Here is a 115,343-nt window from a genome sequence, read left to right on the forward strand (position 1 = left end):
CACCGAAGCCACCTGGTACAAGGATACCATCTGTATCGCCAACTAATTCTTTTACGTTTTCTGCTGTTACGTGCTCAGCATTTACCCATTTTACTTCTACATCTGTGTCGAATGAGTAACCAGCATGACGAAGTGCTTCTACAACAGAAATATAAGCATCTTGAAGTTCTACATATTTACCAACAAGAGCGATTTTTGTTTTCTTAGAAAGATTACGCACTTTGTTAACTAGAGCAGTCCACTCTGTCATATCTGCAGCTGGATTGTCTAATTTTAAGTGGTCACAAACGATTTGGTCCATGTTTTGTTCTTGAAGAGATAATGGGACCGCATATAAAGTATCTGCATCGCGAGCTTCGATAACCGCTTTTGTATCGATGTCACAGAATAATGCAAGCTTGTCTTTCATATCTTGAGAAACAGGCATTTCTGTACGAACAACGATAATGTTTGGTTGAATACCTAAGCTACGAAGTTCTTTAACACTATGTTGTGTTGGTTTTGTCTTCATTTCACCCGCTGCTTTTAAGTACGGGATTAACGTACAGTGAATGTACATTACATTGTCACGACCGATGTCGCTCTTAATTTGACGGATTGCTTCTAAGAATGGTAGAGACTCGATGTCACCAACAGTTCCACCGATTTCTGTAATAACAACATCCGCATTTGTTTCACGACCAGAACGATATACGCGTTCTTTAATTTCGTTAGTAATGTGAGGAATAACTTGAACGGTTCCTCCTAAATATTCACCGCGACGCTCTTTTTGAAGAACTGAAGAGTAAATTTTACCTGTTGTTACGTTGCTGTATTTGTTTAAGTTAATGTCGATGAAACGCTCATAGTGACCAAGGTCTAAGTCAGTTTCTGCGCCATCATCTGTTACGAATACCTCACCGTGTTGATATGGGCTCATAGTCCCTGGGTCTACGTTAATGTATGGATCAAACTTTTGAATCGTTACGTTTAAACCACGATTTTTTAAAAGTCTTCCAAGAGATGCTGCTGTAATACCTTTTCCTAAAGACGATACTACACCGCCTGTTACAAAAATATACTTAGTCATGAAAAAGCTCCCTTCTATTTTGCTGTTATATAATCACCGTTGCAAAGCGCAACGTATGTAGATAACACTGTATCCATCTTATTGTTAGACTCTTTTTATTTTCTAAACAAAAAACAAAAAAGAAAATTGCTCCCCTCATCACAAAAAGTAATAAGTAGGGAGCAATTTTCTTTTATATTTACACTTTAAAAGTATTATCGTCCTTTTTTAAAGAGCCCAAAAATGATTCTACATGGACGATAATGAAAAGTCAAGAACTACAGTTCTTCCTCTTCTTCTTCTTCAGTTTCGTCATACTCAAGTTCTTCTTCAGCGAAGTCGTCGTCATCTTCGTCTAAATCATCAAGATCGTCGTCATCTCCGTCTTCTTCTTCAAGAACCTTGTCCAAATCTTCTACATCATCATCTTCGTCTTCACTTACGTCTGCATCGTCGAAGTCATCTTCATCTTCTTCAATGTAGTCGTCAAAACCGTCTTCTTCAACTTTACGTTTCTTCTTCGGTTTTGGTTGAGGCAAGATTTCTTCATCAATTTGCTCGTATGGGTACCAGCTGCGTAGCCCCCAACGATTTTCTCCTAAATTAATGAAACGTCCATCAATGTTTAAGTCTGTATAAAATTGTGCGATTTTCGCATTAACTTGCTCTTGAGATAGTCCCAGCACTTGAGCGATTTCTTGAACCAACTCGTTGAATGTCGTTGCTTGTTTTTTATCCCCTAAAACGCTATGTACAACTTCAATCATTGAACATTCTTTTAGCTCTTCTGGTGAATATTGCTTAAAATCCACTTATGCGGCACTTCCTTTCATCAAATATAACCTTATATATAACGGCCTGCTTAAAAAAATCCATACTATTCATTATAAACAAAAGTCGCACAAATATGCTACAAAAAAAAACGGGAAACTTTTATAGGGTAGTAAAATTATAATTTGTCTGTTCCTTATTTCGGAAGCATATGGGCCCCTTGCAATACATACCTAATTTGCATTTCTGTATATTCTTCGAGCGTATACAGTTTTTGCAGCGCCCAGCGTCTAAATCCCCACATCTGTCCTTGTATAAAAATATTATGGGCAAGAAGCTGTATTTCTTTTTTATTTAATGTAAATGTTCCATTTTCCGTACACTGTTCTAAAATATTCTCGAACATTCCTACCATTTGAAACTCCTTTTCTAATACATACGGAAGTGATTCTTTCGGTAAAAAGCGTACCTCTTGATACATTATCAATACTTCTTCCTGTAATTCATCCATCACTTTAAAATAATTCGTTATTGCTATCTTTAAACTTTCTACACTCCCTTTTTCTGTACAAACTACTTCCTCTAATCTTTCTTTTACATGTTCATAAATACTATCACAAACTAAATACAAAACATCATCTTTTGTACGAATGTACTCATAAAGTGTCCCTATACTAAATCCAGCCGCTTTTGCAATTTCTCTCGTTGTTGTACGCGGAAATCCTTTTTGTTTAAACAGTTGCACCGCACCTTTAATCATTTGCTCACGTCTTAACGCAACTAATTTTTCATCTTTCACCGATGCATGTACATTATGTTTAACCATTCCCTTCACCTCTCTCTATTATTTTTTGGAAGGAAAAAGCGTAGGAAAATACCTACGCTTTCGTTCCTACTTCGTTAACATACGAGAAATTACAAGCCTCTGAATCTCTTGTGTTCCTTCATATATTTGTGTAATTTTTGCATCTCGCATATAACGCTCTACTGGATAATCTTTCGTATAACCGTAACCACCAAATACTTGCACCGCTTCAGTCGTCACCCTCATCGCTGTATCTCCTGCAAATACTTTTGACATCGCTGACTCTTTTCCATACGGAAGCCCTTCTGATTCAAGCCAAGCCGCTTGATATGTTAATAGGCGTGCCGCTTCTACATCTGTTGCCATATCCGCAAGTTTAAAGCCAATCCCTTGCTGCGCCGCAATTGGTTTTCCAAATTGATGGCGCTCCCTTGCATATTCTACAGAAGCATCTAAAGCCCCTTGTGCAATACCAACAGCTTGCGCCGCAATACCGTTACGACCTCCATCTAATGTTTGCATCGCAACTTTAAACCCTTGCCCCTCTTCTCCAAGTAGATTCTCTACAGGAATACGGCAATCTTCAAACATAATTTCAGTCGTTGGTGAAGAGCGAATCCCTAGCTTACTCTCCTTCTTCCCAACTGAAAATCCCGGTGTATCACTTTCTACAATAAATGCACTCGTACCGCGCTGCTTTGATTCAGGATCAGTTAGCGCAAAAACAACGTAAATATCAGCAATACCACCATTTGTAATGAAAATTTTTGATCCATTTAAAATATAATGGTCTCCATCTCTCTTTGCGATTGTCTTCATTCCACCAGCATCCGATCCAGATCCTGGCTCCGTTAAGCCGTATGCACCAATTTTCTTTCCTTCAGCCATCGGTCGTAAAAACTTTTGCTTTTGCTCTTCCGTCCCAAATTTAAAAATTGGCCATCCTGCAAGTGAAGTATGCGCGGACAGTGTTACGCCTGTTGAAGCACAAACGCGGGATAATTCTTCAATAGCGATTACGTACGCTAAGTAATCGCTTCCAATTCCACCGTACTCTTCAGGCCACGGAATACCGGTTAAACCAAGCTCTGCCATTTGATCAAATAATTCTCGATCAAATCGCTCTTCCTCATCACGCTCAGCTGCTGTTGGTGCCACTTCATTTTTAGCAAAATCTCGAACCATTTTTCTTATCATTTCATGTTCTTCTGATAGTTTAAAATGCATCTCCGTCTCCCCCTCGCCCTTTTATAAAGCACGGCTAATAACAAGTTTCTGTATTTCACTTGTTCCTTCATATATTTGCGTGATTTTCGCATCACGGAAAAATCGTTCTACTGGATAGTCTTTCGTATAACCGTAACCACCAAACACTTGCACCGCCTCAATCGCGACTTCAACCGCTGTCTTAGAAGCAAATAATTTCGCAATAGATGCTTCTTTACCGCATGGTAAGCCCTGTGCCCTAAGAGATGCCGCTCTATATACGAGTAACCTTGCTGCTTCGACACTTGTTGCCATATCTGCAAGCTTGAAGCCAATCCCTTGCTGCGCCGCAATTGGCTTCCCGAATTGCTCTCTTTCTTTTGCATAATCAATTGCACAGCCAAGCGCCGCTTCAGCAATTCCTAACGCCTGCGCACCGATTCCAATTCGCCCAACATCTAAATTCGCCATTGCCACCTTAAATCCTTGTCCTTCTTCCCCAAGTAAATTCTCAGCTGGCACTTTCATATCTTCAAAAGTAAGTTGTACTGTACGAGAACCGAGAAGTCCCATCTTATGTTCATCTTTTCCAATGATTAAACCAGGTGTATCTTTCTCTACTATAAATGCAGAAATACCACTTTTTCCTGCCTCTGGATTTGTAGAAGCGAATACAATGTATGTACTTGCTTCACCACCATTTGTAATAAACACTTTCGATCCATTAATAATATAATGATCACCTTTTTTCACAGCTCTTGATTTCAAACTCCCTGCATCTGATCCTGCATTTGGCTCTGTTAAAGCAAATGCACCTAAATATTCCCCAGTTGCAAGTTTAGAAACATATTTTTTCTTCTGTTCTTCTGTTCCGAAATATAAAATCGGATTCATTCCAACTGACGTATGTACAGCTAAAATTACACCAACTGTTGCACTTACCTTTGAGATTTCCTCAATTGCTAGAATGTAAGATATAAAGTCCATTTCTGCCCCACCGTATTTTGCAGGCGCTGGAATACCCATTAATCCAAGCTCACCCATCTTTTGCAAAATCTCTTTCGGGAACACCCCTTGTTCCATACTAGGAACAAAGGGAGCTATTTCCTTCTGTGCAAAATCCCGAACCATTTTCCTCATCATTTGCTGCTCTTCATTAAAACGAAAGTTCATATATTCCGCCTCCATTTGCTATATATCCTTTAAATAATTTGGTAAGACCACTATGTTGTAACAAAGGGGGCATTTATTCGTAAACGTAGAATCCACGACCTGTTTTACGCCCTAACCATCCTGCATTCACATACTTACGTAATAACGGACATGGGCGATATTTACTATCTCCTAATCCTTCATGCAACACTTCCATAATGTATAAACACGTATCTAAACCGATAAAATCGGCGAGTGTCAAAGGCCCCATCGGATGGTTCATACCAAGCTTCATGACTTCATCAATTGCTTCTTTCGTCGCTACACCTTCATATAACGTATAAATTGCTTCGTTAATCATCGGTAGCAAAATACGATTTGATACAAAACCTGGGAAATCATTCACTTCAACTGGTACTTTCCCAATTTTTTTCGTAATATCTTCAATTGCTTCATATACCGCATCATCGGTAGCCAAACCACGAATAATCTCAACAAGCTTCATAACTGGAACTGGATTCATAAAGTGCATACCGATTACTTTTTCCGGACGCTTCGTTACCGCTGCAATTTCTGTAATTGGCAGAGATGACGTATTCGTTGCTAAAATTGCGTGTTCTGGAGCAATTTCATCTAGATTCGCAAAGATTTTCTTTTTAATATCCATTTTCTCAACAGCGGCTTCAATAATAAGATCCGCTTCTTTCACACAATCTAAATCAAGCGTTACTGTAAGACGATTTAATGTGGCTTCCTTCTCTTCTTCCTTCATACGTCCTTTTTCTACTTGCCGTGCTAAGTTTTTCGTAATGATAGCCAATCCTCTATCTAATTGCTCTTGCTTTAAATCTTGTACCTTCACGTCATATCCTGCCATTGCACATACTTGTGCAATTCCTGATCCCATTTGCCCTGCACCAATTACAACAATGTTTTGTACACCCATTTTTTCTTCCCCCTTAATTGTTAATAAATTTTATACCCTCGAACTTTAATTAGTGAACTTCAATCATCACTGCGTCCCCTTGACCGCCACCGCTACAAATCGAAGCAATTCCAATTCCGCCGCCGCGCTGCTTAAGTGCATGGATTAGTGTAACGATAATGCGCGCTCCGCTTGCTCCAATTGGATGTCCCATCGCTACCGCGCCGCCATTTACATTCAATTTTTCCGGATCAATTCCTGCGATTTCTGTACTTGCAATTGCTACCGCTGCAAAGGCTTCATTAATCTCGAATAAATCAATGTCTTCAATTGTCTTTCCTGTTTTTTCAAGCAATGCGTTAATTGCATAACCTGGAGTTCTTGGGAAATCTTTAGATTCCACTGCAATTGCTGTATGCGCCAAAATTGTCGCTAATGGCTTTCTTCCTTCTTGCTTCGCTCTGTCTTCGCTCATTAATACAAGTGCGGCACCACCATCGTTTAGTCCCGGCGCATTACCAGCTGTCACCGTCGCTGTCTTATCAAATACAGGTTTTAACTTTGCTAACTTTTCAATCGTTGTATCTTCACGTGGCGCCTCATCCTTTGCAACGACAATAGGATCGCCTTTTCTTTGCGGAATCGTTACTGGCACGATTTCCTCTTCAAAACGCCCTTCTTTATGCGCTGAAACCGCACGCTGATGGCTACGATATGCCCATTCATCTTGCGCTTCACGAGAAATTCCATCTTCCTTTGCAACTTCTCCGCCATAAACGCCCATGTGTGTACCTGAAAATGCGCATGTTAAACCGTCAGCAACGTTTAAATCAATAACTTCGTTGTTGCCCATTCTGTATCCCCATCTTGCTCCACGTAAAATGTAAGGACTGTTACTCATCGACTCCATACCGCCAGCTACAATCAGTGATTGATCGCCAGTACGAATAATCTGATCCGCTAACGTAACCGCACGAAGCCCTGATGCACAAACTTTATTCACTGTTTCCGTCTGCACTTCCCAAGGGATTCCAGCAGCCCTCGCAGCTTGGCGCGATGGAATTTGTCCCTGCCCACCTTGAATAACCGTTCCAAATATAACTTCTTCAACATCACTAGCCGCAACATTTGCTCTTTCAAGTGCTGCTTTAATTGCAATTCCTCCAAGTTCCGTCGCTTTTACATCCTTTAAAGATCCTCCAAATTTTCCAACTGGTGTTCTTGCGGCACTTAAAATAACTGTTTTACTCATGTTTCTTTCCCCCATTTCATTTTTTAACACTGAGCGCTCGCTCGGTATCCCTACGTTGAGAAGAGGTGCAATCATTGCACCTCTTTCTAAAGTTGTATACATTCTTACAAACTACATTGCTTCTTTTTTCTGCCCGATAACAGATCGTTCTAAAATCTCTGTCACATCAAGAGTTTGAACTTTCTCTTCTACCTCTTTCGCTTTCGTTCCATCACTGATCATCGTTAAGCAATATGGACAACCTGTACCGATAATGGATGGCTGTACAGCTAATGCTTGTTCTGTACGAGCAACGTTAATACGAGAACCTGTTGTTTCTTCCATCCACATTAAGCCACCACCTGCGCCACAGCACATTCCAGTTTCACGGTTACGTGCCATTTCTACAAGATTCACTCCAGGAATCGCTTTCAAAATGTCACGTGGCGCTTCGTACACTTCGTTGTATCTTCCTAAATAACAGGAATCATGGTACGTAACTGTTTCTTCAATAGCGTGAACAGGCTTTAAGCGCCCTTCTTTCACCCACTGAGCTAACAATTCTGTATGATGATAGACTTCTGCTTGCAAGCCAAAGTCCGGATACTCATTTTTAAATGTGTTATAAGCATGAGGATCAATCGTAACGATTTTCTTCACTCCTGCCTTTTCAAATTCTTCGATATTCTTTGTCGCCATCTCTTGGAATACAAATTCATTTCCGAGGCGGCGTGGTGTATCTCCAGAATTCTTTTCTTTATTACCGAGAATTGCGAATGAAATACCTGCTTCGTTCATTAACTTCGCAAACGATATCGCAATCTTCTGACTACGATTGTCGTATGATCCCATTGAACCAACCCAGAATAAATACTCGAATTCCTCCCCAGCTTTTGATTTTTCTTTTACAGTTGGAACTGTTACTTCGTCATCACCTTGGCGCCATGTTTCACGCTCTTTACGGTTCAGACCCCACGGATTCCCTTGACGCTCGATATTTGTCATCGCGCGTTGTGCTTCCGCGTCCATTTTTCCTTCTGTTAAAACGAGATATCGACGTAAATCAATAATTTTGTCAACATGCTCATTCATAACTGGGCATTGATCTTCACAGTTACGACACGTTGTACATGCCCAAATCTCTTCTTCTGTAATAACATCTCCGATTAAACTCGGATCGTAAGCGAGCGTTGTAGACGCTGATTCTTGTTGTCCTTTTCCAGCTGCCATCATCGCTAACTGATTTCCTTGTGTATTATTGAAGGCTACTACTGGAACCCACGGTGCTTTTGATGTTACCGCAGCTCCTTTATCAGTTAAATGATCGCGAAGTTTTAAAATTAAGTCCATCGGCGATAACATTTTTCCTGTTCCTGTTGCCGGACACATATTTGTACAACGGCCACACTCTACACAAGCGTATAAGTCAATAAGTTGATTTTGTCTAAAGTCTTCAATTTTACCAACACCAAATGTTTCTTGCGTTTCATCTTCAAAATCAATCTTTTCAAGCTTCCCTGGGTTTGAAAGACGACCGAAGAATACATTAGCTGGTCCTGCAATTAAATGCGCATGTTTTGATTGTGGAACATACACTAAAAACGTTAACAAAATTAGTAAATGCACCCACCAAGAAAAATAGAACACTGAAATGGCTACGGTTTCATTTATCCCGCTAAAAACGTAAGCGATTGCAGAAGCAATTGGTTCACTCCATGAAAGCTCCTCGCCATGCCATATAAGTCCCATACCGTTACCAAGTAGCACAGAAATCATTAAGCCACCGATAAAGATAAGAACAAGACCTGATTTGAAGTTACGTTTTAAACGAACAAGCTTTTCTACATAACGTCTATGAAAAGCCCAAAATACTGCAATTAAAATAACAAGTGTGACAATTTCCTGGAAGAATGTAAATGCAGGGTATAGTGGTCCAAGTGGAAGATGTGATCCTGGTGCGAGTCCTTTCCAAACGAAGTCAATTGCTCCAAATTGGACAAGAATAAATCCGTAAAAGAACATAACGTGAATGATGCCGCTTTTCTTATCTTTCAGCAGCTTTTTTTGACCGAAAACATTGACCTTAAGGAGATCCCAACGCTCTTTAAAACGACGGTCAAATTCAATTTTTTTTCCTAATTGTATGTAGGCCATTCTCGTCCGTATAAGATATACAAACAAATATCCTGCATAAGCAATAACAGCAATGGCAGCCAGCCAATTAATGATCAGTAAGCTATTCATTTTTATGCTACCCCTCTCTTTGTAAGCCCTCTTTCTTTTTTGAATCTTCAAAAATATATAATTTTCTGAATTATATCCCCTATCCCCATTATATAATGAGTGAGCATTCAGTCAACAGTTTTTTGTTATAGAACAACACATTTTTTCATAAAGCTGTTTATTTCGGTGAAACTATAAAGTGAACCTTTAATCAGTACAAGATCTATCCTCTAAAGAAATTTATAATAACAGCCGTGCTACCCGTATCATTTGTAACACACTGAAGGTGAAAAGAATGCGAAGGAGGGAATTCACTAATGCTCTACTTATCTCTTTTGTTAATATCCGTTGCTCTTTGGATTACAATTGACCTTTCATACGGGAGACTTCTTCATTTAAAACGAGTAAGCTCTCGCACTTTCCCTTTACGTCAAAGTGATTTTCACCTTTATACATACGGGAAAGATTTGTATGACGCTTTATTTACTGATATAAAACAAGCACAGCATCACATTCATATTTTATTCTTCATTGTAAAAAACGATAAAATCAGTCGTGAATTTTTAAAATTGCTGATTGATAAGGCTCAGGAAGGAATTGAAGTACGACTTTTACTTGATCGATTTGGCAGCCATTCTTTATCAAACGAAGCTATTCGCTCCCTGCAAAAACATGGTGTATCTTTTTCATTTTGTCATAAGGTAAAATTTCCTCTGCCTTTCTTTTCTGCCAATCAACGAAATCATAGGAAAATTACAGTGATTGATGGGAAAACCGGCTATATCGGGGGATTTAATATCGGTGAAGAGTATCTAGGGCATAATGAATATTTAGGATTATGGCGAGACTACCATTTACGTCTTACAGGAGAAGGGGTTCAAGATTTACAAAAGCAATTTTTGCATGACTGGTTTGATGATACGAAACAAAATTTATTAGATGCTTCTCTTTATTTTCCAAAACAAAACCCAGGTACCATCCTGCATCAATTTATTCCGACTGATGGGGCTTATTTACAGCATACTTTTTTACATTTAATTAACGCGGCAAAAAAAGAAATCTGTATCGGTACACCATATTTCATTCCTGGAAAAAAAATTATGAATGCCTTATTAAAAGCAAAAGAAAGAGGGGTTCAAATCACAATTCTTGTTCCAGAAAAAGCTGATCACCCTCTTGTTCGAGAAGCCAAATTTCCGTACTGCCGAAAATTAATACAGGCTGGTTGCAATATTTATGCATTTCAACAAGGTTTTTTTCACGCCAAAATTATTATAGTAGACGATGATATTTGCGATATCGGAACAGCAAACTTTGATATGAGAAGTTTATATATTAACCATGAAATAAACTGCCTGTTATATAATAAACATTTCATTCAAACAGTAAAAAAGAAATTCCATGAAGATCTAGAGAATGCATCTGTACTTTCCTATAGCGATGTAAACCCGCCTTCTCTTATCGATAGAGGAAAGGAATGGATTGGAACAATGTTTGCTTTCTTTTTATAGGAAAGACAATGAATAAAAGAGGTGTATCTCATATGCTTATACGGTTTGGATATGTCTCACATGCAATGGCACTCTGGGACTGTTCTCCTGCCAAAACAATGACGTTTACAAGCTTTAAGAAACTCAGCAAGCAAGAGCGAGAAGACAAACTGTACCATGTTATAAGGCAAAATTTAGAGCACACAATACGTATCCTTCATTACAATATAGCGCATGAAATCCCACTATATCGCCTATCGTCTTCCATCGTCCCACTTGCAACACATCCCGAAGTCGAGTTTGACTATATTGGGGTGTTCACACCACTTTGGCGTAAAATAGGGGCTTTAATTAAAGAACACAATTTACGAATAAGTTTTCATCCAAATCAATTTACGCTATTTACAAGCGACAAGCCACATATTACTACTAACGCTATTACGGATATGACTTATCATTATAAAATATTGGATGCTATAGGCATTGCAGATTCTTCTTACATTAATATTCATGTAGGTGGAGCCTATGGAAATAAAGAAAAGGCAATTGAGCGCTTCCATGAAAACATAAAAAAACTTCCTACACATATAAAAAAACAAATGACTCTTGAAAATGATGACAAAACCTATACAACCGCTGAAACTTTATCAATTTGCCAAAAAGAAAATATTCCATTTGTATTTGATTATCATCATCATATGGCCAATCTTTGCAAGGAACCACTAGAAGAGTTGCTTCCTGCAATTTTTGAAACTTGGTCACATACAAATATCTCTCCTAAAGTTCACATTTCCTCCCCGAGATCGGAAAAAGAATTTAGGGCTCATGCTGAATATATCGATTTAGAGTTTATTAAGCCTTTCTTACACATTGCAAAAAAACACAATCATAATTTCGATATTATGATTGAAAGTAAACAAAAAGACTTAGCATTATTCCAATTAATAGATGAACTTTCTGCTATAAGAGGAATTAAAAGAATAAGTGGTGCAATGTTACAGTGGTGAATTGTAACTTTGCACCATTTTTTCAAAAAAGTAATTTTTATAGTAAAAAACATCCTATTTTATATGCTATTATTTAAATTAGCATTCCCTCGAGATTCAACTTTATTGAAACGGAGTCATAATATGATTAATCAAAAAAAATATGTACAATTTGTCATAATATACATATCTATATTTGCTCTTTGGATACTCTTTATTCCAAATGAGTCGCATATAAAGGAAATTGGAATTCTTTTCTTATTCTGTTTCGCTGCACTTTTTTCTTGTCACTGTTTATATAAAGCTATTAAGAGAATGAAACGCAGTGATAAACTATTTTGGATTTTATTACTATGTACTTGCCTATGTGGATTAGTTATGGAGATAACCCTATTTCTTAGTTCACTTTCTATACATGATCAATCTATATTTTCATATAAAGCATTACCTTTTTTTATCATACAATATATTTTGCTCTTTGTTGGATTTGCTATAAAGTTTATAAAAAATTATTCTATTAAGGGGCTTTCTCAATTTTCATTCGATAGCATCTTTATTATTATTATGAACATTTATTTCACCTTAACTTTTATCTTAGACCTTTCAAGCTTCCGCATGTTAACAAAGGATACTTGGATTTTAATTGGGTATTTCATTGCACAATCATTAGTAATTTACGCCGTTATTAGCCTATATAGAAGAGAACAATATTCTTCTAGTAGAATTGCATTAATTATCGGTTTCACTATTATACTCGTATACGGTTATATTCATCTGTTTCAATTGAATTTTGGGATGAAAACTTCTGCTGAATTTAATTATTTAATACACACTGCTTCTATTTTATTAATTGGACTTTCTTCCATACTATATATTTTAGATAAACCAATGCAGCATGAAACGAAAACAAAATATTATCGATTCGATTATGTACGTTTTATACTACCTTATTTTAGTATAATTATTACTTTTTCTTTTATTATCATTCAACCTTGGGATGATAAATTCATGTTAATCGGTCTCGTATTATCACTTATTTTGTTATTCTTGCGGCAACTTTACATGTGGAAAGATAATCAAGCACTAATTCATACATATGAACAGTTGACTACACAACTAGAGGACGAAGTTGAAGAAGGTGCATTTGCATTATCAAAAAGTGAACAACGTTATAAATCTTTATTCGAGGACCATCCCGATGCCGTTTTCTCTTTAAATATGAATGGCATTTTTCAACAATCTAATAAGGCGTGCGAAAGCTTATTTACTGCCTATTATTGCGAAGTGGCAAGCTATTCTCTGGTACACTTCATTGATTCAAAAGACCACGAACTACTAAAGAAGGCTTTACAAATTACAAAGGAAGGTAGGCCACAAACGTTAGAAGTTCGTACAAAAGAACAAGAAGGCTATTATTATTATCTCCATATTACACTTATCCCTACTTTTATAAACAAAGAAGTGGTCGGAATGTTTGGGATAGCACGTGATATTACCACCTTATATGAAAAACAAAAACAAGTAGAACATTTAGCCTTTCACGATGCACTTACTGGATTACCAAATCGTCGAAAGTTCGAAAAAGATTTAAAAGCCATTTTAAATACAGCCCAAACTAACGCAAATGATGTCGCCGTCATATTCCTTGATTTAGATCGATTTAAAAAAATTAACGATAGACTTGGCCATGACGTTGGAGATTTATTATTAATTGAAGTAGCAAAAAGATTACGCGGTTGCTTGCGTTCAAAAGATATCGTCGCTCGCCAAGGTGGAGATGAGTTTACAATTCTATTACCAGAAATGTACTCAGAAAAAAGTGCAATTTTTATAGCTGAACAGATTTTAACTATTTTAAACAAACCATTCTTCATTCAAGGCGAAGAACTCTCTATTACACCAAGTATCGGAATTGCGATGTACCCTGATTATGGAACTGATGTAAATGAGTTAATGAAAAATGCTGATATGGCTATGTATCGTGCGAAAGCAAATGGAAAAAACAGATTTGTTTTCTTCTCAAAAGAAATGAGTATCGCTCAAAATGAAATTCAATTCTTAGAAGGTGAACTTTCAAAAGCATTACAACAAAATGAATTTTTCCTTGAATACCAGCCACAAGTAAGCACAAAAACAAAACAAATTATCGGTTTTGAAGCATTAATACGTTGGAAGCATCCAAAACTCGGTATCGTATCTCCTGCCCAATTTATCCCTCTAGCAGAGGAAACTGGTTTTATTATTGAACTTGGCAATTGGATTTTACGTACTGCTTGTTTAGAGGCAAAAAGATGGCATAATCAAGGTTTCTCTCACTTAAAAGTTGGTGTAAATCTATCTGTTGTTCAATTTAACCATGCAGATTTAATCCCAACTATTTCAAAGGTATTGGAAGAAACAGAACTGAAACCAGAAGCACTAGATATTGAAATTACGGAAAGCATCGCAATTAATCAAAATCAATCTGTAGTTGCAAAACTCGAACAACTTCAAAATCTCGGTATTCAAATTTCAATCGACGACTTTGGAACTGGTTATAGTTCTTTAGCTTATTTAACAAAATATCCAATCAACACATTAAAAATCGCTCGAGAGTTTATTTGTGGAATTACAACTAGCCCTTTAGAAGAAGCAATTGTCTCTTCCATTATTACACTATCAAAAGAACTAAATTTAAAAGTGATTGCAGAAGGTGTAGAAACGGAAGAAGAATGGGAATTTTTACATAAACAAAATTGTGATCACATTCAAGGATTCTTTATTAGCAAACCTGTCTCTAGTAAAGACGTTTGGATGTTACTCCATAAAAAAACAACCGTCTAAGTAAGACGGTTGTTTTTTAGAACTCAAAAGGTACTTCATTAGCTAATTGTACCTCTTGATTATTATGAGAAATTATTTGGTTTTTCTCTAATGCTGTATCTCCTAATGAAATACCCCATGCCATCGCTAACGTTAGTAAACTACCAATAAGTAGTTTTTTCATATTCCATCACCCGCATTTTTTTCTTTAAATATATCATGAAAAATTATCCAGACTTTATGCAATTATGCATATTTGTTCTTTATGTCTTTTTTATTTCTTCATTTTTTTTATAAGTGATTCTTTTAATTCATGGTTTCCTAATATATCAAAAAAGAAGCATGCTTTTTCGTAAGCATCTTCAATTTCTGCTCTATCACACCCAAGTTTTGCTAGGCATTCACCTTTTCGAAAGTATAACTGTCCAATCAATGTCATACTGTTAATTCGACACGATAGGTCAATGGCTTTATTTGCGTGACAAAGCGCTTCTTCGTATTGATTGTCTATGTATAATGCTTTTGCATGATTATGTCTCACCTTCACATCAAACTCTTTATTATCATGCAATGCCTCTAATTGTTTTAATATATTTTCAAACAAATCAATACCCTGCTTCAAATAGCCGTTTTCAGCATAAATGTTTGCAATTGCATTTTCAATATAAAGGTTCTGATATACATCTATTCCTACCAGTTGTTGATTGAGCAATTTCTTTAATTCTAAAATGCAATATTCGTAATCGATTTTTTTCAATACGTAAGCAGCTACATAATATTGCCATTGAAGAAATTGCTGAAGCTCGGGATGATATTCTTCCTTTTTCAATTCATTGCATACTCTATTATAAATTTCTTTATATTTTTTTTGCTTACAAAGTAGAATAATTTGATCTTTTAACTGCTTATTCCTCTCAATATCAGAATAAATGAGTACCTCATAAAAATGAATGATGGGAACTTGTAATTTTGCTGCAATACCTTGCAATATATCCATACTTGGGTATACCGCGCCCGATTCAATTCGACTTACTTCCGATTGATGACATATGTTCTCGGATAACTGTTTTTGTGTTAATCCTCTCATCACCCTAATTTTCTTAATTTCACTTCCTAATTTTTCTGCGTGCATACTTACTCACCATCCCATTATAACAATCTAGTTTTTTAAGTTGTCATACCACTACAATAATGTGAATTCGACAATTTTTGATATGAAATAATGCATACTATATATATAATTCGGCAAATTTTTCATACAATTCATCTCACATACAATAATAGATTAGGAGTGTTATAGATGAATTATAGAAAATTTGCTAGTGCTTTCGTTACGTTCGGTCTCCTTTGTCCTTTATCAACAAAAGCTATTCATGCCCAAGAATTAGATAAAAATGAAGTCAAAGTTGAAATTGCTCAGCCTGGTTTAACAATTGGAAAATTAACAGAACCTCAAAATGATACGAAAGAAAATATTGCGAAAAAGTATTTAAAAGGTGAGGTAAACGGGGCTAAAGCTCAACAAGAACAAGTCACTACTGAAAAAAATGTAGATTTCCAACCTACAAATAAAGAAACCAAAGAAAATCAAACCGAAGTTCGCCTTGCACAAACATATAAAAACTATAAAGTATATGGCCAAGATCTCATTGTAAAAGTAGATAAAAATGGAGTGATCACAACTGTTAGTGGTAAAGTTGTTCAAAATTTAAATCAACAACCTAATCTTACTATAACAAATTTTTTGTCGAAAAATGAAGTAAAATCTAAATTACGCGATATAGTTCAAATTCCAAGTGATGCAGTTGAGACAGAATTCTCTAGCGAAACCGTTGTTTATAAGAAAAAAGATGGCTATTATACATTCGCAACTGTTATTACATTTACTTATGAAAACAATGAACAAATTATAAACGGCAATGCTATCGTTGATTTAAAAACTGGCGAAGTACTTTTCCAAGAAAAATTCATTAAAAACAAAGAGAATAAGACTATAAATCAAGTAACATCACCTAGATTATCCCCTGCAAGTGAGCAAGGAACTGGGAAAAATGCACTTCAAGAAAACATCTCTTTCAATATTGCCAAAGGAACTGATGGGAAGTTTTATTTAGCAGATTTATCACGCGGAAATGGTATTTATATTTATAATGCAAACTACGCCGATTCTCTCGGAGGATATAGTCAAGCTGGTTATCCAGGGACACTAATTTCAAGTAGCAATCCTAATTTTGCAGATAAAGAAGCCGCGGGCGCTATGAAGAACATGAGTGATATTTACGATTACTTTAAGAAAGAACATAATCTAAAAAGTTACGACAATAAAGATTCAAAAGTTGTTGCTAGTGTACACGGTTTTGATTCTACTGAAGTTAGTGATGGTGTAAAAGAAGACTATGTAAATGCATTTTGGCATCCCGCTTGGAACCAAATGGTATTTGGTGATGGTTTAGACGGAAAACTAACATCCGCTCTTGATGTAACAGCTCATGAATTTGGACATGCTGTATTCAGTGGCACGACGAAAAATAAAGTCGTGAGATATCCAAGCGCTGAAACATCTGCACTAAACGAGGGATTAGCGGATTTCTGGGGTACACAAATCGAATATTACGTAAAGAAAGATAAAGGAAACTGGATTATGGGCGATACATTAGGTGGCCTAACAATTCGTGATATCCCAAGGGAAGTTGGTGACGGCGGTCATAAACTATATACAAATTTACAAGATTTCTATAACGATGGTAATAATCAAGAATCACACGTGAATTCTGGTATTATCAGTCACGTATTATATCAATTAGCTGAAGGTAAAACATATAACGATGTTGCTGTTCAAAAACAAGGAAATGAAAAAGTAAGTAAAGTTGTTATGCGTGCATTGCAAAATTATGCAACTTCCGCTGAAGACTTTGAATCACTTCAATCTCATATCGTACAAGCTGCAAAAGATTTATATGGCACTGCCGTATCAAATGAATTTGCAAAGGCATTTGAAGCACACGGTTACAAACCGTTACAAAAAGTAAATCAAGTAATAGAAGTACAATAATTATAAAAAGAAGGTTACCTCTCATAGGTAACCTTCTTTTTATATCCAACCCTTTTCTTCCGCAATTGTAATTGCCTCAATTCTATTTTTCGCATCAAGCTTCGCTAATACTTCAGAAATATAATTACGTACTGTACCCGGCGAAAGATAAAGTGCCTTCGCAATTTCGTTTGCCGTCTTTCCTTCTTTCGCAAGCAACAGTACTTCCTTTTCGCGATCTGACAACGGATTTTGCTCCTGCCATAAGCCAAACATTAAATCTTGGGAGACCTCTCGTTTCCCCTTCATTACATTACGAATTGCTGCCGCTAAATCTTCACTTGGGCTATCCTTTAATAAATAGCCGTGCACACCAGCTTTCATTGCTCTTTCAAAATATCCCGGCCGTGCAAATGTTGTTAAAATCATTACTTTGCATGATGATTTTTCTTTCTTTAAAGTCTCAGCGACATCCAATCCACTTTGAATCGGCATTTCAATATCCATAATACTTACATCTGGCTTTAACGATTCAATTAATTTTAACGCCTCTTCCCCGTTCGCAGCTTGCCCAATTACTTCGATATCATCTTCTAGATCAAGCAGGGCCCCTAATGCACCACGAAGCATCCGCTGGTCTTCTGCAATAATAATTCGAATCATGCCCTCACCTCATCTTTTCCTGTTCTAATAACAACTGGAACTTTTACCGTTAATAACGTCCCTGGATTGATTGTACCTAGTTCAACAAATCCATCAATAAGAGCAATTCGTTCTTTCATGCCGCGAATACCATTTCCATCATGATTTTGATCTGTTAAACCGATTCCGTTATCTTCTACTTTCAAAATCAGTTCACCTTGTGATTCTAATACAGAAACTGCGCACCGCGTTGCCTTACTATGTTTTACAACATTTGTAACGGCCTCACGTAAACACATCCCGACAATATTTTGTTCAATTGGTGATAACGAGCTCGATCTTGCTTCTTGCCTCACTTCTAATTCAATATTAGCTGCTTGTAAGATCGCTTTTATTTGCTCTAGCTCTTCTTCTACCGTAATCATACGCATATCAGAAATTAATTCTCTCAGCTGTTTTAAAGCTGTACGAGAAGTTTGTGTAATTTCCTTAGCTTCCGCACTTGCACGCTCTGGATTTTTCACAATTAACTTCTCAACGAGCTGGCTTTTTAAAGTAATAAGAGATAAGGTATGCCCTAATGTGTCATGAAGATCTCTTGCAATTCGCTGCCGTTCTTCACGTTTTACTAAATCTTTAATTTGCTCGTTCGCCTCATCTAATTGATTTCTTAACATCTTTTTCTGATTAAAATTACGCATACCAAATGGCGTAAGAAGCATTAAAATAAACATAGGAACGATATTTACTAAACTTGTAGTTGTTATTTGATTCATATTTACAAATAAAAATGCTCCAAGCATTATAACTAACGAGCATAACAGCACTCGAAATACTTTCTTATTTGGTGCAAACCCCATCGCACTTGCTGTGAAAAAGCCAAAAAATATCATAAAAGGATTATAAAATAAAGCAAATAAAAAGATGAGTATCATTTGAATGCATGCCCATAAAATAAACGTCTTCTGAACAAAATATAGCTGACGGTATGTGATAATAAAAAGTATCAACATACCGCTTCCTAGCACAAGCTTCCATCCTGATGCTTGTGCTAAATGATAAATTGGAAATAATAAATACACAAGCCACATGTACGGAAAAAATCCCATATGTTTCGGAAAAATCTCAATCCTCTTCTTCTCTATCATTTATACCGCTTCCTGTCTTTTTCTTATATATATTGATACTACAACAAATATAAGGAAATAACCTCCTAATACCGCGATATTTTCCCATCCAATTGATTTTCCAGCTACAATATCCCACGCACCACTTCCGAAATGGTATGTCGGTGTCCATTCACCAATCGTTCTTAATATTTTTGGGAATACTTCAATCGGCATCCACAACCCGCCAACTATAGCTAAACTCATATTTAAAATATTTGCTAAGCCAGCAGCTGCGTCCGCCTTCTTAATGGAACCTATTACTGTTCCTAACGCTAAAAATGGTGTTACCCCTAACAATAACCATAACCCCGCACCTATCCATTGCCCTACCGTTAACTCAACATGATTAATTAGTATCCCTGCAATAAAAATAACTAATATTGAAAAAGCATTTACTACTGTTTGAGCGATAATTTTTGCTGTTAAATATGCTCCCTCTGGAAGTGGTGTAATTTTTAGAAGATGTGTCCATCCTTGCCCTCTTTCCTGAGAAAGTCTCACACCAAAACTAAAGAGTGCAGTCCCTACAATACTGAAAGTTGCCATCGAAATTAAATAATGTGCTTTCCACGCATCTCCGTTTTGTGGTACTTGAACAACATTTGTGAAAATGTAGTAAAACATAACAGGCATTAATAATGAGAAAAAGATAAATAATTTATTGCGGAATGTACGTAAAATTTCTATTTTGCACTGCATCCATAACGCTCTCATGCGATTTCCTCCTTCTGATTTGCAACGAATTGTTCAAATGCCTCATCAAGACTTCCACGTTCAACTGAAACATCTGTTACAGGTAAACTCCTTTGATAAATGGCTTTTAAAGTTGCATCCGTATCCTCCGTTGTTAAAATGAAGCATCCTTCGTTTGACTTTACTTCTGTTACATTTGGTAATTCCTTTAGTAATTTTATAGGAATGCTTTCCTTTGAGTAAAATGTGATTGTTTTTCTTGAAATTGTTGCTTTCATTTCGTCTGGTGTACCATCTACGATAATCTTTCCGTTCGCAAATAATAAGATACGATTTGCTAAAGCATCTGCTTCTTCTAAATAATGCGTCGTTAAAATAATCGTTTTTCCTTCACTTGCTAACTTTCGAATCGTTTCCCAAAACGTTCTTCGAGACGTAATATCCATTCCGACTGTCGGCTCATCTAAAAATAACAAATCTGGATTTCCCGCAAGTGCAAGCGCAAAGTTTAACCTTCTTTTTTGCCCACCTGATAACTTCTCACATCTTTGCTTTCGCTCTGATTCTAAATTTGATAACTGCAGTAACGTTTCTTTCGCTATAGGATTCGTATAATAACTACGGAATAACTCAATTGCCTCTTCCACCGTAATACTATCAATGACACTTACTTCTTGCAGCATCGCACCGAGGCTATTACGAACATCTCTATGCTTTGGACTCTTTCCAAATATAAAGACCTTACCTTCTGTTGGGTCCTTTAATCCAAGCATCATCGACATCGTCGTTGTTTTCCCCGCACCATTCGGACCAAGTAACGCTACTATTTCCCCTTTATTTACATGAAATGAAACATTATTTACTGCGTTTTTATGTTTAATTGTTTTAGAAACACCATTTACTTCAATAATCTTTTCCATCTCTCCACCCCCGCTGTTTCTTATATTTACATTGTATTACTTGGAAAACTTAGGAAACAGTATGATGCGTCATGACATCGATATGACAATTGTCATGTATTCTTTATGAGGGGAATCAACCCGCATACCGCAAGCGAGTAGCAGGACGAAAATAAACATGATACAATCGGATAAGATATATATTCGAGGAAGGACAGTGGTTTTCATGATTATTCGTAATGAACAAGATTTAGAAGGCTTACGAAAAATCGGCCGCATCGTTGCGCTTGCACGTGAAGAAATGAAAAAACAAGCGAAGCCAGGTATGACAACGAAAGAGCTTGATTTGATCGGTAAAAAAGTATTAGATGAGCATGGTGCTATTTCTGCACCTGAAAAAGAATATGATTTCCCAGGTGTAACTTGCATTAGTGTAAATGAGGAAGTTGCTCATGGTATTCCAGGAGATCGCGTATTAAAAGAAGGCGACTTAGTAAACGTCGATGTATCTGCTGCACTTGATGGCTATTATGCAGATACAGGTATCTCATTTGTTCTTGGAGAAGACGAAGCAAAAGAAAAGCTTTGCCAAGCAGCGGTTGATGCATTTTGGGCAGCAATGAAAAAGGTTAGAGCTGGCTCAAAACAAAATCAAATTGGTCGTGCTGTTTCAAACTTCGCACATAAAAGTGGATACAATGTTATTCAAAACTTAACTGGTCACGGCATTGGTCTTAGCTTACATGAAGCACCAAATCACATTTTAAGTTACTATGATCCAATGGATAATGCGCTTCTAAAAGACGGTCTTGTTATCGCTGTAGAACCGTTCATCTCTATGAAAGCTGATCATATTATTGAACGTGGTGACGACGGTTGGACATTCGTTACACCTGATAAAAGTCTTGTTGCACAATGTGAACATACTGTTGTCGTAACACGCGGCGAGCCAATAATCTTAACAGAAATCTAATACCAAAAACGGCTGTTTTGTAGATTTATTCCACATAAAACAGCCGTTTTTATTTTTGGGAAAATATGTGAACCATTGTTGAACTCTTTATCATTTAAGTATATAATCTTTAGCAGAGGTTACTTAAGCTTATCTTTACTAAAAAGATATTGTAACTAAGGAGTAAAACACCTTCTTTCTTATTGTTTAAACAGGCTCAAAAATGACCGTAGTAACGTGTTAGTCGAATATTCTGTAATCCTTATATTTATCTAACAATGTAAGAAACTATCACCTTTCAACTTCGGTCCACTAGTCGCACAACTCTCTTTAGACAAAATAAATGACTATTTTCAAAGTACATATTGTCTTCATTCTGACCAAAACCAACCCTATCTAGATTTTTATTTCCACATAACTTTAAGGCAAAAATAAGCCTTCACAAAGGGATACACTACCTTGGTTAGTATGTATCGTAAAACTTACCTTTATAACCATTCTTTTTTACTAGATATACATGAAAACTATCTCACATATAAAGGTCTGATATCATTATTTATATCAGTATTTTTTTCGACATTTTTTGTCGAATTGTGTATATTTCCATAGAACTGTGTAAATATACATTTTGTTTTACGTTAAATAATATTGCTTTGAACATAATTCTGTTTGTCTGAGAACGCGTATAGAAACGGAGGGATAACAAAAATAAATAGCTTATAACAAATACTTTTAATATTCCATTTGTTCATGTGGAATAAGTCCCCAATGGACAAATGAATGTTCAGAGGAGGAAAAATGAAAAAACTTTTTAATGTATGTTTAATTGTATTCGTACTATTTTCGCAACTTGCTAGTTTTCCATACAATCAAGTAAGAGCGGAAACCTTAACAGGAGATTCCTTATTTGACACTGTTGAAATGAAAGATGCAACGAATCATATTATTGACGAATCAAAAAATCCTAACAATTTAATAAAGATAGGATCAACCATTCAAGTAGAATACGCTTGGTCAATAAAAGATCAACAAGTTGCACACGCAAATGATACAGCAGTAGTTCAAATACCACTTGCATTAAAAGTATCTAAAGATTTGCAAGGGGATTTAGTAACAGATCAAAAAAATATTGGTCAATATTTTATAACAGCTAAAGATAATAAATTAAAATTAATATTTAATGATCAAGTAGAAAATTTGAAAGACGCTAAAGGAAAAATTAAAGTTGATACCGTGTTTAACTCAACTTTAAAACCTGGGGAAAAATCAGTTCAAATCGCTTTTCCTTTAGGAACAATGGTTCAGCCTATATCAGTTCCTGTTCAAGTAGAAAACTCTAAAGAAGATGGCACCAAACAGGATACTAATAAACAAGCGCAAGATCCAGTAGCTAAACCTGTTACTGACAATCCGGAGCAAGATCCAGCAACTAAAACTGTTACTGATAATCCGGAACAAAACCCAGCAGCTAAAACTGCCACTGATAATCCGGAACAAAACCCAGCAACTAAAACTGTTACCGATAATCCGGAACAAAACCCAGCAGCTAAAACTGCCACTGATAATCCGGAACAAAACCCAGCAGCTAAAATTGCTACTGACAATCCAGAACAAAAGCTATCAAGCGACCCTGCTGAGAATACAAATTCAGGTCCAAAGCAAATAACAACAAACATTTTAACCAGTGTAAAGTTGACGGATAAAGACGGAAAACCATTTACAGAGGATAACCGTCCAAGTACAGATTCCCCTGCCAATATTGAGTTTACATGGGAACTTTTAAAATCAATGAATGTGAAAAATGGAGATTACTATATTTTTGATCTTCCTAAACATTTTAAGATTTACAATACAATTAACAGTCCTTTATATGATAGTGAAAACCATCAAATTGGTAATTTTACTGTTACAAAAGATGGAAAAGTCACGATGACATTCAACGATTATGTTGAAGAGCATCCAGATGTTGCTGGTAACCTACAATTAAAGACAGAATTTAATAAAGCTGAAATTAAAGGTACAACAACACAAGAAATTCCTTTCCCGATTAAAGATAAGGATGTTTCTATTACAGTTGACTTTAAGCCTAATGTACAAACAGCTACGAATAAAAAGGGTTTACCTGATAGACCAATTAATACAAATGAAATTAATTGGAAAGTAGAGATGAACAAAACGAAAGACCCCCTTAAAAACGCTGTTTTTAAAGATAACATTCCACAAGGTACAAGCTTAAATAAAGATTCTATTAAAGTTTATTATTTAGAAGTTGATGTTAATGGGAATGTAACGCGTGGTGCAGAAGCTGAGCCAACAGATTACAATATTATTTCATCAGATGGCTCAAAATTGGAGATTGCTTTCAAAGATTCTATCAATAAAGCATATCAAATCGAATATGCCACAAAAATTACTGATGAAAATATTAAAAGTTTCCGAAATAACGTTACGATAACGAGTGATAATCAAAAGCAACAAAACGCAAGTTCTACTGTAACGGTTTCTCGTGGTACACACTTAAATAAAACAAGTAAATATGATCCAAAGACGCAAACAATTGAGTGGACAATTACTTACAATGGTGATCAAAGAGAGATCAAAAAAGCTGATGCGATTTTAAAAGATATTTTTGACGATACACACGAACTAGATGCAAATTCTATTGTTGTAAAAAACGCTTCATATAATGAAAAAGGAACGCTTGTAACAGGAGACGCTGTTAATAATTACACTGTAAATAACAAGAAGAATGGATTCGATTTACAGTTTAATGATGATATTAATAGTGCTTATGTGATTACCTATAAAACCAAGCCAACTAATAAAGTTATAGAAGATGGAAAAGTAAAAAATAAAGTTACAGCTGATAATGATTCAAGTAAAGAAAATGAAGCTAGCTTCAAGCAGCAAAATATTATTAAATCTAATAATAAAGCTGAAACAAATTATAAAGACAAAACAACAACTTGGACAATTATAGTAAATAATAACAACTATCCATTAAGCAACGCGATTATTACGGACACCTTTGATCATGGTGGATTACAATTAAAAGATAAGAAACTAGAAATTAAAGACGGAAATTATACCCTTCAAGCTGGGACTGACTATGTTTTAGATGTAACAGATAAAGGCTTCAAAATTACTCTTATAGGTACGTATCAGTCTAATATGACAAAGACATTAGTCGTAAAATATACGACAGACTTTGATTATACAAAGCTAGAAAGTGGTAAAACTTCATTTAAAAATACAGGTAACCTTTCTTGGATAGATACGGATTCTAATCCACAATCAAATAAAGTTGAAGCTAATTTCGATCCTGATACTTTCACAAAGGCAAATGGTTATAAATACGGTTCTTATAACGCCCAAACGAAGGAAATTACTTGGATAATAGGCTTTAACTATAATAATGTTGAGATTAAAGATCCTTATGTTATAGACGTAATACAAGATAAACAAAAATTAGTGCCTGGATCCATTGAAGTGCGCGATATGATTCTAAATGGAAATCCTGATAATGCACAACCTGGTAATGCTGTACCAACTGAGAAATATGAACTTGAAGAACCTACAGAGAAAAATAAAAACACCCTAAAGGTTCATTTCAAACAATCAATTAATTCACCTTACTATATTATCTTTAAAACAAGCCTTGATGGTGAACTTATCCAAGGCACCTACAAAAACGAGGCAGATTTAAAAGATGGCTCTAAAATCGTAAACACCCTTACAGGTGACACTCAAGTAAATAAAGGTGGCAGCTTCGTTACTAAAAAAGCTGTGCAAGACGACAACTATATTAATTGGAGTATCGCAATTAACGAAAGCCAATCAACCATTGCAGATGCCGTTGTAACAGATGATCCAACCGAAAATCAGGTAATTGTGGAAGATTCATTCCACTTATATCCTACAACTGTTGATCCATATGGAAATTTAACAAAAGATACAGTAAACGAATTAAAAGAAGGAACAGACTATAAACTCAAAATAACAACAGACAATAATACCGGAAAGCAACATTTCGAAATTGCCTTCTTGAAAAAAATTGATCGAGCTTATATTTTAGAATATCGCTCACTTATTAATGCAGACGATAAAGAAAAAGTAAGTAATAAAGCGAAAATCACAGGCAATAAGTTGACAGTTAAAAACACAGAAACTACTGAAACGATTGAAGTGAGAATGTCTTCTGGTTCAGGCGGAGGATCTGCTACTAAAGGCCGTGGAAACCTTGAAATTATAAAGGTAGATAACGACAATAAGAACGCACTATTAGCTGGGGCAGAATTTACTTTATACGATCGTACAGGTAAAACTGTTATCCGTAAAATTACAACAGACAAAGACGGTATCGCTAAATTTAATAATTTAAAACGCGATAAATATTTATTAAAAGAAACAAAGGCTCCTGAAGGCTATGTAATTAGCTGGGATTTAAAACAAGGGAAAATTGTTGAACTTGGTACACAAGAGACTACAACATATAAACTTGCAAATAAGAAGTTTGTCGGTAAAGTAGTTTTAACAAAGTCTGATGACCTGAATAAAAACGTCACACTGCAAGGTGCCGTTTTCACACTACTTGATAAAGACAAAAAAATAATTTCAGAACACGAAAAATTAACAACAAATAATCAAGGACAAATTACTGTAGATAATTTAAAACCAGGAACTTACTACTTACAAGAAACAACTGCTCCTGAGCATTATAAATTAGACAGTACACCTATACAATTCACAATCAAAGAAGATCAAACAACAGTAATAAACCGAACTGCAACAAACAGTTTGATTCCAGGATCGGCCATTTTAACAAAATTCGATAAAGATGGAAAAACTTTAGCAGGTGCGGAGTTCAGTGTACGCGATCGATATAACAAAGTAATTCGTGGATATGAAAAATTAACGACAAATGATCAAGGACAAATCGAAGCAAAAGATTTACGCCCTGGAGACTATCAATTTGTCGAAGAAAAAGCACCTAAAGATTACGACATAGATAAAAAACCAATTGAGTTTACAATTATAAAAAGTCAAAAGAAAGCACTTACTGTTACAGCGACAAATCACCTCATTAAAGGTGGTGTCACTTTAACGAAAGTCGATGATGTCGATGGCACTGCCCTTGAAGGTGCTGTATTTAAAATTGTCGATGCGAATGACGAGAAACAAGTAATTCGTGAAAATATAAAAACAGGTTCAGATGGAAAAGTTACCGTTAAAGATTTAGAGCCTGGTGCTTATAAATTTATCGAAACAGAAGCTCCTAAGGATTATACGTTAAGTACAAACCCTATCGAGTTTACAATTGATAAAAGCCAACAAGCTCTTGCTACTGTTACGGCAAATAACAGCTTAAAAACGGGCGAGGTTGAATTATTAAAAGTTGATGAGTTTGGTGAGAAAAAACCACTAGAAGGTGCTGTATTCAAACTTGTCGATACAAATAATAATGACGTTTCCCCTCACACTAACTTAACTACTGATAAACACGGTAAAGTTAAAGTTAGTAACCTACGTCCTGGTACGTATAAATTTATTGAAATAGCTGCTCCTGAACATTACGTTTTACGAGCAGAACCTATTGAATTTACAATCGATAGAAGTCAGAAAGAAACTCTACTTGTGAAAGCTGAAAATGCTTTAAAACCAGGAGATGTTGAATTAACAAAAGTTGATGATATCGATGGTACAGCTCTTGAAGGTGCTGTATTTAAAATTGTTGATGCAAATGATGAAAAGAAAGTTATTCGCGAAAATGTAAAAACTGGTGCGGATGGTAAAGCTATCGCTACTGGCTTACGCCCTGGCGATTATAAATTTATCGAAGTAACAGCACCGAAGTATTACGACAAAAATACAAAACCAATTAAATTTACGATTACAGAAAGTCAAACAACTCAGGCTACTGTTACCGCTAAAAACAGCTTAACAAAAGGCGGTATTGAGTTAACAAAAGTGAATGCTGCAGATGAAAAGGAAACACTTGAAGGTGCAGTATTTAAAATCGTTAATAGAGATACTAATGAAGATGTTCGTACGGACCTTGTTACGAATAGTAAAGGAATGCTAGTTGTAGATGACTTACGTCCTGGTAACTATAAGCTTATCGAAACAAAGGCTCCAACTTATTACGATGTAAATGTAGAACCAATTGAATTTACAATCGAAAAAGGACAACAAAAACTCCTTCCACTTACATTTAAAAATAGTTTAACGAAAGGAAAAGTTAAACTTATTAAAGAAGATGATGTGGAAAGTAGTAAAGCTCTTGCCGGCGCTGTATTCACATTGCAAGATGCAACTGGCAAAGAAATTATGAAAGATTTAACAACAGATGATTACGGAGTATTAGTTATTCCTGATTTAGCACCAGGGGATTATCAATTTATCGAAACAAAAGCCCCTGAACATTATAAATTAGACAAAACACCTATTAAGTTCACAATTAAAAAAGGTAGTAAGGAAGATCTTCCTGTCCCTGTTACTGTAAAAAATAGTTTACTTACAGGTGGCGTCACTTTAACAAAAGTTGATGATGTTGATGGCACTATTCTTGAAGGTGCAGAATTTATAATCGTTGACGCTCATGATACTAAAAAGGTAATTCGCAAAGGTTTAACGACTGATAAAAACGGTAAAATTTCTGCTTCTGATTTACGTCCTGGAGACTATCAATTTATTGAAGTAAAAGCTCCAAAAGACTATACCTTAAGCAAAGACCCTATTCCGTTCACTATCGAAAAAAGTCAAAAAGAGAATATTACTGTTACTGCTACTAACAGTTTAAAGAAAGGTGCAGTAACATTAACAAAAATTGACGACATCGATCGTACGATGCTCGAAGGTGCAATCTTTAAGATTGTTAATATGAATGGTAAGGAAGTTCATACGAATCTTGTTACAGATAAAAACGGTAAAATTTCTGTTTCTGATTTACGCCCTGGAGACTATCAGTTCATTGAAACAAAAGCTCCTGAGCACTATGTATTAGATGAAACAACGATTCCATTTACAATTGAAAGAAGTCAAACGAAAGAAATCAATGTTACAGGCAAAAATGCTTTGAAAAACGGTAGCGTTGAACTAACAAAGATTGACGATATTGATATAAATACAAAACTTGCTAACGCCGTATTTAATTTATTAGATGCAGACGGAGAGCTAGTTAAAGAAGACTTAAAAACAAATGATGAAGGTAAAATTGTTGTTGAAAACCTACGTCCTGGTACGTATCAATTCGTTGAAACAATTGCTCCTGAACATTACGATTTAGATAAAAAACCTATCGTATTTACAATTAAAAAGAGCCAAACTGAAACTCTTCATGTCACTGCTACAAATGCTTTAACAAAGGGTGCAGTTAAACTTTCTAAAGTTGATGATTTTGATGGCACTGTTCTTAAAGATGCAGTATTTAAAATTGTTAATATGAATGGTGATGTAGTTCATAAAGACCTTGTTACAAATGAACAAGGAATAATCGAAATTAACGACCTACGTCCTGGTGATTACCAATTTATCGAAACGAAAGCTCCGAAGCATTACGTTTTAGATGAAACACCAATCAAATTCACTATTGAAAAAGGACAGAAGAAAGCTATTTCTTTAACTGCTACAAATAGCTTAAAACAAGGTAGTATCGAATTACTTAAAGTTGATGATTTAAACACTCAAACAAAACTTGCCGATGCGGTATTTAATTTACTAGATCAAGATGGCAAAGTACTTAAAACAGATTTAAAAACAAACAGTGAAGGTAAAATCGTTATCGAAAACTTACGTCCTGGTACGTACCAATTCGTTGAAATAACGGCTCCTGAACACTATGATTTAGACAAAAAACCAATTATATTTACAATTGAAAAAAGCCAAAAAGATATTGCTACCGTTACTATGAAAAATAGTTTAACAAAAGGCGGCGTGGAACTTTCTAAAGTGGATGACGTCGATGGCACTACTCTTGAAGGCGCAGTATTTAAAATTGTGGATATGAATGGTACTGTAATTCGCAAAAATCTTGTTACGAATCAACAAGGTAAAATTAGCGTTTCTGACCTACGTCCTGGTGATTATCAATTCATCGAGACAACGGCTCCGAAACACTACGATTTAAGCAAAGAGCCAATTCCATTCACAATTACAAAGAGCCAAGCTGATCCTATCTCCGTTACAGCTACAAATAGCTTAACGAAAGGCGCTGTGGAACTTTCTAAAGTGGATGATGTAGATGGTACTGCTCTTAAAGATGCGGTATTTAAAATTACTGATCTGAATGGTAAAGACATTCGTACTGAGCTTACAACAGATGTACACGGAAAAATTTCTGTTTCTGATTTACGTCCTGGGGACTATCAGTTTGTTGAAACGAAAGCTCCTGAACACTATAAATTAGATAGTACACCTATTAAGTTTACAATTAAGAAAAGCCAAAAAGAAAAGCTCCAAGTTACTGCTACAAATAGCTTAACTGAAGGTGCTGTAGAATTAGTAAAAGTGGATGATATAAATCCAGATACAAAACTTTCTGATGCAGTGTTTAACATCATCGATGCGAAAGGTAAAATTGTTCGCACTGATTTAACTACTGATAAAGATGGTAAGATTACTGCTACGAACTTACGCCCAGGAGACTATCAATTCATTGAAACGAAAGCTCCGAAAGATTACGATTTAAATAAAACACCTATTAGCTTCACTATCGAAAGAAGTCAACTAACTCACGCTTCTGTTACTGCTAAGAATGGCCTAACAAAAGGTGGCGTGGAATTAACGAAAGTTGACTCTATAGATAAGAAAGAAATGCTAGAAGGTGCGGTATTTAAAATTACTGATCTGAACGGTAACGACATTCGTACGAATTTAGTTACCAATAAAGACGGAAAAATCATCGCTAAAGACTTACAACCAGGAGACTATCAATTTATTGAAACAAAAGCTCCTAAACATTACGACTTAAATGAAGAACCAATTAAGTTCACAATCGAAAGAAGTCAAACAAAGCATGTCTTCGTTACAGCTATTAATACCTTAACGGAAGGTAGTGTTGAGTTAATTAAAGTTGATGATGCCAAGCAAAACACAACACTTGAAGGTGCAGTATTTAAAATTGTTAATAAGGATGGACACGATGTTCGTACCGATTTAACTACTGATAAAAACGGCCGTTTAGTTGTGGATGAATTACCGCCAGGAGACTATGAGTTTATCGAAACGAAAGCTCCTGAACACTATGACTTAAACAAAACACCTATTAAGTTCACAGTTAAAAAAGGACAAGAAAAAATCGCCTCTGTTACTGCTACTAACAGCTTAACTAAAGGCGCAGTTGAATTAACTAAAGTTGATGACATCGATGGTACTACTCTTGAAGGAGCAATCTTTAAAATTGTAGATATGGACGGCAAGGATGTTCGTTCTGATTTAACTACTGATAAAGATGGGAAGATTTCTGTTTCTGATTTACGTCCGGGAGATTATCAGTTCATTGAAACGAAAGCTCCAACTGGCTATGATTTAAACATTAAACCAATTCCTTTCACAATTACGAAAGGACAATCTCAGATTACCTCTGTTACAGCTTTAAATAGTTTAACAACAGGTTCAATTGAGTTAACTAAAGTTGATATTGATCACCATGGAACACTTGAAGGTGCCATTTTCAATATTTTAGACCAAGATGGAAAAATCATCCGAGAAGGTTTAAAAACAGACCAACACGGAAAAGTAATCGTAAATGATTTGAAACCTGGTAATTATCAATTAGTAGAAACACAGGCTCCTAAAGGCTATCAATTAGATGCATCACCAATAAACTTTACAATTGATAAAGCCCAAGCTACACCACTACAAATTACAGTTTCAAATAAAAAGATTGAATCTTCGTCAGGTGGAGATGACAAGCCAGTCACTCCTCCAAATAAAGAAGAAAACAAAGGCAATGAAACATCTGAGAAACACGAAAACGGAACTTCCGAAGAAACATCGAATAAAACAGATAACAAACAGCAAGATGATCGAAATACGGATAAACACCTTCCAAATACAGGTCATAAAGAAGACCCTACACAAACAGTAGGTATCCTTCTTCTACTAGCTGGATTATTAAGTATTTTGGCTACAAAACGCAAAAAAAATTATTAATAATTTTTTCACATCCAATCAATCTCTCAATTGATTGGATGTTTTTTTATACAAAAAGGACGATACATAAAGTATCGTCCTTTTAACGGGGTGAGGCTGCCCAAAAGTACGGAAAACCTTTGAACAGCCTCTTATTTTCATATGGATGCCTTACATATATCACTGATAATAATTATGAAATGCGGAAACATAATTACCATCAACTGATTCAAACATGAGAAATGAAACCCTACAGTGGTTCCATTTCTCTACATAATCTAAAGTTTGGGTACACTAGATTCATGCAATGTAGGAGCTTTCAGAGTAGAAAGCGAACCTTCGTTTAAAATGATAGCATACATATCTTCCTCAAAAATATGCAAATATGCATATATTGTTTTTATTTCTCAATGTCAGAATATTGAAAAACAAAAGACTCGAAGGTAAAATAAAGTCATTATCCGTCTTCTTTTGTCAGTCACAGAGAATAGAAGAATAGGAGAGGAAAAAATGAGAAAATCATTGAAACAAAAAATAGTAAGCTCTTTGCTTGCTGTATCACTCGCTGTTAGCTTAGCTCCAATTGGGCAAGCAAAAGCGGATTCCACGTCAGAGGTTACACAAACTCCATCTATTACAAAACAGATTGATCCAAACCGCGCGATTGAACATGTTCGTTTCTTATCTGAAACAATTGGTCCTCGCCCCGGTGGAACAAAATCCGAAGAATGGGCTTCTCGTTACATTGGTATGCAGCTTAAATCAATGGGCTATGACGTAGAATATCAACCATTTCAGGTGCCCGATCAATACGTTGGATTCATTGAATCACCACTATCAACAAAACGTAATTGGCAAGCTGGTGCTGCTCCTAATGCACTCATTTCTACAGAAGCTGTTACAGCTCCCCTTATCTTTGTTCAAGGTGGGACAAAATTAGAAGATATTCCAAATGAAGTAAACGGTAAAATTGTTTTATTTGAAAGAGGAACGACAGTTACAGACTATAATAAACAAGTTGAAAATGCTGTTAGCAAAGGTGCAAAAGGTGTTCTTTTATACAGTTTAATTGGCGGACGCGGAAATTATGGACAAACCTTCAATCCCCGCCTAACGAAAAAGCAGTCTATCCCTGTCTTTGGTCTTGCTTATGCGCAAGGAAATGCATTTAAAGAAGAAATCGCTAAAAAAGGGACAACAATTCTTTCCCTAAAAGCGAGACATGAATCTAAATTAACATCTCTAAATGTTATCGCCAAAAAGAAACCAAAAAAGAGTACAGGTAATGAGAAAGCAGTCGTTGTAAGCTCGCACTATGATAGTGTTGTCGGAGCACCTGGCGCAAATGATAATGCTTCTGGAACTGGATTAGTATTAGAACTAGCTCGTGCTTTTCAAAATGTAGAAACTGATAAAGAAATTCGCTTTATTACCTTTGGTTCTGAAGAAACTGGATTACTTGGTTCGGATTATTACGTGAATAGTCTATCCCAGAAAGAACGCGACCGTATTTTAGGTGTCTTTAACGCCGACATGGTTGCAACAAATTATGATAAAGCAAAGAATTTATACGCTATGACACCTGATGGCTCTACAAACTTTGTAACAGACGCTGCCTTGCAAGCAGGTAAACAACTAAATAATGACCTCGTCCTACAAGGTAAATTCGGTTCTAGTGATCATGTTCCATTTGCTGAAGCTGGTATTCCTGCTGCTCTATTCATTTGGATGGGTGTCGATAGTTGGAATCCATTAATCTATCATATTGAGAAGGTATACCATACACCTCAAGATAACGTATTAGAAAACATTTCACCTGAACGAATGAGAATGGCATTAGACGTTATCGGAACAGGAGTTTATAACTCGCTTCAAAAACCTGTTCTTCAAACTGAACAGAAAGCTGCTTAATCATTTAAAAGACCACTGATTTTATCAGTGGTCTTTTATTGAGAAAAAATATATATGCATAAAAGCATATTTTATCCTACCCATTATCGTATACAATATTAACTGTAACAACACTGATTACAACTAATAAGGAGGCTTTTTCTATTATGAAAAAAATGATTTTAGCAGGTGCATTAACTTTAGCAGGAATTACTGGAGCTACTGCGTTTATTCCTGAAACAAAAGTCGCTGCTGCCGCTCAAGAACAAAGCTTTACAAAATTTTATTCTTTGCAAACTGGAGGTAGTTCTGAACAAGAACCTATTTTCCTTCAAAAAGGACAAGAACTAACAATTCATCCTAACAGCAAAACTCCTAGTTACAGTGTTTATGACTCAAATCATAACCTAATTGGACGTTATTCTGATGGTTACGGCCGAATTTTTACTGCAAAAACAGATGGAAATATGTATGTTCAATTTCATGCACCTTACGTTTACTATAGTCCTGTTAGTTTTTCTGTTACTTATACTATTCAATAAAAAAGAGGTCCTTTATAGGGCCCCTTTTATTTCTCTTGCCAATTCACTTTTACGAATCCATCTTTCACTTTTAATCCACTTATATTCAATACATACTCTTCATTTGCTTTTAAAGTAACTGTAAAACTACCTTTTTTCGATTCACAGATTTCCTTTAACTCCTTTATCCACATAAGAAAGTTGGTGACTTGATGAAAAAACCTTTATCCACGTCTCTTGAAAAATATCTTCCGCATCTTCTTTCGTTTTCGCTAACTTATAGCATAAGGAATATATTTGCTTCTTATATATATATCAATTAATTCTTCTACCTTTTCTTCCATCATAAGCCTCCTGTCATTTATATAAGACGACGCAAATTCCCTTTTTGTTTGATAAAATTTTATTTTTTTATTATCTCCACATAAAAAGGCAATCACAACATCGTGTGATTGCCTTTTATTTAAAAACGAAAGTCCGCTTCCGCTTTTCTTTATTGTCCAGCTCCAGCGGCTAGAATACTCGGTGGCTTCGCGCCTTCCTCCGAGGCAAAGTACGCCTCTCTGTCAGGAGCTCCATCCCCCTCCTATTCTAAACGAGCCGCTTCCGCTTTTCTTTATTACATTTTTTCTGGTGCAGATACTCCTACGATTGCTAATGCATTTTGAAGTGTAGTGCGTACTGCTTTCATTAACTCGTAACGAGCTTTACTTAATTCTAAATTATCTTGGTTTAATACTTTTTCTGCATTGTAGAAGCTGTGTAATGTTGCTGCTAATTCAAATGCATAGTTTGTAATACGGTGTGGTAGACGTTTTTGTGCTGCATCCGCAACTACCGCTGGGAATTCACCAAGTTTTTTCAGTAACTCTACTTCTTTTTCAGAAGTAACAAGTTTGTAGTTCACATCTCCGCCTGTAGCTAATCCTAATTCTTCACCTTGGCGAAGGATGCTGCATACGCGAGCGTGAGCGTATTGTGCATAGTATACTGGGTTTTCATTAGATTTTGATACAGCTAAGTCCATATCGAAGTCTAAATGAGAGTCACCGCTACGCATTGCGAAGAAGTAACGCATTGCGTCCACGCCTACTTCTTCCATAAGCTCACGAAGTGTAACTGCTTTACCCGTACGCTTACTCATCTTCATTTTTTCACCATTTTGGTATAGTTGTACCATTTGGATGATTTCTACTTCAAGCGTGTCTTTATCGTAACCAAGTGCTTGAATAGCAGCTTTCATACGTGGAATATAACCGTGATGGTCAGCACCCCAAATGTTAATTAACTTATCGAAACCACGCTCTAATTTATCACGATGATACGCGATATCTGGCGTTAAGTATGTGTAAGAACCATCATTTTTAATTAATACACGGTTTTTATCGTCACCGTAAGTCATTGAACGGAACCAAGTTGCACCGTCTTCTTCAAAGATCTCGTCGCGCTCTTTTAATACAGCAAGTGCTTGATCAATTTTCCCGTTTTTGTATAATGATGTTTCTGAGAACCATACATCAAATTTAACGCGGAAGCTTTCTAAGTCTTTTTGAAGTTTTGCTAATTCATATTTTAAACCGTACTCACGGTAGAATTCATAGCTTTCTTTTTCATCAGCTTTCGCATAACGATCACCGAATTCTTCTGCTAAACGTTTACCAATTCCAATGATATCCGCACCATGGTATCCGTCTTCTGGCATTTCTTTTTCTAAGCCTAAAGCTTGCATGTAACGAGCTTCAACAGAAAGAGCTAAGTTATGAATTTGGTTACCAGCGTCATTAATGTAGTACTCACGAGATACATCGTATCCTGCTTTTGCTAATAGGTTACATAAAGTGTCACCTACTGCCGCACCTCGTGCATGTCCTAAGTGAAGGTCACCTGTTGGATTCGCAGATACGAACTCAACTTGTACTTTTTCACCTTTACCAGTATTCGTTTCACCGTAAGCTTCACCAGCGTTTACGATTGTTGGAATTAAATCTGTTAAGTAGCTATTATCCATATAGAAGTTAATAAAACCAGGACCAGCGATTTCGATTTTTTCAATAGAAGCTTTTGCTTTATCGAAGTTTGCAACTAGTTCTTCTGCAATCATACGAGGTGCTTTTTTCGCAACGCGTGCAAGTTGCATTGCCATATTTGTAGAGAAGTCACCATTTGTTTTATCTTTTGGAGATTCTAATACAACGTTTGGAATCTGTTCTTCTGTCGCTAATTCTGCCTTTAATACAGCAGCCTGAATTTCTTCTTTAATCAATCCTTTTACCTGTTCTAAGGAATTCATTATTTTGCCTCCTTCAAATTAATTGTAATAGTATATCTGCCAGCTTCTTGTTCACTTAGAAGCAATGCGTACGTTAAGAAGAGTTGTCCTTTTTTCTTTTCATCCGACCATTTAAAAAGAACGTTATCAGTCTTTGTTTGCAATGCAAACGTACCAAGTTCACTCGTATACGTACCAGTTGTCCATTCACCTTTCACATGCGTCTGACGCATAGAAACAGCACCTGAACGCATAATGAGAACTTGTTCATCTTGAATTTTAATAATTGTTTTCACTTCGCCTTGTTCGTTCGGCTCCTGGAATGTTACATATGTACCTTGACCTTTTACATAGTATTGACCATTTGCTTCAAAAGCAACGGTTTCCTTCCTCGCCCCTTCACGGATTTCTGTTACGAAATGAACGTGTACCGGCAAGCCTGCAAGTTGTTTCTCCACGTCTTGCACACCTTTCAAATGTTATAGATATTAAATACTACTTATAATAAATCACTTTTCCTATCATATCAAAAAAAGACTCTGTCTGTCTGCTGAAAAATCAGGAAAACTCCATTTCAAAAAATAATTCACTTCTACTTTATTTCATATGATAAAATATTTTTTAAATCTAAATATTCTTTCAATTAAAGAGGTGAATGTAGTGATACCAACAAAGTTAAAAAAGGGTGCTGAAATACGAGTGATTTCACCATCGTGTAGTTTAAGTATTGTTTCAAATGAAAATAGAAAACTTGCTATAAAAAGATTAACTGACATGGGCTTTCAAGTTACATTCTCAAAATATGCTGATGAGATAGATCGATTTGCTTCCTCCTCTATTTCTTCCCGCATTCAAGACCTCCATGAAGCATTTCGAGACTCTAATGTAAAAGCTATTTTGACTACACTTGGCGGATACAACTCAAATGGTTTATTGAAACATCTCGATTATGATTTAATTCGTGAAAACCCGAAATTTTTCTGTGGTTATTCTGATATTACTGCCTTAAATAATGCAATTTACGCAAAAACAGGGCTTGTTACATATTCAGGACCCCATTTCTCTTCGTTTGGAATGGAGAAAGGGCTCGGGTATACAACCGATTACTTTTTAAAGTGCTTAACTTCTAATGAGCCTATTGAAGTCCTTCCATCTGAAACATGGAGCGATGATTCTTGGTATATAGATCAGGAAAATCGAGAATTTATTAAAAATGAAGGATATGTTTCAATTCAAGAAGGAGAAGCTACGGGAGATATTATCGGTGGCAATATGAGCACATTTAACTTACTGCAAGGTACACCATATATGCCAAATTTAAAGGAGAAAATTTTATTTATTGAAGAAGATAGTTTAACTGGAACATCTACTCTTAAAACTTTTGATCGTTATTTACATTCCCTTATGCAGCAGCAAGGTTTTGAATACATAAAGGGAATCGTTATAGGAAAGATGCAAAAAGGTGCAGAATGTACGATAGAAGACATTCAAGAAATGATTGCTTCAAAACCTGAACTTGCACATATCCCTATCATTGCAAACGCAAGTTTCGGGCATACAACCCCGATTTTCACTTTTCCAATTGGTGGACGTGCAAAAATTATTTCTCACAAAGAGAAGACATCTATCACTATTTTAACGTACTAAAAAAGGAGCGAATGAGTCGCTCCTTTTATGGTTTTTCTATTTTTTCCAACGCTTTTTGCGGAATGGATTCTTTCGGGATTTCAGCCCATCCTTTTCCTTGCATACCTTTTGCATAAATTTTTATAAACGCCCCCGTATGCAATTCACGGTTCATCATTCTTTTAATAACCTGTAACTTTCCATCTTCTGTATACCCTTTAAAAGTATACAAGTATTCTCCGTCTTTTTTCTCACCTTTATCTATAACCGCATAATAATCTTGTATTTCTTTATTTGAAAAGAAGTTGTCTACAAAAGCATGTACACCTTCTGTTTTTGTGTTCAAATAATACGCTGTTCCACCTAGAATAATGGCGAATACAGCTAAAACTTTAATTACCAATTTCATACATGAACCTCCTGTTTGCACTTCTTTCTCGCTAGTATTATATCTATACTTGTATTATACGGAAAAGAGCATACTATACTCTATCTAAAAGTCTTACACTTTCCTTACATTATTGTAAGGGATTTTTTCTTACAACCAGTTCCCAAGAAAAAATTTTTCCGTTTCATACACTTTTATATTATTATTGAATGATACGAATTTTTATTACAAAAATCAAAGGAGACAGTTTTCAAATGGCTATCTTGCAAGGTTTAGCACTATTACTTGTTGTACTTTGTCTATTTACACTTTTCAGTTACCGTGCGCCTTACGGAATGAAGGCGATGGGCGCTTTAGCTAATGCAGCAATTGCAAGTTTTCTTATTGAAGCATTTCACCGTTATATAGGTGGAGAAATGTTTCATAATGACTTTTTACAATCAGTAGGAGAAGCTTCCGGTAGTATGAGCGGTGTCGCAGCAGCGATTTTAGTCGCATTAGCAATCGGTGTTTCCCCCGTATATGCTGTTTTAATTGGTATCGCTACTAGTGGATTTGGTATTTTACCAGGATTTTTCGCTGGATACGTTTGTGCCTTCGTCGTGAAATTTCTCGAAAAGAAATTACCAGCTGGTGTGGAATTTTTAGCAATCCTATTTATCGCTGCACCAATCTCACGCGGAATGGCAATGCTTATGGATCCGCTCGTTAACGCCACACTTGGTAAAATCGGTTCTATGATTTCAGTTGCAACTACAGAAAGTCCTATCATTATGGGTATTATGCTTGGTGGATTAATAACAGTTATTTCTACCTCTCCACTGAGTTCTATGGCACTAACTGCAATGCTTGGATTAACAGGTTTACCAATGGCAATTGGTAGTCTGGCTGTAGCAGCTTCAGCCCCAATGAACTTTATTTTCTTTAAACGCTTAAAAATTTGTTCAAAGAAAGATACAATTGCTGTAGCAATCGAGCCTTTAACACAAGCCGATGTTGTTTCAGCAAATCCGATTCCAATTTATGCGACAAACTTCGTTGGCGGTGCACTTGCTGGTATTATTACCTCTCTGTTCCAGCTCGTTAATAATGCACCAGGAACAGCATCACCAATCCCAGGACTTCTTGTCTTATTCGGATTTAATGACGTTGTAAAAGTAACAATTGCTGCTATATTATGTGGAATCGTTACCACTATTGTCGGATACATCGGATCTATTGTGTTCCGTAAATATCCAATCCGCTCTGCTGATGAAATTCGCGGAGTTACTTCGGAAGAGAAGGTTGCATAAGAAAAAGAGCTATTCCCATCGTTTAGGAATAGCTCTTTTTTGTGTCGCGTAACAGTAAATGAAATTATATCGGCGGTTTTTTAATATATCAGCGCAACTCGAATTATATCGGCGATTTTTTTAATATATCGGCGCAACTCGAATTATATCAGCGATTTTTTTAATATATCGACTTACCGACACATAACAAAAAAATAAGAGCCCTCTAATCATATAGAGAGCTTTTAATTTATCTAGCTGCAGCGGCTAGAATGATCGGTGGCTTCGCTTCTTCCTTCGAGGCAAAAAGCGCCTTTTGCAGGAAAGAACCTTAGCCACCGGGCCTAAACAGTCGGCTTCACTTTTATTTCACCCAACCGAGCAGCATTTCCCGCACGAATTTGCTTGCTGCGACTGGTGTTTGATCACTATGGTCGTAGACTGGAGCTACTTCTACCAAGTCTGCTCCAACTACATTTATATTTGAATTTGCAATTGCTACGATGGAATCTAATAATTCTTTAGATGTGATACCGCCAGCTTCTAACGTTCCTGTTCCTGGAGCGTGAGCTGGGTCTAATACATCAATGTCGATTGTGACATAGACTGGGCGGCCAGCAAGTTTCGGTAATACTTCTTTTAACGGTTCTAATACGTCAAATTTGTATAAGTTCATACCTACTTCTTTCGCCCATTCAAATTCTTCCTTCATTCCAGAACGAATTCCGAAAGAATATACGTTTTCCGGACCAATTAAATCACACACTTTACGAATTGGTGTAGAGTGGGATAAAGGCTCCCCTTCATACGATTCACGTAAATCAGTATGAGCATCCATGTGGATGATTGCTAAATCCGGATATTTTTTTGCCATTGCCTTAAAAATTGGCCAAGACACTAGGTGCTCACCGCCGAGACCTAGTGGAAACTTATCGGCATCTAAAAGTTTTGATACATACTCTTCAATCATGTCTAAGCTGCGTTGTGCGTTTCCGAATGGTAATGGGATATCACCCGCATCAAAATATTTTACCTCTTCTAGTTCACGATCTAAATACGGGCTATATTCTTCAAGACCGATTGATACTTCACGAATACGTGCAGGGCCAAAACGAGATCCCGGACGGTAACTTACTGTCCAATCCATAGGCATCCCATAAATAACTACCTTTGACTCTTCAAAACTTGGATGACTTTTAATAAATACTTTACCTGAATAAGCTTCATCAAAACGCATATTCTTTTCCTCCTTATGTGGAACTTAAGGTATCCCAACCTTTCACTATTTCTCAAATTTGGAGCGAATTGCTCCTCTTTCTCGATTTACCGGGTCTTCTTTTTAACAACAAGAAGACGATTTTCTCTACAGAAGTGTAAGTAGCTAGCATGTTCAAGTCTTCTGGACAAACACCTTAAATGAGCTACTTACACTTTATTTGTTTGATACAATTCTCTTACTTAATTAAATCGCCAACAAATTTCGGTAATGCGAATGCTGCATTGTGTAATTCTTTTGTGTAGTATTTCGTTTCGATTTCGTGGAAACGCTCTTCACTTACTTCTAATGGATCATGTTTTTTAGATCCAATTGTGAACGTCCAAAGACCACTTGGGTAAGTTGGAATGTTTGCTGTGTATAAACGAGTGATTGGGAAGATCTCTTTTACGTCTTTAAACACAGTTGTAATTAACTCTGGTGTGAACCAAGGGTTGTCCGTTTGTGCAACGAAAATACCATCTTCTTTTAACGCTTTTGAAATTCCAGCGTAGAAGCCTTTTGTAAATAGGTTTACTGCTGGTCCTACTGGCTCAGTAGAATCTACCATAATTACATCGTATTCATTTTCGCTTTCTGCGATATGTAGGAAACCGTCTCCTACTTTTACTTCTACACGCTCATTATCTAATGCGCCTGCAATTGATGGTAAGTATTGTTTAGAGTACTCAATTACTTTTCCATCGATTTCAACAAGAGTTGCTTTCTTTACACTTGGGTGTTTTAACACTTCACGAATAACACCACCATCACCGCCACCAACAACTAATACGTTTTCAGGGTTTGGATGTGTAAATAAAGGTACGTGCGCTACCATTTCGTGATAAACGAACTCGTCCTTTTCTGTTGTCATAACCATGCCATCTAAAATAAGCATGTTTCCGAACTCTTCCGTTTCAACCATATCAAGTTTTTGGAATTCTGTTTGCTCCGTATGTAATGTGCGGTTAATACGCGCCGTAATCCCAAAATGTTTTGTTTGTTTTTCAGTGAACCATAGTTCCATCGTACAATCACGCCTTTCAATGCAAATTTATAATAGGGACATCATTAATGTCCCCTAACAAAAATAAAACAAAACATCCAAAATGTATAGTTAAAAGTACAAAAATACCGAAAATATATTTTAGTCAGAGGGTTCTAACATATGTGCGGAAAGGGTTTGCACCGTAAAAGGAAAGAAAACCCTTTCTTAAGAAAGGGCTTTTGTCTCTATTTCTACTGGTTTACGAATTGGAATTAGGATCATAATACAACCAACTAACACCACAATTCCACCTACTAAAAACGGACTTTGTGGTGAAACAGTATGACCGATAATTCCTGATAAAATCGGAGCAATCGCACCACCTAACCAACGAACAAAGTTATAAACACCTGACGTAACAGATCTTTCATAAGGTGAAATATCCATTACATAACTTGTGTATAATGCATTGTTTAAGCCAGACGCCAATCCTGATAAAACGATAAGAGTAATTTGTAACCACATAATTTTCACAAAGAATAGTGCAATTAAGAAAATCGCAAATACGAGTAAACTACCCTTCAATAATGTTTTTGGTTCATATTTCCCTTCTAGCTTATGTGCTAAAATTGCAGAACCGTAAGCTAACGCGAGTCCCCATCCGCAAAATACAAAGCCTAATTGAATAGCTGATAAATGCATAATAAGTGGTGAATATGCTAACACGACAAAAAATCCGTAGTAGTATAGCATCCCTGAAATGGCACCTTGCATAAATGGTTTATACTTCACCAGGTTAAGTAATTCCCCTACGCCAGCAGCCTTACGCTTCACTTTTCGTTCTGGTTCTTTTACAAAAAAGAATACTAAAATAAATGCTAAGAAAATTAAAATACTCGTCGCGAAAAACGGATAACGCCAAGAATGACCACCTAATATCCCGCCTAATAACGGTCCGCCAGCCATACCTAAGCCGATAGCTGCTTCGTATAATCCTACTGCTTCATGAACTTCTTTACTTAATGCAATCAATAAAGTCATCGCCGTCGCGAAGAACATCGCATTCCCTAATCCCCATCCAGCGCGGAAAAGAGATAATTGAGCAATCGTTTGTGACATACCACATATAAACGCAAATACAGTCACAATCGCAAGACCGATTGTCATCATCCGTTTATCACCAAATCTCGATGCAAATATACCAGCTGGTAACATCATAATTGCCATCGTTAAAATATAAGCGGTAAATAACATTTCAACTTGCCAATGCGATGCACCAATTTTCTCTGCAATAATCGGCAAAATTGGGTCGACTACTCCTATACCCGAAAAGGCAAGGAAGGTAGCCACCACTGTAATCAATCTCCCTAGTTTTTGTTTGCTCTCCATTTTGATTACTCTCCTTTTGTGCTCTCTAAAAATGTTACTGCACGATGTAAACTATCTTCTAGTTCTGCCTTTACACGTTGCATTTGCTCCATTTTTTCGTCTAACGTTTGCACTTGTTTTTCAAGCATATCTTTAATTTCTTGAATCACTTCACGATCACGAGGATTTTCGCTATTTCTTCTTTGCTCCATTCTTTCTTTTAGTGATAAGAAATGCTGCATTTCTTGAAGTGTGATTCCTAGCACTTCTTTCGCTTCTACAATTCTTTTAATTCTGGAAATATCCTCATCCGTATACAGACGGATATTTCCCTCACTACGTTCTGGGGGATGAATTAAACCAATTTCCTCATAATAACGAAGTGTACGTTTTGTTAAACCGACTTGCTTTGTTACTTCATCAATTTTATACATGTTTCTTCCTCCCTTCACTTGATTATTACATTTTACGTTAACGTTAACTTTTCTGCAACTGTTAGACTTTTGTAAATGTTTGTCATATTCAATTGTATTTTCCCTAAAGCAGTTTCATAATAAAAGAAAAGAGATAATAAGGAGAATTTCACATGAGTAAACCACTTATTTTCGCTCACCGCGGAGTAAAAGGAACACATCCCGAAAATACGATGATTGCCTTCCAAGAAGCAGAACGCATTGGTGCTCACGGAATTGAACTCGATGTCCACTTATCAAAAGATGGTGAACTTGTCGTAATTCACGATGAAACCGTCGATCGTACAACAAATGGCGTTGGACTTGTTTCTGAAAAAACGGTAGAGGAACTACAATTATTGGACGCTGGTAGCTATAAAGACCCTTCTTTCCATGAAGCAAAAATCCCAACGTTACGTGAGGTTTTCATTTGGCTTTCCACAACGAACTTACAACTAAATATTGAATTAAAGACAGATGTTATTCATTACCCAAATATTGAGGAAAAAGCTGTTGCACTTGTGCGTGAATATCATCTTTCTAATCAAATTGTATTTTCATCATTTAACCATGACTCTGTTTCATTATTAGCAGAAATTGCTCCTGAAATCCCAAGAGCAATTTTATATGATACACCACTTGCTGATCCAATTTCCGAAGCGAAACATAGAGAAGCAAGTGGATTACATCCAAACTTCCAGTTATTAACGAAAGAATTTGTGCAGTTAGCACAAGAGCAAGGATATGTTTTCCGTCCATATACAATTAACGAATACAAAGATTTACAAACTATGATTGATTATGGTGTAGATGTCATCATTACCGATTGGCCAGTACGTGCCTTTGAGCTCCTTTCTTAATGGAAGGAGCTTTTTATTTTCGAAATTTCATTGTTTAAAATAAACGAAAACCCTCAATACTAATACAATAACGCTTGTATTAATGAGGGGCTGAAAAAAGATGGATCAGACTATGAATCCAAAACTTAAAAAATATAAACGTCTTTTCTTCACCGCAATGTTTTCGTGCGTCCTTTTCTTCGTTTTTTCTTTTTTTGTTATTATTATAGTTGCAAAAATTATGGGACCTCCTCCTGTTGCGGTCCCGCAAACAAGCGTCTTTTACGCAAACGATGATACTGTTATTGGACAAAGTAACGAAATTCAAAAACGTTACAATGTCTCTCTTAATGAAATTTCACCTTATGTAAAAGAAGCGACCCTTTCTATTGAAGATCAAAGATTTTATAAACATCACGGCTTCGATGTGAAACGGATTGCAGGTGCAATTGTTGCTGATTTAAAAGCGATGGCAAAGGTACAAGGAGCTAGTACAATTACACAACAATACGCGCGTAATCTGTATTTAGATCATGATAAAACGTGGAAACGAAAATTATTAGAGGCAATGTACACTATCCGCCTTGAAGTAAACTATAATAAAAATCATATTTTAGAAGGATATTTAAATACAATTTATTACGGACATGGCGCTTATGGCATCGAAGCTGCGTCCCGTCTATATTTCGATAAAACGGCAAAAGAGTTAACATTAGCAGAAGCTAGTATGCTGGCAGGTATCCCGAAAGGGCCAAGTGTCTATTCTCCCTTTTTGAAAGAGGATCGCGCTAAAGGACGACAAGCTCTCATATTAGATGAAATGGTGAAGCAAGGATATATTACGAAGCAACAAGCAACCTTAGCGAAGAAAGAGACACTAACTTTTGCCTCATTAGATACGAAAAAAGTAGCAGAGGTCGCACCATATTTCCAAGATGCTGTACAAGCTTCGCTTCTTCGTGATGTTGGATTAGACGAACAAGCTTTACAACGAGGTGGCTTACGAATTTATACAACGCTAGACCCTAAACTACAAGCTGTAGCAGAACAAGCTGTAAAGGATCATATACCTGACACAACAAACATACAAACTGCTCTCGTCTCTATGAATCCAACGACAGGTGAAGTGGCTGCTCTTGTTGGCGGAACCGATTATACTACGAGTCAATTTAACAGGGCTACACAGGCCATTCGTCAGCCTGGTTCTACATTTAAGCCATTTCTATATTATGCGGCATTAGAACGAGGATTCACGCCTGCTACGCGCTTAAAAAGCGAATATACTGTATTCACCTTAGGTGACGGCGTTTCAAAGTATAAACCGAAGAACTATAAAGATTATTATGCCGATGATTTCGTAACGATGGCACAAGCTCTCGCAGTCTCTGATAACATTTATGCTGTGAAAACGAATTTGTTTTTAGGAGATGACACGCTAGCAAAAACAGCGAAACAATTTGGAATTAAAAGTGCATTAAAAGATGTGCCTTCTCTAGCTCTCGGTACATCACCAGTAAAACCAATTGAAATGGTTAACGCTTATAGCATGTTCGCAAACGGTGGAAAAGAAGTAAAACCTACTTTTATTCGCCGCATTATGGATCATGAAGGAAATATATTATACGATGCTCATTTAGAGAGTAAACAAGTTCTCGACAAGAGTAAAGCGTTTGTAATGGAAGAAATGATGACTGGTATGTTTAATAAGAAACTAAGCAGTTATGCTGCTGTAACTGGCCAATCGATGTTATCCAAACTATCAAGAACATATGCCGGCAAATCTGGTTCTACTGAAACGGATAGTTGGATGATCGGATTTACTCCGCAAATCGTAACAGGGGTATGGGTCGGATATGATCAACCTAAATCTATTTCAAACGTAGCAGAACAGGGGTATGCGAAGAAAATATGGACTGATACGATGGAGAAGGGCTTAGATGGACAGCCTAAAAAAGAATTTAAACAACCAAGTGACGTCGTAGCGGTTAATATCAATCCAGAGAACGGTAAAATTGCTACAAAAAATTGTCCTATTTCTGTGAAAATGTATTTCGCTAAAGGTACCGAACCGACTGAATATTGTATGGATCACGTCGATGATAAAGAAGAATTTGAAAAAACGACTGAAGAAAAGAAAAAAACAAGTTGGTGGAAAAAATATCTTCCTTGGTAAAAAAAATAGCTGACGGGCATCCGTCAGCTATTTTTTATTCACTTAATAATGCACGGCGCAATTCTTCACTAGATTCGTTCCAAATCGCTTCATTATGTTCTTTCAAGAACGTACCAAGTACCTTTTTAGATGATTCATCCATATGGTCAACCATAATGTGACGCTTCAATGATTTATCCATTTTATTTACGTGTTCTGGAAGTGATTTATATCCGCGGCGAATCTCACGGTCAACTGTCATTTCACAAGCTGTTACACCTGCGTAATACGCACCTGTCGCAGTTCTTTCAATTGTTACCCAAACAAGCCAAAATGGTTTTCCATTTGGAACTTCATCTTTATTTGTTAAAAACTTAATACCTTTTTCTACTGTACTACGCGCATGCATCGCACCGATATCAACGAATGCAGTCTTCTCTAGTACATCAACAAATACGGGTGAAATGTTTTCTAAGCTTAATGCTCCAACACCAAATCCACCATGTCCATCTGTTGAATCATTTTTCACGATATTAAAACCGATTTTTTTCTTTTTCTCTGTCATATGTAAAATCCTCCTCACTTAAAAATTATAAAAGGCCAAAAATAGGCGCAATGATGCTGTCTAAAAATACAAATACATGCGGAATAACTACCTGGAAAATAGGTTGAATTGTGTAATTACTAAGCGGTGTAATAACGAGAATTAATAACGCAATTGCCCCGTATTTTTCATACTGTGTCATTTTCGCGCGAATATTTGCTGGCGCTAAATCTTCCACTACGCGATACCCATCAAGTGGCGGGATTGGTAATAAGTTAAATACAAGTAAAACGATATTCAGCATAATAAAAATCTGGAAAAATTGAGCTAACGTATCTGCCACTGCAGATGGAATTGAGTATAATACACCAAATTTTAATAAGCTATACCAAATAATTAAACCAATTGCACTTAAAATTAAGTTACTAATCGGCCCTGCAATTGACACTAATATACCTGCCAGACGCGGTCTTTTAAAGTTATATGGATTAACAGGAACTGGTCTTGCCCAACCGAATCCAAGAATTAATACTGCAATCAAACCGATAGGGTCTAAATGGGCCATCGGTGATAACGTTAAACGCCCTTGTCTCTTTGCTGTATCGTCCCCAAATTTATATGCAACATATGCATGTGCAAATTCATGAACGGATAGTGCAATAATAATTGCCATTGCTACTAACGGAATTTCGTGCAATGGATATCTAAATAACTGATCCATACTTCATCTCCTCTTCCATATGTCAAAAAAAGAAATTATTTGTTTTTTCGATTGTTCTTCCCCATAATCCGCTATAATAAGAGTGTAACTTACATAAAAGGAGCGATTGTACATGCCATACGTAACAGTGAAAATGCTAGAAGGACGCACAGAAGAACAAAAGAAAGCTCTTGCTGAGAAAGTAACAGCAGCAGTAAGCGAAACAACTGGTGCTCCTGAAGAAAACATCGTTGTTTTCATCGAAGAAATGTCTAAAAACCATTATGCAGTTGGCGGAAAACGCTTAAGCGACAAATAATTTCAAGTTTTTTCATAAGAGGCAGCCATTAGCTGCTTCTTATTTCTTTCCTTCTAACAACTCAATAATTCTCTCTTTATATTTTCCTTTTCTTCCATCTTCATAGATTAAATCATGTGGATAGAATAGCTTTTGATCCGTTCTTTTCTTACCTGTAATCGCCTCAACAATATCCGACTCACGTGAAAGCTCTCTAAGCTCTCCGTTTGGCATAAGAAGTAGGATTGGTAGACGCTCTTCTTCTTCTCCTGCACGATAAAAGTCATACGGTAAGTCTGATGTTGAATCAACTACTAAATAATACTCCGGATCAAGTCCAATCTTTTTAAATAAACTACTTAATTCCATCCAATTATCTAAACCGTGTTTATCTGTAAACTCTACATATTTAAATAGATTTCGATTCATAAAACGGCGGCATAAATCGCTTAAAATTGGATCTTCTTCTTCCTGCCATACTTGGAAGTAGTAATACATAACGTTCTCGTCTAACTTTAAATAATCCTCTACTGTTACTTCTTCTTCAAATAAAGAATAGAAATGAACAGGATGATTTTTAAATGTATAATACTTCTCGTGCAGTGATTTCGCACGGTGTAAAATCTTCGTTAAAATAACTTCTGCACTTCGCGTTACCGGGTGGAAATATACTTGCCAATACATTTGATAACGACTCATAATGTAATGCTCAACAGCATGCATACCACTATTTTTAATGACTACTTGATTCCCATACGGACGCATTACACGCAGTATACGTTCCATATCGAAGTTTCCGTACTTTACGCCTGTAAAATAAGCATCTCTTAATAAATAATCCATACGATCCGCATCAATTTGACTCGAAATCATACTAATCGCTAATTTATTAGTAGACGTTTTTGCAATTACATCTGCTACCTTTTGTGGAAACTCCTTATCAACACGACTTAATACATCATTAATCTCCGTATCGCCAACGATAATCTTTTGCGTAAATTTCTCATGATCTAATGAAAATACTTTTTCAAACGAGTGAGAAAATGGGCCGTGGCCGACATCATGAAGTAATGCCGCACATAAACATAACAATCTATCTTCAGCATTCCAATTTGGTCTGCCATCAAACACATCATCAATCATACGACGAATAATTTCGTATACACCTAACGAATGAGTAAAGCGACTATGCTCTGCACCGTGAAATGTAAAAAATGTCGTTCCAAGCTGCTTAATACGGCGCAAGCGTTGAAATTCTTTCGTTCCGATTAAATCCCAAATAACACGATCACGCACGTGCACATATTTATGTACTGGGTCTTTAAACACTTTTGTTTCGCTGAGTTTGTCGTTTAAATATACCACTTTCCGACATCCCCCTTTCTTTACTACATTCTTACTTTATATTATAAACGAAATGAGAAACAGAAAGAAATGAAAGACTGTATTAATTCCCTTTATAAAAAGAAAAAATCACCTTTACCGAAGTAAAAGTGATTTCCTTTATACATTATTTACCTAAAACGAATTCAGCAACTTCGTCTAAGATCATATCTTTCCCAAGTGGGAAGTAACCTTTGTTTAAGTCTTCATTTTTAATTGTAAATACGTGGTTGTTTTTAACAGCGTTCATGTTTTTCCAAATTGATTCTTCTTGGAATTCTTTCAAGCGCTGAGAACCGTCACCAGTTGTAAACACGAATAAGTAATCTGGGTTGTAATCAATTAAAGCTTCTTTTTGTACTTGTACTAACGGTTTATCAGTTGGTGTACCTTTAACTGCTGGTAGTTTTAAATCATTAAAGATTACGCTACCGTAACCGTAGTCACCGTATACACGGAAAGCATTTGGATATGCAGCCATTTTCATAAATGTTGCTTCACCAGTTTTAGCGACGATTTTGTCATGTAATTTGCTTGCTTTTTCATCATACTTTTTGAACCATTCTTTTGTTTCTTTTTCTTTACCAAAGATTTGACCTACTTCTTCAAATTTTGGACGCCATTGATCTAATGGAGTGTTTAACATAACTGTTGGTGCAATTTTAGATAATTGATCATAAATCTTTTCTTGACGATTATTTACAAGAATTAAATCTGGTTTTGCAGCAGCTACTGCTTCGATGTTAATTTTATCGCCCCAAGCAGAACCAACTGGTTTAACGTCTTTTAGTTTCTTTTCAATATGTGCATCAATTTTTTCTTGAGATGTATTAGCAGTAATAACCGGTTTCATACCGAAAATTAATAATTCTTCTGTTGAACCACTAAGGTCAGCAATTTTCTTTGGGTTTGCAGGAATTTTAATTTCCCCTTTTGCATGTTTTACAGTGCGCTCTTCAGTCTTTGCATCTGATTTCTTTTCTTCTTCTTCTTTGTTAGAACAAGCTGCAAATAGTACAGAAGTCACAACTAGTACCATTGCTAATAGTGCCATTTTAAAATTCTTCATGTTCCCACTCCTTCTAGCTGTATTTATCTTATAAGTTACAACGAACTATAAGAAACAAAGATAACAATTAATTAATATATATTTATTAATTGTTGTTAATAACCCATTCTAACGGGCGTTCAACTTCCCATTCTTATATAAGAAGCTCAACGTCCATTAGAAGTCCCCCTCTTCACGAGGGGGTTCTACTTATGCTTTTTTACGCAATTGATTACTAATCATCGCTAAATCATATGTTAAACAAATTGGCTTACAGTTTACTGGACATGGAACGATTTGAGCTTCAATCTCAAATACGTTACGAAGTGTTTCACTTGTCATAACTTCATCTGGCGTTCCTTGTTTCATTAACTTACCTGCTTTTAATGCAATCATATGATCGGAGAAACGGGAAGCGTGATTTAAGTCATGGATAACCATAACAATCGTTCTACCTTCTTCTTCATTTAACTTTTTCAATAAGTTTAATACTTCTAATTGATGAGCCATATCTAAGTACGTCGTTGGTTCATCCAATACAAGTAATTCTGTTCCTTGTGCAAGAGCCATTGCAATCCAAACACGTTGACGTTGACCGCCTGATAGCGCTTCTGCTGGACGATTCGCAAATTCTTTCATTCCTGTCACTTCAAGTGCCCAGTTAATGTAGCGATAATCCTCTTCTTTCAACGTGCCAAACCCTTTTTGATGAGGGAATCTTCCATATGACACAAGCTCAAATACAGTAAGACCCGTTGGCACTTCTGCAGTTTGTGGTAAAATCGCCATTTTCTTTGCAATTTCTTTCGTTGGCTGTTTCTCAATTGCTTTTCCGTCAAGATAAACAGTACCTTGCTTTGCCTTCAAAATACGAGACGCCGTTTTTAATAATGTGGACTTCCCACAACCATTTGGTCCAATAATTGTTGTAATTTTCCCTTCCGGAATTTCAACTGTTAATCCATCAATAATTAAACCTTCATTATAGCCAACCGATACCGCATCCACCGCTAAAGTTGCCATACGAAAAGCCTCCCTTTATTTTGTCCTCATAAGTAAATAAATAAAATACGGTGCACCAATTACAGAAATAACAAGACCGACTGGTATTTCTGAAGTTGTTAGTACACTTCTTGAAATTACGTCTGCGAATAAAAGTAAAAACGTTCCTATTAGCGCAGCTGTGGGCAACATAATTTGATGTTTACCACCAACAAGGCGCCTTGCTAAATGCGGGGCCATTAAACCGATAAAGCCAATTCCGCCGGCAACAGCAACAGATGCCCCCGCTAAACAAACTGCAATAAATAATAATTTACGTCTTTCTTTTTCTACGTTTACACCAAGGCCAACTGCTGTAGAATCGCCTAGGTTCATTACATTTAATATGTGTGCTTTACTTATAGCAAGCGGTAAGAAAATAACCATCCATGGAAGTACACTTAATACGAATTTCCAATCTGTACCCCATAGACTTCCCGCCAGCCAAATCGTAGCAAAACGAAAATCGTTAGATGACATCTTCATAGAGAAAATTAAACTAACAGCTCCAAATCCAGCTGCAACGGCAATACCGACTAGTATTAATCGAGTCGATGAAACGCCGTCTTTCCATGCTAGTAAATAAATAATTACCGCTGCTAATATCGCTCCAACTAGTGCGAAGAATGGGAGAATGAATACAGATAAAAATGTACCAGTCCCTACTTTCCCGAAGAAGAAGTAGACGAATATAACAACTGTTAATCCCGCTCCAGCATTAATACCTATAATACCTGGATCAGCAAGCGGATTTCGTGATAAACCTTGCAAAATCGCGCCTGACATAGCTAAAGCAGATCCGACTAGTATAGCAATTACCATACGCGGCATACGGAATTCAAATAAAATAACAGACTGATCTTCAGCCCCTAGTCCAACCAATGACTTTAATACGTCCATTGGCGGGATTTTAAAAGTTCCTGTATTTAAACTAATAAGAAATATAGAAACGATTAGTCCTACTAAAATCGTTAATATAGAAATGTTCTTTTTTGTTAAGACACTCGTCCTCACATCTTTCCTCTCCCTTCATTACGTGCTAAGTAGAGGAAGAATGGAACCCCAATTAGCGCTGTAATTGCTCCAATTGGCGTTTCAAATGGCGGGTTAATAACGCGAGATAACATATCTGCACATTCAATTAACAGCCCACCTAAGACCGCAGAACATGGAATAACCCATCTATAGTCCGAGCCTACGAGGAAACGAGTCATATGCGGAATTACAAGACCAACAAATCCAACTGATCCTGCCATGGAAACTGCGGAACCCGTTAAAACAAGAACAAGTACTGTTCCGATAAATTTAATCAATGTCGTATTTTGACCAAGTCCAATCGCAATTTCTTCACCGAAGCTCAAAATTGTAATATATCTCGACATCATAATTGCGATAAAAAGACAAATAAGGCCAATTGGCACTAACATATTAATACTTTGCCATTTCACTCCAGCGACTCCGCCTGCATTCCACATACTCACCTCTTGGGCAAGATTGAAATACAATGCGATTCCAGATGAAATTGCCCCTAATAAAGCACTAATAGCTGCACCTGCTAAAGCTAATTTCACAGGTGTTAATCCACCTGGTGAAGAAGATCCAATTCCATATACAATGCTTGCACCAAACGCAGCTCCAATAAAAGATGCGATAACAAACATTAAATAAGGTGAATTAGGGAAAAATGCATACATAATTGCAATTCCAAATACAGCTCCATCTGTAATCCCCATTAACGATGGTGAAGCAAGTGGATTTCGCGTCATACCTTGCATAATTGCTCCTGATACCGCTAAAAAGGCACCTGCAACTACGCCCCCTATTGCTCTAGGCATGCGAAGCTCTTGAATTACGTTATGATGTGTAATAGACCCATCAAACTGAAATACAGCTTGCCATACAGTCTTTAAACTAATATCTGCAGCCCCAAAAGAAATAGAAACTGCCATGCTTAAAGCTAACAAAATTGTACCCGCTACTAAAATAATAGAAGCGATGAGCGGTCTGCTCTTAATCTCTTTAACATTCTCTTCTTGCTGTTCTATACTGCTTGCGCTCGCTTCCATCCCTCAACCATCCTAACCAACAACATATATTTATTGAAATGAAATTTATTCTCAAATAGTAATAAAAAAATTAGGTGAATTGTTATTTCCCTGATAATGATTCTCAGAATCAGACACTTCTATTCTACCTATCGCTTTAAAAGACTGTCAACCATTATTTTGAAATATAAATTTATACAAATTGGTATTTTAATACAAAAGTTATGTTCATCCTTTAGAAAATGTTCGTCCACACAAGAGTACTTTCGCAGAATAAATCATTCCTCTTATGGGCATAAAAAAAGAAGAGTAATCTTTTCACTCTTCTTTTTCTTACTTATTTAACTTTGCTTCAATTTTCACGATTAACTCATCTTCTGTTGGAGCCGCAACTGGACGGTTATTTACAAATGCGAATGATTTTTTACGACCAGGACCACAGTAAGACTGACATCCAACTTCAATCGTTGCACATGAATCTACTTTTTTTAACTTCGGAACTAACGTTTTAATGTTCGTTGCCTGACAGTCATCGCACACGCGAAACTCGTTTCCCATTACATAACACTTCCTCTATTTTAAACTTTTCTCAAGTACATTTAAAAATAAACACTAAATGGTATTTTACCGCTCTTTGAAGCTCGTTGCAAGTTTCCCTACAAAGCCTATTCTCTACATAATGATACATATTTATATGCTCTCCTACAGAAGCGCTCACCATTCATGGGAAAATTTTTACCTTTCATCGAAATCTACCATATTTTTAAAAGCTTTGTATAAAAGTTTATTTTTTTGCCCATTATAAAAATAGGAAGTTCATAAAAAGAAAGGGAGTTGAATCTATGAAAGTAAGACAAGATGCTTGGACAGATGAGGATGATTTATTACTTGCTGAAACGGTACTTCGTCATGTTAGAGAAGGAAGTACGCAATTAAATGCATTTGAGGAAGTAGGGGATCAGTTAAATCGTACATCTGCTGCTTGTGGTTTCCGCTGGAATGCTGTTGTTCGCTATAGCTATGAACAAGCTCTTCAACTAGCAAAAAAACATCGTAAAGATAAAATGCGTGCTGCAAGCGGTGAACAAGCGAAAAAACGTTTACTTTATACACCACCAGCTTCAGATTCGATAACTGATTATGAAGAATTAGTACAAGAAGAATCAATCGTACAATATAAAGAAGCTATTCCATATCAAGAATCTACTGCTCCTGCTGCAAGAAGCTCTATGACAATGCAAGATGTTATTTATTTTTTACAAACAGTCGGATCTTCAAATATAAAAGTGACAGCTCTTGAAAACGAGAATACGAGATTGAAACAAGAAATTAAAGCACAAATCCTTCGGAATGAGGAACTAGAAAAGAAACTAGAAAAATTAGAAAAGCAATCTCATACTGTACAAGAAGATTACGAAACACTTATGAACATTATGAACCGTGCTCGTAAATTGGCAGTCATGGATGACGAAGAACGTTCTCAAACATCTTTCCGAATGGACCGAAACGGTAATTTAGAAAAAATTGCAGAATAAAAAGGATGCATGTAATGCATCCTTTTTATTCTTTCACCTTTAAGCTCCCCCTTTATATGTGAGAAAACTCCATTCTTCATTTTTTGCTATAATAGAGATTGTCATTTTAAAGATAAGGGGTTAGTTATATGAGCAATTCCCGTTCCATTTTATCTCAGCCAGAGTGGCGCATTGTAGATCAGTCTAGTTTGGGACCAACATTCCATGCACTTCAGTCATTCGCAATGGATGACACATTATGCACAAGCATTGGAAATGGCAAGTCAGCCGCAACAATGCGTTCTTGGGTTCATCACAATACAATTGTCCTTGGCATTCAAGATTCACGCCTTCCGCATTTAGAAGAAGGTATTTCTTTTTTAAAACAACACAACTTCAATGTTATTGTTCGTAATTCTGGCGGGCTTGCAGTCGTGCTTGATGAAGGTGTTTTAAACGTATCACTTTTATTCCAAGAAACAGAAAAAGGTATCGATATTGATCTTGGATACGATACGATGTGGCATTTAATTAAGGAGATGTTAAAGGATTACAACGTTACTATCGAGGCAAAAGAAATTGTTGGCTCTTACTGTCCTGGTAGTTATGACTTAAGTATTCGCGATCAAAAATTCGCTGGTATTTCACAACGTCGTATTCGCGGCGGTGTCGCTGTCCAAATTTATCTCTGTGCTACCGGAAGTGGCTCTGAGCGTGCCGCACTCGTTCGTGATTTCTACAACCTAGCAATTCAAGGGGAAGAAACACGCTTTACGTACCCTGAAATTGTACCAAGTACGATGGCCTCACTCTCAGAATTACTTGGCGAAACCATTACAGTACAAGATTTAATGATGCGTCTTTTAAAAACATTGCAGCAATTCGCTCCAAAGTTAACACCATCTCAATTAACAATAGATGAGATTCCTTTATATGAGACGAATTTACAACGTATTATTGATCGTAATAATAAAGCACTTGGCTTAGAAAAATAAAGACCGTCGCTATTATAGCGACGGTCTTTATTTCAATTCATTATAGAATTAAAGTGCTTGAGCTGCTGTAATTAAAGCTAACTTGTACACTTCTTCTTCGTTACATCCACGAGACAGATCATTTACAGGCATGTTTAAGCCTTGTAAGATTGGTCCTACTGCTTCGAAGTTACCTAAACGTTGAGCGATTTTGTAGCCAATATTACCAGCTTCTAAGCTTGGGAATACGAATACGTTAGCATCACCTTTAATTGTAGAACCTGGAGCTTTTTTCTCAGCTACAGATGGTACGAATGCAGCATCGAATTGGAATTCTCCATCTAAAGTTAACTCAGGAGCCATTTCTTTTGCAATGCGAGTTGCTTCTACAACTTTTTCTGTTTCTGGAGATTTCGCAGAACCTTTTGTAGAGAAGCTTAACATAGCAACGCGTGGATCAATGCCGAATAACTCAGCAGTTTTCGCACTTTCGATACCGATTTCAGCTAAATCTTGGCTGTTTGGTGCAATGTTAATTGCGCAATCAGCGAATACATATTTCTCCTCTTCACGTACCATGATGAATACGCCAGAAGTTTTTGTAACGCCTGGTTTTGTTTTAATAATTTGAAGTGCTGGACGAACTGTATCAGCTGTAGAGTGAGCTGCACCACTTACTAAACCGTGTGCTTTGCCCATGTATACAAGCATTGTACCGAAGTAGTTTTCGTCTTTAAGGATTTTGCGAGCGTCTTCTTCAGTTGCTTTACCTTTACGGCGTTCAACGAAAGATGCTACCATTGCATCCATTTCTTCGTATGTAGCTGGGTCGTAAATATCAACGCCTGCTAATGTTAAATTCATGCTAGCAGCTTTTGCGCTAATTTCTTCCTTATTACCAACTAAGATTGGTTTTACTAACTCTTCTTTTGCTAAACGCTCTGCAGCGCCTAAAATTCTTTCATCAGTTCCTTCAGGAAGTACGATAGAAATGCCTTTTCCTTGAACTTTTTCTTTTACTGTTGTAAATAAGTTGCTCACGAATAAACCCTCCTACATATGTTAAAAAAACTCTATCTTTAAGAATACTGCTTTTCTTCTATATTTTAAACTTATAGCTCCCAAAAAATAGATAAAATAAAAATGATTATATTTTCATAAAATTCAGCCGTTAAATTCACCTTGCTTAAACACTTAAATGTGACAATTTTATGCGCCAAGGTTTTATATAGATGATTTTAAAACTATATATGCTATAGTTAACGTGTAAAACTATCATTAACTGAGGTGAATAGAATGAGTGAAGCAACAACAACGTTAGATGGCTGGTATTGTTTACATGATTTACGTTCTATTGATTGGGCTGCATGGAAAACATTATCTAGCGACGAACGCGGACAAGCAGTGTCTGAATTTTTAAATGTCGTTGAAAAATGGAACGAAGTAGCTACTGCGAAAAAAGGTAGTCACGCAATGTATACAGTTGTTGGCCAAAAAGCTGATATTATGCTTATGATTTTACGTCCAACAATGGAAGAGTTAAATGAAATTGAGACAGAATTGAATAAAACAACTTTAGCTGAATATATGGTTCCTGCATATTCTTACGTATCTGTTGTTGAATTAAGCAACTACCTTCCAGCTGATGAGGATCCATACCAAAACCCGCAAATTTTAGCTCGTTTATATCCTGAATTACCGAAAGCAAATCATATTTGCTTCTATCCAATGGATAAGCGTCGCCAAGGTGATGACAACTGGTACATGCTTCCTATGGAAGAACGTAAAAAAATGATGTACAGCCATAGTAAAATTGGTCGTCAATACGCAGGTAAAGTACGCCAAGTGATTTCAGGATCTGTTGGATTCGACGATTTCGAATGGGGCGTAACATTATTCGCTGACGATGTTCTTCAATTTAAGAAACTTATATACGAAATGCGCTTCGATGAAGTAAGTGCTCGTTATGGTGAATTTGGAACATTCTTCGTTGGAAACATTTTACCAGACGAAAAAGTAGAGAAATTTTTACACATATAAATGGTGAAAAGGAACGAAATTCGTTCCTTTTTTTATTCTTCTCTATATTTATCCTCAAAAATCTCCTTTTTTCTGCACTTTTGAAGAAAAACCAACATTTTTTCAAATTTCTTGTAAAATTGTAACCTTTTTATATGTAAAGATATGCTAAAATGATACGAGCTATATGCTAAATAACGATGCGAAGGTGATAATCTATATGAAAAAAATCTTGTCTATTTTACTATTGCTTGTATTGTCAATTTCTTCCTTAGGAGTAACAACATCCCATGCGGAAGAAAAAATACATATTGAGGCGGCGGCTGCACTTTTATTTGATGCAGATACAGGAAAAATACTTCACGAGCAAAATCCAGATGAATTGCTAGCTATTGCTAGTATGTCAAAATTAATTGTTGTTTACGCTGTTTTAGAAGCAATTAAAGAAGGAAAAATCACATGGGATACGAAAGTAAATATTTCTGATTACGCTTATGAAGTCTCTCGTAATAATGAATTCTCTAATGTACCGTTCGAAAAAGGACGTCAATATACTGTAAAAGAATTATATCATTCTATTGTTATATTCTCTGCAAATGGATCTAGTATTGCTTTAGCAGAACTTCTTGCAGGAAGTGAGAAAAACTTCTTAAATCTTGCAAATGAACATGCTAAAAAGCTAGGATTAAAGAAATATAAATTTGTAAACGCTACTGGCTTAAATAACGCTGACTTAAAAGGAAAACATCCTGAGGGTACTGATCCAAATGCAGAAAACTCTATGTCAGCTCGTGATATGGGTATGCTTTCAAAAGCAATGATTACAAAGTATCCAGAAATGCTAGAGGATACAAAACAAAGATTTAGAAACTTCCCAGACAATCACCCAAAACCAATTCGTATGGAAAACTGGAATTGGATGTTACCAGGAGCTGCTTTCGCTTATGAAGGTACTGATGGTTTAAAAACCGGAAGTTCTGATACAGCTGGATACGGATTTACCATTACTGCTAAACGTGGTGATGTACGTCTTATCTCGGTTATTATTAAAACAAAATCAATGGATGAACGTTTCACGGAATCTCGTGAATTAATCGAATATGGATTTAATAACTTTGAAAAACAAAAACTAAAAGTTAATAAAAACAATACAATCTCTGTAGTAAAAGGAAAAGAAGACCAAGTAACTGTTGCACCCGAAAAAGAAATAACAGTAATTGCGAAAAAAGGTAGCAAAGAGCCTTATAAAATTGGAACTGAATTAGATAAATCTCTTTCTGAAGATGGACATTTAGTTGCACCTATTAAGAAAGATACCAAAGTAGGCTCAATTACTTTAGAATCAACTGATAAATATGGTTTCTTAGACGGTAGTAAAAGTATGAAAGTTACTGCAAAAACGACAGAGGAAGTTGAAAAAGCAAATTGGTTTGTGTTAACAATGCGCTCTATTGGTGATTTCTTCTCAAACTTATGGTCTAAAATTTTTTAATAAAAAAGCTGGCTCACGCTAGCTTTTTTTATTTTCCACTCTCAATGTAAAACTTCGTTTGGTTGTCATATCTGAGTCCTTTTTCTCATACGTATGAACTAGTAATTGTTACACACTTCATCTAGAGATAAAGTGAAACTTTAATCAGTGGGGGAATCCCCCGCTGATTATTAGTTGAACCAATCGGGCGTTTACGGGCAGTTTGATCTCCCATCTAATTTCTTTACTTCAACCAAATTTTAGGGCAGGAGTCTTACTGCCCGTTAATGCGGGATAAACCTCTTTCCAAAAGGTATTACAAAAAGAGAGGTGACACATAATGGGCGTTATTGCTTATAACGAAGAAGATGTAAAGTTGTTGGCTAGACTGATGCGTGCTGAAGCCGAAGGAGAAGGGCAACAAGGAATGTTAATGGTCGGAAACGTTGGAGTAAATCGTGTCCGCGGAAATTGTTTAGATTTTAGAAAAATACGTAATTTACGTCAAATGGTTTATCAAAATCCTGGTGGTTTTGAGGCAACACAAAAAGGGTATTTTTATCAAAGAGCCAGGGAACAAGATATCGCCTTAGCAAGGCGAACTATTCAAGGACAACGTTTTTGGCCCGCTAACTTTGCCTTATGGTTCTTTAGACCTGAAGGTCCTTGTCCGCCAACTTGGTATAACCAACAAAACTCTGGTCGCTTCAAAAAGCACTGCTTCTTCCAACCATCTGGCGAAGACTGCCCTAGCGTATATTAAGAGATGAAAATGAGGAGGGATTTTTGAATGGCACAGCAACAAAATCCGTACTATGGAACAGGTTTTTATCAACCATCTGGAACTTATGTACAACCGCAACAAATGACTCAACAACAGCAGCAAGCGATGCAACAACAAACAGCTCAAGCTGCGCAAGCTCAATATGCAATTTCTCAAGGCATGTTACCTCTAGAGCAATCCTATATTGAAAATATCCTTCGTTTAAACAAAGGTAAGCAAGCTACAGTTGTAATGACTTATGAACGTGGCAGTTCCCTTGGTACACAATCTTATACAGGTATTATTGAAGCAGCTGGCCGTGACCATATCGTTATTAGTGAACCGCAATCAGGAAAACGCTATTTACTATTAATGATCTACTTAGATTACGTAGAATTTCCAGAAGAAATTACGTATTTACCTAGTCAACAAGCAACTTATACTCCAAGACCATAAAAAAAGCTGGCAAATGCCAGCTTTTGTTTTTTATAATCCTTTTACAACTGCAGTCCCTACTAGAATCCACGCCACAATAAACGCTACACCACCAAGAGGTGTAATTGGGCCAAAGAACTTAATGCCTGTCGTACTTAATGCATACAAACTACCTGAGAACATAATAATCCCAGCTACCATTAGCCAACCAGCAGTAGTTAAAAGTGATGATTGAACCTTATCCATCAATAAAGCAACTACGAATAATCCACCTGCATGAAACATCTGATATGTAACGCCTGTTTTCCAAACTTCTAACATTTTCGCAGAAATTTTATTTTCTAAACCGTGTGCTCCAAAGGCCCCTAACGCAACAGATAGCCCCGCTGCAATACAACCTAGTAAAAAGAAAATTTTCATCTTAATTCCCCTTTTTTACCTTTATCATAAGCAATTTTTTCATATAAGCCAAACGATTTATCTTCTAAAAATCAAATAAAGAATTACCGTTTGCATCACTTTCTTTTATATATACCGGCTCCCCAGAAACAGGTGCAATTGGTTGCATAGTTGTTACTGGTTGTGATCCAATTACTTGCGATGGAATTTGCGGTTCTCTATATATAGATGTTTCAACTTGTTCATCTAATAATAAGTCACATAAAGCACGCACAACTAATAAATGTTCTTTTGACTTTTGTCCTTCACTACTTTTTGCCTTCGCAATTTCATTCGCCATTTTATTTAAAATCTTGTCGCTAGATATTTGCATTCCTTATCACCTCGTACTTTGTAATTCTTTCTCGAATTGTCCCAATTTCTCTACTGAACCAAATACTATTATCATATCACGTTCTTTCAATTTTTCCTGCCCTGCTGGATTATGTATAATATCCCCATTTCTTGAAATCGCTAGTATTGTTACATCAAACTGATTCCTTACATTACTCTCTAGTAACGATTTACCAACTAATATTGAATCTTTTCCAACTAGAATTTCTTCAATGACAAATGACTGTTCTATTCCATACAACACTGTATCAATATAATGAACGGTTAATGGATTTGCAATACCTTTTGCGATATGAACACCTGCCATACTAGATGGATTAATAACCTTATTTGCACCGGCGCGCCTTAATTTCTCTTCAGTTTCTGGCTTTTCAGATCTCGCCACAATTTTAATCGTATCGTTTAACCCTCTTGCTGTTAATGTAATAAATACATTTTCGGCATCATTTGCAACAATAGCAACTAAACCAGCTGCTTTTAAAATTCCGGCATTATGTAATACTTGATCTTCCGTTGCATCTCCATGTACAAATAAAAGCTTTTCCTGCTCCAATATACTTTCATCTTTATCAACAACGACAAATGGAATATTCTTTTCTTGCAATTCATGTACAACTTGAAGCCCCACTCTACCGCAACCACATACTATAATATGATTTTTCAACTGCGCTATTTGTTTATCCATCTTCTTCCTCCGTACTGCATGAAATAAATTCCCTTCAATAATCATAGCTGCCACTACCCCAATTGCATACGTAACAATACCTACGCCAACAGGAATAATAAGAAGCGCAAATACTTTCCCCGCTTGCGTTACAGGAACAGCATCTCCGTATCCAACAGTCAATACAGTAATCATTGTCATCCAAAATGCTTGAAACAAACTAATCTCTTCAATCGTCATAAATCCTATCGTTCCTAGAATTACAACAAAAGTCATACATATAACTGCTATCCATAATTGCTTACGTGCATTCATACCGTGTTTCAACTCTTTTCTCTATCTACAATCTTTGCCAGTGGAAATAAAATACGTATATACTAGATACGGAATCTATGAAAGAGGTTGATATAATGAAGACATTTCTTTCCGCCTTACAATGGGCACTATTTATTTTAGCTGGAAGCCTTATTGTACCAATTAGTGTCGCAACTAGTTATGGTCTTGATGGCGCTGAAGCCATTGCATTCGTACAAAGAACATTATTTGTTCTAGGCTTTGCTGGTCTCTTGCAAGCTATATTTGGGCATAAACTTCCTATTCAAGAAGGTCCTGCTGGCCTTTGGTGGGGAATTTTCTCCCTTTATGCGAGTTTAGGCGTCGTATTATTTGGATCAAGCAATGAGACACTTAAAGTTCTTCAATATGCTTTCTTATTAAGCGGTATTATTTGTATTATTCTTAGCGTTTTTGGACTTATTGATAAACTCGTTCGCTATTTTACACCGACAGTCATTGGAACATATTTATTTCTTCTTGTCGCGCAGCTTAGTGGCTCCTTCTTAAAGGGAATGTTTGGCCTTGATGGAAAACATACAGAAGTACAACCTAACGTATTTATTCTTTCACTCATTGTTATTTTACTATCCTTTTTCATCATGAAGCTACCTATTATTGGACAATATTCCGTTCTTTTCAGTATCGTATGCGGCTGGATATTATTCGCATGTTTCGGATTATCTAATCCAATAACACCAGTGACAGACATAATCCGTTTTCCATCCTTATTTGTTTTCGGAATGCCTCGTGTTGAATGGAACATGGTAATTACGGTCATTTTCGTTACACTCTTACTTCTAACAAATATGTTAGCAAGTATTCGCGTTGTACAAAAGGTTGTCTCTAAATATGAAGAAAACGCTGCATCAGATCGTTTTAAACAAGCTGGCATTATAACAGGAATCAACCAATTGCTAGGCGGCCTATTTTCAGCTATTGGGCCTGTCGCTATTTCTGGATCAGCAGGTTTTATTGCAACGACTAATATTTATAAACGTCTCCCGTTTATATTAGGGTCAAGCTTTATTATTGTCGTTAGTATATTTCCAAAGATTACTTCATTCTTTGCAGCAATCCCTGTTGCAGTTGGTTATGCCGCTATTTATCCTGTATTCGCAAGCATGATTGGTCTCGCCTTTCGAGAATACGAAACTGTCCAGGATAAAGAACGATTATTTAAAGTAGCCGGTCTTTCAATCTTTACAGGAGTCGGAGTTATGTTTGTTCCAGCAGGAGCATATTCCACACTTCCACCATTTCTAGCATCGTTTTTAAGTAATGGTCTCGTTCTTGGATCTGTAATGGCAATCTTGCTAGAAATACTATTTTCTCGTTCCGCTGCAAAACAAATATCTTAAATTGGAAAACTTCCATTATTGCACTCTACCTTTAGAGTTGTTACGATAAAATCAAACTTTAATCATTGGGGTTTTATTCTTCCCCAATGATTATTAACCAATATTATGAGCAACAACTCATAATAATTTATCTACTTCTTTTCAAAGAGGTTTGATGTCTTACTATTATTCCTCAACATCTTCATGAACATGTATTTTGATTTCAATTAAAGAAAGGAATTTTCTATATGACTTATAAAATGATTGTTTTAGATTTAGATGATACTTTATTACGTGATGACCATACTATTTCACCTCGTACGAAAGAAGCGTTAATGACTGCACAAGAGCAAGGTGTAAAGGTTGTACTTGCTTCTGGACGTCCAACGTTTGGTATGCGCAATGTAGCCAAAGAACTTCGTTTAGAAGAATACGGCAGTTTCATTCTATCTTTTAATGGTGCAAAAATTATTAACTGTAAAACAAACGAAGAAATCTTTAGTAGTACGCTATCTCCTGAAATCGTTCACAACCTATTTGAAATTAGTCAAACTGAAGATGTATGGATTCATACTTATATGGGCGATGATATCGTAACGGAAGAAAATAATCCTTATACTGAAATTGAGGGCGATATTACCGGTATGCCAATTGTTGTAGTAGATGACTTTAAAGCCGCAGTTAAAGAGCCTGTAGTAAAAGTATTAATGAATAAAGAGGCTGAACGCCTTGTTGAAGTTGAAAAGAAACTACAAAAACAACTAGAAGGCCAATTAAGCGTGATGCGTTCGAAACCATTCTTCTTAGAATTTACAGAAGCCGGTGTTACAAAAGGAACGAGCTTAAACAAACTGATTCAAAAGCTTGGCATTAAGCGTGAAGAAGTTATCGCAATGGGCGATAGCTATAACGACCAAGCAATGATTGAATTTGCTGGTCTTGGCGTTGCAATGGGAAATGCACCTGAGGATATTAAAGAAATTGCAAACTACGTAACAGATACAAATATGAACGATGGTGTTGCAAAAGTTGTAGAGAAATTCGTTTTAAAAACGGATGTACTTGTTTAATATTTTCATTCACAAAACCTATTTGAAGTCAAATACTTCAAATAGGTTTTTATTTAAATTCTCATGCTTTTGTGACTATATTTTGAACTTTGCACTATTCTCGTAGTGTAAACTTTCTTTTTGTATATAATGAAACAAAATAGACTATTTTATTTTGAAAAAGAATACAAATTTACTATATACAAGCATACGTTAAAGGAGGCTACTTTATGTTATCTACACCAATCGGACGATTAAGAGCAATTGGACTAGTTGAAGGTATTTCTTTCCTATTACTATTATTTGTAGCAATGCCATTGAAATATTTCGCAGGATTTGCAACAGCTGTTAAAATTACAGGCATGGCTCATGGTGTTCTATTTATTCTATTCATCTTTGCAGTAATTCAAGTAACAATCGTACACCGTAAATCAATTTTATGGGCACTTGGAGCATTCGTTTCATCAGTTATCCCATTTGGTACTTTTGTACTAGATGCAAAATTAAAGAACGAGCAACAATGATAATAAAAAGGTAGTTAACAACTGTTAACTACCTTTTCTATTTATAAATTTGGAATTTCCCAATCAATTTCTCTTTCGCCCATATTAGCTAAAATCGTATTTATTTTAGAATATGGCTTACTACCAAAGAAACCACGTCTTGCCGATAATGGGCTTGGATGTACAGATTCGATAATATGATGATTCGGATTCGTAATTAATTTCTTCTTCGCCTGCGCATGGCGCCCCCACAATATGAAAATAACTGGCTTTTCACGTTCGTTCAACAGTTCAATTACACGATCTGTGAAGTGCTCCCATCCTTTTCCCTTATGAGAATTTGCTTCGCCTTGACGAACTGTTAATACGGTATTTAGTAATAATACTCCTTGTTCCGCCCATTTTACTAAATAACCGTTATTCGGGATTTCATAACCATATTCATCTCGAAGTTCTTTATACATATTTAACAATGACGGTGGTGTTTTAACACCAGGTTGCACAGAAAAGCTTAAACCATGCGCTTGATTCGGTCCATGATATGGATCTTGCCCTAAAATGACAACCTTTGTATTTTCATAACTTGTATACTGAAGAGCGTTAAAAATATCTTCTACCTTCGGATAAACAACATGCGTGCTGTATTCTTCTGTCAAAAAACTGGATAGAGTAAGATAATACTCTTTCTCGAATTCTGGTGCCAATAGTGGCTCCCAATCATTCTTTAAAACATTTTCCATACTGTCACTTCCTGTCTAATTAATTCACCATATCCTGTCTTGTAAATACTACGAACGAAATAACAAGAGAAACAACTGCCCAAACAGTTAAATTCATCAAAGAAAATCCCATCGATAAACCTTGTAATGCAGGTAATTTTCCTGATAAATAATCCGTTAATGATAAATTCACACTAAAAATATATTTGGCGCCTTCCCAAGATGTTGCGAACGAGCTTAAAATACCGCCTGCAATTAATGCAGCTAGCATAACGCCCATACCAGCTGGTGTATTACGAATTAAAACAGAGACCATAAATGATATAGTTCCGACAACGATAGCAACAAACCAGGCTAGTCCATACGCCATTAAGATGTATTGCCACTGCGGAATAAGATGCACAAAGTTCGTATTTAACGTTTCCTTATCAATGACGAATCCTGTTAAAACAGGTAAATTCCATCCCGAGTACCCAAATACAAGCCCTGATAATATGTAAGCAAACAAACCTACAAGAAACAGTATGAGCGAAATGAAAAATAACATCGTCACGTATTTACTAAGGAGTATTTTCCAGCGCCGAATCGGCCGCGTAAGTAACATCTTCATCGTCCCATCACTTCGTTCTCCTGAAACGATATCAATGGCGACAATCATTACGAGAAGCGGAATAAATAATGTAATTCCTTGTTCAATAAATGCTCTGACAAAAGTCGGTGCACCCGGTGCCATCGGATTAATATCATGATCTAAATAATATTGTTGTTGCTCAACTCTTACCTTTAACCAATCACGCCATTCTTCTGGCAACCTAGAATTGTTCAACCGGTTCTGAGAATCAACAATTTGCTGTTGCAATGAAACCTTCCAATCAGTTGTACCGAGTCTTTTTTGTGTCGTTTCTATTTCACGATACTGCGCATACACAAAAAGCGGGATCAAGATTGCTAAAATAAGCATGACAACAAAAATACGTTTCTTGCGGTAAATCTTTTCTGATTCATTTAAAACTAGATTCGCAAATTCACGCATGCTGCTCACCCCTTGTGAGTTCAATAAATAAATCTTCTAGCGTAAATACAAGCTCCTTAACGCTATGTACATCTATTTCATTTGCGACAAAGTGTTTATTCCAACTACTTATAGATGCAATATCCATGCGGCATAGTAATCGATCGCCTTCTACACTCACTTCCCTTACTTCTTCGGCCGCTTCTAGCATATCTTTCGCCTTAGAAATCGGTGTAACAATCCATTCTACACGATCACTTGCTGTTTTAATTAATTCTTCAACCTTGGCAACTGTTATCATCTTTCCTTTATGAATAATAGCAACGCGATCGCATATCATTTGCACTTCACTTAGCAAGTGGCTTGAAATAAACACGCTCATATTTTCTTCTTTTACAAGCTTATGTATAAATTCCCTAAGTTCTCTAATCCCTGCTGGATCTAAACCATTCGTTGGTTCATCTAATATGAGCAATTTCGGATTTCCAAGGAGCGCCTGCGCAATTCCAAGGCGTTGTTTCATACCAAGTGAGTACGTTTTTACCTTGTCATGAATTCTTTCATCTAAATGAACCATTTCAGCAATTTCAATAATACGTTCATCTGATATATCACCTAACATACGACCAAATTGCTTTAAATTTTCCCATCCCGTTAAATATGTATACAACTCTGGGTTTTCAACGATACTCCCAATTTGACGCATCGCTTTTCTGAAATTTTCCTTAATCGAATAACCACCGATAGAAATCTTACCTTCTGTCGCCTTAATCAATCCGACTAACATTCGAATGGTAGTCGTCTTTCCAGCACCATTTGGTCCTAAGAACCCGAATACTTCTCCTTGCTTTACATCAAAGGAAATATTCTCTACAAGAGTCTTCTTTCCAATTACCTTCTTCAAGTCTCGTACGGAAAGTATCGTCGTCATTTTACCCCTCCTTGTTCTAGTTTTAATTTACTTACAACATTTTGAACTAAACGTTCTGCCATATACGTATAACCTACTTCGTTCGGATGAAAATGATCAGAGTATAATAAATCTTTCCCGCGGTTTTGGAATAAATCAAATGTCGGTGTAATATACACATTTTTATCGTTTAGCGCTAATTTCTCTAAAGATGCATTCCAGTCCACAACAATGTTTGAAGACCCTTTTAAATCTTCTACATCTTCAAAAGGATTGTATAAACCAAGCCAAAAAATCGGACTATCTGTATTTAATTTACGAATTTCTTCTATAATTTTCTTTGCTTCATTTTGAAACGTCTCTGTGTCAGGACGATACGTCTCTAAATCTATTTTCCCAAGTGATTCCCAGCCTGGGAACAAATCATTTCCACCAATCGTTAACACAATTACATCTGCTTGCTTAATTGAATATTGAGCGCCATTACTTTCAATTTGTTTTAATAAATCGGGCATTTTTGCACCACTAACTGCTAAATTTGTTAATGCAATTTTTTGCTTATAATCTTTTTGTAAATCCTCTTTCATTCGCCCAACATAGCCAATTCCTTCTTTATCACCAACGCCACGCGTTAATGAATCACCTAAACTAACGATTTGTAACGTTCCCGTTTTCTTTTTCTCTTTTGCCACTACATCGGTCTTTTTAATTAAATTTGAAGCTTTCGGATTTAATACATCATTTACACCTGAAACAAAGCCATATGCAAATAAACAGAAAGATGCAATTGTAATGAGTAGAATTACTTTTACTACTTTTGATCTCATATCAAAACCCCTTTTAGCCCTCATAGATTGTCCATAATTATACCAAACGAAATTTTGAAAAGCGATTTTCACACCTTCTCAATTATGTCGTTTCTCTATCTACTAACTCTGGTAATAACTCTATATGCTTCACATCTAATTTCTCTTCATTAATCTTTTCATATAATAATTCAAACGCTTTCACTCCAACGTTTTTACTAGAATGCGAAATCGTCGTTATACCCAATATATCTGCCACCTCTTGATCATCACACCCGATAATCGTAATATCCTCTGGAATACGAACTCCTTGTTTTTTTGCTTCTGTAACCATCCCCGCTGCAATATGGTTACAAGATACAAGGAACGCCGTCGGTTTTACTGACATATGAGCCCATTCTCTAATTACATTGCGTCCATCTTCCACTGTAAAACATCCCTCAAATTTCCAGGTCTCTAACGATGTTACGATACTCTGTTGAAGCGAATCTTCGTACGCCTTCTTTCGTCTTTGGCTATTAACGCTATTACTTCTTCCAATACAATATCCAATACGTGTATGACCGGCATCTATTAAGCTTTTCATCCCACGTGAAAATACTTTGTAGTAATCGATATGGACACTTGAAATATACTTCGAATCTATTTCTTCACACATAACAATCGGGCCGAATTTCGTATATTCTTCAAGCTTCTCCTTACTATTTATCCGAGAACAAATAATAACCCCATCAAGCTTTTTCATTTTTAACATATTCAAAATTTCTAGTTCTCTTTCTTCACTATAATTCGTCTGGCAAAGCATCATATTATAATTATTCTTTGCTGTCTCTTTTGATATCCCCTCGATAATAGCGCTATAATATTGATCATTTACGTGTGGCAATAAAACGCCAATTACATTCGTTTTTCCTTTCACTAAATGAATTGCATTCACGTTTTGCGTGTAATTTAATTCTTCTATAATCGCTAAAATTTCTTTTCGTTTCTGTTCATTTACGTACGGATGATTATTTAGTACACGTGAAACAGTTGAAACAGATACTCCAGCAAGTTCAGCAATCTTTCTTATATTTGTCATCTCATTTTCCCCTTCTCACAAAAATTCTTCCTTGACCTGGTAAGCTTTCCACAATATATCCTTTCCTAGCAAATACATTTAGAAAGGATATACAACTATGCTTCGATTCAAATTAGAATATATATTTTTCATTGGCGGTTTACTCATTCTTGCCATCGGTATTAATATGATGACGACAATTACTTCCTTTGGACTTAGCCCTTATGATTCCTTCTTTATTGCACTATATCAAAATTTTGGGATAAGTATTGGTTTTTGGATTTTCATGATTAACTTTGCCTTTACACTTATCGTACTCTTTTGGAATAGAAAACAAATTACAATCGGTACAATTGTAACGATGGTTATTATTTCTCTTTTTGTTGATTGGATTGGTTCCATTACAACTATTATGGACGCTATCCGCTCTCTTCCAAAATATATAACACTTATTTGCGGAAATCTATTCGTTGGAGCTGGAATTGGTCTTTACGTCTCTACAAACCTTTGTGCAGCGCCTCAAGAAGCTTTCGTTTTAACGGTTGCCGAGAAGAAAAAATGGACGTTTAGAAGAACAGAGATTTCATTAGCCTTTTTATTTTTAACGTTAAGCTTTTTATTAGATGGACCTATCTATTTTGGAACAATCATCTTATCCTTTACAACAGGCTGGATTATCCAAGCATTTATTCAAGTTGGTACGCAGATTTTAAATAGAAAAGAGCCTATTGAGCAAGCTGCTTAATAGGCTCTTTCTGTTTTATGGTAAGAGATACTACTTAGCATCCCCTTCAATTCGATAGTTCGCTTTCAAACAATCTATTTCTTCATACCCTTGCAACGTATGTAGAATATAATCATAATCAGCAAGAGACGCACGATGCGTTACAATTACAATTTCAGCCTTTCCTTTCTCTTCAAGCGGCATTTGAATAATTTTCTCAAAGCTAACTCCGCGCTCAGAGAACAATGAAGTAATTTTTGCAAATACACCAATTTCGTCTTTTACATGCAGTCTTAAAAACTTTTTCACGACAATTTCGTCTGGCTCTTTTAATACTTTTTGATATTGTGGGACTACAGCACTATTTCCTGTTACCCCTAATCTAATATTTTGCATTACAGCAACTAAATCCGAAACAACAGCTGTAGCTGTCGGTAAACTTCCTGCGCCTGGTCCATAAAACATCGTTTCCCCAACTGCTTCACCGTACACATACACAGCGTTATATTCATTTTGTACTGCTGCAAGAGGATGTGTATTTGGAAGTAAAGTTGGTTCAACTGTAACCTCCAATTTTTCACCATCTCGTTTTGCAAGACCGATTAATTTAATTGTATAACCTAAGCTCTTACTGTATTCAATATCTTCCTCTGTAATAGAGGTAATCCCTTTTACTTTCACATCTCCAAGCTCTACATTTGTAGAGAAACCGAGGGTAGCTAAAATCGTCATTTTTCTTGCTGCATCTAAACCTTCTACATCTGATGTTGGATCTGCTTCTGCAAATCCAAGTTGTTGGGCTTCTTTTAACACGTCGTTATATGCTCTCCCTTCGTCTGACATTTTCGTCAAAATAAAATTTGTTGTTCCATTTACAATTCCCATTACTTTCGTAATAAGATCTGAAGAAAGTCCTTCTACGATACTGCGTAAAATTGGAATTCCCCCTGCCACACTCGCCTCATAGAATAAATCAGCCTTATTATCTTTTGCTGTTGCTAATAATTCAGCTCCATGTAATGCCATTAAGTCTTTATTTGCAGTTACAACATGCTTTCCGCTTTTTAAAGCTTGTAAAATATATGATTTTGCATCATCAATGCCACCCATCACTTCAATAACAACATCAATATTTGGATTATCTAAAATTTCATTTGCATCTTGTGTTAATAGAGTAGAAGGTACCTCTACCTCTCTCTCTTTCTCAATGTTTTGCACTAATACTTTCGTTACCTTCACTGGGCAACCTACTTGGTGTATGAGTCGTTCTTGATGATCCGTAATAATACGAACCACACCACTGCCAACTGTCCCAAGACCTAATAACCCAACTTGAATTTCTTTCATAGTACTGTCCACCCCTCAAAAATTGTGTTTAGATGAAATTATATGAGTAAAAAATCTGAAAAACAATGTATTTTGAACATTCGGAAAAATAAAGGTTAATCTTTACAAGGAAAACGTTGCCACGTGTTACACAATCTTTCTTTACAATATATAAGGGGTTTCTTGATACACGTAATAATTCAACCAATTAGAAAACAATAAATTACCATGACTCCTCCATCTAACAAGCGGCTTTTCATCTGGATTATTATGTTTAAAATAGTTTTTTGGCACATCAATATTTAATCCCTTGTCACGATCTCGTTCGTATTCTTGTTTTAACGTCTCACAACTATATTCGCTATGTCCAAGAGCAAACACTTGCCTTCCTTCTGGCCCAATAACAAGGTGAACACCTGCTTCTTCAGAGTTTGCTAACAATGTTAATTCTTTCACTCCTCTAATATCATTCTCTCGTACTTCTGTATGACGAGAATGCGGAGCAAAAAACAATTCATCAAATCCTTGTAATAATTTCACATGTTGCTCGCAAACTTCATGTTCAAATACACCGAACACTTTTTCCTTAAGGGGATACTTTGGAACATCATAATGATAGTACAAGCCAGCCTGTGCCCCCCAGCAAATATGGAGCGTAGATGTTACATTCGTTTTTGAATACTCCATAATATGTTTAAGCTCTTCCCAATAATCTACCTCTTCAAAAGCAAGGGTCTCCACTGGCGCTCCTGTAATAATGAGCCCATCAAACTTTTCATTTTCAATATCACGAAACGTTTTATAAAAGCTTGTTAAATGTTCTTGCGTTACATTACGCGATAGATGTGATTCCATATGAAGCAAATGAACATCTAATTGTAACGGTGTGTTTCCAATTAAGCGAAGTAATTGCGCCTCTGTATCTTGTTTCGTTGGCATTAAATTTAATATAGCAATTTTTAAAGCACGTATATCTTGTGTTTCTGCCCGCTCCTTCGTCATTACAAAAATATTTTCTTTTTGCAACACTTTGCGAGCCGGTAAATCTTTATCAATTATGATCGGCATGTGTTTTGCCTCCAACTAGAGCTGCTTCCAAATCTGCAATAATATCAGAAACATCTTCTATACCAACCGATAAACGAATTAAATCAGATGTAACACCCGCTAAACGCTGATCTTCAGCATTTAATTGTCTATGCGTCGTACTAGCAGGATGTATAACGCAAGTTCGTGCATCAGCTACGTGCGTTACAAGAGTTGCTAGTTTTACATTTGCGATAAATTCTTTTGCTGCTTCTAATCCGCCTTTAATACCGAAAGTTAAAACACCACTAGCACCTTTTTTCAAGTACTGTTGTGCTAATGAGTAATTTTCATTACTATCTAAGCCTGGATAATTCACCCATTCAATACGTTCATGATTAGCAAGCCACTTAGCAACTGCAAGAGCATTTTCACTATGACGTTCCATTCGTAAATGCAATGTTTCTAAGCCAATATTGCTAATATATGCATTGAATGGGCTCATACAATTTCCATAATCTCTTAATAGCTGAACACGTGCTTTCACAATATACGCTGCTGTACCAAAGTTTTGAACGTAACTTACACCGTGATAACTTGGATCTGGTTCAACAAGTTCAGGATACCTTCCATTTGTCCAATCAAAGTTTCCACCGTCAATTACAATACCGCCTAAGGAGCTCGCATGCCCATCGATATATTTAGTCGTAGAATGAACAATAATATTTGCCCCATGTTCAAACGCCTGGCATAAATAAGGAGTTGCTAATGTATTATCAACGATAAAAGGTACCTCTAATTCTTTAGCGGCAGCTGAAAATTCTTTAAAATTTAAAACATTCATCGCTGGATTTCCTAACGATTCTGCATAGATAAGTTTCGTCTTGTCATTAGCAAGCGCCGTAATTTCATCTGCCGTTAAATTTGGATTAAAGAACGTAACATCAATGCCAAGCTTACGTAAACTCACCCCAAATAAATTAAACGTTCCCCCGTAAACAGTTGAAGAGCAAAGTAAATGGTCTCCACTACTACAAATATTTAAAACTGCGAGCATAATAGCTGCTTGCCCAGAAGCCGTTGCAACAGCTCCTACACCGCCTTCTAAATCTGATAACTTCTGCTCAAATGCTGCTAGAGTAGGGTTTCCAATACGTGTATAAATATATCCTTCTGCCTCTAAGTTAAATAGAGCTGCTAAATCATCCGAAGTATCGTATTTATACGTTGTGCTTTGATAAAGTGGTAAAACACGTGGTTCACCATTCTTTGGCGTATAGCCACCTTGCACACAAATTGTTCCTTTTCCCCATGATTCTCCCATCTCTCATTCTCCTTTCTTTTATACAAAATAAAAAACTGCCCCTTTCCTGAAAACAAGAAAGGAGCAGTTTGAAAACACGCTCTAAAGGCTCTTTCTTATCTCTCAGGATTACTACCTGCAGGATTTGGCACAATTCCGTTATACGGCTGTTGCCAAGGTTTCATCGGGCCTGTCCCTCCACCTTTTCTTGATAAGACTATGCAATTACCGTTGATTTTATAGCAATAATTTCCTAATGTCAAACAGTTTTTCTGAATGTTCTAAAATAAATGTTAACAGTTTCATATAAAGCAACAAAAGAAATATATTCTAGTCTATTTCAAAAAAGACCTTTAAAAACCTCAAATCAGTCTATAAAATTAAATAAGTAATTTAACCTATAAATTCAAATTCCCCAAAAGTTAGCCTATATATTGAATAGGCCATCTTCTCAAAAAGATACTATATATATTCAATCCATTTTTCACTAGTATATTTCACTTTTTTCCCTACTAAGATTTACATAACGGAGGTATAACATGACAAATAAAAAAGATATGCATTACATACTTGCTCTATATGGCATTCTTCTAGGATCTATAGTAGGAGCTACAGTCTGGTTATTTTTAGTCACAATAAATATTGGAATCCACTTTATTTGGGGATACTTGCCTGAAGTTCTCTCTTTTCCCTCTTATTACACCCTTTGCGTAACAATAATTGGCGGGGGCCTTGTTGGTCTATCACAAAAATATTTCGGTACATACCCACGCCTTATGCCTGAAGTAATGGCTGAATATAAAAAAACTGGTCAAATCGAATATCGCTTTGTCCATCGGGCTACTTTAACAGCGATTATTGTTTTAATTTTCGGTGCTAGTCTTGGTCCAGAAGCCGCACTAGTTGGAATTATAGGCGGACTGTGCACATGGGTAGGGGATCGCTTTAAATTTGCCTTAAAGGGTATGAATGAGCTAACCGAGATCGGAATTGGCGCTACTTTAAGTGTCATTTTTAACGCACCATTATTCGGTTATTTAGCACCAAATGAAAATGAGGGGGAAGAAATTGCTGCTTTTTCTAAAGGAAAAAAAGCGATTGTATACTTAGCTACTACTTTCGCAGGTTTTTCTGTTTATTTACTACTGAGTAAACTTGATAATCGTGGATCCTTTATTGTTGATTTCGGAGAAGGTACACTTTCTTTCAATGAATGGATTGCATTTCTTCCACTTGCTAGTATCGGTGCTATAGTTGGTTTCTTTTATTTCAAGTTAGAATTCACATTAGAAAAGTTAATTCACCCTTTTAGAGAATACAAGCTGACACTCGGAATTATCGGTGGTATTTTATTAGGAATTGCGGGAACCTTTCTTCCGTACACATTATTTTCAGGGGAACATCAATTAAAAGAATTAGTTGTTGAATGGAGCCATTTATCTTTTTGGATACTACTTCTTTCAGGGATTTTAAAGTTGTGCATTACTGCCGTTTGTTTGAACACAGGGTGGCGAGGTGGACATATCTTCCCAATTATATTTTCTGGGTCAAGTATCGGATACGCTGTAGCATCTATTCTTCCTATAGATCCAGTAGCATCTGTTGCCATCGTAACAACAGCAATTTCAAGCTATGCGTTACGAAAGCCAATAGCTATAACATTACTATTACTTATGTTTTTCCCGCTTAATTTACTATTGCCCATGCTTGGTGCAGCTGCTATCGGGAATGCCTTTCCCCTCCCAAAACATAACGAAAATAAAAATTAATAAAAATAGGCAGTGGGGACGAAAGCTCCACTGCCTATTTTTTTATTACACATGCTGCTTTAATAACGCTTCTAACTCCTCAAAATTATGCACTTCATATGTCGGTATAATCCCACTATCATTTAATTTCCTTTCTGGATTAAACCAACAAGTATCAATTCCCGCTACATATCCACCTTTAATATCAGCGCTTAATGAATCACCAATAATCAGCCCTTCTTCAGGTGCAAAGTTAGGAATCCGTTCAAAAACATAATCAAAATACTCTTTCATCGGTTTTTGAAAACCTGTATCTTCCGAAACAAAGACATCTTTAAATAATGAATGTAACCCTGCATTGCGCAAACGTTTATCTTGCGTCTTAGAAACACCATTTGTCACTATATACAATTCATACTCCCCTTGAATTTGATTTATAAATTCAAATGCACCTTGCATGAGTTGATTTCCTTCTTCTAAGTAGTTACGATAATTATTTTCGAATAATATTCCATTTACTTCTTCTCCATACTCTTTAAACAACAGAGAGAATCGTGTATTTACAACTTCATTGCGTGATAGTTCACCTTTTTCAAAAGCATCCCAAAGACCTTTATTTATTTTTTTATAACGAGCCTCTATCTCGTCTGTTAAAGGGATTCCCTTCTCTTCAAAAAGTACCCGTAAAGCCACTTTTTCAGCCTTTTGGAAGTCTAGTAATGTATCATCTACATCAAATAACAATGTTTTATATTTTTTCATAAATTCATCACACTCTCTTTTCTATAAAAACAAATTTACATAAATCGTATCATTCCTTCTTGTAAAGATAATAGGAGATATCTCATACTATACATAGGGGTGAAAATATGAAAATCAGCAAAAATGAGGAAGAAATTTATCAATACATGCGAATCCATCAATTCCATACCCTATTTTCATTTCATGTCTTGCCATATGTAGAGCTGCATTCTTTTCAAACGAAAGAGATGATATGTAGTGAAGGAAATGCTCTCCCTTATCTCTATTACTTGATTTCTGGGAGAGCCAAAATATATATGAGTCATAAAAACGGGAAGGTTTCATTAATTAATTTTATTCAAGCACCATCTTTTATCGGGGAATTAGGATTAATAGGGGTAGAAAATATTACTAAGTCCGTTGAAGTACTAGAAGATTGTGTGTGTTTGGCACTTCCTCTTAAAGATTGTCAGCAACTTTTATTACAAGATGCAACATTTTTACAGCACTTATGCAAATTTATTGGAGAAAAGACAATTACTCGCACTGAAAATTACGCAAAAAACTATAGTTATCCTTTTGAAAATCGATTAGCTGCTTTTATTTTATTAACAGAACAAAATAATTGTTATATAGAAAAGCATACCGAGGCCTCGGAATATTTAAATGTCAGCTACCGTCATCTTTTATATGTATTAAATCAGTTTTGCCAACAAAATTATTTAAGAAAAGAAGGCCGAACATATTATATAAAAGATCGAAATACATTAGAAAAACTTGCTGATGAACTAAAAATATAAAAAAACAGCATTAACATATAAACGTTAATGCTGTTTTTTCGAGTGACGAGTATAATTTTAATTAAAATTTACTTGCTACTTTAGCTGCTTCTTCAAGACCTGCAGCAATAATTTCTTCTGCTTTATCTGGGAATTGGTTATGTCCTTCAATAACTACTGTTTCCATGTTTGTTGCGCCGAAGAAGCCCATCATACTTGCTACATATTTAACAGCCATTTCTACCTCAGCTGCTGGACCTTCTGAATATACGCCGCCTCTTGCATTTAATAATGCAATCTTCTTATCTCCAATTAGGCCAACTGGACCCTCTGGCGTATATTTGAACGTTTTACCAGCACGGTTTAAATAATCAATATATGTGTGCAATACTGCTGGAATCGTTAAGTTCCATAATGGGAAGCCGAAAACAACTTTATCAGCTTCTAGGAATTGATTTAAATACTTATCAGCAACTGCTACTGCTTTTGCTTCTTCTTCTGTTAAATCAAATCCTTTACCTACCTTGAATGTACCATTGATCATGTCTACGCCTACGTATGGTAATTCTTCTTTATATAAATCAAGTTCTACTACTGTATCATTTGGGTGTGCTTCTTTATAGTTTGCTAAAAATGCCTCATATAATTTTACACTAACTGCTTGTTCCGCTGGACGGTTATTTGCTTTAACGAATAAAACTGTTGCCATTATTTATTCCTCCTAGTACTCACTCTTATGTTGTTATATGCTTTCAAAAAAGGTATCCCTTGTAATTGTTGTTTTGTTGCTTACAAACATATTTTATCTTTATATAAAGACAATTTCGTCCTCACATAGACGTATTTTTCCATAAAAAAAGTCCACCTTCTAAAGGCGAACTTGGTCTTACGACTTTCGTCTTATACAATTCCATTTTTAACTGCATATAATGCCGCTTGCGTACGATCAGATAAATTCAACTTACTCAAAATACTACTTACATGCGCCTTAACCGTCTTTTCTGTAATAACTAAAACAGATGCAATTTCCTTATTGCTCATCCCTTTCGCTAATAGCTGCAATACTTCATTTTCTCTCGCTGTTAGCACATCCACTTGAATAGAAGATTCTTCTTCCTTTTCTTCTACAGGTAATGTTTGAGAGAGAAGAGCATTTGCTATATCCGGATGTAATTGAATATTACCTTTATATGCGCTTCGAATAGCCTCAACAAGCTGATCTGGTTCTACATCTTTTAAAATATACCCACTTGCTCCAGCCCTTAATGCAGGTAACACATGCGCCTGATCAGAAAAGCTAGTTAATACAATTACTTTCACATTTGGATACTCTTTTTTTATATATGCCGTCGCCTCAACACCATCCATTTCAGGCATATATAAATCCATTAATATAACATCGGGATTTGTTTCTCCTACTTTCACTAACGCTTCTTTCCCATTATTCGCTTCTCCAACTAACTCTAAATCTTCCTGTGTACTTAAGAAAAATGCTAATCCTTTTAAAACGACTGTATGATCATCAACTAACAATACTTTTATTTTCACAAACTTCCCTCATTTTCACATCATAATGGTACATTTACTTTTACGCTCGTTCGTTTATTACTACTTACAATTTTAATTGTTCCACCAACTAATTCTACTCTTTCACGCATCGTAGTCATACCTAGTGATTTCTTTTCTTTTATATTCTTTTCCACAAAGCCCTTTCCTTGATCAACTATTTCTAATGATACATTTTTCTCATTCACTGTAAAATAAATCGTCGCTTCTTTTACACCTGCATGCTTACTTACATTGTTCAGTGCTTCTTGGCCTATGCGCCACAAAGCTTCTTCTACTACACGAGGTAAATCACGAACACCCGTAACTTGCTCCCTAATTTTCAGTCCCAAATTTTCACCGTACTGCTTTAGAGCTGGCAATAATCCTTTTTCTAATCCTGCCGGACGAAGCTGCCAAATTAATGTCCTCATTTCTTTCAAAGCTCCTTGCGCAAGTTCACGCATCTCATGCAAAGATTGATCTACCTTTTCATTTTTACCTTTTAAAACTGCCTCGGCGCCTTTTGTCATGAAGGTTAATGAAAATAATTTTTGCGAAACAGAATCATGTAAATCTCTTGCTAACCGATTTCTTTCTTCCATTCGTACAAGTTCACGGCGCTGCTCGTTTAACCTCAAATTCTCTATTATTAACGAAACATGGTTCGATAATGCTTGAATTACATCTATTGTATTAGCATCAAACTCTCCATTATTCAAACTAACACATAAAACACCAAATATATGGTTTTGAATATGTATTGGTGTAGCAATAACAGCTCGATTTAGATGTACATTATGTCCTATTTGATGTTTTATTAGAACTGGTTCATCTTGTTCTAACGCCTTCTTGGCCGCCTCTTTTACATCCTCTTGTAACTCTTCCTGAACGTAAGACGCTCGCAGAGATAATTCTTTTTCCTCCCTAATAAAAAGCGCTACTTGATTCCATTGAAATACTTCACCTACGTGATTTACCACCTTTTCAGGTAGTACATTAAACTTATGAATCATTTTTAAATCTTGAATGAAACGCTCTAATTTCACATAATAATGTGCTCTTCTCTTTTCATTTTCATATAATTTTGTTCGCTTTAAAGCCGTACCAATTTGGAAGGCAACCGATTGGAGTAATACTAATTCTTCTTCTGAAAAATGTGTTTTACCCGGACTTGCAACATTTAACACCCCAAATTTTTCTCCCCCAGCTTTTAAAGGAACCGTAGCATGATGAAGAATGCCCTCCGTATCCCCCCAATTATATTCAATTGCATTATTAATTCTTTTACATTCAATAATATTAACGGCTCTCTCTAATTTTCCATCTACAAAACCTCGTAAACACCAACATTCACCTTCGCACATCGGGCGTTTATTTTCATATGTAAGTGCCTCTGGTAATTGATAATCAATTAACTTCGTATACTTCCCATTTTCATCCGCAAGAAAAATCCATCCTGTCGTTAAACCTGTTACACTTAGCAATTTCTCGAGGACAGCTTGCAATACATGATATGTATCATTTGATGTATTTAATGTTTCTGCAATTTCCTTTAATATAACTAATTCATTCGTACGATTATCTCGAAACATACTCATTCTCCTGCATACAAGATTTTAAATAGCTCTTAAAATAAATCATCTACTTTTCACTTTGTACTTATTCGTAACATTGATATAATGGTGAAAACATAGTTTTCATTATATCACTCGAGGGGGCTTTCATAATGACATTAAATAAAGCACTTACTATCGCTGGTTCTGACACAAGTGGCGGTGCTGGTATACAAGCAGATTTAAAAACATTCCAAGAACTGGGCGTATACGGAATGACATCTCTTACAACAATCGTAACGATGGATCCACATAACGGTTGGGCACATAACGTATTTCCAATCCCAGCTTCTACATTAAAACCACAATTAGAAACAACAATTGAAGGTGTTGGCGTAGACGCTTTAAAAACAGGTATGCTTGGATCAGTAGAAATTATTGAAATGGTTGCAGAAACAATCGAAAAGCACAATTTCAAAAATGTAGTAGTTGACCCTGTTATGGTATGTAAAGGTGCAGATGAAGCATTACACCCTGAAACGAACGATTGCTTACGTGACGTTCTTGTGCCAAAGGCATTAGTTGTAACGCCAAACTTATTTGAAGCTTACCAATTAAGCGGTGTGAAAATTAATTCTCTTGAGGACATGAAAGAAGCAGCGAAGAAAATCCACGCTTTAGGTCCCAAATACGTACTAATTAAAGGCGGAAGCAAACTTGGTACGGAAACTGCAATCGACGTCCTATATGATGGAGAAACATTCGAACTTCTAGAATCAGAAAAAATCGATACAACCAATACACACGGTGCAGGTTGTACATATTCTGCTGCAATTACAGCAGAACTTGCAAAAGGAAAACCTGTGAAAGAAGCAGTAAAAACTGCTAAAGAATTCATCACAGCTGCTATTCGTTACTCATTCAAAATTAACGAATACGTAGGTCCAACTCACCATGGTGCATATCGTAAATTCGTTGTATCAAAAGAACTTGTCTAATATATAAATAAAAACACTCACAAGGTTCATACATTGCCTCTGTGAGTGTTTTTATAAGCTTTATGTCTTCCGGTCATCTTATCTTTAAGATGCAGAGCTGACCTTATTTCTACCATTTCGTTTCGAGTAGTATAACGCATCATCCGCCGCTTGAATAAATTGCTCTGATGCCCCTTCATACTCTGAAACCCCTACCGAAACTGTAATTTTTATTTTTGTTCCATCTAACAATTCAAATGAATGTTTTTCAACAGCTATACGAGTTTGTTCCCCAACATGAATTCCATAAGCTATTCCTTTCCTTGGTATCAAAAGCGCAAACTCCTCTCCACCCTTTCGAAAAACCAAATCCGGAAATGCTGACATTTCTCGCAAAATATGCCCTACTTGTTTTAACACTTCGTCTCCCGCTGGGTGCCCATACGTATCATTTACATGCTTAAAATGGTCAATATCTATAAGTAGTAAACAAAGTGAATCGTTTTTCAAGTGTTTATTACTAATATGACGATTCATCTCTAAATCAAACTGTCTTACGTTTCCTAGACCTGTCAATGCATCTATCGTTGCGTATTGCTTCATCGTTTGAAATAGCTCATTGGATTGTAAAACATAATTTGCACTTATGAATGTTATGTAACCTGTAATAATACTAGAAATTAAATATAATCCCACTATGTGGATCTCTTTAATTAACCATATATATAACGCTGGGATTAGAATAGATAAAATATATGCGTGTAACCATACCCACTTTTCCCCTAAAGAAAGCTTCATACGCGAAATAAAGATACTCCCTATTCCTATCGCAATGATTGTATAAAAGGCCACTTGAGAAGCTAATGAATAATCCATAAACAACAGTCTAGTTACTAAAATCATAATAATTGTTATGGTACTCGCTATCGGCCCTCCAATAATAACAGCTAGAATAACAGCTAAGTAGCGTAAATCCAATAGGATGGTACCAACACGAACACCGAAATACATTAGTAATATACCTAGTATCCCAGTAAAAATGCCTACTACACATTTCTGCCCAAAAGAGAATCCTTCTTTTAACGGCTTATCTCTTAAAAGCTGACCTCCAACAAAAATAAAGGAAAGAATAATTGTTGTATTTACAAATAAGTCCCTTAACATAAAATGATCTCCTTACTTTTCTATCTATCCCTTTCCTTACTTTATTGTATACGAAATCCCTATAATTCCCAAAGTTTTTATTTATTTTTTGCTGTTCCACGTGAAACAGCAAAAAATAAAAAGGGCGAAAACTCGCCCTTTTTCATTAACAACAGCGTGATATTTTTCCACCCTTTGCGTTAAATCTTGCTTCTTGTGCCTCAGCAAAAAATTGCTTTTGACATAAAACCTCTTCTTCAGGATGATGCTTTTTCATATGCTCCACATATACTTCATAACTTGGTACCCCAACGAGCAAACTAATAAAGCGCTTCCTTTCCCCCCATACTTGCCACAGCTTTTTAAGCATAGTTCCTCGACTCACTTTCACCTCTAGGAATATATGGTGCCTCTTTTAACGGCATTGGCTTATTTCTTAATACTTGTATCCAAATTCGAAGTGCTGAAATTAACACAGCGATTACAACTATCATAAAAATCCCACAAAGCGCTGCATCAATATAATCATTGAAAATAATTTGCTTCATTTGAGCGACATTTTTAGCTGGCGCTAACACTTTTCCCTCATCTAATGCTCTCTGAAATACCTTTGCATGCGATAGAAATCCAATTTTAGGATTTTCATGAAATAGCTTTTGATACCCCGCCGTCATTGTTACAATCAGCAACCCGACAGTTGGAATAAGTGTTACCCAAACGTACGCCTTTTTTCCCATTTTGAACAAAATTGTCGTTCCAAGTAATAATGCAATACCTGCTAGCATTTGATTTGCAATACCGAAAAGTGGCCATAATGTATTAATTCCACCGAGCGGATCTATTACCCCTTGGTATAAGAAATATCCCCACCCTAATACACATAATGTTGTAGCGATTACATTCGCTAATGTAGAATCCGTTTTCCCAAATGGCTTATATACATGCCCTAAAATATCTTGAATCATAAATCGGCCGACACGCGTTCCGGCATCAATCGTTGTTAAAATAAATAGGGCTTCAAAGAGAATCGCAAAATGATACCAAAATGCCATCATGGCCGTTCCACCTATTACTTGTGAGAAAATATATGCCATACCTATCGCTAATGTTGGCGCACCACCTGTACGTGATAAAATCGTTTGCTCTCCAACATTTACAGCGAGATCTTTTAGTTCATTTGGTGTAATAGCAAATCCCCATGAGGAAATAACTTGAGCTGCCTGCGAGACATCTGTACCGATAAGTGCTGCGGGACTATTAATTGCAAAATACGTTCCCGGTGTTAATACACAAGCTGCAATCATCGCCATCGCTGCTACAAACGACTCCATTAACATTGCTCCATAACCGATTGGCTGTGCGTGTCCCTCTTGCTCAATCATCTTCGGCGTCGTACCTGATGAAACAAGAGCATGGAATCCAGACACTGCACCACAAGCAATAGTAATAAATAAGAAAGGGAATAGGTTTCCAGAGAACACAGGACCAGTTCCATCAATAAATTTCGAAACTGCTGGCATTTGTAAATCTGGTGCTACAATTAAGATACCGATTGCTAACCCTACAATTGTTCCGACTTTTAAAAATGTACTTAAATAATCACGTGGTGCTAAAAGCATCCAAACTGGTAATGCAGATGCAATAAATCCATATACAATAAGCATAATAGCAATTGTTTCACCACTAAATGTGAACATACTTGCAAGTGTTGGATTTTCTGCTACATACTGTCCTCCAACAAGAGATAAAATAAGTAGGATAATACCAATTACTGATCCTTCTCCAACACGACCAGGCCTAATATAGCGCATATAAACTCCCATTAAAATAGCGATAGGAATCGTTGCTGCTATCGTAAACATTCCCCAAGGACTTCCGATTAGTGCCTTTACTACGACCAACGCTAATACTGCTAATAAAATAATCATAATTCCTAAAATACCTATCATTGCAATTAGTCCTGTAACAGGTCCAATCTCATCTTTAATCATTTCTCCTAACGATTTACCATTACGTCTCATTGAAGCAAATAAAATAACAAAATCTTGGACAGCCCCCGCAACAACTACCCCAACAATAATCCAAATGGTCCCTGGTAAATACCCCATTTGTGCCGCTAAAATCGGTCCTACTAAAGGTCCCGCTCCAGCAATCGCTGCAAAGTGATGTCCAAACAATACCCACTTATTTGTTGGAACATAGTCTTTCCCATCATTTAATGTATGGGCTGGTGTTTGCCGATTATCATCTAAATTAAAAACCTTTCTCGCTATAAATCTACTATAAAAGCGATAAGCAACTGCATATACACATACGGCAGCTACTAAGAGCCATACAGCATTAATGGTTTCACCTTGTGATAAAGCTATTACCCCAAAAGCACCTGCTCCTACTGCTGTAATAACGCCCCAAAGTAAAATCGATTTCAATGTCTTCACATACAATTCCCCCAATACTATTTCTTAGTGGAGATTGTACTAAATTTTCTGAATATTTAACTTGAATCCTCCCTATCATGAAGGATTTTCAGTTTATCATGTTAAAATACTCTCATTATCTACTATAATTCAATGTTATTTCGAAGGCGTTTTACATAATTACGACTGACTGGAATCGGTTGCTCATCATACCTATCTAAATACAAATTATACGTGCCATTATAATAAGGTTTCAGTTCTTTTACATATGACATATTAATTAAATAGCTTTTATGTACACGTAAAAAATCATATGCATTTAGCTTATTTTCTAATTCCTGAAGTGTATATGTTGAAATATACTGATTATTCGTTGTGTAAATTGAAACAGTTTTATTTTCTTTATTTTTACTTACATATACGATATCTTCTGGAAGAATATATCGTATGCCCTCTTGACTTTCTATCGGTAGTTTTCGCAAATAACTCTTTGCTTTCTCACCTTGTTCTTTACCTATTTTATATAAAAGAAATTGTAAATCTTCTTCACGAAATGGTCGCAATAAATAATAAAATGCTTGAAAACGAAAAGCTGTAATAGATTCTTCTATGTTTTCACCTACAAAAATAAATTTTGTATAGCAATTTATTTCTCGTAATAAACTTGCATATTCAAAACCAGTACCATCTAGTAATTTGGAACTTAAAAAAACAAAGTCTGGTATATGTTTTTTCATCATAAATAAAGATTCTGTTCCTGTCTTTGCTTCAAAACATTCTACATTTCTCATATTTTCAGTGAAATTTTCAGCTAACTCTCTTCTCTCTTCTGCCTCTTCCATAATCAGTAAAATTTTCATTTCTTCAACCACCTAATTCTTTGTCCATATGTCCTGTTGTATACATTCGCTTTTATAAGAAATAATCCCTTTTTCTTACTATACCATTATTTATCTAAAAAAACAGAAAAAAGGAAACCACTTCGGTTTCCTCTCCCCCTTTATCCCGTACTAACTGCCTATAAAGAGACAAGTAGTGTAGGATGATAAACGATCCAGGATACGTTTAAATTTTCACTTTATACTAATTCTCGTTGCTTCGTTTCCTGTCCAAGTATTATTACAGCGAATACACCAATTAAAATTGATCCACAGAAAATCGTAAATATTAATGATAGTGAAGCTTCTGAGGCAACTAAATATCCCACTAATAGTGGCCCAAGGATACCACCGATACGACCAAATGCTGCTGCCATTCCTGCACCTGTACCACGAATAACCGTTGGATACTGCTCAGGTGTATAGGCGTATAATGCTCCCCAAGCACCTAAGTTAAAGAAGGATAGTAGCATACCTGCCACAATTAATACTGTTAATGAATCCGCAACCCCAAACAAATAAGCACTGCAAGCTGTCCCAATTAAATACGTAACCAAAACAAATTTACGACCGAGACGTTCAATAAACCAAGCAGCGGTGAAATATCCTGGAAGTTGAGCTAATGTCATAATAAGTACGTATTGGAAACTTTTTATTAAACTAAACCCTTTTAGCACCATTACACTCGGTAACCAAAGGAACATTCCATAATAGGAAAAGACAACACAAAACCATAGAATCCATAGCATAATTGTTGCTTTACGATATTCCCCCGACCAAACTGATTTTATATTTTCAATAACAGATGGCCTTTTTTCAACTTTTTGGAACCTTGGGGAATCCGGTAAATTCCATCTTAAATATAAAGCATATAGTGCTGGAATTGCACTCAATACCATCGCAACTTCCCAACCATATTTAGGAATAACAAAATACGAGATAAGAGCTGCAATTAGCCATCCACCTGCCCAAAAACTTTCTAATAACACAACAATTTTCCCACGCTCATGCGCTTCAACACTCTCTGATACTAGTGTAGAGGCAACTGGAAGCTCTCCGCCAAGCCCCATACCAATTAAAAAGCGTAAAACGAGAAACATTGCAAGTGTTGTTGTTAATGCAGTTAAACCACTACCGATAGAAAATAACAATAATGTAATAATAAAGACTGATTTCCGCCCTATTTTATCTGATAGTATCCCAAAAATAAGCGCTCCTACCGCCATACCGATTGAGTTAATACTGCCTATCCAGCCCATTTCTTGCGTACTTAATCCCCAATCCTTTTGCAAGGCTACCATTACAAATGAAAGCATTCCAACATCCATTGCATCAAATAGCCATCCAAGCCCAGCTATACCAAGTAGTTTGCGCTTCGAAATTTCTTTTACCTTGCCCACTAGAAGTCCTCCTCACACAGGTGTCTTTACACATCATTTTACATGTGTGAATTGTATAAGTAAAATACTTTTGTGTAAAAAATTCTCCTTCATCATTCCCAAAAAGTAAAACGTCTATCCCGATTGGTGAGAGCTAATAATCAGTGGGGATGCCTCACTAATTAAAGTTTCAATTTATTAAAAATGAACAAATAAAAAAAGCAGCGATATTTCGCTACTTTTTCGAACGCATTACTTCTTTTAAAAATTCCGCTAATACTAACTGACGACGCCAGCGTGTTGGATTACTGCATAATCTATAAAACCACTCTAAATGAATCGCTTGAATCCATTTTGGTGCACGTTTTACCTCTCCAGCCCATACGTCTAAACTTCCACCCACTCCAACAGCCATTTTCGTTTCTAAACGATACTTATTGTTTTGGATAAAGTTCTCTTGTTTCGGGAAACCAAGTGCAACAAGTAATAAATCTGGTTTTGCTTCTTGAATGCGAGAAATAATATTCTCTTCGTCTTCTTGTTTAAAATAACCATCTTGTATACCGGCGATGGATACAGCTGAATATGTCTTTGTTAAATGATCTGCTGCAGCTTGTACAACATGCGGCTTTGCACCTAATAAGAAAACAGATACCGGCTTACTATCTTCAGATAACTTCGCAAGTAAATTACACATTAAATCAAAACCTGCTACACGTTCTTTTAAAGGTGTACCAAGCATCCCGCTTGCCTTTACAACCCCAATACCATCAGGTGTAATTAAATCTGTATTCAATAATGTTTGATAGAACTTTTCATCCTTTTTTGCGCACATAACAATTTCAGGGTTTGCTGTTACTACCTGAAACGTATGAGTTCGCTCCGCTTCTAGTTGTTCTTTTAAATATTGGACCGTTTCATCCATTGTCATTGTAGAAAAAGGAACGCCTAGAATATCAACTGTTTGTACTGCCATAGTTAACTATCCTCTCTATCATTACAAGTTTTTCGCTATTAATTGCTTATATGTTTCCTTTGTATCTTCATATAGTTTTTGAAGTGAGAAGTTCATAGTAGCATGCTCATAAATATGTTTACCCATTGCTGCTAACTCTCCAGTTTTCCACTTATCATACGCTTCTTCTAAAGCTAATGCTAATGCCTTTCCATCACCTGTTGGCACAATCCATCCGTAAGTTTCATCTACGATTAATGGTTCAATTTCTCCAGCCCTAGTCACAATTGATGGTACGCGTTGATTTGCCGCTTCTAATAAAACTAGTGGGAACCCTTCACTATGGGAAGTTAATAAATTTACATGTGACGACGCAAATAATTGTTTTACATCTTGACGATGTCCTAAAAACTCTACTTTATCGTTAATCCCTTTTTCAGTAGCTAATGACTTTAGATTTTCTTCTAATGGGCCATCGCCAACTAATAATACTTTAATTTTCTCTAATTTTGTTTGTTGTAACGCATCGAATAAAACTTCATGTCCTTTGACAGGATGTAATCGTGCTACTTGGATTGCCGTAAATACATCTTCATCAATATTGAACATTTCTTTTTTATTATAGCCTTCTGCTTTTTCCTTATCGTATTCAATTCCATTATAAATAACATGCATCTTTTCATTTGAAATACCTAATGCTGCCAGGCTTTTTTTCAATCTATTTGTTACAACGAAAAATAAGTCTATATTTTTTAAGGCTTTCAAATTTAATTTCGTAAAAATCCAACCTTTTAAGCCCTGTTTAGTAAAGTCTTGAAATGGATCACTATGAATAGTCGTTACCCATTTTGCCTTTATTCTCTTTTTCATTAAAGAAACATAGAAATTAGCCCTAGGGCCATGTGTATGAACTACATCAAATTTTTCTTTATTAATAAATTCACTTATATTCTTTAAAATGGATAAATCATAGCGCGATTTTTGTGAAAACACATGGACTTTTATCCCTAACTCCCTTGCTTCCTTCGCAACAATTCCATCTTCAAATACTGCTAATTCTACTTCACCAGTTGGAAACTGATCGAGAAGTGAAATAATATGTGTTTTCCCTCCCCCATCTTCTGCTCCTGCATTCATATGCAATATTCTCATATTTTTTCCTCCTTTAAATCCTCGCTACGTTTCCATCTATTTTTATTTTACTGTACTAAAAAATAAAAGCTAACAAAAGTTAGCTTTTATTTTTATCATTCAATTTCTAGGTCTACTATTAGATAAGCTAACACCACTACAAAGTAAATCCCAACTCCTGGTGCTGTTAAAATATGTCCTGCAATATAAGCAATACCTAACGCTAACAATAAGCTTGCTGAAATCATTCCATATTTTATATTGAATATGTCCTTAAATCTCGTAGCAAATGCTAGTAAAATTCTTAGCCCGTAATAAATAAATGGAATCATTAGTAATACAAAGCCAATAATCCCGAAATCATAAAACCAATCATGGAAGTCCATTTCAATTAGTTTTGGATCTGGCTGCTTTTGTTCATTGTATTTAAAGTTACCTGCATAACCCATTCCTAATAACTTTTGTGACATTGGCGCTTCTTTAAAGAACTGCTTATGTCTTTCTTCATATACTTGACGTCCACTGAAAATAAGATTTTCTTGATTTTCTTTCTTTTGCTCTTTCTCAAGCTCTTTCTTAACTTCCTCTTCTATCTTCGCCTTTTCTTCTGGCTTTTCAACTTTATGATGATTTTCTTCTTTTGCTTTAAGTTCTTGCTCTTTTTTCAGCTTCTCTTTAATTTCTTTTTCTTTTTGACCTTGCTGTGCCACATTTTGCTCTGATAAATAATTATTGTGAATACCCATATTTTGTGCTAATGGTGTTTGTTTAAACGTCCCAACTACACCAGCTAATAGGACCATAGCAATTACTGCATTAAGCGCAAGGGATTTTTTGTTCGGATTTTTTCTATCAAATAATAATTGTAGTACAATGATTCCGATTGCTGCCCCTAACGTAGCACCAATTGAGCCCATTCCAACTTTTGTACCGACTTGAATTAGCGAATAAATCATTAAAAGTGATGGAATCCAATATAAAATGTGTTTCCAGCTCTTTGTTTTTTGAATAGAATATAGTACCACAATAGGGAAAATAATAGCTAAGATTGAACCTAGTTCATTCCCTGCATAGAACCAACCTCGAGAACCAACCTTCATCCATTCATAACTACCAAAGTCAGTAGATGTTGAAATAGAAATAACCATAATTGCGTTAATGATTAATGTAGAATATACAATACTATTTCGAACCTTATCACTAATATTAACTGTCTTTTTCAATGATTTTAAAGCTAAAATGTATGATCCCAGCATGATATATATATACAATGCTTTCGCAACGAATTTAACCTCTTCACCAAGTACAATAGGATTTTTAACTAGTTTGTTATTAATAAACCCTATCCCTAAAACTCCGGCTAATAATATAAGATAAATTAAAAACTTTCTATTTTCCTTCTCTTTTGCCTGAATTAAAATGTAAATACCACCAACAGCCATAATAAGGAATCTTACTAAAATTCCAACGGTAGCATTTGACTTTAATAAAGTGATGCTAAGAGACGTTAATAAATCTAAAACAGGCTGTAAAATAATAAAAAAGAGCAAAAAATGCTCAAATCTAACCCTAGCTTGATTTGCTAACATTCCAAGACCTCCATACAAAATCTTAACATTATCTTTTAATCATAATTTTTTATCATTCAAACACACCTAGCAATTATAACATAACTCATATTCAAATCGAGAACTATTTTTCCAGCTAAAACTAGCCAGGACAAGTATTAATAAGTAATAAAAATCATCGTCCTTTAGCTATACTCCCCTATTTTTACAAAATCTATCTAACAACCATCCCCTTATTTTTGTCAGTATATACATATTTTTTTATCATTTTATACAAATATAAATATCTCACCTCTAATTGTAATATTTCCTAAATTAACAACATCAAAAAATGTAAAATTAATCTTTTCATATCTTTTTCAGATTACTTTATAGTTATTTTCCAAACATTTTCAAACGCTTTCTTTATGAATTTTATCCGTTTTTCTACATGTAGCGAAAAGTAATTGTTATTTCCAATACTTTAGTGTATATTTTTTCTCTGGAACATCTTTAAGAGGAAGGGATTAAGGCCATGTTATTAATCGATATATTTACGTTTCTTGGCATTATCGCCGCTGCCATTTCTGGTACATTAGTTGGTTTAAAAAAAGATTTAGATTTATTTGGTGTCCTTTGTTTAGCTGTAGCCACTGCGCTCGGCGGCGGTATTATTCGTGATATCATGATTGGTAACCTGCCCCCTGTCGCATTTGTAAAACCCATTTACTTTTTCGTAAGTGTGTTATCAGCATTATTTACTTGTATGTTTTTTGAGCGTATCAATAAACTTCAAGTCGTTATTATGCTTTCTGATGCTGTTGGCTTAGGCGTTTTTACAGCTATTGGTGCAAATGCGGCAATGTCACATCATGTTGACGCCTCATTTCTAGTTGTTTCAATGGGAGTCATTACAGGTATTGGAGGCGGTATTTTGCGTGACATTTGTGCTCAAGATATCCCTTACGTATTCCGAAAAGAGATTTACGCAATCGCTTCTATCTTAGGAGCAATTAGCTTCCTAATTACACACGCTATGGGGGCGCACGTATTAGCTTTCTATGTTTGTTTATTAGTAACATTCGTTATTCGTGTCGTCACTGTAATATATAATGTGCATTTCCCTGTCTTCTTTAAAACACATGCTAAAATTAATAAAGGCCATTAAGAGAATTCTAGATAGAATTCTCTTAATTTATATACTATTCAACGAACTAATATAGAGTAATTATATATAAGCATATATAATTACTCTATATTAGTTTTAAAATTGAAAACGTTTTATATACAGGGGGAAGAATGATGCTTGGGGTTTTCAAAAAAAATATTAATAAAACAAATGCCAGTATAATCGAATTAAGTAAGAACCAACAAATAACTTTTAATGTACCTACTAATTCTGAATTAAAAATTCAAATGGATATGCTACATATTTCAAAAGAAGATTTACAAGTTGTAAAAGTGCTACAGCCTTTTATTTATGCAGAAATTGATTGGATTACTGAAAAATTCTATGCCAACATTACAAAACAACCTAATTTAATTACTATTATTGAGCGTTACAGCTCTATTCCAAAACTAAAACAAACTTTAAAAACACATATTAAAGAATTATTCAGCGGCAATATGCATGAAGATTTTATTGAACAGCGTGTTAGGATTGCCAAAAGGCATGTACAAATTGGTTTACATCGAAAATGGTATACTGCTGCTTATCAAGAATTATTCCGCTCTATCATGAAGATTTTGCAAACAAAAATAACGACAATCGATGATTTTTCATATTCTATAAATGTTATAAATAAATTATTCACTCTTGAACAAGAACTTGTTCTTGCAGCTTATGAATCTGAATATGAAAGAATGCAAAAAGAGCATGAGAAAGAAAAAGAATTAACTGCTATGACAATTACGCATATCGCAACAGAACTAGCTGCTGTATCTGAAAAAACAAGCTCTTCTATTCAAAAACTAACCGCCAAATCTGAAACTATTGTAGAGATTGCTAAAACAGGTACATCATTAGCTACAACATCTGAAGAAAAAGCGAATAAAGGGAAAGAACAATTAAACCAGCAAAACAAACGAATGGGATCTATTCAAATGAATATGGAAACGATTATTACAGATACTCATGAACTTCTCAATATTTCTAACAAAATTAATGAAATCATAGATATTGTTAAATCGATTGCGGAGCAAACAAATTTACTCGCACTAAATGCTGCTATTGAGTCGGCACGTGCTGGAGAATTTGGGAAAGGGTTTTCTGTTGTTGCTGGCGAAATCCGAAAATTATCAGAGCAAACGAAAGAATCTATATTTAACGTTACAAAGCTCGTCGAAAAAACAAATGAACAAATTACTCGTGTCTCGTCTTCTGTGAAACAAATTAGCTCTCTCGTATCGGAAGGAACAGATAGTATGTCGGCAACAGATCGATACTTCCAAGAAATCGTAAAAGATATGTCTAACTCAAAAGAACAGAATAAGAAAATTGAACACGAACTACAAGCTATTTCACAAGTAATGAAAGGAATTCAAGATGATTCCTCACAAATGGCTCTAACAGCCGATAATTTGCAACTAGAACTAAATCGATAAGATGAAATTTAGTAGTCAAGCATACTTTTCATCTGTACTAACTACTAAATTTCATCTTCCATCAAAAAAAAGAATCCAGAATGGATTCTTTTTATTTTCTGAAAAATATTTTTTGACAATACACATAACTCATATAAACACCAAAGCTCTGCAAAATAAACAATGCTGGCATAATTACATTGTAATATGCCATATCTACTTGGAAGAGCTTTAACAATACGTATCCACTAATTAAAAATAAGAACAACATATATCCCTCATTTTGTTGTTTCTTAATAAGGAAGTGTAATAGAGCTATAGTCATAAACAATGTTACGGCTATATATATCAGTTTTTCATATTTGAAAAGAATAGAATTTATCCCCTCATCTGAAAACTGATTTATCATCGGTTCTAAAAGTTTAAATCTTTCTCCCTCAATCTCTTTTAACTTTTGATCAATATGCTCTGTTACACTTTGATTTTTCGATATTTTTTCTTCATGTTGCGTTTTTCCAATTAAAACAGATTGAACATACGTCTCATTCGCAATCGTATATTGTGACATTCCCATTGTCTTAATTCCATAATTCACACCAAAATGGGCACTATAAAATAGAATAAGTATCCCTATCATCTTTAGTAACACCTTTTGTTTCGTTGCTGATTGAAATACTTCGATTAATAATACATATACCGTGATAAAAATAGGAAGAAATAATCCCATTGGGAAAATCATATTACTAAATGCAAATAAAATCGCTGAAAATACCCACATATAAGGATGATCTAATCCTTTATATAAAAGTATGTAACAAGCAAAATAAAATAAAAATATTGCAAGTGACTCAGGAGTTAATACGGAACTCATGAATATATTTGGAATATACAGAGCATAAAAGATAGAAGCAATACGACCGCATTCTTCTCCAAAAACCATTGCTGCAATACGATAAATAAAAAATGCGGTTCCTGCGCAAAATAACACATTAAATAGTTGTAAAGCGAATAATGTATCACCAAATATACGAATAATTACTGACTCATATATAATAAAAGGTAAATGAGTTACAGTCTCTATATTATTACCAATTGCAATCTGCTTTGCAGACTCATAGATCACTTTCATATCACCAATTATTGGAGCGTCTACAAATAACAGCATACTAAGTCTCACAACTATAGATATACTTATAAGAAAAATAAGAAATTGTTTATCTGTAAAACGATATTGTAGAATTGATGCCACTAACAAAATGAGTATGATAAAAATTGCTAATATGATTGTTACACTTGTTGTACTTCCTCCAAAAAATTGCTTACTTGTCTCAAATGCTGCCCAACAACTATAAACAAAAAATGCGAGCATCGCACCGATTGTAATTTTATTGAAGAAAGATGAAAAATTTGTTTGTATATGATTCATATGTCCATTGCACCTCTATTTCCATTCATAACAAAACGATTCTATCATGAATGAGTACACGGCTGATAGAGAATTTCTATGACAAATACATAGCCATTACTTTTTACTTGCAATGTAAGCGAATCCTCTTTTACACTACATTTTAGATAAAATAAATTTTCTTTCAGTTACATGAATACAAATACAGAAGTTTAAATAATCCTCTTTTGGAATACACTTTACTTCATTAAATATCTAATATGAGTAATCCGCTTACACATATTATTCTGATTGAAAACAGACTATAGGGGCTGAATATATGGAAAAGAAATTCATGCGAGAATCTAAAGCAATTAAGACAACACGTGTTTTTCCTAACGATTTAAATAATCACCAAACACTTTTTGGAGGGAAATTATTAGCAGAAATTGATAGTATTGCTTCGATTGCGGCTGCAAGACATAGTCGTAAACATTGCGTAACAGCATCTATTGATTCAGTTGATTTTTTAACTCCAATTCACCAAGCTGATTCTGTTTGTTATGAAGCATTTGTATGTTATACAGGGAAATCTTCAATGGAAGTTTTCGTAAAAGTAATCGCAGAAAATTTATTAGCAGGCGAGCGTAGAATTGCTGCTACTTGCTTCATTACATTTGTGGCTATAAAAGATGGAAAACCTTCGTCCGTACCACAAGTACTCCCTGAAACTCAGGAAGAACATTGGTTACACACAACCGGTTTAGAACGCGCGGAAAACCGAAAAAAGGGACGTTTAAAAAGTAAAGAGATGGCTGAAGTTTTAACTTTAAGTAAGCCATGGAATATATAATACGATACTCTCACTTCATACATGCACAGGTTTATTTCATCCTTGCATGTATTTTTTATTGTAAAAAATTCTAGCTCTTATCTTTTCTTTACTGTGCGTCTCCTAAAATAACCCACCAGTTTTTCCTTTATTTTGCTATACTATTAATGGTATATTAGATAAGGTTCGTTTAAAAATAACTATAATATAATTAAGTATATAAGGGATGGTGCGATAATGTCTATTGAGGTACCAATTTCAATACCAAAAACGTTAATTATTATTCCTGCGTATAACGAGGAAGAAGCAATTGCAGATACATTAACAAGATTATTAAAACTAAAACAGCATTTTACAGAATTAAGCATTTGCGTTATTAATGATGGATCACATGATAAAACAGCTCAAATCGTAAATGATTTTCCTGTTCACCTTGTGAACTTACCATATAACCTAGGTATTGGCTCAGCTGTACAAACTGGTTATAAATACGCTTATGAGAATGGATATGATATTGCGATTCAGTTCGATGCTGATGGGCAACATAATCCTGATGATTTGTACAAAATTATAAAACCTATTGCTGAAGACCAATGCGATATGGTGCTAGGTTCACGTTTTACAGAGAAAACAGCCTATAAAGGTAGTATTTCTAGAAGAATTGGTATTTTTTATTTTACTGCTCTACTGAAAGTACTAACAAAACAAACCTTTATGGATCCAACTTCTGGGTATCGTGCTATCAATAGAGAAGTAATTAAGATTTTTGCACATAATTATCCAAAAGATTATCCAGAACCAGAAGTCCTTATTCATTTAAAAAAGAAAAAATTACGCATTAATGAAATATCCGTAAATATGCAAGAGCGTCAAGGTGGACAATCTTCTATCACACCTCTTAAATCTGCATATTACATGATTAAAGTAAGCCTTGCTATATTGATGCAAAAAATTGTGAAAGGTTGATAATAAATGCCTATAATTACCTTTTCATTTATCTTCATTCTATTATTATTTTTATTAATTATTAATTCCATTCGTCGTGGAGCTTTAGAAACTAAATATGCCATTTTATGGATTTTTGTTTGTGTTGCAATGGCTATTTTAAGTTCTACTGAAAAAATTATAAATTGGATTGGCCAACTATTACACGTAGAATATCCTCCATCTGTCTTATTCTTATTTGGACTATTATTCTGTTTCATATTAATTTTTGACTTAACAAGAAAAATTTCTAAATTACATCATCAACTTGTAACGTTAACGCAAGATTATGCGTTATTAAAGCAAAAATTAAAAGTAACGCAGCCTGAAACCGATAACGAATAGTTTTCTATTTAAATATGAATATATACAAAAAAACATCTTAATTTTTTTAAAAAATTAAGATGTTTTTTATTGCAAACTATTTTTTTCTAATTAATAATTTACTAATTTTCATAACAGTTGCCACGGTCCCAACTCCAATTATAATAAATAAGAATGGTATTAACGGTAATGCATATCGTTCATATGCAACATAAAAACATGTTAAAGCTGTTTGCAATAAAAGGATTGACCATAAAAATGTAGTCTCTCTCCACCTTTTTAAAAGGAAAATAAATGAAAGTACTGTACATATTAAAAACGTCGTCTTAATAAAATTATATATTTCATTCATATCCTTTGCAGAAACATTGAATACTTCAATATTATGTTCTATAGAATAATACGGTTTTTTCCAAAGAATTTCTGGCTTCAAAACTAAATAACTCTCTATCATAGATTCCTTATCAGTTTTCCACCATTCCTTCATTTTATCAATCGCTATTTTTTCTTCTAATTCCATAAATTCATGTGCTTCAAGATTAGGGTATTTTGCATGTAACTCTATTTCAAGTTCCCCCATATCCTTACCTTCTGGGTAACCTTTCCCTTGATACGTTCCAAGTAATAACGGATTCCCTGCCCCAGCAGTTAGTGGGATAAATTTATCAAATTGAATGTAATTGCGAGCCCACCATGGTCCAAGTACGATAAGTCCTATTCCTATGCTTATAATCGCTTGCTTCATCATAATACGGAATGGGTAGCGTTTCATTAAAAGATACCCAAATAGTAAGATTGGATATAAGGCAATTTGTACACGGAGGTACAGTGCTAAAAAGTAGAAAATTAATACAATCAGAAGATGTTTCGTTTTATGAGTATCAGCTAATTTTAAACTCCAATATACTAATCCTAATGAAAGGAATAGAAACGGCCCTTCTGTTAAAGTTAAATTTTCCATAACAATCTCTGGAGGATACACAGCTAATAAGAAAGCACCTATTAATCCTGCAGCAGAATTTAATAAATAAGTACCAATCTTATAAGTTAGCAAAATACTAAGTACCCCTAATAGGATAATAATTAATTTTGCTACAAAAAGACCTTCACTTCCATTTCCAAAAAAATAAAATACAACAGCTAATAAAGCTGGAAAACCCGGCATAATATGAATCGTTGGTTTATCTGGTTCATGATATGTTAACATCCCTGTTTCCAATAAAATATTTGCCGTTTTTTGATAACCTATATCATCGCTAGCTATAGATAGATCTGCACCATGTGTTTGTAAAGTTGCAAAACGAAGTGCAAAACCGACTATCATAATAATCCCTAAAAGGATTATATTAGATTTGCGAGTAAATCGCCCTAACATCTCATCTTCTCCCTTCAGATACATAATTTTCAAAATATATTTCTATATTTTTACAACACAATACGTTCTATAATAAATACTTTTTATACAAAGTACAACAATAGAAAGTTGATTTACAAAGTTTATATGCGTTAAACTTATACAGATGTTCTTGTAATCTTCTTCCTTCCAAAAGGCTTGTATATATGATGCAAGACATAAAAAACTTGAGGAGATAAAAATTCTATGATGGAACAAAAGCAACTTGTTTCTGTTGTCATACCCCTGTATAACACGGAAAAATATATTGAAGAAACGATGCAGTCAATACTAGATCAAACATATAAAAACATTGAAATTGTAATTGTAGATGATGGAAGTAAAGATCAATCACCTTCTATTGTGAAAAACCTTGCTGAAAAATACCCAGGGCAAGTAAAATACGTTCATCAAAAAAACCAAGGTGTTTCGGTAGCACGTAATACAGGTATCGAAAATGCTAGCGGAGAATATATCGCTTTTCTTGATAGTGATGACTTATGGCATCCAACTAAAATTGAGAAGCAAGTCGAAAGTATGCATAAAAACGAAATGGACGCGTGCTATTGTGGTTATATGAATTTCTACGAAGAAACAGGCGAGAAGGTTGAACATACAACAAACTTTATTAAAGGTGATATGGCAAAAGCATTCCTAACACATCAAGTTGTGGCTCAAACAAGTACTTGGATTTTCAAACGATCCATCGTAATGAATCATAACATTCGTTTTACACCAGGATGTAGTTGGGGCGAAGATTTAGAGTTTTTATTTAAACTTATGAGTGTGACAAATGTATGTTATGTCGATGAATACTTAACTTATTATAGAATCTTATCAGAAGGAAATCTTTCTTCTAAGTATAAAGATTATGAATTAAAAACGACAAAAGAGCTAGAAGTATTCAATCGTATGAAAGATTGGGTACATAACAAATCTCAAGATTTCATTACAAAAGACCCTCAGTCACTGATTGAGATTCTTGAGACTTATTTATTCCCTTATACAGTCATCAATAACGCTTGTATATATATTAAAGAAAACTCTCGATTAGATAAATCACAAGTTCAATTAATCAAAAAAGATATAAGGAAATATTGCCGTAAAATCTATTCAAAGAATGGAAAGCGTAGTAAAAAACTATATGCAATGCTTTGGTTTGTACGAATTAAATCTCTGTTTTCTTAAACTGAAAATATAACGATACTCTCTCTTTCTGTGAACAAATCAAATTTACAAATAGGACAAGCTAACCGGGTCCTAAAGAATAGAAAGGTCTTTTCTCATGAAAACAAATAAAATTCTAAAAAACGCATCCTACCTGTTTGTAGGAAACATTACTGTCCGTTTTGTACTGGCTATTGCAACAATTTTCTTTGCAAGGTATGTTTCTCCAAGTGATTACGGTATGTTTACAACTGCGTTAGCAGTTTCAGCTGTTATTTGTTACTTTACAGATGCAGGTTTAACACATACGTTTATGCGTGAAGGAACGAGAAGCGATGCTAATATTAGCGTGCTAATAAGTAGTTACTTACGTATTCGTTTAATATTAGCTATCATAATTTCTGTACTTTTCGCTATTTTTGCCCAGTTCTTCTATCCCGATGCTTACTTACGCACGATGGTATATTGGGTTGTTCTACCAACAATGTTCGGAGCAACCTTACAAGGTGTTGGAATGGCTTACTTCCAAGTAACAGAACGCATGCAATTTACAGCTATTATTTCTGTACTACAAGGTGTAACTGCTGCTGCTGCCCTATTACTAGGGATGTCTTTCCAATGGTCACTTATGATGGTTGCTGCCATGTACGGGGTATCTAGTCTTGTAACAGGTGTTATCGCCTTTATAATGACAATACGTTATACGAAGGTCCATAAGGGTTGGGATAAAGGCATTTTAGATCAACTACTTATTTTTACAATCAATGGCATCATCATTATGCTCTTACCACAATTGGGCCCTATTATATTAGAAAAGGTTTCAACGTATAATCAAGTTGGATTCTTTGGTGCTGCATCTAAAATACCTGCTGTACTATATCAAATACCTGGAGTAATTGCAGCGGCCTTTTATCCAAGGCTTTTTGCTTTTGGTAATGAGAAAAATATTGAAGAACATAGAAAATTATCAAGTTTTGAATTAAAACTTATGTCTTTTTTAGGAATGGGAATTTCTATCCCCTTTATTGCGGATCCAAGTTTCTGGATTGTTAGTTTATTAGGAGAAGAATACGCTCCCGCCGGTGACGCTCTTGCTATTCTAGCGTTTATGGTTATTTTACAATCAATTAACTATCCACTAGCCGATAATTTAACAACGATTGGCCAGCAATGGAAACGTGCAACAACAATGACTATTGGATTAGTTGTTGCCATCATAGGTTATATTGTATTAGGTAGTAAATATGGAATGATGGGAGCAGCTGCCGCAGCTATCCTTACCGAAATTACACTATTAATCGGATTTACCCTCTTTATTCGTAAAGGCATGCAATTATTAGTTAAAGGAATTATATTTAATTCCTTAGCCTTTATTATTAGTTACGGTATATACCGAATTGCATTAATCAACTTACCGCCACTAATTGCTTTAACTCTTACTGGTATACTATACGGTATAATTGGAATTGGAATTGATCCTCAAATACGTGGATTTGTTTTAGGGTTTATAAAACAAAAGCTCATTCGCAAACATGCTTAAAAGCAAAAAGCTTTTCCTATTTAAAAATGGAAAAGCTTTTTGCTTTTTTTATATACCATCATTTTTCTTCAGTAAAAAAATGCTATATATTCCAGCTCAAATTGACTTACTTTCTGAAAATGCCTTATACTAAATTACATGTAAACTATGAACTTCAACGCTTGTAAAAATATATATGCTTCAACAAAAATATATATTTTCTCATGTTAAAACTAAAGAACACACCTTTAAAAATTGGTGTGTTTTTATATGCTACCTAAAAACTAGTTGCTACATGTAACGACTTTCAAAGGAGGATTATCAATTTTTATGAGCATAAAGCCGAATAATAAATTCTTTTCCAAGAAAACAATGATAATTATGCCAATATTATTATTGTGCGCTTTTGCTTTTCATTATTTCTTTTTAACATCTAATCAAGCCTTTTCTGGTACAGGGGATGCGTTACGTCAATTTGGCTTTTTTACGTTTCTTCTACAACATGCCTTTAAAGATGGCAACCTTTTTTGGTCTTTTGATTATGGATTAGGTGGAGATTTATTTGGAGAGTTTAGTTATTATTACAGCACATCACCGTTTTTCTGGATTACACTGTTACTACCTAAACTAAGTCTTGAGCAAGTATATGACGTGAAATTATACATGAGTATTTTAAAAAACTTTTTAGCTATGGTATTCATGTATGGTTCTTTACGTTACCATAATAAAACAGCATTCTCATCTTTTGTTGCTGCTATTATATATGGTGGCTGTATTACTTTCATCCGCCACTCTTTACTATGGGATTTCATGGCTGATGCCATTGTATTTTTACCATTAGTAATATGGGGACTTGATAAATATATTATTGAAAAGAAGCACGGCCTTTTCCTAATCGCTGCTACTTTAATGTTAGCATCAAACTTTTATTTTGCTTTTATCACAAGTATTTTCATATTTATTTATGCATTATTCCAATACTTTGCGACACAACAAAATAAAACGATTGTCTCTTTTCTAACTTATTATATTAGAATCGGTTTATTGTACGGATTATCACTCGGTTTAGCCGCCGTTTGCTTCCTCCCATCAGTTAATGCCGTATTTAGTGCTGATCGACTATCAAAAAAGTTTGAGATACCATTATTATTTGAAGATAAATTTTATAAAGATTTAATGGAAAATATTTTCTTCATGTATAATGCTGAAAATCATCAATTAGCTTTACCAGCTTTAATTTTATTCTTAATCGTATTTGGAATGTTTATACGTGATAAACTCGTTAAGAATAAAGTATTCTTTACGTTATTCATGTTCATTCTGTTTATGCTTCCATATACATATTCTATGTTTAATGGTTTTTCAGCAATGCAATCTAGATGGTTTTATTTATTTGTATTTGTAATTGCCCAAACAATTGCATACATTCTAGATTGGATGATTATTCATAAGAAAGACTACAAATTACCTTATTTAATAAGTTTATTAGTGTCTATTGGATTATTCATTTATGCATTTTATAGAAAGGCAAATATAAATGTAACTGATAAACCTTTACAAGACGTTGATAACATTTTACTCGGAACTGTCGTTCTTTCTGTTATTACAGTATGTTTATGGCGTTATATTTCTAAACCTTTCATACAATTTTTAGTTGTATTGAATGTACTCGTTAGCACAATTTCTATGAATTATATGTATGCGAATAATATACTTAGCACAGTTTACGGACAGAGCCAGATTTCAACTGAAAAGTTACACGAACCAGGCTATGATAATCAAGAAGAAATTGCTGCAATTCGCTACATACAAGAAAATGATAAAGACTTTTATCGTATTCTTAATCCATATAGCGAATATAACACACCAATGCTACAAGGATATCATGGCGTAAGTACGTATCAAAGCTTGGTTAATTATTATGTCCATGACTTTATGAAAAATAAATATGGCGTATTCCAAATGTACGATACACCTTCAATGTTTTATCAAGCTGATAGTCGACTACTACTCGAAAATATGCTAGGTATAAAATATCGCGTATTAAGTGCTGATACAGATTCAAAGAATGTACCTTATGGATATAAACTATTACAGCAAGTAGGACCATATAATATTTACAAAAATGACTATGCTTTACCGTTAGGATATGTATATGATTCGGCTATAAGTGAAGAAGAATTTTCTAAATTAAACTTCGCTCAGCGTGATCAATTATTATTACATGCTGTTGTCGTTAATAATACAAAAGAATTTTCATTAAACCATTTTAATAAACAAGACCTCAAATCAAAGGCAGTATCTATTAAAACGGAAAAAGCAAAATTCGAAAACATGGAAAAACAAGAAAATAAACTAATTGTTCATGGCTTTGGAAATATGATTGTACCTATCAATTATCCTGATACACCTGGTGATCTACTGATAGAATTAAAATTAAAAAATGCAGGCACATTCAATGCAACTGTTAATGGAAAAACGATAGGAAAAGGGGACGATGCTGGTGCATACTCTTATCCGTTAGAAAGGTTTGTTTACAATTTGGGCAATGAGCGTCCAGAAAACCTAACTATCTCTATTGATATGGCAGGTGAGTATGAATTAGGTGACTTGCAAGCAAATATTGTAAACTATGAAAGTATACAAAAAGAAACAAAAAAACTAACTGAAAATAGGCTTGAAAATATTTATTATAAGAACAATTATTTAAAAGGGGATATCAAATCAAATAAAGACGGGCTCTTATATTTATCTGTCCCATATAGTAAAGGCTGGACTATAAAAATTGATGGAAAAGAAACAGAATTTACGAAAGCGAATTCTGCCTTTATCGGTGTTCCAATTACAAAAGGTTCACATGTAATCGAAATGACTTACGTTACACCTTACTTCAAATTAGGTATGACTATATCAATCATCTCACTAATTATCTGTATAGCTTTACTAATTTTCAAAAATCCAAAAGCACGACGAAAATTTTCTTTTAAAAAGCAATAATAAGCAATCAATGAATCATGAATCTATCCAATTGGATAGATTCATATAAAAACGCATAACATTGTTTTAACCCACTACAAACAAGGAGTGTCAAAAATGACCCTTTCAATAGTTGTACCATGCTACAATGAAGAAAAGGTGCTTCGTGCCTTTTATTCAGAGACTTCTCTTGAAATTCATAAATTAACTACCGATTATGAATTTGTTTTTGTTAATGATGGTAGTAAAGATGATACATTAAATATTTTACGTGATTTAGCTAGTGCAGATTCATCGGTACACTACATATCATTTAGTCGAAACTTCGGAAAAGAAGCTGCAATGTTAGCTGGTTTAAAATATGCTACAGGCGATGCAATTGTTATTATGGATGCTGACTTACAACACCCTCCTACGTTAATAAAAGAATTGTTAGAAGGATATAACGAAGGCTACGACCAAGTCATTGCAAAAAGAACAAGAACTGGTGATTCACCTGTTCGCTCTTTCGTCTCTCGTCTTTACTATAAGGTGATGAATAAGTTTGTAGATATTGAATTAGTAGATGGTATTGGTGACTTTAGACTTTTAAGTCGAAGAGCAGTGGATTCTTTAGTGTCTTTAAGTGAATACAACCGATTTTCAAAGGGTTTATTCTCTTGGATTGGTTATAACGAATTAATCATTGAATATGAAAATGTATTACGTTCTGATGGAGAAAGTAAATGGACCTTCTCGAAATTATTAAATTACGGAATTGATGGTGTAATTTCATTCAATAATAAACCGTTACGTCTATCTATATATCTCGGATTACTAACAACCATTTTAGGACTTTTATACGTAATCACTACGTTCGTTCAAATCATCCTTGGTGGTGTGGAAGTTCCTGGTTACTTTACTCTCATTTCCGCTATACTATTTATTGGCGGTATTCAACTCATATTCCTAGGTGTGATTGGTGAATATATCGGTCGTATTTATTATGAAACAAAACGTAGACCGCATTTTATTGTAGCTGAAAAGAAAGTTAGTGAAGTTAAACAAAAGGCATAACCAAAAAGTTACTTCTGTAGGTAGAAGTAACTTTTTTATATACTAACATTTACAAACACTTCTTTTGAAAAAATATACATTTTGAAATGATAGCATTATATGAAAGAATTTAGTATCATGATTCAAGGTACTATTTCAAGTTGGACGGAGGATACTATGAGCTTATTAACAGTTGAAAAATTAGGACATACATTTGGCGATCGTACATTATTTAAAGATGTATCTATGCGATTATTAGCAGGTGAACACGTTGGATTAGTTGGTGCAAACGGTGTTGGTAAATCAACATTCATGAATATCATTACTGGTCAGCTTATTCATGACCAAGGTCGCGTAGAATGGACACCGGGCACACATTATGGCTACTTAGATCAGCATACTGTTTTAACGCCTGGGCGTACAATCCGTGACGTACTAGCGGATGCATTTTTACCGTTATTCGAAAAGGAAAAAGCTTTAAATGAAGTTACAGAAAAAATGGGAACTGCTACACCAGAAGAACTAGAAGAACTTCTTGAGCAAATGGCAGAAATACAAGATGCACTTGAAGCAGGTGGTTTCTATTTACTAGATATGAAAATTGAAGAGGCTGCACGTGGTCTTGGAATTGATGCAATTGGTTTAGATCGTGATGTTTCAGCATTAAGTGGTGGACAACGTACAAAAGTATTGCTTGCAAAGCTATTACTTGAACAGCCAGAAGTGTTATTGCTTGATGAACCTACTAACTATTTAGACGTTGAACATATTCATTGGTTAACAAATTATTTGAAAGAATATCCACATGCATTCTTATTAATTTCTCATGATACGGAATTTATGAACAAATGTGTTGATGTTATTTTCCATCTAGAATTCACAAAAATGACACGCTATACAGCGACATATGAAAAATTCCTAGAACTAGCAGAAATCAATAAAAATCAACATATAAACGCTTATGAAAAACAGCGCGAGTTTATCAAAAAGCAAGAAGACTTCATTGCAAAGAACAAAGCTCGTTATTCAACGACAGGTCGTGCAAAGAGTCGTCAAAAACAACTTGATCGCATGGAGCTTATTGATCGTCCGGAAACAGCAATTAAACCGGAATTCTCATTTAAAGAAAGTCGTGCAAGTAGTCGCTTCGTCTTTGAAGGTGAAAATGTAGAAATCGGATATACACATCCGCTACTACCAAAGCTATCAATGACGATTGAACGTGGTGAAAAAATTGCTATTGTTGGATGTAACGGTGTTGGTAAATCAACGTTGCTAAAAACAATCTTAGGTAAAATTAAACCTTTAAGCGGTAAAACAAGTCTTGGTGACTTCTTAGAGCCTGCATACTTTGAACAAGAAGTTAAAGCTGATAATATAACACCAATTGATGATGTATGGAATACATTCCCTGGCCTAGACCAGCATCAAATTCGTGCGATGTTAGCAAAATGCGGATTAAAAAATGAACATATTTCTCGCCCATTAAGTCAATTAAGTGGTGGAGAACAAGCAAAAGTTCGTTTATGTAAGCTAATGGGTGAGGAAAGTAACTGGCTATTATTTGATGAGCCGACAAACCATCTTGATGTTACAGCAAAAGCGGAACTTAAGAAGGCTATGAAAGCATATAAAGGAACAATTCTCCTTGTATGTCACGAACCGGACTTCTATGAAGATTGGATCACAAAAGTTTGGGATGTTGAAGAATGGTCTCAAAATAGTAAGTAGTCTTTAAGAAAAAACTCCTTGTGTAGACAAGGAGTTTTTTACTTATTTTTATTAAGAATTTTTTATATTGTAGTATCCTATAAGGCGTAATCGAAATTCTTTTAATTCCGGATACGCCTCTAAATTTGCTAACATACCTCTAATTACCGGAATTCTTGGATTAAGCAATCGTATTTCCGCCTCTAAAACATCTAATGTAACCAACAGCTCATCATCCTCTAATTGATCAGCTAAAGTGCGCTTAAATACAATAATCTCTTTTAAAAAATGTTCTTTAACTTGTTCCTTAATAAGCTCTGATTTACAAAGGAATTCTCCAAGCTTTTCTTCATGTAAAATAGGTTCTTCCGAAGATTCTACTAAGCCATCTACTAAATTATCTACTCTTTTTAAAATAAAAGCAGCTACATACGATAAATCAATTTCTGGTGCTTGTAAAATAATTAATTCTAAATACCCACGGCATATGCCTTCTACCATAATTACTAAATCCAATAAATATGGCATAACCTTTTCACCATAAATGGACAATAAACTATTCCGATAAAATGCATGAGACTCTAACTTCATCCGCATCATAAATTCTTCTACTTCTTTATTAAACGGAATCGCATTTTCTCTCGCATGCATAATAATAAATTCTTTATGCTTTTGTATATCATTAAACTGACAATGTAATTGTTTTGCAAATTTTTCACGTGGTAATAAAGACTCTTGTTCAATATCCAGCATTTTCTTTTGGATTTTGTCATAATAATATCGAAGTGTCGCTAATAAAAGCTCATCTTTCGATTTAAAATATAAGTAAAAAGCTCCCTTAGATATACCACTAGCTGTCACAATTTCCTGCACTGATGTCGCATTTACACCCTTAGTAGCAAATAACTTCATAGCCGATTCTATAATTAAACGCTCTTTTTCTTTCATATCTTCTCTCCTAAATTTAATCTCGCATCTTATTATAAATGTATTATACCATCTCTTTTTATTGACGATTGACCGAACGGTCAGTTATATTATGTATTAGACTGACCAGTTGGTCAATATAATAAAAAGGGAGCGCAAACATGAACAAAATCATCAATTTCTCGTTAAAAAATAAGTTCGCAGTTTGGCTACTAACCATTATTGTTACTATTGCGGGGATCTACTCTGGACTCAATATGAAGCTGGAAACAATCCCTGATATTACAACACCGATTGTGACAGTAACTACGGTCTATCCTGGTGCTACACCAGAAGAAGTAGCTGATAAAGTTTCAAAGCCGATGGAAGAACAACTACAAAATTTAAGCGGTGTTAACGTTGTGAGTTCATCATCTTTTCAAAACGCATCTTCTATTCAAGTAGAATACGATTTTGATAAAAATATGGAAAAAGCAGAAACAGAAATTAAAGAAGCTCTCACAAATGTAAAACTCCCAGAAGGTGTTAAAGATCCTAAAGTTTCACGAGTAAACTTCAATGCCTTTCCAGTTATTTCGTTAAGCGTGGCAAGTAAGAATGAATCTTTAGCTACCTTAACTGAAAATGTAGAAAAAAATGTTGTACCAGGATTAAAAGGACTTGATGGTGTTGCATCTGTTCAAATTGCTGGCCAACAAGTAGATGAAGTACAGCTTGTCTTCAAGAAAGATAAAATGAAAGAACTAGGACTAAGTGAAGATACCGTAAAAAATGTGATTAAGGGATCGGATGTATCTTTACCACTTGGCTTATACACATTTAAAGACACGGAAAAATCAGTTGTTGTAGATGGCAATATTACAACGATTAAAGCGTTAAAAGAACTTAAAATCCCAGCTATACCTTCCTCACCTAACGGTCAAGGTAGTCAAAATGCTGGCGCTGGTGCACAAACGCCGCAAATGAATCCAGCTGCTATGAACGGGATTCCAACAGTTACATTAGACGAAATTGCTGACATTAAAGAAGTTGGGAAAGCAGAATCTATTTCTCGAACAAATGGAAAAGAAGCAATTGGAATTCAAATTGTGAAGGCCTCTGATGCAAATACAGTTGATGTTGTAAATGCAGTAAAAGATAAAGTAAAAGATCTTGAGAAAAAATATAAAGATTTAGAGATCATTTCAACATTCGACCAAGGTGCACCTATTGAAAAATCAGTTGAAACAATGCTGAGCAAAGCAATTTTCGGCGCTATCTTTGCGATTGTTATTATTATGCTGTTCCTACGAAATATTCGAACAACGTTAATTTCTGTCGTTTCAATACCACTTTCTTTATTAATTGCTGTTTTAGTCATAAAGCAAATGGATATTACGCTTAACATTATGACACTTGGAGCAATGACCGTTGCTATAGGCCGCGTTGTCGATGACTCAATTGTTGTTATTGAAAATATTTACCGACGTATGTCGTTATCAGAAGAGAAATTACGTGGAAAAGATTTAATTCGTGAAGCTACGAAAGAAATGTTTATCCCAATTATGTCTTCCACCATTGTAACAATTGCTGTATTTTTACCGCTTGGACTAGTAAAAGGTATGATTGGTGAAATGTTCTTACCATTCGCCTTAACTATCGTCTTCGCTTTATTAGCATCATTACTAGTAGCAGTTACAATCGTACCGATGCTAGCTCATTCCTTATTTAAGAAAGAGAGCATGAGGGAAAAAGAAGTACATCATGAAGAAAAACCAAGTAAATTAGCAAATGGATATAAACGCATACTTGCATGGGCTTTAAATCACAAAATTATTACATCAAGTATCGCTGTCCTTCTATTAGTTGGTAGCCTTGCACTTGTACCAGTTATCGGTGTAAGTTTCTTACCTTCTGAAGAAGAAAAAATGATTATTGCAACATATAATCCTGAACCAGGTCAAACGTTAGAAGACGTTGAAAAAATTGCAACAAAAGCTGAGAAGCACTTCCAAGATAATAAAGACGTCAAAACAATTCAGTTCTCATTAGGTGGAGAGAATCCAATGAGTCCTGGTCAATCAAACCAAGCAATGTTCTTCGTGCAATATGATAACGACACGAAAAACTTTGAAAAAGAGAAAGAACAAGTCGTTAAAGATTTACAGAAGATGTCTGGCAAAGGCGAATGGAAAAACCAAGACTTCGGAGCAAGTGGCGGTAGTAACGAAATTAAACTATACGTTTATGGAGATAGCTCAGAAGACATTAAGCCTGTCGTAAAAGATATTCAAAATATCATGAAGAAAAATAAAGACTTAAAAGATATAGATTCTAGTATTGCAAAAACATATGCAGAGTACACTTTAGTCGCAGATCAAGAAAAGCTGAGTAAAATGGGCTTAACGGCTGCTCAAATTGGAATGGGACTTTCTAATCAACATGATCGCCCTGTTCTGACAACAATTAAAAAAGACGGTAAAGATATCAATGTATATGTAGAAGCTGAAAAACAAAATTATGAAACAATCGATGACTTAACAAATCGCAAAATTACAACACCACTTGGTAATGAAGTAGCTGTGAAAGATGTTATGACTGTAAAAGAAGGTGAAACATCGAATACAGTAACACACCGAGATGGACGTGTTTATGCAGAGGTTAGTGCCAAATTAACATCTGATGACGTTTCAAAAGCATCTGCTGCAGTACAAAAAGAAGTAGATAAAATGGATCTTCCTTCTGGTGTAGATGTTTCTATGGGCGGTGTTACTAAAGATATTCAAGAATCATTCAAGCAACTTGGCCTAGCGATGTTAGCTGCGATTGCCATTGTATACTTCGTTCTTGTCGTTACATTTGGTGGTGCCCTAGCACCATTCGCAATTTTATTCTCGCTACCATTTACAATTATTGGGGCTCTTGTTGCCTTATTAATCTCTGGTGAAACATTAAGTGTATCTGCAATGATTGGTGCGCTTATGTTAATCGGTATCGTTGTAACAAACGCAATCGTGCTTATCGACCGCGTTATTCATAAGGAAAATGAAGGACTATCAACACGTGAAGCTTTATTAGAAGCTGGTGCAACACGCCTTCGTCCAATTTTAATGACTGCAATTGCAACAATCGGTGCTCTTATTCCGCTTGCATTAGGATTTGAAGGTAGTGGCTTAATTTCTAAAGGACTTGGCGTAACGGTAATTGGTGGATTAACAAGTTCAACGTTATTAACACTTCTTATTGTTCCAATCGTTTATGAAGTATTAAGCAAATTTAAAAAGAAAAAAACAAAATAACAAAAAAATAACCTCGCTAACTGCGAGGTTATTTTTTATTTCCAAACAAGATTAGGAAATCGCCATAGCCTTCTTTCTCTAATTCCTCTTTTGAAATAAATCGAAGAGCTGCGGAATTAATACAGTAACGAAGGCCATTTGGTCCTGGACCATCTGGAAATACGTGCCCAAGATGTGAATCTCCTTCTTTACTTCTCACTTCTGTACGTGTCATATTATGACTCACATCCATCTTTTCTTTCACACTTGCTGACATCACTGGTTTTGTAAAACTAGGCCATCCACATCCACTATCAAATTTATCTAGAGAAGTAAACAACGGCTCACCTGAAACGATGTCGACATAAAGACCTTCCTCTTTATGGTTCCAATACTCATTTCGAAATGGTGGTTCTGTACCATTTTCCTGTGTTACATAATACTGCATCTCATTGAGTTTTTCTTTTAAATGAGCATTATCCTTTGGCCAATGTTGCTTAATAAAAGCATCTCGTCCTGAGCCTTTACGATATAACTCATAGCGGAATGTATTTTTCTTATGGTATCCTTGGTGATATTCTTCAGCTGGATAAAATGTAGCTGCTGGTAGTATTTTTGTCGCAATTGGTTTTGAAAAGCGTCCACTCTGCTCCAGCTCTTCTTTTGAGGCCTCTGCTTTTTTATGTTGTTCTTCATTATGATAAAAAATCACCGTTTCATAAGACTGTCCGCGGTCGTGGAATTGTCCACCAATATCGGTCGGATCAATTTGTCTCCAATATATATTTAACAATTCCTCATACGGCATTTTATTTGCATCAAATGTAATTTGTACTGCCTCATAATGTCCCGTCGTTTCTGAACATACTTCTTTATACGTTGGATTCTCTTTATGACCACCTGTGTAGCCAGAAACAACCTTTATAATCCCTTCCATCTCTTCAAATGGTGAAACCATACACCAGAAGCACCCTCCAGCAAATGTAGCCAATTCTACCTTTTCATTTACAGCCATTACTTCACCCCTATTCTATGTTCTGCTTACAGTATGGCATAAGAAACATCATATTATAAAAGAAAAAGCACCGAACATCGATGCTTTTTCTTTACTTCACTTTATTTTTTCCAACATCCTTCTCCATTTCATCACTTGTCACATCTAAAACATCTAATAAGAAGATGAAGATTGGAATACCGATAATTAATCCCCATACACCTAAGAAGTGTTCTGAGAAGATTAATACCATAAATGTATAAAAAATCGGTAAATTTGTTTTTTGCGACATAAACTTCGGGTTTAATACGTAACTTTCAAGCGCATGAATCACTGTTACGATAACCAAAATATAAACAACGTACATGATACCGCCAATATTGTAAGCAATCATACAAAGTGGGAATAACGAAATGATAACCCCCGCTACTGGAATTAAGCCAAGCAAGAAAATCATTAACGCTAAACCTAATAATTGCGGGAATCCTAATATCCATAATGCGATAACTGAAAGAACGCAGTTAACAACAGCAATTAAAAATTGCGCCTCGATTACCTTTCCAAATGAACGTGCAAATTTCTTTCCGAAGTACTCAATTTCAGTATAGAAAATTGCAAGCCTGCTTTCTTTAAACTTTGCAGTAAAACCGACAATACGAGATTTTTCTAATAAGAAAAACAAACTCAAAATTAAAGAAAGTAAAACTTGAAGGCCAAATTTACCAACATTCGTAATCGATTTATACAAAATGTCTACGCCTTGTCCTACATATTTAGAAAGCTCCATATGATTGACAGCATTAACTGCATACTTAATTAGTTCACTATCTGGTGGGTTTCTTAAAAATACATTGAATTGGTAAATCAGTTGTGAAATTTGTATCGTCAATACTGGTAAATATTTAAATAGCGTAATAGCAATTCCACCAATTAACATTACATATAGAAACGCTATAATAATTTTTCGATTAATAGGCATGAAATGATCTAATTTGCGTGAAATAAACTTTTGGAATCGATCCATTAAATACGTGAGAATAAACGTAATTAATATTAAATTCAACATACTTTGCAGCCCGTATAACACGAGAGCAAGTATTACTAATACGAGTAACCTCTGGAATCCTTTGCTTTGAAACAGGTTTTTTATTTGCATAATCGACGAATACTCTCTCCTGTCCTATAAACTAAAACGTTAATAAGTAGATTTCTCTCTCTTTTCTACTTTTAATTATTCATTCATATTAAGATTTTTATAAACTCATTATATGCCTACCTTACCAGGTATATAGTAGCCTACTTCTTATTTTACAATACAATGACCTAATTCAAAACGTATTCTACATAGTATTAATGAAGATTTAAGGAAACTTACATTTTTTAATAGGTCTTACCACTACTGTAACATAAAAAGCAAGCTATCAGTAGAAATCTGTCCTACAAATAGCTTGCTTTTCTTATTTTTTAAGTAAGTTTTACTATCCAATGAATGGCATGAACATTGGAATGACAACTACTGTTACAACCCCAACTACCGTTACAGCAATACTTGCCATCGCTGCCTCTACCTCACCCATTTCAATTCCTACTGCAACTCCTAATGCATGACCCGCTGTTCCAAGTGCTAAACCTTTTGCAATCGGATGTTTCACTCTAAATGTTTTTAAGAATAATGCTCCTAATGCGTATACGATAACTGCGTTGAAAATAACTGCAAACGATGTAATTGCTGGAATACCACCAATACTTTCTGAAATTGGTAACGCAATTGCTGTTGTTGCTGCTTGTGGTAGCATTGAATTCATTACTGCTGTATCTAAACCGATTGCTTTTGCAACAATGAACACGACAATTACTGAGCAAATAGATCCAACCACGATAGCTGATAAAATTTGCCACCAATATTTTTTCAACTTATCAACTTGTTTATATAGTGGGATAGCGAATGCAATTGTTGCTGGCTCTAAGAAGAAACTAATCATTTTTCCGCCAGTATTATATTCTTCAAAAGTAAAGTTACCTACCTTTAGAAATACAATCCCTAATACCATCGCCACGAATAATGGTGTAAATAGGAAGAACCCTTTTGAATGCTTGAATAATAATGTTCCGATTCCGTATGCGATTAATGAAACGACGATTCCGAAATATGGAGTCATTGTGCTTGCCATGTTCATTACCTCCCAACAATATATAAATACAATGGTTACGCAACCTTTCCGTGCTTGCGTCCTTTATTTACTACTTTCAATTCTTTTGTATCTTCTGTTTCTTTTTCATCTTTTCCTAAAATAAATTGTGCAAATAATCCTGTTACAGCGAGTAAAATAACTGTTGCTACAACAATTACAGTTAAAATTTGTACAAAGTATTGTCCCATTACACCAAGAGAATTAATAACTGAAATACCTGATGGGACGAATAAGAATCCAATAATACCTGTTAAAGCTGTTCCGAGTGATTCAACTTGCTCCAATTTAATAAC

97 protein-coding genes, 3 pseudogenes and 1 riboswitch (2 of these 101 cut by a window edge) are annotated in these 115,343 nt (G+C 35.4%); of the genes and pseudogenes, 38 read left to right on the forward strand and 62 right to left on the reverse strand.

Going from position 1 to position 115,343, the window contains the following annotated elements; all coding sequences use genetic code 11:
- From pyrG to GD442_RS26095, 8 genes are all read right to left on the reverse strand, one after another.
- On the reverse strand, window positions 1-1,069 hold the 5' portion of the coding sequence (gene pyrG, locus GD442_RS26060) for a CTP synthase (protein WP_000170460.1). It extends 539 nt beyond the left edge of the window; 1,069 of the gene's 1,608 nt are visible here — the first part of the coding sequence; it begins with the start codon at window positions 1,067-1,069; its stop codon lies beyond the left edge, outside the window.
- Window positions 1,070-1,326: 257 nt separating this feature from the next.
- Complete coding sequence (gene rpoE, locus GD442_RS26065) at window positions 1,327-1,860, reverse strand: DNA-directed RNA polymerase subunit delta (RefSeq protein ID WP_000346279.1); 534 nt, start codon at window positions 1,858-1,860, stop codon at window positions 1,327-1,329.
- A gap of 155 nt (window positions 1,861-2,015) precedes the next feature.
- Entirely contained in the window at window positions 2,016-2,645 is a 630-nt protein-coding gene (locus GD442_RS26070; protein ID WP_000238605.1) for a TetR/AcrR family transcriptional regulator, read from the reverse strand.
- 66 nt (window positions 2,646-2,711) lie between these two features.
- On the reverse strand, window positions 2,712-3,851 hold the full coding sequence (gene acdA, locus GD442_RS26075; protein ID WP_000545544.1) for an acyl-CoA dehydrogenase AcdA: 1,140 nt from the start codon (window positions 3,849-3,851) through the stop codon (window positions 2,712-2,714).
- A 21-nt stretch (window positions 3,852-3,872) separates the two neighbouring features.
- Window positions 3,873-5,003, reverse strand: a complete 1,131-nt coding sequence (locus tag GD442_RS26080) for an acyl-CoA dehydrogenase (RefSeq protein WP_001011179.1) — start codon at window positions 5,001-5,003, stop codon at window positions 3,873-3,875.
- Between the two features lie 73 nt (window positions 5,004-5,076).
- On the reverse strand, window positions 5,077-5,928 hold the full coding sequence (locus tag GD442_RS26085; RefSeq protein WP_000538874.1) for a 3-hydroxybutyryl-CoA dehydrogenase: 852 nt from the start codon (window positions 5,926-5,928) through the stop codon (window positions 5,077-5,079).
- A 49-nt stretch (window positions 5,929-5,977) separates the two neighbouring features.
- Window positions 5,978-7,261 (reverse strand): acetyl-CoA C-acetyltransferase, encoded by a 1,284-nt coding sequence (locus tag GD442_RS26090; RefSeq protein WP_002026635.1) that lies wholly within the window; start codon window positions 7,259-7,261, stop codon window positions 5,978-5,980.
- A gap of 9 nt (window positions 7,262-7,270) precedes the next feature.
- Window positions 7,271-9,382: a (Fe-S)-binding protein gene (locus tag GD442_RS26095; protein WP_001086776.1), complete on the reverse strand. Its 2,112-nt coding sequence runs from the start codon at window positions 9,380-9,382 to the stop codon at window positions 7,271-7,273.
- A 296-nt stretch (window positions 9,383-9,678) separates the two neighbouring features.
- On the opposite strand from GD442_RS26095, the gene cls reads away from it, so the two are divergent.
- From cls to GD442_RS26110, 3 genes are all read left to right on the forward strand, one after another.
- Window positions 9,679-10,872 carry a cardiolipin synthase gene (cls, locus tag GD442_RS26100; RefSeq protein ID WP_000966420.1) on the forward strand — a complete coding sequence of 398 codons (1,194 nt, stop codon included), beginning with the start codon at window positions 9,679-9,681 and terminating at the stop codon, window positions 10,870-10,872.
- A gap of 32 nt (window positions 10,873-10,904) precedes the next feature.
- Window positions 10,905-11,858, forward strand: a complete 954-nt coding sequence (gene uvsE, locus GD442_RS26105; protein ID WP_033666657.1) for a UV DNA damage repair endonuclease UvsE — start codon at window positions 10,905-10,907, stop codon at window positions 11,856-11,858.
- 123 nt (window positions 11,859-11,981) lie between these two features.
- The gene (locus GD442_RS26110; RefSeq protein WP_033666449.1) at window positions 11,982-14,660 is read left to right on the forward strand and encodes a DUF4084 domain-containing protein; all 2,679 of its coding nucleotides are present in this window, start codon (window positions 11,982-11,984) and stop codon (window positions 14,658-14,660) included.
- A gap of 16 nt (window positions 14,661-14,676) precedes the next feature.
- Here the strand turns inward: GD442_RS26110 and GD442_RS26115 are convergent, their stop codons facing one another.
- Complete coding sequence (locus GD442_RS26115) at window positions 14,677-14,823, reverse strand: quorum-sensing peptide PapR (protein WP_000734727.1); 147 nt, start codon at window positions 14,821-14,823, stop codon at window positions 14,677-14,679.
- 90 nt (window positions 14,824-14,913) lie between these two features.
- Entirely contained in the window at window positions 14,914-15,771 is an 858-nt protein-coding gene (locus tag GD442_RS26120) for a helix-turn-helix domain-containing protein (RefSeq protein WP_000542925.1), read from the reverse strand.
- A 168-nt stretch (window positions 15,772-15,939) separates the two neighbouring features.
- Between GD442_RS26120 and GD442_RS26125 the strand changes: the two genes are divergently transcribed.
- On the forward strand, window positions 15,940-17,691 hold the full coding sequence (locus GD442_RS26125) for a M4 family metallopeptidase (RefSeq protein WP_001109497.1): 1,752 nt from the start codon (window positions 15,940-15,942) through the stop codon (window positions 17,689-17,691).
- A 39-nt stretch (window positions 17,692-17,730) separates the two neighbouring features.
- Here GD442_RS26125 and GD442_RS26130 read toward each other — a convergent pair whose 3' ends face one another.
- Genes GD442_RS26130 through GD442_RS26145 form a run of 4 tightly spaced genes read right to left on the reverse strand, consistent with a single transcriptional unit; the run spans window position 17,731 to window position 21,094 of the window.
- A complete protein-coding gene (locus GD442_RS26130; protein WP_000619259.1) occupies window positions 17,731-18,333 on the reverse strand; it encodes a response regulator transcription factor in 603 nt (200 codons plus the stop codon).
- Entirely contained in the window at window positions 18,330-19,460 is a 1,131-nt protein-coding gene (locus GD442_RS26135) for a sensor histidine kinase (RefSeq protein WP_000570624.1), read from the reverse strand. The genes GD442_RS26130 and GD442_RS26135 overlap by 4 nt, the downstream gene beginning before the upstream one ends.
- Window positions 19,461-20,195, reverse strand: coding sequence for an ABC transporter permease (locus tag GD442_RS26140; RefSeq protein WP_001202431.1), 735 nt, complete (start codon window positions 20,193-20,195; stop codon window positions 19,461-19,463).
- Window positions 20,192-21,094: an ABC transporter ATP-binding protein gene (locus GD442_RS26145; RefSeq protein WP_000411137.1), complete on the reverse strand. Its 903-nt coding sequence runs from the start codon at window positions 21,092-21,094 to the stop codon at window positions 20,192-20,194. The genes GD442_RS26140 and GD442_RS26145 overlap by 4 nt, the downstream gene beginning before the upstream one ends.
- 157 nt (window positions 21,095-21,251) lie before the next feature.
- On the opposite strand from GD442_RS26145, the gene map reads away from it, so the two are divergent.
- From map to GD442_RS26165, 4 genes are all read left to right on the forward strand, one after another.
- Window positions 21,252-22,046, forward strand: a complete 795-nt coding sequence (gene map / locus GD442_RS26150; protein ID WP_003313889.1) for a type I methionyl aminopeptidase — start codon at window positions 21,252-21,254, stop codon at window positions 22,044-22,046.
- A gap of 777 nt (window positions 22,047-22,823) precedes the next feature.
- On the forward strand, window positions 22,824-32,177 hold the full coding sequence (locus tag GD442_RS26155; RefSeq protein WP_159365231.1) for a SpaA isopeptide-forming pilin-related protein: 9,354 nt from the start codon (window positions 22,824-22,826) through the stop codon (window positions 32,175-32,177).
- Between the two features lie 489 nt (window positions 32,178-32,666).
- The gene (locus GD442_RS26160) at window positions 32,667-34,067 is read left to right on the forward strand and encodes a M28 family metallopeptidase (protein WP_001232217.1); all 1,401 of its coding nucleotides are present in this window, start codon (window positions 32,667-32,669) and stop codon (window positions 34,065-34,067) included.
- A 146-nt stretch (window positions 34,068-34,213) separates the two neighbouring features.
- Window positions 34,214-34,588, forward strand: coding sequence for a hypothetical protein (locus tag GD442_RS26165; RefSeq protein ID WP_000738221.1), 375 nt, complete (start codon window positions 34,214-34,216; stop codon window positions 34,586-34,588).
- Window positions 34,589-34,614: 26 nt separating this feature from the next.
- Here the strand turns inward: GD442_RS26165 and GD442_RS26170 are convergent.
- The 4 genes and pseudogenes from GD442_RS26170 to GD442_RS26185 all read right to left on the reverse strand — a co-directional run.
- Window positions 34,615-34,755, reverse strand: a pseudogene (locus GD442_RS26170) (anti-sigma factor); the annotation flags it as partial.
- Window positions 34,754-34,974, reverse strand: a pseudogene (locus GD442_RS26175) (sigma factor); the annotation flags it as partial. The pseudogenes GD442_RS26175 and GD442_RS26170, both read right to left, overlap by 2 nt.
- A 212-nt stretch (window positions 34,975-35,186) precedes the next feature.
- Window positions 35,187-36,857, reverse strand: a complete 1,671-nt coding sequence (gene argS / locus GD442_RS26180) for an arginine--tRNA ligase (protein ID WP_001086454.1) — start codon at window positions 36,855-36,857, stop codon at window positions 35,187-35,189.
- A complete protein-coding gene (locus GD442_RS26185; protein ID WP_000414867.1) occupies window positions 36,857-37,294 on the reverse strand; it encodes a YwiB family protein in 438 nt (145 codons plus the stop codon). The genes argS and GD442_RS26185 overlap by 1 nt, the downstream gene beginning before the upstream one ends.
- Window positions 37,295-37,496: 202 nt before the next feature.
- Here GD442_RS26185 and GD442_RS26190 point away from each other — a divergent pair, with 202 nt between their 5' ends.
- On the forward strand, window positions 37,497-38,483 hold the full coding sequence (locus GD442_RS26190; protein WP_000613225.1) for a S66 family peptidase: 987 nt from the start codon (window positions 37,497-37,499) through the stop codon (window positions 38,481-38,483).
- Between the two features lie 25 nt (window positions 38,484-38,508).
- Here the strand turns inward: GD442_RS26190 and GD442_RS26195 are convergent, their stop codons facing one another.
- Window positions 38,509-38,871 carry a YxeA family protein gene (locus GD442_RS26195; protein ID WP_000779921.1) on the reverse strand — a complete coding sequence of 121 codons (363 nt, stop codon included), beginning with the start codon at window positions 38,869-38,871 and terminating at the stop codon, window positions 38,509-38,511.
- Window positions 38,872-39,104: 233 nt separating this feature from the next.
- Between GD442_RS26195 and GD442_RS26200 the strand changes: the two genes are divergently transcribed.
- Window positions 39,105-40,142: a PTS sugar transporter subunit IIC gene (locus GD442_RS26200; RefSeq protein WP_000996319.1), complete on the forward strand. Its 1,038-nt coding sequence runs from the start codon at window positions 39,105-39,107 to the stop codon at window positions 40,140-40,142.
- A gap of 343 nt (window positions 40,143-40,485) precedes the next feature.
- Here the strand turns inward: GD442_RS26200 and speB are convergent, their stop codons facing one another.
- The 4 genes from speB to GD442_RS26220 all read right to left on the reverse strand — a co-directional run bounded on the left by speB (window position 40,486) and on the right by GD442_RS26220 (window position 44,166).
- Complete coding sequence (speB, locus tag GD442_RS26205; RefSeq protein ID WP_001209831.1) at window positions 40,486-41,358, reverse strand: agmatinase; 873 nt, start codon at window positions 41,356-41,358, stop codon at window positions 40,486-40,488.
- A gap of 217 nt (window positions 41,359-41,575) precedes the next feature.
- Window positions 41,576-42,403, reverse strand: coding sequence for a polyamine aminopropyltransferase (gene speE / locus GD442_RS26210; protein ID WP_000424696.1), 828 nt, complete (start codon window positions 42,401-42,403; stop codon window positions 41,576-41,578).
- Window positions 42,404-42,589: 186 nt separating this feature from the next.
- On the reverse strand, window positions 42,590-43,753 hold the full coding sequence (locus tag GD442_RS26215; protein WP_000444228.1) for an MFS transporter: 1,164 nt from the start codon (window positions 43,751-43,753) through the stop codon (window positions 42,590-42,592).
- A 5-nt stretch (window positions 43,754-43,758) separates the two neighbouring features.
- Window positions 43,759-44,166: a MerR family transcriptional regulator gene (locus tag GD442_RS26220; protein ID WP_000276577.1), complete on the reverse strand. Its 408-nt coding sequence runs from the start codon at window positions 44,164-44,166 to the stop codon at window positions 43,759-43,761.
- A 152-nt stretch (window positions 44,167-44,318) separates the two neighbouring features.
- Here GD442_RS26220 and GD442_RS26225 point away from each other — a divergent pair, with 152 nt between their 5' ends.
- Together GD442_RS26225 and GD442_RS26230 are read left to right on the forward strand one after the other, a co-directional pair.
- Entirely contained in the window at window positions 44,319-45,044 is a 726-nt protein-coding gene (locus GD442_RS26225; RefSeq protein ID WP_000042778.1) for a glycerophosphodiester phosphodiesterase, read from the forward strand.
- 100 nt (window positions 45,045-45,144) lie between these two features.
- Window positions 45,145-47,196: a transglycosylase domain-containing protein gene (locus GD442_RS26230; RefSeq protein ID WP_000372959.1), complete on the forward strand. Its 2,052-nt coding sequence runs from the start codon at window positions 45,145-45,147 to the stop codon at window positions 47,194-47,196.
- A gap of 34 nt (window positions 47,197-47,230) precedes the next feature.
- On the opposite strand, the gene GD442_RS26235 is transcribed toward GD442_RS26230, so the two are convergent.
- Entirely contained in the window at window positions 47,231-47,740 is a 510-nt protein-coding gene (locus GD442_RS26235) for a YwhD family protein (RefSeq protein WP_000136678.1), read from the reverse strand.
- 25 nt (window positions 47,741-47,765) lie between these two features.
- Entirely contained in the window at window positions 47,766-48,440 is a 675-nt protein-coding gene (locus GD442_RS26240; RefSeq protein WP_000372445.1) for a site-2 protease family protein, read from the reverse strand.
- 112 nt (window positions 48,441-48,552) lie between these two features.
- On the opposite strand from GD442_RS26240, the gene GD442_RS26245 reads away from it, so the two are divergent.
- Complete coding sequence (locus GD442_RS26245) at window positions 48,553-48,738, forward strand: 2-hydroxymuconate tautomerase (RefSeq protein WP_001147171.1); 186 nt, start codon at window positions 48,553-48,555, stop codon at window positions 48,736-48,738.
- A gap of 39 nt (window positions 48,739-48,777) precedes the next feature.
- Here GD442_RS26245 and GD442_RS26250 read toward each other — a convergent pair whose 3' ends face one another.
- The 6 genes from GD442_RS26250 to GD442_RS26275 form a co-directional block, all read right to left on the reverse strand.
- Entirely contained in the window at window positions 48,778-50,082 is a 1,305-nt protein-coding gene (locus GD442_RS26250; protein WP_000262730.1) for an HD domain-containing protein, read from the reverse strand.
- A 145-nt stretch (window positions 50,083-50,227) separates the two neighbouring features.
- The gene (locus tag GD442_RS26255) at window positions 50,228-51,169 is read right to left on the reverse strand and encodes an ABC transporter substrate-binding protein (RefSeq protein WP_000787717.1); all 942 of its coding nucleotides are present in this window, start codon (window positions 51,167-51,169) and stop codon (window positions 50,228-50,230) included.
- A 189-nt stretch (window positions 51,170-51,358) separates the two neighbouring features.
- Complete coding sequence (locus GD442_RS26260) at window positions 51,359-52,171, reverse strand: ABC transporter ATP-binding protein (RefSeq protein WP_000212068.1); 813 nt, start codon at window positions 52,169-52,171, stop codon at window positions 51,359-51,361.
- A gap of 15 nt (window positions 52,172-52,186) precedes the next feature.
- On the reverse strand, window positions 52,187-53,203 hold the full coding sequence (locus tag GD442_RS26265) for a FecCD family ABC transporter permease (RefSeq protein ID WP_001260756.1): 1,017 nt from the start codon (window positions 53,201-53,203) through the stop codon (window positions 52,187-52,189).
- Window positions 53,200-54,255, reverse strand: coding sequence for a FecCD family ABC transporter permease (locus GD442_RS26270; RefSeq protein ID WP_000388293.1), 1,056 nt, complete (start codon window positions 54,253-54,255; stop codon window positions 53,200-53,202). Before GD442_RS26270 ends, GD442_RS26265 begins: the two co-directional genes overlap by 4 nt.
- A gap of 312 nt (window positions 54,256-54,567) precedes the next feature.
- Complete coding sequence (locus GD442_RS26275; protein ID WP_000526071.1) at window positions 54,568-54,792, reverse strand: YuzB family protein; 225 nt, start codon at window positions 54,790-54,792, stop codon at window positions 54,568-54,570.
- Between the two features lie 284 nt (window positions 54,793-55,076).
- Between GD442_RS26275 and GD442_RS26280 the strand changes: the two genes are divergently transcribed.
- Together GD442_RS26280 and lipL are read left to right on the forward strand one after the other, a co-directional pair.
- Window positions 55,077-55,769 carry an RsfA family transcriptional regulator gene (locus GD442_RS26280; protein ID WP_000868358.1) on the forward strand — a complete coding sequence of 231 codons (693 nt, stop codon included), beginning with the start codon at window positions 55,077-55,079 and terminating at the stop codon, window positions 55,767-55,769.
- A 128-nt stretch (window positions 55,770-55,897) separates the two neighbouring features.
- Complete coding sequence (gene lipL / locus GD442_RS26285; RefSeq protein ID WP_000071944.1) at window positions 55,898-56,743, forward strand: octanoyl-[GcvH]:protein N-octanoyltransferase; 846 nt, start codon at window positions 55,898-55,900, stop codon at window positions 56,741-56,743.
- Between the two features lie 48 nt (window positions 56,744-56,791).
- Here the strand turns inward: lipL and pta are convergent, their stop codons facing one another.
- Window positions 56,792-57,763, reverse strand: coding sequence for a phosphate acetyltransferase (gene pta / locus GD442_RS26290; protein ID WP_000067215.1), 972 nt, complete (start codon window positions 57,761-57,763; stop codon window positions 56,792-56,794).
- Window positions 57,764-58,018: 255 nt separating this feature from the next.
- On the opposite strand from pta, the gene hemQ reads away from it, so the two are divergent.
- The 4 genes from hemQ to gerQ all read left to right on the forward strand — a co-directional run bounded on the left by hemQ (window position 58,019) and on the right by gerQ (window position 61,431).
- A complete protein-coding gene (gene hemQ, locus GD442_RS26295) occupies window positions 58,019-58,762 on the forward strand; it encodes a hydrogen peroxide-dependent heme synthase (RefSeq protein ID WP_001287595.1) in 744 nt (247 codons plus the stop codon).
- A 199-nt stretch (window positions 58,763-58,961) separates the two neighbouring features.
- Entirely contained in the window at window positions 58,962-60,233 is a 1,272-nt protein-coding gene (locus GD442_RS26300; protein WP_000722869.1) for a serine hydrolase, read from the forward strand.
- A 319-nt stretch (window positions 60,234-60,552) separates the two neighbouring features.
- Entirely contained in the window at window positions 60,553-60,975 is a 423-nt protein-coding gene (gene cwlJ, locus GD442_RS26305) for a cell wall hydrolase CwlJ (protein WP_000538169.1), read from the forward strand.
- Between the two features lie 27 nt (window positions 60,976-61,002).
- Window positions 61,003-61,431 carry a spore coat protein GerQ gene (gene gerQ, locus GD442_RS26310; RefSeq protein WP_000068652.1) on the forward strand — a complete coding sequence of 143 codons (429 nt, stop codon included), beginning with the start codon at window positions 61,003-61,005 and terminating at the stop codon, window positions 61,429-61,431.
- Window positions 61,432-61,461: 30 nt separating this feature from the next.
- On the opposite strand, the gene GD442_RS26315 is transcribed toward gerQ, so the two are convergent.
- From GD442_RS26315 to GD442_RS26325, 3 genes are all read right to left on the reverse strand, one after another.
- Complete coding sequence (locus GD442_RS26315) at window positions 61,462-61,830, reverse strand: DUF423 domain-containing protein (protein ID WP_000688315.1); 369 nt, start codon at window positions 61,828-61,830, stop codon at window positions 61,462-61,464.
- A 64-nt stretch (window positions 61,831-61,894) separates the two neighbouring features.
- Entirely contained in the window at window positions 61,895-62,182 is a 288-nt protein-coding gene (locus GD442_RS26320; protein WP_001167347.1) for a YwdI family protein, read from the reverse strand.
- 6 nt (window positions 62,183-62,188) lie between these two features.
- A complete protein-coding gene (locus GD442_RS26325; RefSeq protein ID WP_000993986.1) occupies window positions 62,189-63,181 on the reverse strand; it encodes a potassium channel family protein in 993 nt (330 codons plus the stop codon).
- A 95-nt stretch (window positions 63,182-63,276) separates the two neighbouring features.
- Here GD442_RS26325 and GD442_RS26330 point away from each other — a divergent pair, with 95 nt between their 5' ends.
- The 3 genes from GD442_RS26330 to GD442_RS26340 all read left to right on the forward strand — a co-directional run bounded on the left by GD442_RS26330 (window position 63,277) and on the right by GD442_RS26340 (window position 66,112).
- A complete protein-coding gene (locus GD442_RS26330; RefSeq protein ID WP_000847034.1) occupies window positions 63,277-64,560 on the forward strand; it encodes a purine/pyrimidine permease in 1,284 nt (427 codons plus the stop codon).
- Window positions 64,561-64,787: 227 nt separating this feature from the next.
- Window positions 64,788-65,609 (forward strand): Cof-type HAD-IIB family hydrolase, encoded by an 822-nt coding sequence (locus GD442_RS26335; RefSeq protein WP_000221397.1) that lies wholly within the window; start codon window positions 64,788-64,790, stop codon window positions 65,607-65,609.
- Window positions 65,610-65,818: 209 nt separating this feature from the next.
- Window positions 65,819-66,112, forward strand: coding sequence for a DUF3817 domain-containing protein (locus GD442_RS26340; RefSeq protein WP_000953396.1), 294 nt, complete (start codon window positions 65,819-65,821; stop codon window positions 66,110-66,112).
- A 41-nt stretch (window positions 66,113-66,153) separates the two neighbouring features.
- Here GD442_RS26340 and GD442_RS26345 read toward each other — a convergent pair whose 3' ends face one another.
- The 5 genes from GD442_RS26345 to GD442_RS26365 are packed head-to-tail and all read right to left on the reverse strand — an operon-like array spanning window position 66,154 to window position 70,619.
- Complete coding sequence (locus tag GD442_RS26345) at window positions 66,154-66,831, reverse strand: uracil-DNA glycosylase (RefSeq protein ID WP_000432519.1); 678 nt, start codon at window positions 66,829-66,831, stop codon at window positions 66,154-66,156.
- Between the two features lie 19 nt (window positions 66,832-66,850).
- A complete protein-coding gene (locus GD442_RS26350; RefSeq protein ID WP_001206477.1) occupies window positions 66,851-67,843 on the reverse strand; it encodes an ABC transporter permease subunit in 993 nt (330 codons plus the stop codon).
- Window positions 67,836-68,753, reverse strand: coding sequence for an ABC transporter ATP-binding protein (locus GD442_RS26355; RefSeq protein ID WP_000207710.1), 918 nt, complete (start codon window positions 68,751-68,753; stop codon window positions 67,836-67,838). Before GD442_RS26355 ends, GD442_RS26350 begins: the two co-directional genes overlap by 8 nt.
- Complete coding sequence (locus GD442_RS26360; protein WP_002022849.1) at window positions 68,750-69,631, reverse strand: SGNH/GDSL hydrolase family protein; 882 nt, start codon at window positions 69,629-69,631, stop codon at window positions 68,750-68,752. The genes GD442_RS26355 and GD442_RS26360 overlap by 4 nt, the downstream gene beginning before the upstream one ends.
- Window positions 69,632-69,641: 10 nt before the next feature.
- Window positions 69,642-70,619 carry a LacI family DNA-binding transcriptional regulator gene (locus tag GD442_RS26365; protein WP_000181974.1) on the reverse strand — a complete coding sequence of 326 codons (978 nt, stop codon included), beginning with the start codon at window positions 70,617-70,619 and terminating at the stop codon, window positions 69,642-69,644.
- Between the two features lie 97 nt (window positions 70,620-70,716).
- Here GD442_RS26365 and GD442_RS26370 point away from each other — a divergent pair, with 97 nt between their 5' ends.
- Window positions 70,717-71,343 carry a YczE/YyaS/YitT family protein gene (locus tag GD442_RS26370; protein ID WP_000943414.1) on the forward strand — a complete coding sequence of 209 codons (627 nt, stop codon included), beginning with the start codon at window positions 70,717-70,719 and terminating at the stop codon, window positions 71,341-71,343.
- A gap of 30 nt (window positions 71,344-71,373) precedes the next feature.
- Here the strand turns inward: GD442_RS26370 and GD442_RS26375 are convergent, their stop codons facing one another.
- The 3 genes from GD442_RS26375 to GD442_RS26385 all read right to left on the reverse strand — a co-directional run bounded on the left by GD442_RS26375 (window position 71,374) and on the right by GD442_RS26385 (window position 74,998).
- Complete coding sequence (locus GD442_RS26375; RefSeq protein WP_000659109.1) at window positions 71,374-72,669, reverse strand: homoserine dehydrogenase; 1,296 nt, start codon at window positions 72,667-72,669, stop codon at window positions 71,374-71,376.
- 141 nt (window positions 72,670-72,810) lie between these two features.
- A complete protein-coding gene (metA, locus tag GD442_RS26380) occupies window positions 72,811-73,716 on the reverse strand; it encodes a homoserine O-acetyltransferase MetA (RefSeq protein WP_001121533.1) in 906 nt (301 codons plus the stop codon).
- Window positions 73,700-74,998, reverse strand: coding sequence for a bifunctional O-acetylhomoserine aminocarboxypropyltransferase/cysteine synthase (locus tag GD442_RS26385; RefSeq protein WP_000504783.1), 1,299 nt, complete (start codon window positions 74,996-74,998; stop codon window positions 73,700-73,702). Before GD442_RS26385 ends, metA begins: the two co-directional genes overlap by 17 nt.
- A gap of 92 nt (window positions 74,999-75,090) precedes the next feature.
- A riboswitch (SAM riboswitch) is annotated at window positions 75,091-75,195 on the reverse strand.
- A 321-nt stretch (window positions 75,196-75,516) separates the two neighbouring features.
- On the opposite strand from GD442_RS26385, the gene GD442_RS26390 reads away from it, so the two are divergent.
- A complete protein-coding gene (locus GD442_RS26390) occupies window positions 75,517-76,746 on the forward strand; it encodes a chloride channel protein (protein WP_159365232.1) in 1,230 nt (409 codons plus the stop codon).
- 45 nt (window positions 76,747-76,791) lie between these two features.
- Here GD442_RS26390 and GD442_RS26395 read toward each other — a convergent pair whose 3' ends face one another.
- Window positions 76,792-77,487 carry a YjjG family noncanonical pyrimidine nucleotidase gene (locus GD442_RS26395; protein ID WP_000760196.1) on the reverse strand — a complete coding sequence of 232 codons (696 nt, stop codon included), beginning with the start codon at window positions 77,485-77,487 and terminating at the stop codon, window positions 76,792-76,794.
- Between the two features lie 107 nt (window positions 77,488-77,594).
- Between GD442_RS26395 and GD442_RS26400 the strand changes: the two genes are divergently transcribed.
- Window positions 77,595-78,266 (forward strand): transcriptional regulator YeiL, encoded by a 672-nt coding sequence (locus GD442_RS26400; RefSeq protein WP_006921968.1) that lies wholly within the window; start codon window positions 77,595-77,597, stop codon window positions 78,264-78,266.
- A 61-nt stretch (window positions 78,267-78,327) separates the two neighbouring features.
- Here GD442_RS26400 and GD442_RS26405 read toward each other — a convergent pair whose 3' ends face one another.
- From GD442_RS26405 to GD442_RS26415, 3 genes are all read right to left on the reverse strand, one after another.
- Window positions 78,328-78,954 (reverse strand): FMN-dependent NADH-azoreductase, encoded by a 627-nt coding sequence (locus GD442_RS26405; protein WP_000246735.1) that lies wholly within the window; start codon window positions 78,952-78,954, stop codon window positions 78,328-78,330.
- Between the two features lie 191 nt (window positions 78,955-79,145).
- Window positions 79,146-79,793 carry a response regulator gene (locus GD442_RS26410; protein ID WP_000695801.1) on the reverse strand — a complete coding sequence of 216 codons (648 nt, stop codon included), beginning with the start codon at window positions 79,791-79,793 and terminating at the stop codon, window positions 79,146-79,148.
- A gap of 20 nt (window positions 79,794-79,813) precedes the next feature.
- Window positions 79,814-81,385, reverse strand: coding sequence for a GAF domain-containing sensor histidine kinase (locus tag GD442_RS26415; protein WP_000488138.1), 1,572 nt, complete (start codon window positions 81,383-81,385; stop codon window positions 79,814-79,816).
- Window positions 81,386-81,519: 134 nt separating this feature from the next.
- Here GD442_RS26415 and pdxK point away from each other — a divergent pair, with 134 nt between their 5' ends.
- Complete coding sequence (gene pdxK / locus GD442_RS26420; protein WP_000174260.1) at window positions 81,520-82,344, forward strand: pyridoxine/pyridoxal/pyridoxamine kinase; 825 nt, start codon at window positions 81,520-81,522, stop codon at window positions 82,342-82,344.
- An 84-nt stretch (window positions 82,345-82,428) separates the two neighbouring features.
- On the opposite strand, the gene GD442_RS26425 is transcribed toward pdxK, so the two are convergent.
- The 8 genes from GD442_RS26425 to GD442_RS26460 form a co-directional block, all read right to left on the reverse strand.
- Window positions 82,429-83,487, reverse strand: coding sequence for a GGDEF domain-containing protein (locus GD442_RS26425; RefSeq protein WP_000942917.1), 1,059 nt, complete (start codon window positions 83,485-83,487; stop codon window positions 82,429-82,431).
- Window positions 83,488-83,632: 145 nt separating this feature from the next.
- Window positions 83,633-83,836: a YbdD/YjiX family protein gene (locus GD442_RS26430; RefSeq protein ID WP_000914503.1), complete on the reverse strand. Its 204-nt coding sequence runs from the start codon at window positions 83,834-83,836 to the stop codon at window positions 83,633-83,635.
- Window positions 83,829-85,904, reverse strand: coding sequence for a carbon starvation protein CstA (gene cstA, locus GD442_RS26435; protein WP_159365233.1), 2,076 nt, complete (start codon window positions 85,902-85,904; stop codon window positions 83,829-83,831). Before cstA ends, GD442_RS26430 begins: the two co-directional genes overlap by 8 nt.
- 122 nt (window positions 85,905-86,026) lie before the next feature.
- Window positions 86,027-86,743 carry a LytR/AlgR family response regulator transcription factor gene (locus GD442_RS26440; RefSeq protein ID WP_000698256.1) on the reverse strand — a complete coding sequence of 239 codons (717 nt, stop codon included), beginning with the start codon at window positions 86,741-86,743 and terminating at the stop codon, window positions 86,027-86,029.
- 218 nt (window positions 86,744-86,961) lie between these two features.
- On the reverse strand, window positions 86,962-88,161 hold the full coding sequence (locus GD442_RS26445; protein ID WP_000521075.1) for an MFS transporter: 1,200 nt from the start codon (window positions 88,159-88,161) through the stop codon (window positions 86,962-86,964).
- A 214-nt stretch (window positions 88,162-88,375) separates the two neighbouring features.
- Entirely contained in the window at window positions 88,376-89,116 is a 741-nt protein-coding gene (locus tag GD442_RS26450) for a WecB/TagA/CpsF family glycosyltransferase (protein WP_159365234.1), read from the reverse strand.
- A gap of 21 nt (window positions 89,117-89,137) precedes the next feature.
- A complete protein-coding gene (locus GD442_RS26455; protein WP_001221227.1) occupies window positions 89,138-90,247 on the reverse strand; it encodes a glycosyltransferase family 4 protein in 1,110 nt (369 codons plus the stop codon).
- Between the two features lie 95 nt (window positions 90,248-90,342).
- On the reverse strand, window positions 90,343-91,815 hold the full coding sequence (locus GD442_RS26460; protein ID WP_000880755.1) for an O-antigen ligase family protein: 1,473 nt from the start codon (window positions 91,813-91,815) through the stop codon (window positions 90,343-90,345).
- Between the two features lie 493 nt (window positions 91,816-92,308).
- Between GD442_RS26460 and GD442_RS26465 the strand changes: the two genes are divergently transcribed.
- The 3 genes and pseudogenes from GD442_RS26465 to GD442_RS28545 all read left to right on the forward strand — a co-directional run bounded on the left by GD442_RS26465 (window position 92,309) and on the right by GD442_RS28545 (window position 94,377).
- Window positions 92,309-92,941 (forward strand): trimeric intracellular cation channel family protein, encoded by a 633-nt coding sequence (locus GD442_RS26465; RefSeq protein ID WP_000924371.1) that lies wholly within the window; start codon window positions 92,309-92,311, stop codon window positions 92,939-92,941.
- A 134-nt stretch (window positions 92,942-93,075) separates the two neighbouring features.
- Window positions 93,076-93,621: pseudogene (locus GD442_RS28540) on the forward strand (protoglobin family protein); the annotation flags it as partial.
- A gap of 54 nt (window positions 93,622-93,675) precedes the next feature.
- Window positions 93,676-94,377 (forward strand): methyl-accepting chemotaxis protein, encoded by a 702-nt coding sequence (locus tag GD442_RS28545; RefSeq protein ID WP_370658441.1) that lies wholly within the window; start codon window positions 93,676-93,678, stop codon window positions 94,375-94,377.
- 91 nt (window positions 94,378-94,468) lie between these two features.
- Here the strand turns inward: GD442_RS28545 and GD442_RS26475 are convergent, their stop codons facing one another.
- Window positions 94,469-95,782, reverse strand: a complete 1,314-nt coding sequence (locus GD442_RS26475; protein ID WP_017672920.1) for an ArnT family glycosyltransferase — start codon at window positions 95,780-95,782, stop codon at window positions 94,469-94,471.
- A gap of 298 nt (window positions 95,783-96,080) precedes the next feature.
- Here GD442_RS26475 and GD442_RS26480 point away from each other — a divergent pair, with 298 nt between their 5' ends.
- From GD442_RS26480 to GD442_RS26490, 3 genes are all read left to right on the forward strand, one after another.
- Window positions 96,081-96,593 (forward strand): acyl-CoA thioesterase, encoded by a 513-nt coding sequence (locus GD442_RS26480; RefSeq protein WP_000412126.1) that lies wholly within the window; start codon window positions 96,081-96,083, stop codon window positions 96,591-96,593.
- A gap of 216 nt (window positions 96,594-96,809) precedes the next feature.
- Entirely contained in the window at window positions 96,810-97,538 is a 729-nt protein-coding gene (locus GD442_RS26485) for a glycosyltransferase family 2 protein (protein WP_000021476.1), read from the forward strand.
- A 6-nt stretch (window positions 97,539-97,544) separates the two neighbouring features.
- Window positions 97,545-97,901 carry a DUF2304 domain-containing protein gene (locus GD442_RS26490; protein ID WP_001121768.1) on the forward strand — a complete coding sequence of 119 codons (357 nt, stop codon included), beginning with the start codon at window positions 97,545-97,547 and terminating at the stop codon, window positions 97,899-97,901.
- Window positions 97,902-97,977: 76 nt separating this feature from the next.
- Here GD442_RS26490 and GD442_RS26495 read toward each other — a convergent pair whose 3' ends face one another.
- Window positions 97,978-99,255, reverse strand: a complete 1,278-nt coding sequence (locus GD442_RS26495) for a glycosyltransferase family 39 protein (RefSeq protein ID WP_000901470.1) — start codon at window positions 99,253-99,255, stop codon at window positions 97,978-97,980.
- A 225-nt stretch (window positions 99,256-99,480) separates the two neighbouring features.
- On the opposite strand from GD442_RS26495, the gene GD442_RS26500 reads away from it, so the two are divergent.
- The 5 genes from GD442_RS26500 to GD442_RS26520 all read left to right on the forward strand — a co-directional run bounded on the left by GD442_RS26500 (window position 99,481) and on the right by GD442_RS26520 (window position 107,701).
- Window positions 99,481-100,461, forward strand: coding sequence for a glycosyltransferase family 2 protein (locus GD442_RS26500; protein WP_000970523.1), 981 nt, complete (start codon window positions 99,481-99,483; stop codon window positions 100,459-100,461).
- A 97-nt stretch (window positions 100,462-100,558) separates the two neighbouring features.
- A complete protein-coding gene (locus GD442_RS26505) occupies window positions 100,559-101,980 on the forward strand; it encodes an oligosaccharide flippase family protein (RefSeq protein ID WP_159365235.1) in 1,422 nt (473 codons plus the stop codon).
- Between the two features lie 309 nt (window positions 101,981-102,289).
- Window positions 102,290-104,956, forward strand: a complete 2,667-nt coding sequence (locus tag GD442_RS26510; RefSeq protein ID WP_000023708.1) for a YfhO family protein — start codon at window positions 102,290-102,292, stop codon at window positions 104,954-104,956.
- Window positions 104,957-105,052: 96 nt separating this feature from the next.
- The gene (locus GD442_RS26515) at window positions 105,053-105,991 is read left to right on the forward strand and encodes a glycosyltransferase family 2 protein (RefSeq protein WP_000175826.1); all 939 of its coding nucleotides are present in this window, start codon (window positions 105,053-105,055) and stop codon (window positions 105,989-105,991) included.
- A gap of 156 nt (window positions 105,992-106,147) precedes the next feature.
- Window positions 106,148-107,701: an ABC-F family ATP-binding cassette domain-containing protein gene (locus tag GD442_RS26520; protein ID WP_000055410.1), complete on the forward strand. Its 1,554-nt coding sequence runs from the start codon at window positions 106,148-106,150 to the stop codon at window positions 107,699-107,701.
- Window positions 107,702-107,752: 51 nt separating this feature from the next.
- Here the strand turns inward: GD442_RS26520 and GD442_RS26525 are convergent, their stop codons facing one another.
- Window positions 107,753-108,628, reverse strand: coding sequence for a TetR/AcrR family transcriptional regulator (locus GD442_RS26525; RefSeq protein WP_000659648.1), 876 nt, complete (start codon window positions 108,626-108,628; stop codon window positions 107,753-107,755).
- A 140-nt stretch (window positions 108,629-108,768) separates the two neighbouring features.
- Here GD442_RS26525 and GD442_RS26530 point away from each other — a divergent pair, with 140 nt between their 5' ends.
- On the forward strand, window positions 108,769-111,885 hold the full coding sequence (locus GD442_RS26530) for an efflux RND transporter permease subunit (RefSeq protein ID WP_001033494.1): 3,117 nt from the start codon (window positions 108,769-108,771) through the stop codon (window positions 111,883-111,885).
- Between the two features lie 28 nt (window positions 111,886-111,913).
- Here GD442_RS26530 and msrB read toward each other — a convergent pair whose 3' ends face one another.
- The 4 genes from msrB to lrgA form a co-directional block, all read right to left on the reverse strand.
- Window positions 111,914-112,879: a peptide-methionine (R)-S-oxide reductase MsrB gene (gene msrB, locus GD442_RS26535; RefSeq protein WP_033696055.1), complete on the reverse strand. Its 966-nt coding sequence runs from the start codon at window positions 112,877-112,879 to the stop codon at window positions 111,914-111,916.
- Window positions 112,880-112,970: 91 nt separating this feature from the next.
- Window positions 112,971-114,014, reverse strand: a complete 1,044-nt coding sequence (locus GD442_RS26540) for an AI-2E family transporter (RefSeq protein ID WP_001166010.1) — start codon at window positions 114,012-114,014, stop codon at window positions 112,971-112,973.
- A 322-nt stretch (window positions 114,015-114,336) separates the two neighbouring features.
- Window positions 114,337-115,029 carry an antiholin-like protein LrgB gene (gene lrgB / locus GD442_RS26545; protein ID WP_000168869.1) on the reverse strand — a complete coding sequence of 231 codons (693 nt, stop codon included), beginning with the start codon at window positions 115,027-115,029 and terminating at the stop codon, window positions 114,337-114,339.
- 35 nt (window positions 115,030-115,064) lie between these two features.
- On the reverse strand, window positions 115,065-115,343 hold the 3' portion of the coding sequence (gene lrgA, locus GD442_RS26550; protein WP_159365236.1) for an antiholin-like murein hydrolase modulator LrgA. It continues 153 nt past the right edge of the window; 279 of the gene's 432 nt are visible here — the last part of the coding sequence; the start codon falls outside the window, past its right edge; it ends in the stop codon at window positions 115,065-115,067.

The organism is Bacillus sp. A260 (assembly GCF_009861435.1).
Lineage (GTDB): Bacteria > Bacillota > Bacilli > Bacillales > Bacillaceae_G > Bacillus_A > Bacillus_A cereus.

What these genes read in the sequence shown, in the direction of transcription:
- GD442_RS26070 (WP_000238605.1), bottom strand. Translation starts at nt 2,645, where the DNA reads ATGGTTAAACATAATGTACATGCATCGGTGAAAGATGAAAAATTAGTT.
- acdA (WP_000545544.1), bottom strand. Translation starts at nt 3,851, where the DNA reads ATGCATTTTAAACTATCAGAAGAACATGAAATGATAAGAAAAATGGTT.
- GD442_RS26080 (WP_001011179.1), bottom strand. Translation starts at nt 5,003, where the DNA reads ATGAACTTTCGTTTTAATGAAGAGCAGCAAATGATGAGGAAAATGGTT.
- GD442_RS26085 (WP_000538874.1), bottom strand. Translation starts at nt 5,928, where the DNA reads ATGGGTGTACAAAACATTGTTGTAATTGGTGCAGGGCAAATGGGATCA.
- GD442_RS26090 (WP_002026635.1), bottom strand. Translation starts at nt 7,261, where the DNA reads ATGTATACAACTTTAGAAAGAGGTGCAATGATTGCACCTCTTCTCAAC.
- GD442_RS26095 (WP_001086776.1), bottom strand. Translation starts at nt 9,382, where the DNA reads ATGAATAGCTTACTGATCATTAATTGGCTGGCTGCCATTGCTGTTATT.
- cls (WP_000966420.1), top strand. Translation starts at nt 9,679, where the DNA reads ATGCTCTACTTATCTCTTTTGTTAATATCCGTTGCTCTTTGGATTACA.
- uvsE (WP_033666657.1), top strand. Translation starts at nt 10,905, where the DNA reads ATGCTTATACGGTTTGGATATGTCTCACATGCAATGGCACTCTGGGAC.
- GD442_RS26110 (WP_033666449.1), top strand. Translation starts at nt 11,982, where the DNA reads ATGATTAATCAAAAAAAATATGTACAATTTGTCATAATATACATATCT.
- GD442_RS26115 (WP_000734727.1), bottom strand. Translation starts at nt 14,823, where the DNA reads ATGAAAAAACTACTTATTGGTAGTTTACTAACGTTAGCGATGGCATGG.
- GD442_RS26120 (WP_000542925.1), bottom strand. Translation starts at nt 15,771, where the DNA reads ATGCACGCAGAAAAATTAGGAAGTGAAATTAAGAAAATTAGGGTGATG.
- GD442_RS26125 (WP_001109497.1), top strand. Translation starts at nt 15,940, where the DNA reads ATGAATTATAGAAAATTTGCTAGTGCTTTCGTTACGTTCGGTCTCCTT.
- GD442_RS26130 (WP_000619259.1), bottom strand. Translation starts at nt 18,333, where the DNA reads ATGATTCGAATTATTATTGCAGAAGACCAGCGGATGCTTCGTGGTGCA.
- GD442_RS26135 (WP_000570624.1), bottom strand. Translation starts at nt 19,460, where the DNA reads ATGATAGAGAAGAAGAGGATTGAGATTTTTCCGAAACATATGGGATTT.
- GD442_RS26140 (WP_001202431.1), bottom strand. Translation starts at nt 20,195, where the DNA reads ATGAGAGCGTTATGGATGCAGTGCAAAATAGAAATTTTACGTACATTC.
- GD442_RS26145 (WP_000411137.1), bottom strand. Translation starts at nt 21,094, where the DNA reads ATGGAAAAGATTATTGAAGTAAATGGTGTTTCTAAAACAATTAAACAT.
- map (WP_003313889.1), top strand. Translation starts at nt 21,252, where the DNA reads ATGATACAATCGGATAAGATATATATTCGAGGAAGGACAGTGGTTTTC.
- GD442_RS26155 (WP_159365231.1), top strand. Translation starts at nt 22,824, where the DNA reads ATGAAAAAACTTTTTAATGTATGTTTAATTGTATTCGTACTATTTTCG.
- GD442_RS26160 (WP_001232217.1), top strand. Translation starts at nt 32,667, where the DNA reads ATGAGAAAATCATTGAAACAAAAAATAGTAAGCTCTTTGCTTGCTGTA.
- GD442_RS26165 (WP_000738221.1), top strand. Translation starts at nt 34,214, where the DNA reads ATGAAAAAAATGATTTTAGCAGGTGCATTAACTTTAGCAGGAATTACT.
- argS (WP_001086454.1), bottom strand. Translation starts at nt 36,857, where the DNA reads ATGAATTCCTTAGAACAGGTAAAAGGATTGATTAAAGAAGAAATTCAG.
- GD442_RS26195 (WP_000779921.1), bottom strand. Translation starts at nt 38,871, where the DNA reads ATGAAATTGGTAATTAAAGTTTTAGCTGTATTCGCCATTATTCTAGGT.
- GD442_RS26200 (WP_000996319.1), top strand. Translation starts at nt 39,105, where the DNA reads ATGGCTATCTTGCAAGGTTTAGCACTATTACTTGTTGTACTTTGTCTA.
- speB (WP_001209831.1), bottom strand. Translation starts at nt 41,358, where the DNA reads ATGCGTTTTGATGAAGCTTATTCAGGTAAAGTATTTATTAAAAGTCAT.
- speE (WP_000424696.1), bottom strand. Translation starts at nt 42,403, where the DNA reads ATGGAACTATGGTTCACTGAAAAACAAACAAAACATTTTGGGATTACG.
- GD442_RS26215 (WP_000444228.1), bottom strand. Translation starts at nt 43,753, where the DNA reads ATGGAGAGCAAACAAAAACTAGGGAGATTGATTACAGTGGTGGCTACC.
- GD442_RS26220 (WP_000276577.1), bottom strand. Translation starts at nt 44,166, where the DNA reads ATGTATAAAATTGATGAAGTAACAAAGCAAGTCGGTTTAACAAAACGT.
- GD442_RS26225 (WP_000042778.1), top strand. Translation starts at nt 44,319, where the DNA reads ATGAGTAAACCACTTATTTTCGCTCACCGCGGAGTAAAAGGAACACAT.
- GD442_RS26230 (WP_000372959.1), top strand. Translation starts at nt 45,145, where the DNA reads ATGGATCAGACTATGAATCCAAAACTTAAAAAATATAAACGTCTTTTC.
- GD442_RS26235 (WP_000136678.1), bottom strand. Translation starts at nt 47,740, where the DNA reads ATGACAGAGAAAAAGAAAAAAATCGGTTTTAATATCGTGAAAAATGAT.
- GD442_RS26240 (WP_000372445.1), bottom strand. Translation starts at nt 48,440, where the DNA reads ATGGATCAGTTATTTAGATATCCATTGCACGAAATTCCGTTAGTAGCA.
- GD442_RS26245 (WP_001147171.1), top strand. Translation starts at nt 48,553, where the DNA reads ATGCCATACGTAACAGTGAAAATGCTAGAAGGACGCACAGAAGAACAA.
- GD442_RS26255 (WP_000787717.1), bottom strand. Translation starts at nt 51,169, where the DNA reads ATGAAGAATTTTAAAATGGCACTATTAGCAATGGTACTAGTTGTGACT.
- GD442_RS26260 (WP_000212068.1), bottom strand. Translation starts at nt 52,171, where the DNA reads ATGGCAACTTTAGCGGTGGATGCGGTATCGGTTGGCTATAATGAAGGT.
- GD442_RS26270 (WP_000388293.1), bottom strand. Translation starts at nt 54,255, where the DNA reads ATGGAAGCGAGCGCAAGCAGTATAGAACAGCAAGAAGAGAATGTTAAA.
- GD442_RS26275 (WP_000526071.1), bottom strand. Translation starts at nt 54,792, where the DNA reads ATGGGAAACGAGTTTCGCGTGTGCGATGACTGTCAGGCAACGAACATT.
- GD442_RS26280 (WP_000868358.1), top strand. Translation starts at nt 55,077, where the DNA reads ATGAAAGTAAGACAAGATGCTTGGACAGATGAGGATGATTTATTACTT.
- lipL (WP_000071944.1), top strand. Translation starts at nt 55,898, where the DNA reads ATGAGCAATTCCCGTTCCATTTTATCTCAGCCAGAGTGGCGCATTGTA.
- hemQ (WP_001287595.1), top strand. Translation starts at nt 58,019, where the DNA reads ATGAGTGAAGCAACAACAACGTTAGATGGCTGGTATTGTTTACATGAT.
- GD442_RS26300 (WP_000722869.1), top strand. Translation starts at nt 58,962, where the DNA reads ATGAAAAAAATCTTGTCTATTTTACTATTGCTTGTATTGTCAATTTCT.
- cwlJ (WP_000538169.1), top strand. Translation starts at nt 60,553, where the DNA reads ATGGGCGTTATTGCTTATAACGAAGAAGATGTAAAGTTGTTGGCTAGA.
- gerQ (WP_000068652.1), top strand. Translation starts at nt 61,003, where the DNA reads ATGGCACAGCAACAAAATCCGTACTATGGAACAGGTTTTTATCAACCA.
- GD442_RS26315 (WP_000688315.1), bottom strand. Translation starts at nt 61,830, where the DNA reads ATGAAAATTTTCTTTTTACTAGGTTGTATTGCAGCGGGGCTATCTGTT.
- GD442_RS26320 (WP_001167347.1), bottom strand. Translation starts at nt 62,182, where the DNA reads ATGCAAATATCTAGCGACAAGATTTTAAATAAAATGGCGAATGAAATT.
- GD442_RS26325 (WP_000993986.1), bottom strand. Translation starts at nt 63,181, where the DNA reads ATGAATGCACGTAAGCAATTATGGATAGCAGTTATATGTATGACTTTT.
- GD442_RS26330 (WP_000847034.1), top strand. Translation starts at nt 63,277, where the DNA reads ATGAAGACATTTCTTTCCGCCTTACAATGGGCACTATTTATTTTAGCT.
- GD442_RS26335 (WP_000221397.1), top strand. Translation starts at nt 64,788, where the DNA reads ATGACTTATAAAATGATTGTTTTAGATTTAGATGATACTTTATTACGT.
- GD442_RS26340 (WP_000953396.1), top strand. Translation starts at nt 65,819, where the DNA reads ATGTTATCTACACCAATCGGACGATTAAGAGCAATTGGACTAGTTGAA.
- GD442_RS26345 (WP_000432519.1), bottom strand. Translation starts at nt 66,831, where the DNA reads ATGGAAAATGTTTTAAAGAATGATTGGGAGCCACTATTGGCACCAGAA.
- GD442_RS26350 (WP_001206477.1), bottom strand. Translation starts at nt 67,843, where the DNA reads ATGCGTGAATTTGCGAATCTAGTTTTAAATGAATCAGAAAAGATTTAC.
- GD442_RS26355 (WP_000207710.1), bottom strand. Translation starts at nt 68,753, where the DNA reads ATGACGACGATACTTTCCGTACGAGACTTGAAGAAGGTAATTGGAAAG.
- GD442_RS26365 (WP_000181974.1), bottom strand. Translation starts at nt 70,619, where the DNA reads ATGACAAATATAAGAAAGATTGCTGAACTTGCTGGAGTATCTGTTTCA.
- GD442_RS26370 (WP_000943414.1), top strand. Translation starts at nt 70,717, where the DNA reads ATGCTTCGATTCAAATTAGAATATATATTTTTCATTGGCGGTTTACTC.
- GD442_RS26375 (WP_000659109.1), bottom strand. Translation starts at nt 72,669, where the DNA reads ATGAAAGAAATTCAAGTTGGGTTATTAGGTCTTGGGACAGTTGGCAGT.
- metA (WP_001121533.1), bottom strand. Translation starts at nt 73,716, where the DNA reads ATGCCGATCATAATTGATAAAGATTTACCGGCTCGCAAAGTGTTGCAA.
- GD442_RS26385 (WP_000504783.1), bottom strand. Translation starts at nt 74,998, where the DNA reads ATGGGAGAATCATGGGGAAAAGGAACAATTTGTGTGCAAGGTGGCTAT.
- GD442_RS26390 (WP_159365232.1), top strand. Translation starts at nt 75,517, where the DNA reads ATGACAAATAAAAAAGATATGCATTACATACTTGCTCTATATGGCATT.
- GD442_RS26395 (WP_000760196.1), bottom strand. Translation starts at nt 77,487, where the DNA reads ATGAAAAAATATAAAACATTGTTATTTGATGTAGATGATACATTACTA.
- GD442_RS26400 (WP_006921968.1), top strand. Translation starts at nt 77,595, where the DNA reads ATGAAAATCAGCAAAAATGAGGAAGAAATTTATCAATACATGCGAATC.
- GD442_RS26405 (WP_000246735.1), bottom strand. Translation starts at nt 78,954, where the DNA reads ATGGCAACAGTTTTATTCGTTAAAGCAAATAACCGTCCAGCGGAACAA.
- GD442_RS26415 (WP_000488138.1), bottom strand. Translation starts at nt 81,385, where the DNA reads ATGTTTCGAGATAATCGTACGAATGAATTAGTTATATTAAAGGAAATT.
- pdxK (WP_000174260.1), top strand. Translation starts at nt 81,520, where the DNA reads ATGACATTAAATAAAGCACTTACTATCGCTGGTTCTGACACAAGTGGC.
- GD442_RS26425 (WP_000942917.1), bottom strand. Translation starts at nt 83,487, where the DNA reads ATGTTAAGGGACTTATTTGTAAATACAACAATTATTCTTTCCTTTATT.
- GD442_RS26430 (WP_000914503.1), bottom strand. Translation starts at nt 83,836, where the DNA reads ATGCTTAAAAAGCTGTGGCAAGTATGGGGGGAAAGGAAGCGCTTTATT.
- GD442_RS26440 (WP_000698256.1), bottom strand. Translation starts at nt 86,743, where the DNA reads ATGAAAATTTTACTGATTATGGAAGAGGCAGAAGAGAGAAGAGAGTTA.
- GD442_RS26450 (WP_159365234.1), bottom strand. Translation starts at nt 89,116, where the DNA reads ATGGCAGTACAAACAGTTGATATTCTAGGCGTTCCTTTTTCTACAATG.
- GD442_RS26455 (WP_001221227.1), bottom strand. Translation starts at nt 90,247, where the DNA reads ATGAGAATATTGCATATGAATGCAGGAGCAGAAGATGGGGGAGGGAAA.
- GD442_RS26460 (WP_000880755.1), bottom strand. Translation starts at nt 91,815, where the DNA reads ATGTTAGCAAATCAAGCTAGGGTTAGATTTGAGCATTTTTTGCTCTTT.
- GD442_RS26465 (WP_000924371.1), top strand. Translation starts at nt 92,309, where the DNA reads ATGTTATTAATCGATATATTTACGTTTCTTGGCATTATCGCCGCTGCC.
- GD442_RS28545 (WP_370658441.1), top strand. Translation starts at nt 93,676, where the DNA reads ATGACAATTACGCATATCGCAACAGAACTAGCTGCTGTATCTGAAAAA.
- GD442_RS26475 (WP_017672920.1), bottom strand. Translation starts at nt 95,782, where the DNA reads ATGAATCATATACAAACAAATTTTTCATCTTTCTTCAATAAAATTACA.
- GD442_RS26480 (WP_000412126.1), top strand. Translation starts at nt 96,081, where the DNA reads ATGGAAAAGAAATTCATGCGAGAATCTAAAGCAATTAAGACAACACGT.
- GD442_RS26485 (WP_000021476.1), top strand. Translation starts at nt 96,810, where the DNA reads ATGTCTATTGAGGTACCAATTTCAATACCAAAAACGTTAATTATTATT.
- GD442_RS26490 (WP_001121768.1), top strand. Translation starts at nt 97,545, where the DNA reads ATGCCTATAATTACCTTTTCATTTATCTTCATTCTATTATTATTTTTA.
- GD442_RS26495 (WP_000901470.1), bottom strand. Translation starts at nt 99,255, where the DNA reads ATGTTAGGGCGATTTACTCGCAAATCTAATATAATCCTTTTAGGGATT.
- GD442_RS26500 (WP_000970523.1), top strand. Translation starts at nt 99,481, where the DNA reads ATGATGGAACAAAAGCAACTTGTTTCTGTTGTCATACCCCTGTATAAC.
- GD442_RS26505 (WP_159365235.1), top strand. Translation starts at nt 100,559, where the DNA reads ATGAAAACAAATAAAATTCTAAAAAACGCATCCTACCTGTTTGTAGGA.
- GD442_RS26510 (WP_000023708.1), top strand. Translation starts at nt 102,290, where the DNA reads ATGAGCATAAAGCCGAATAATAAATTCTTTTCCAAGAAAACAATGATA.
- GD442_RS26515 (WP_000175826.1), top strand. Translation starts at nt 105,053, where the DNA reads ATGACCCTTTCAATAGTTGTACCATGCTACAATGAAGAAAAGGTGCTT.
- GD442_RS26520 (WP_000055410.1), top strand. Translation starts at nt 106,148, where the DNA reads ATGAGCTTATTAACAGTTGAAAAATTAGGACATACATTTGGCGATCGT.
- GD442_RS26525 (WP_000659648.1), bottom strand. Translation starts at nt 108,628, where the DNA reads ATGAAAGAAAAAGAGCGTTTAATTATAGAATCGGCTATGAAGTTATTT.
- GD442_RS26530 (WP_001033494.1), top strand. Translation starts at nt 108,769, where the DNA reads ATGAACAAAATCATCAATTTCTCGTTAAAAAATAAGTTCGCAGTTTGG.
- msrB (WP_033696055.1), bottom strand. Translation starts at nt 112,879, where the DNA reads ATGGCTGTAAATGAAAAGGTAGAATTGGCTACATTTGCTGGAGGGTGC.
- GD442_RS26540 (WP_001166010.1), bottom strand. Translation starts at nt 114,014, where the DNA reads ATGCAAATAAAAAACCTGTTTCAAAGCAAAGGATTCCAGAGGTTACTC.
- lrgB (WP_000168869.1), bottom strand. Translation starts at nt 115,029, where the DNA reads ATGGCAAGCACAATGACTCCATATTTCGGAATCGTCGTTTCATTAATC.